This is a genomic window from Microbacterium meiriae (assembly GCF_040702565.1).
Classification (GTDB): Bacteria; Actinomycetota; Actinomycetes; order Actinomycetales; family Microbacteriaceae; genus Microbacterium; species Microbacterium meiriae.
In genome coordinates this window covers 281,363-394,245 of record NZ_JBFBLJ010000002.1, presented here as the reverse complement: position 1 = coordinate 394,245, position 112,883 = coordinate 281,363, and the positions used below count along the sequence as shown (strand labels likewise).

General features: G+C 70.5%; 104 protein-coding genes, 1 tRNA gene and 1 pseudogene (2 of these 106 running past the window's edge). 62 read left to right on the top strand and 44 right to left on the bottom strand.

Features of this window, described 5'->3' with window-relative positions:
* The 8 genes from AB0310_RS09310 to AB0310_RS09275 all read left to right on the top strand — a co-directional run.
* Positions 1–782: the 3' portion of a TIGR03943 family putative permease subunit gene (locus AB0310_RS09310; protein WP_187662685.1), read on the top strand. The gene continues 31 nt to the left of window position 1, outside the view; the window shows 782 of its 813 coding nt (coding positions 32–813); its start codon lies off the left edge, out of view; its stop codon occupies positions 780–782.
* Entirely contained in the window at positions 772–2,619 is a 1,848-nt protein-coding gene (locus AB0310_RS09305) for an Ig-like domain-containing domain (RefSeq protein ID WP_280613442.1), read from the top strand. Before AB0310_RS09310 ends, AB0310_RS09305 begins: the two co-directional genes overlap by 11 nt.
* 1 nt (position 2,620) lies before the next feature.
* A complete protein-coding gene (locus AB0310_RS09300) occupies positions 2,621–3,343 on the top strand; it encodes a DNA-3-methyladenine glycosylase (protein ID WP_259952550.1) in 723 nt (240 codons plus the stop codon).
* A 191-nt stretch (positions 3,344–3,534) separates the two neighbouring features.
* Complete coding sequence (gene rpmB / locus AB0310_RS09295; protein ID WP_017203559.1) at positions 3,535–3,771, top strand: 50S ribosomal protein L28; 237 nt, start codon at positions 3,535–3,537, stop codon at positions 3,769–3,771.
* Positions 3,771–3,941: a 50S ribosomal protein L33 gene (rpmG, locus tag AB0310_RS09290; protein ID WP_017203558.1), complete on the top strand. Its 171-nt coding sequence runs from the start codon at positions 3,771–3,773 to the stop codon at positions 3,939–3,941. The genes rpmB and rpmG overlap by 1 nt, the downstream gene beginning before the upstream one ends.
* A gap of 3 nt (positions 3,942–3,944) precedes the next feature.
* The gene (gene rpsN / locus AB0310_RS09285; RefSeq protein WP_017829734.1) at positions 3,945–4,250 is read left to right on the top strand and encodes a 30S ribosomal protein S14; all 306 of its coding nucleotides are present in this window, start codon (positions 3,945–3,947) and stop codon (positions 4,248–4,250) included.
* Positions 4,251–4,576: 326 nt separating this feature from the next.
* Positions 4,577–4,864, top strand: coding sequence for an HU family DNA-binding protein (locus tag AB0310_RS09280; RefSeq protein WP_017203554.1), 288 nt, complete (start codon positions 4,577–4,579; stop codon positions 4,862–4,864).
* Between the two features lie 82 nt (positions 4,865–4,946).
* A complete protein-coding gene (locus AB0310_RS09275) occupies positions 4,947–6,959 on the top strand; it encodes a bifunctional copper resistance protein CopD/cytochrome c oxidase assembly protein (RefSeq protein WP_232089123.1) in 2,013 nt (670 codons plus the stop codon).
* Between the two features lie 13 nt (positions 6,960–6,972).
* On the opposite strand, the gene AB0310_RS09270 is transcribed toward AB0310_RS09275, so the two are convergent.
* On the bottom strand, positions 6,973–8,043 hold the full coding sequence (locus AB0310_RS09270; protein ID WP_187662683.1) for a hypothetical protein: 1,071 nt from the start codon (positions 8,041–8,043) through the stop codon (positions 6,973–6,975).
* A 117-nt stretch (positions 8,044–8,160) separates the two neighbouring features.
* Here AB0310_RS09270 and AB0310_RS09265 point away from each other — a divergent pair, with 117 nt between their 5' ends.
* Positions 8,161–9,570: an ATP-dependent DNA helicase gene (locus AB0310_RS09265; protein WP_315636655.1), complete on the top strand. Its 1,410-nt coding sequence runs from the start codon at positions 8,161–8,163 to the stop codon at positions 9,568–9,570.
* 13 nt (positions 9,571–9,583) lie between these two features.
* On the opposite strand, the gene AB0310_RS09260 is transcribed toward AB0310_RS09265, so the two are convergent.
* Both AB0310_RS09260 and AB0310_RS09255 read right to left on the bottom strand, forming a co-directional pair.
* Positions 9,584–10,231, bottom strand: a complete 648-nt coding sequence (locus AB0310_RS09260) for a biliverdin-producing heme oxygenase (protein ID WP_060922936.1) — start codon at positions 10,229–10,231, stop codon at positions 9,584–9,586.
* Between the two features lie 57 nt (positions 10,232–10,288).
* Positions 10,289–10,603 carry a DUF2470 domain-containing protein gene (locus AB0310_RS09255; RefSeq protein ID WP_366237083.1) on the bottom strand — a complete coding sequence of 105 codons (315 nt, stop codon included), beginning with the start codon at positions 10,601–10,603 and terminating at the stop codon, positions 10,289–10,291.
* Between the two features lie 85 nt (positions 10,604–10,688).
* Between AB0310_RS09255 and AB0310_RS09250 the strand changes: the two genes are divergently transcribed.
* Together AB0310_RS09250 and corA are read left to right on the top strand one after the other, a co-directional pair.
* On the top strand, positions 10,689–11,969 hold the full coding sequence (locus tag AB0310_RS09250) for a serine hydrolase domain-containing protein (RefSeq protein WP_187662681.1): 1,281 nt from the start codon (positions 10,689–10,691) through the stop codon (positions 11,967–11,969).
* 28 nt (positions 11,970–11,997) lie between these two features.
* The gene (gene corA / locus AB0310_RS09245) at positions 11,998–13,014 is read left to right on the top strand and encodes a magnesium/cobalt transporter CorA (RefSeq protein WP_187662680.1); all 1,017 of its coding nucleotides are present in this window, start codon (positions 11,998–12,000) and stop codon (positions 13,012–13,014) included.
* 17 nt (positions 13,015–13,031) lie between these two features.
* Here the strand turns inward: corA and AB0310_RS09240 are convergent, their stop codons facing one another.
* Together AB0310_RS09240 and AB0310_RS09235 are read right to left on the bottom strand one after the other, a co-directional pair.
* Entirely contained in the window at positions 13,032–13,241 is a 210-nt protein-coding gene (locus AB0310_RS09240) for a multidrug transporter (protein WP_187662679.1), read from the bottom strand.
* Positions 13,228–14,583, bottom strand: coding sequence for an APC family permease (locus AB0310_RS09235; RefSeq protein WP_366237082.1), 1,356 nt, complete (start codon positions 14,581–14,583; stop codon positions 13,228–13,230). Before AB0310_RS09235 ends, AB0310_RS09240 begins: the two co-directional genes overlap by 14 nt.
* 171 nt (positions 14,584–14,754) lie before the next feature.
* Here AB0310_RS09235 and AB0310_RS09230 point away from each other — a divergent pair, with 171 nt between their 5' ends.
* Positions 14,755–15,408, top strand: coding sequence for an MIP/aquaporin family protein (locus AB0310_RS09230; protein WP_315636647.1), 654 nt, complete (start codon positions 14,755–14,757; stop codon positions 15,406–15,408).
* Positions 15,409–15,463: 55 nt separating this feature from the next.
* On the opposite strand, the gene AB0310_RS09225 is transcribed toward AB0310_RS09230, so the two are convergent.
* Positions 15,464–16,492 (bottom strand): FUSC family protein, encoded by a 1,029-nt coding sequence (locus AB0310_RS09225; RefSeq protein ID WP_366237081.1) that lies wholly within the window; start codon positions 16,490–16,492, stop codon positions 15,464–15,466.
* A 50-nt stretch (positions 16,493–16,542) separates the two neighbouring features.
* Here AB0310_RS09225 and AB0310_RS09220 point away from each other — a divergent pair, with 50 nt between their 5' ends.
* From AB0310_RS09220 to AB0310_RS09210, 3 genes are read left to right on the top strand one after another with little or no spacing between them, the layout of a single operon-like run.
* On the top strand, positions 16,543–17,352 hold the full coding sequence (locus tag AB0310_RS09220; RefSeq protein WP_366237080.1) for a Rossmann-fold NAD(P)-binding domain-containing protein: 810 nt from the start codon (positions 16,543–16,545) through the stop codon (positions 17,350–17,352).
* A gap of 39 nt (positions 17,353–17,391) precedes the next feature.
* Positions 17,392–18,006, top strand: a complete 615-nt coding sequence (locus AB0310_RS09215) for a DUF1684 domain-containing protein (RefSeq protein WP_366237079.1) — start codon at positions 17,392–17,394, stop codon at positions 18,004–18,006.
* A complete protein-coding gene (locus AB0310_RS09210) occupies positions 18,003–18,563 on the top strand; it encodes a dihydrofolate reductase family protein (RefSeq protein WP_366237078.1) in 561 nt (186 codons plus the stop codon). Before AB0310_RS09215 ends, AB0310_RS09210 begins: the two co-directional genes overlap by 4 nt.
* Positions 18,564–18,588: 25 nt before the next feature.
* Here the strand turns inward: AB0310_RS09210 and AB0310_RS09205 are convergent, their stop codons facing one another.
* Positions 18,589–20,619, bottom strand: coding sequence for an MMPL family transporter (locus AB0310_RS09205; protein WP_366237077.1), 2,031 nt, complete (start codon positions 20,617–20,619; stop codon positions 18,589–18,591).
* A 174-nt stretch (positions 20,620–20,793) separates the two neighbouring features.
* Positions 20,794–20,867, bottom strand: a tRNA-Gly gene (locus tag AB0310_RS09200).
* A gap of 86 nt (positions 20,868–20,953) precedes the next feature.
* Here AB0310_RS09200 and dcd point away from each other — a divergent pair.
* Both dcd and AB0310_RS09190 read left to right on the top strand, forming a co-directional pair.
* On the top strand, positions 20,954–21,559 hold the full coding sequence (gene dcd, locus AB0310_RS09195) for a dCTP deaminase (RefSeq protein WP_025102697.1): 606 nt from the start codon (positions 20,954–20,956) through the stop codon (positions 21,557–21,559).
* 1 nt (position 21,560) lies between these two features.
* Positions 21,561–22,034: a hypothetical protein gene (locus tag AB0310_RS09190; RefSeq protein WP_366237076.1), complete on the top strand. Its 474-nt coding sequence runs from the start codon at positions 21,561–21,563 to the stop codon at positions 22,032–22,034.
* Here AB0310_RS09190 and AB0310_RS09185 read toward each other — a convergent pair.
* Entirely contained in the window at positions 21,967–22,968 is a 1,002-nt protein-coding gene (locus AB0310_RS09185) for an alpha/beta fold hydrolase (RefSeq protein WP_366237075.1), read from the bottom strand. The genes AB0310_RS09190 and AB0310_RS09185 overlap by 68 nt on opposite strands.
* Positions 22,969–23,040: 72 nt before the next feature.
* Here AB0310_RS09185 and AB0310_RS09180 point away from each other — a divergent pair, with 72 nt between their 5' ends.
* Complete coding sequence (locus AB0310_RS09180; RefSeq protein WP_366237074.1) at positions 23,041–23,688, top strand: TetR family transcriptional regulator C-terminal domain-containing protein; 648 nt, start codon at positions 23,041–23,043, stop codon at positions 23,686–23,688.
* Between the two features lie 657 nt (positions 23,689–24,345).
* Here the strand turns inward: AB0310_RS09180 and AB0310_RS09175 are convergent.
* Positions 24,346–25,119, bottom strand: a complete 774-nt coding sequence (locus AB0310_RS09175; RefSeq protein WP_268776940.1) for a MarR family winged helix-turn-helix transcriptional regulator — start codon at positions 25,117–25,119, stop codon at positions 24,346–24,348.
* A gap of 126 nt (positions 25,120–25,245) precedes the next feature.
* Between AB0310_RS09175 and AB0310_RS09170 the strand changes: the two genes are divergently transcribed.
* Positions 25,246–25,803, top strand: coding sequence for a MarR family winged helix-turn-helix transcriptional regulator (locus AB0310_RS09170; protein ID WP_232089121.1), 558 nt, complete (start codon positions 25,246–25,248; stop codon positions 25,801–25,803).
* Between the two features lie 6 nt (positions 25,804–25,809).
* Here the strand turns inward: AB0310_RS09170 and AB0310_RS09165 are convergent, their stop codons facing one another.
* The 4 genes from AB0310_RS09165 to AB0310_RS09150 all read right to left on the bottom strand — a co-directional run bounded on the left by AB0310_RS09165 (position 25,810) and on the right by AB0310_RS09150 (position 30,040).
* Entirely contained in the window at positions 25,810–26,727 is a 918-nt protein-coding gene (locus tag AB0310_RS09165) for a cation diffusion facilitator family transporter (RefSeq protein WP_187662667.1), read from the bottom strand.
* 132 nt (positions 26,728–26,859) lie between these two features.
* Complete coding sequence (locus AB0310_RS09160; RefSeq protein WP_366237073.1) at positions 26,860–28,266, bottom strand: MFS transporter; 1,407 nt, start codon at positions 28,264–28,266, stop codon at positions 26,860–26,862.
* 73 nt (positions 28,267–28,339) lie between these two features.
* Positions 28,340–28,852, bottom strand: coding sequence for a DUF3253 domain-containing protein (locus AB0310_RS09155; protein WP_280564482.1), 513 nt, complete (start codon positions 28,850–28,852; stop codon positions 28,340–28,342).
* Positions 28,853–29,143: 291 nt separating this feature from the next.
* Positions 29,144–30,040 carry an Lrp/AsnC family transcriptional regulator gene (locus AB0310_RS09150; RefSeq protein WP_187662664.1) on the bottom strand — a complete coding sequence of 299 codons (897 nt, stop codon included), beginning with the start codon at positions 30,038–30,040 and terminating at the stop codon, positions 29,144–29,146.
* Positions 30,041–30,258: 218 nt separating this feature from the next.
* Here AB0310_RS09150 and AB0310_RS09145 point away from each other — a divergent pair, with 218 nt between their 5' ends.
* From AB0310_RS09145 to speB, 4 genes are read left to right on the top strand one after another with little or no spacing between them, the layout of a single operon-like run.
* Positions 30,259–31,602 (top strand): MFS transporter, encoded by a 1,344-nt coding sequence (locus AB0310_RS09145; protein ID WP_187662663.1) that lies wholly within the window; start codon positions 30,259–30,261, stop codon positions 31,600–31,602.
* A 42-nt stretch (positions 31,603–31,644) separates the two neighbouring features.
* Positions 31,645–33,312, top strand: a complete 1,668-nt coding sequence (locus tag AB0310_RS09140; RefSeq protein ID WP_366237072.1) for an amidohydrolase — start codon at positions 31,645–31,647, stop codon at positions 33,310–33,312.
* A gap of 10 nt (positions 33,313–33,322) precedes the next feature.
* Positions 33,323–34,939: a thiamine pyrophosphate-binding protein gene (locus AB0310_RS09135; protein WP_366237071.1), complete on the top strand. Its 1,617-nt coding sequence runs from the start codon at positions 33,323–33,325 to the stop codon at positions 34,937–34,939.
* Between the two features lie 32 nt (positions 34,940–34,971).
* The gene (speB, locus tag AB0310_RS09130; RefSeq protein WP_366237070.1) at positions 34,972–35,919 is read left to right on the top strand and encodes an agmatinase; all 948 of its coding nucleotides are present in this window, start codon (positions 34,972–34,974) and stop codon (positions 35,917–35,919) included.
* An 8-nt stretch (positions 35,920–35,927) separates the two neighbouring features.
* On the opposite strand, the gene AB0310_RS09125 is transcribed toward speB, so the two are convergent.
* Complete coding sequence (locus tag AB0310_RS09125; protein WP_366237069.1) at positions 35,928–36,800, bottom strand: serine protein kinase RIO; 873 nt, start codon at positions 36,798–36,800, stop codon at positions 35,928–35,930.
* 250 nt (positions 36,801–37,050) lie between these two features.
* On the opposite strand from AB0310_RS09125, the gene AB0310_RS09120 reads away from it, so the two are divergent.
* Complete coding sequence (locus AB0310_RS09120) at positions 37,051–38,247, top strand: MFS transporter (RefSeq protein ID WP_366237068.1); 1,197 nt, start codon at positions 37,051–37,053, stop codon at positions 38,245–38,247.
* Between the two features lie 138 nt (positions 38,248–38,385).
* Here AB0310_RS09120 and AB0310_RS09115 read toward each other — a convergent pair whose 3' ends face one another.
* Positions 38,386–39,321 carry a helix-turn-helix transcriptional regulator gene (locus AB0310_RS09115; RefSeq protein ID WP_366237067.1) on the bottom strand — a complete coding sequence of 312 codons (936 nt, stop codon included), beginning with the start codon at positions 39,319–39,321 and terminating at the stop codon, positions 38,386–38,388.
* Between the two features lie 114 nt (positions 39,322–39,435).
* On the opposite strand from AB0310_RS09115, the gene AB0310_RS09110 reads away from it, so the two are divergent.
* Entirely contained in the window at positions 39,436–39,897 is a 462-nt protein-coding gene (locus tag AB0310_RS09110) for a DUF3817 domain-containing protein (RefSeq protein ID WP_187662657.1), read from the top strand.
* 41 nt (positions 39,898–39,938) lie between these two features.
* On the opposite strand, the gene AB0310_RS09105 is transcribed toward AB0310_RS09110, so the two are convergent.
* A complete protein-coding gene (locus AB0310_RS09105) occupies positions 39,939–40,547 on the bottom strand; it encodes an HAD-IA family hydrolase (protein WP_187662656.1) in 609 nt (202 codons plus the stop codon).
* A gap of 32 nt (positions 40,548–40,579) precedes the next feature.
* A complete protein-coding gene (locus tag AB0310_RS09100; protein ID WP_259955096.1) occupies positions 40,580–41,383 on the bottom strand; it encodes a MerR family transcriptional regulator in 804 nt (267 codons plus the stop codon).
* A gap of 169 nt (positions 41,384–41,552) precedes the next feature.
* On the opposite strand from AB0310_RS09100, the gene AB0310_RS09095 reads away from it, so the two are divergent.
* The 7 genes from AB0310_RS09095 to AB0310_RS09065 all read left to right on the top strand — a co-directional run bounded on the left by AB0310_RS09095 (position 41,553) and on the right by AB0310_RS09065 (position 48,252).
* Complete coding sequence (locus AB0310_RS09095; RefSeq protein ID WP_366237066.1) at positions 41,553–42,818, top strand: HNH endonuclease signature motif containing protein; 1,266 nt, start codon at positions 41,553–41,555, stop codon at positions 42,816–42,818.
* Positions 42,819–42,968: 150 nt separating this feature from the next.
* Positions 42,969–44,831 carry a molecular chaperone DnaK gene (gene dnaK, locus AB0310_RS09090; RefSeq protein WP_187662654.1) on the top strand — a complete coding sequence of 621 codons (1,863 nt, stop codon included), beginning with the start codon at positions 42,969–42,971 and terminating at the stop codon, positions 44,829–44,831.
* 2 nt (positions 44,832–44,833) lie between these two features.
* Complete coding sequence (locus AB0310_RS09085) at positions 44,834–45,478, top strand: nucleotide exchange factor GrpE (RefSeq protein ID WP_071329295.1); 645 nt, start codon at positions 44,834–44,836, stop codon at positions 45,476–45,478.
* Between the two features lie 7 nt (positions 45,479–45,485).
* On the top strand, positions 45,486–46,469 hold the full coding sequence (locus tag AB0310_RS09080) for a DnaJ C-terminal domain-containing protein (protein WP_187662653.1): 984 nt from the start codon (positions 45,486–45,488) through the stop codon (positions 46,467–46,469).
* Between the two features lie 94 nt (positions 46,470–46,563).
* Positions 46,564–46,977 carry a heat shock protein transcriptional repressor HspR gene (locus AB0310_RS09075; protein ID WP_363590343.1) on the top strand — a complete coding sequence of 138 codons (414 nt, stop codon included), beginning with the start codon at positions 46,564–46,566 and terminating at the stop codon, positions 46,975–46,977.
* 47 nt (positions 46,978–47,024) lie between these two features.
* The gene (locus AB0310_RS09070) at positions 47,025–47,684 is read left to right on the top strand and encodes a GntR family transcriptional regulator (RefSeq protein ID WP_187662651.1); all 660 of its coding nucleotides are present in this window, start codon (positions 47,025–47,027) and stop codon (positions 47,682–47,684) included.
* 124 nt (positions 47,685–47,808) lie between these two features.
* Entirely contained in the window at positions 47,809–48,252 is a 444-nt protein-coding gene (locus tag AB0310_RS09065) for a DoxX family protein (protein ID WP_187662650.1), read from the top strand.
* Between the two features lie 4 nt (positions 48,253–48,256).
* Here AB0310_RS09065 and AB0310_RS09060 read toward each other — a convergent pair whose 3' ends face one another.
* From AB0310_RS09060 to AB0310_RS09045, 4 genes are read right to left on the bottom strand one after another with little or no spacing between them, the layout of a single operon-like run.
* Positions 48,257–48,688, bottom strand: coding sequence for an ATP-binding protein (locus tag AB0310_RS09060; RefSeq protein ID WP_187662649.1), 432 nt, complete (start codon positions 48,686–48,688; stop codon positions 48,257–48,259).
* Positions 48,678–49,010, bottom strand: a complete 333-nt coding sequence (locus AB0310_RS09055; protein WP_187662648.1) for an STAS domain-containing protein — start codon at positions 49,008–49,010, stop codon at positions 48,678–48,680. The genes AB0310_RS09060 and AB0310_RS09055 overlap by 11 nt, the downstream gene beginning before the upstream one ends.
* Positions 48,994–50,958, bottom strand: coding sequence for a glycosyltransferase family 2 protein (locus tag AB0310_RS09050; protein WP_366237065.1), 1,965 nt, complete (start codon positions 50,956–50,958; stop codon positions 48,994–48,996). The genes AB0310_RS09055 and AB0310_RS09050 overlap by 17 nt, the downstream gene beginning before the upstream one ends.
* A complete protein-coding gene (locus AB0310_RS09045) occupies positions 50,955–51,971 on the bottom strand; it encodes a SpoIIE family protein phosphatase (RefSeq protein WP_366237444.1) in 1,017 nt (338 codons plus the stop codon). Before AB0310_RS09045 ends, AB0310_RS09050 begins: the two co-directional genes overlap by 4 nt.
* A gap of 337 nt (positions 51,972–52,308) precedes the next feature.
* Here AB0310_RS09045 and AB0310_RS09040 point away from each other — a divergent pair, with 337 nt between their 5' ends.
* The 16 genes and pseudogenes from AB0310_RS09040 (at position 52,309) to AB0310_RS08965 (ending at position 68,579) form a co-directional block, all read left to right on the top strand.
* The gene (locus tag AB0310_RS09040) at positions 52,309–53,229 is read left to right on the top strand and encodes a carbohydrate ABC transporter permease (RefSeq protein ID WP_187662645.1); all 921 of its coding nucleotides are present in this window, start codon (positions 52,309–52,311) and stop codon (positions 53,227–53,229) included.
* A pseudogene (locus AB0310_RS09035) lies at positions 53,229–54,179 on the top strand (carbohydrate ABC transporter permease); the annotation flags it as partial. The gene AB0310_RS09040 and the pseudogene AB0310_RS09035, both read left to right, overlap by 1 nt.
* Positions 54,180–54,208: 29 nt before the next feature.
* Complete coding sequence (locus tag AB0310_RS09030) at positions 54,209–55,573, top strand: extracellular solute-binding protein (RefSeq protein WP_144881801.1); 1,365 nt, start codon at positions 54,209–54,211, stop codon at positions 55,571–55,573.
* A gap of 100 nt (positions 55,574–55,673) precedes the next feature.
* Entirely contained in the window at positions 55,674–56,459 is a 786-nt protein-coding gene (locus AB0310_RS09025) for a class I SAM-dependent methyltransferase (RefSeq protein ID WP_187662643.1), read from the top strand.
* 46 nt (positions 56,460–56,505) lie between these two features.
* Positions 56,506–57,513: a tripartite tricarboxylate transporter substrate binding protein gene (locus AB0310_RS09020; protein ID WP_366237064.1), complete on the top strand. Its 1,008-nt coding sequence runs from the start codon at positions 56,506–56,508 to the stop codon at positions 57,511–57,513.
* A gap of 59 nt (positions 57,514–57,572) precedes the next feature.
* Complete coding sequence (locus tag AB0310_RS09015) at positions 57,573–58,112, top strand: tripartite tricarboxylate transporter TctB family protein (RefSeq protein WP_366237063.1); 540 nt, start codon at positions 57,573–57,575, stop codon at positions 58,110–58,112.
* A complete protein-coding gene (locus AB0310_RS09010; RefSeq protein ID WP_280564491.1) occupies positions 58,109–59,779 on the top strand; it encodes a tripartite tricarboxylate transporter permease in 1,671 nt (556 codons plus the stop codon). The genes AB0310_RS09015 and AB0310_RS09010 overlap by 4 nt, the downstream gene beginning before the upstream one ends.
* Positions 59,776–60,645 (top strand): dihydrodipicolinate synthase family protein, encoded by an 870-nt coding sequence (locus tag AB0310_RS09005; RefSeq protein WP_268776952.1) that lies wholly within the window; start codon positions 59,776–59,778, stop codon positions 60,643–60,645. Before AB0310_RS09010 ends, AB0310_RS09005 begins: the two co-directional genes overlap by 4 nt.
* A 182-nt stretch (positions 60,646–60,827) precedes the next feature.
* Positions 60,828–61,544 carry a FadR/GntR family transcriptional regulator gene (locus tag AB0310_RS09000; protein WP_366237062.1) on the top strand — a complete coding sequence of 239 codons (717 nt, stop codon included), beginning with the start codon at positions 60,828–60,830 and terminating at the stop codon, positions 61,542–61,544.
* A gap of 87 nt (positions 61,545–61,631) precedes the next feature.
* Positions 61,632–62,879, top strand: coding sequence for an ABC transporter substrate-binding protein (locus AB0310_RS08995; protein WP_268776953.1), 1,248 nt, complete (start codon positions 61,632–61,634; stop codon positions 62,877–62,879).
* Between the two features lie 8 nt (positions 62,880–62,887).
* Positions 62,888–63,841, top strand: coding sequence for a carbohydrate ABC transporter permease (locus AB0310_RS08990; RefSeq protein WP_280564493.1), 954 nt, complete (start codon positions 62,888–62,890; stop codon positions 63,839–63,841).
* Positions 63,838–64,692: a carbohydrate ABC transporter permease gene (locus tag AB0310_RS08985; RefSeq protein WP_187662635.1), complete on the top strand. Its 855-nt coding sequence runs from the start codon at positions 63,838–63,840 to the stop codon at positions 64,690–64,692. Before AB0310_RS08990 ends, AB0310_RS08985 begins: the two co-directional genes overlap by 4 nt.
* Before the next feature lie 42 nt (positions 64,693–64,734).
* A complete protein-coding gene (locus AB0310_RS08980) occupies positions 64,735–65,820 on the top strand; it encodes a mandelate racemase/muconate lactonizing enzyme family protein (RefSeq protein WP_315636562.1) in 1,086 nt (361 codons plus the stop codon).
* A gap of 14 nt (positions 65,821–65,834) precedes the next feature.
* Positions 65,835–66,662 carry an SDR family oxidoreductase gene (locus AB0310_RS08975; protein WP_366237061.1) on the top strand — a complete coding sequence of 276 codons (828 nt, stop codon included), beginning with the start codon at positions 65,835–65,837 and terminating at the stop codon, positions 66,660–66,662.
* Positions 66,656–67,567, top strand: a complete 912-nt coding sequence (locus AB0310_RS08970; RefSeq protein ID WP_259953796.1) for a dihydrodipicolinate synthase family protein — start codon at positions 66,656–66,658, stop codon at positions 67,565–67,567. Before AB0310_RS08975 ends, AB0310_RS08970 begins: the two co-directional genes overlap by 7 nt.
* 28 nt (positions 67,568–67,595) lie before the next feature.
* Entirely contained in the window at positions 67,596–68,579 is a 984-nt protein-coding gene (locus tag AB0310_RS08965; protein ID WP_187662631.1) for a LacI family DNA-binding transcriptional regulator, read from the top strand.
* Positions 68,580–68,589: 10 nt separating this feature from the next.
* Here the strand turns inward: AB0310_RS08965 and AB0310_RS08960 are convergent, their stop codons facing one another.
* Positions 68,590–69,117: a hypothetical protein gene (locus AB0310_RS08960; protein ID WP_366237060.1), complete on the bottom strand. Its 528-nt coding sequence runs from the start codon at positions 69,115–69,117 to the stop codon at positions 68,590–68,592.
* Between the two features lie 201 nt (positions 69,118–69,318).
* Here AB0310_RS08960 and AB0310_RS08955 point away from each other — a divergent pair, with 201 nt between their 5' ends.
* Positions 69,319–70,836: an FGGY-family carbohydrate kinase gene (locus tag AB0310_RS08955; protein ID WP_366237059.1), complete on the top strand. Its 1,518-nt coding sequence runs from the start codon at positions 69,319–69,321 to the stop codon at positions 70,834–70,836.
* Entirely contained in the window at positions 70,833–72,467 is a 1,635-nt protein-coding gene (locus AB0310_RS08950; protein ID WP_366237058.1) for a fucose isomerase, read from the top strand. Before AB0310_RS08955 ends, AB0310_RS08950 begins: the two co-directional genes overlap by 4 nt.
* Before the next feature lie 13 nt (positions 72,468–72,480).
* On the opposite strand, the gene AB0310_RS08945 is transcribed toward AB0310_RS08950, so the two are convergent.
* Positions 72,481–72,759, bottom strand: a complete 279-nt coding sequence (locus tag AB0310_RS08945; RefSeq protein WP_060922290.1) for a hypothetical protein — start codon at positions 72,757–72,759, stop codon at positions 72,481–72,483.
* 115 nt (positions 72,760–72,874) lie between these two features.
* Positions 72,875–74,737: a heavy metal translocating P-type ATPase gene (locus AB0310_RS08940; RefSeq protein ID WP_366237057.1), complete on the bottom strand. Its 1,863-nt coding sequence runs from the start codon at positions 74,735–74,737 to the stop codon at positions 72,875–72,877.
* Positions 74,738–74,926: 189 nt separating this feature from the next.
* On the opposite strand from AB0310_RS08940, the gene AB0310_RS08935 reads away from it, so the two are divergent.
* Complete coding sequence (locus AB0310_RS08935; RefSeq protein ID WP_366237056.1) at positions 74,927–75,805, top strand: endo-beta-N-acetylglucosaminidase H; 879 nt, start codon at positions 74,927–74,929, stop codon at positions 75,803–75,805.
* Position 75,806: 1 nt separating this feature from the next.
* Here the strand turns inward: AB0310_RS08935 and AB0310_RS08930 are convergent, their stop codons facing one another.
* Genes AB0310_RS08930 through AB0310_RS08915 form a run of 4 tightly spaced genes read right to left on the bottom strand, consistent with a single transcriptional unit; the run spans position 75,807 to position 82,163 of the window.
* A complete protein-coding gene (locus tag AB0310_RS08930; RefSeq protein WP_268776963.1) occupies positions 75,807–79,007 on the bottom strand; it encodes a GH92 family glycosyl hydrolase in 3,201 nt (1,066 codons plus the stop codon).
* On the bottom strand, positions 79,004–79,936 hold the full coding sequence (locus AB0310_RS08925) for a carbohydrate ABC transporter permease (RefSeq protein WP_197971856.1): 933 nt from the start codon (positions 79,934–79,936) through the stop codon (positions 79,004–79,006). Before AB0310_RS08925 ends, AB0310_RS08930 begins: the two co-directional genes overlap by 4 nt.
* Complete coding sequence (locus AB0310_RS08920; protein WP_060922295.1) at positions 79,933–80,820, bottom strand: carbohydrate ABC transporter permease; 888 nt, start codon at positions 80,818–80,820, stop codon at positions 79,933–79,935. Before AB0310_RS08920 ends, AB0310_RS08925 begins: the two co-directional genes overlap by 4 nt.
* Before the next feature lie 41 nt (positions 80,821–80,861).
* A complete protein-coding gene (locus AB0310_RS08915) occupies positions 80,862–82,163 on the bottom strand; it encodes an ABC transporter substrate-binding protein (protein ID WP_366237055.1) in 1,302 nt (433 codons plus the stop codon).
* Between the two features lie 178 nt (positions 82,164–82,341).
* Between AB0310_RS08915 and AB0310_RS08910 the strand changes: the two genes are divergently transcribed.
* Entirely contained in the window at positions 82,342–83,646 is a 1,305-nt protein-coding gene (locus tag AB0310_RS08910) for a glycoside hydrolase 5 family protein (protein WP_268776964.1), read from the top strand.
* 78 nt (positions 83,647–83,724) lie between these two features.
* Here AB0310_RS08910 and AB0310_RS08905 read toward each other — a convergent pair whose 3' ends face one another.
* The gene (locus AB0310_RS08905) at positions 83,725–84,750 is read right to left on the bottom strand and encodes a LacI family DNA-binding transcriptional regulator (RefSeq protein WP_366237054.1); all 1,026 of its coding nucleotides are present in this window, start codon (positions 84,748–84,750) and stop codon (positions 83,725–83,727) included.
* A gap of 134 nt (positions 84,751–84,884) precedes the next feature.
* Here AB0310_RS08905 and AB0310_RS08900 point away from each other — a divergent pair, with 134 nt between their 5' ends.
* Positions 84,885–87,899, top strand: coding sequence for an alpha-mannosidase (locus AB0310_RS08900; RefSeq protein WP_366237053.1), 3,015 nt, complete (start codon positions 84,885–84,887; stop codon positions 87,897–87,899).
* 75 nt (positions 87,900–87,974) lie between these two features.
* Here AB0310_RS08900 and AB0310_RS08895 read toward each other — a convergent pair whose 3' ends face one another.
* Positions 87,975–88,742, bottom strand: a complete 768-nt coding sequence (locus tag AB0310_RS08895) for a hypothetical protein (RefSeq protein WP_366237052.1) — start codon at positions 88,740–88,742, stop codon at positions 87,975–87,977.
* Between the two features lie 12 nt (positions 88,743–88,754).
* Positions 88,755–89,342 carry a hypothetical protein gene (locus tag AB0310_RS08890; RefSeq protein WP_187662619.1) on the bottom strand — a complete coding sequence of 196 codons (588 nt, stop codon included), beginning with the start codon at positions 89,340–89,342 and terminating at the stop codon, positions 88,755–88,757.
* Between the two features lie 121 nt (positions 89,343–89,463).
* Here AB0310_RS08890 and AB0310_RS08885 point away from each other — a divergent pair, with 121 nt between their 5' ends.
* On the top strand, positions 89,464–90,693 hold the full coding sequence (locus AB0310_RS08885) for a glycosyltransferase (protein WP_366237443.1): 1,230 nt from the start codon (positions 89,464–89,466) through the stop codon (positions 90,691–90,693).
* Positions 90,694–90,698: 5 nt separating this feature from the next.
* Positions 90,699–91,925 (top strand): glycosyltransferase, encoded by a 1,227-nt coding sequence (locus tag AB0310_RS08880; RefSeq protein ID WP_187664244.1) that lies wholly within the window; start codon positions 90,699–90,701, stop codon positions 91,923–91,925.
* A gap of 4 nt (positions 91,926–91,929) precedes the next feature.
* Here the strand turns inward: AB0310_RS08880 and AB0310_RS08875 are convergent, their stop codons facing one another.
* Both AB0310_RS08875 and AB0310_RS08870 read right to left on the bottom strand, forming a co-directional pair.
* Positions 91,930–92,526: a hypothetical protein gene (locus AB0310_RS08875; RefSeq protein ID WP_187662617.1), complete on the bottom strand. Its 597-nt coding sequence runs from the start codon at positions 92,524–92,526 to the stop codon at positions 91,930–91,932.
* A gap of 37 nt (positions 92,527–92,563) precedes the next feature.
* On the bottom strand, positions 92,564–92,725 hold the full coding sequence (locus tag AB0310_RS08870; protein ID WP_187662616.1) for a hypothetical protein: 162 nt from the start codon (positions 92,723–92,725) through the stop codon (positions 92,564–92,566).
* An 86-nt stretch (positions 92,726–92,811) separates the two neighbouring features.
* Between AB0310_RS08870 and AB0310_RS08865 the strand changes: the two genes are divergently transcribed.
* Positions 92,812–93,780 carry a GlxA family transcriptional regulator gene (locus tag AB0310_RS08865; protein ID WP_187662615.1) on the top strand — a complete coding sequence of 323 codons (969 nt, stop codon included), beginning with the start codon at positions 92,812–92,814 and terminating at the stop codon, positions 93,778–93,780.
* A gap of 720 nt (positions 93,781–94,500) precedes the next feature.
* Here the strand turns inward: AB0310_RS08865 and AB0310_RS08860 are convergent.
* A complete protein-coding gene (locus tag AB0310_RS08860) occupies positions 94,501–95,199 on the bottom strand; it encodes an NRDE family protein (RefSeq protein WP_366237051.1) in 699 nt (232 codons plus the stop codon).
* Positions 95,200–95,292: 93 nt separating this feature from the next.
* On the opposite strand from AB0310_RS08860, the gene coaBC reads away from it, so the two are divergent.
* Positions 95,293–96,492 (top strand): bifunctional phosphopantothenoylcysteine decarboxylase/phosphopantothenate--cysteine ligase CoaBC, encoded by a 1,200-nt coding sequence (gene coaBC, locus AB0310_RS08855; protein ID WP_187662613.1) that lies wholly within the window; start codon positions 95,293–95,295, stop codon positions 96,490–96,492.
* Between the two features lie 85 nt (positions 96,493–96,577).
* Positions 96,578–98,788, top strand: coding sequence for an ATP-dependent Clp protease ATP-binding subunit (locus AB0310_RS08850; RefSeq protein ID WP_363590374.1), 2,211 nt, complete (start codon positions 96,578–96,580; stop codon positions 98,786–98,788).
* 68 nt (positions 98,789–98,856) lie between these two features.
* Here the strand turns inward: AB0310_RS08850 and AB0310_RS08845 are convergent, their stop codons facing one another.
* Together AB0310_RS08845 and AB0310_RS08840 are read right to left on the bottom strand one after the other, a co-directional pair.
* Positions 98,857–99,444: a nitroreductase family protein gene (locus AB0310_RS08845; RefSeq protein ID WP_187662611.1), complete on the bottom strand. Its 588-nt coding sequence runs from the start codon at positions 99,442–99,444 to the stop codon at positions 98,857–98,859.
* Between the two features lie 99 nt (positions 99,445–99,543).
* On the bottom strand, positions 99,544–100,452 hold the full coding sequence (locus AB0310_RS08840) for a LysR family transcriptional regulator (protein ID WP_331201376.1): 909 nt from the start codon (positions 100,450–100,452) through the stop codon (positions 99,544–99,546).
* A 138-nt stretch (positions 100,453–100,590) separates the two neighbouring features.
* Between AB0310_RS08840 and AB0310_RS08835 the strand changes: the two genes are divergently transcribed.
* The gene (locus AB0310_RS08835; RefSeq protein WP_366237050.1) at positions 100,591–104,109 is read left to right on the top strand and encodes a bifunctional proline dehydrogenase/L-glutamate gamma-semialdehyde dehydrogenase; all 3,519 of its coding nucleotides are present in this window, start codon (positions 100,591–100,593) and stop codon (positions 104,107–104,109) included.
* Between the two features lie 85 nt (positions 104,110–104,194).
* Here the strand turns inward: AB0310_RS08835 and AB0310_RS08830 are convergent, their stop codons facing one another.
* From AB0310_RS08830 to AB0310_RS08810, 5 genes are all read right to left on the bottom strand, one after another.
* Positions 104,195–105,277 carry an ABC transporter permease gene (locus tag AB0310_RS08830; RefSeq protein ID WP_366237049.1) on the bottom strand — a complete coding sequence of 361 codons (1,083 nt, stop codon included), beginning with the start codon at positions 105,275–105,277 and terminating at the stop codon, positions 104,195–104,197.
* Entirely contained in the window at positions 105,274–106,158 is an 885-nt protein-coding gene (locus AB0310_RS08825) for an ABC transporter ATP-binding protein (protein ID WP_187664243.1), read from the bottom strand. The genes AB0310_RS08830 and AB0310_RS08825 overlap by 4 nt, the downstream gene beginning before the upstream one ends.
* 106 nt (positions 106,159–106,264) lie before the next feature.
* Positions 106,265–107,446 carry a benzoate/H(+) symporter BenE family transporter gene (locus tag AB0310_RS08820; protein ID WP_366237048.1) on the bottom strand — a complete coding sequence of 394 codons (1,182 nt, stop codon included), beginning with the start codon at positions 107,444–107,446 and terminating at the stop codon, positions 106,265–106,267.
* Positions 107,447–107,484: 38 nt separating this feature from the next.
* Positions 107,485–108,174 carry a response regulator gene (locus AB0310_RS08815; RefSeq protein ID WP_187662606.1) on the bottom strand — a complete coding sequence of 230 codons (690 nt, stop codon included), beginning with the start codon at positions 108,172–108,174 and terminating at the stop codon, positions 107,485–107,487.
* A complete protein-coding gene (locus AB0310_RS08810) occupies positions 108,171–109,424 on the bottom strand; it encodes a sensor histidine kinase (protein WP_366237047.1) in 1,254 nt (417 codons plus the stop codon). The genes AB0310_RS08815 and AB0310_RS08810 overlap by 4 nt, the downstream gene beginning before the upstream one ends.
* Positions 109,425–109,503: 79 nt before the next feature.
* Here AB0310_RS08810 and AB0310_RS08805 point away from each other — a divergent pair, with 79 nt between their 5' ends.
* Genes AB0310_RS08805 through AB0310_RS08795 form a run of 3 tightly spaced genes read left to right on the top strand, consistent with a single transcriptional unit; the run spans position 109,504 to position 111,588 of the window.
* A complete protein-coding gene (locus tag AB0310_RS08805; protein ID WP_366237046.1) occupies positions 109,504–110,733 on the top strand; it encodes an MFS transporter in 1,230 nt (409 codons plus the stop codon).
* On the top strand, positions 110,730–111,368 hold the full coding sequence (locus AB0310_RS08800; RefSeq protein ID WP_366237045.1) for a hypothetical protein: 639 nt from the start codon (positions 110,730–110,732) through the stop codon (positions 111,366–111,368). The genes AB0310_RS08805 and AB0310_RS08800 overlap by 4 nt, the downstream gene beginning before the upstream one ends.
* Positions 111,369–111,393: 25 nt before the next feature.
* Entirely contained in the window at positions 111,394–111,588 is a 195-nt protein-coding gene (locus tag AB0310_RS08795) for a hypothetical protein (RefSeq protein WP_280619853.1), read from the top strand.
* A 133-nt stretch (positions 111,589–111,721) separates the two neighbouring features.
* On the opposite strand, the gene AB0310_RS08790 is transcribed toward AB0310_RS08795, so the two are convergent.
* Together AB0310_RS08790 and AB0310_RS08785 are read right to left on the bottom strand one after the other, a co-directional pair.
* Positions 111,722–112,579 carry a Cof-type HAD-IIB family hydrolase gene (locus tag AB0310_RS08790; RefSeq protein ID WP_366237044.1) on the bottom strand — a complete coding sequence of 286 codons (858 nt, stop codon included), beginning with the start codon at positions 112,577–112,579 and terminating at the stop codon, positions 111,722–111,724.
* 46 nt (positions 112,580–112,625) lie between these two features.
* Positions 112,626–112,883 carry the end of an exodeoxyribonuclease III gene (locus AB0310_RS08785; protein WP_187662601.1) on the bottom strand. 588 nt of this gene lie beyond the right edge of the window, so only the last 258 of its 846 coding nucleotides appear in the window; its start codon lies off the right edge, out of view; it ends in the stop codon at positions 112,626–112,628.

Below are 112,883 nucleotides of genomic sequence, written 5' to 3'. Positions count from 1 at the left end.
TCGCGACCCGGTGGCTGGGGATCGGTCTGGCCTCCGTCGTCGCCGTCGTCACCCTCGGCCTCGCGGTGACCGACCGCCTCAGCCTCTACATCAGCCCGGAGTCGGTGTGGTTCGCATCGGCTGCCGCCGTGGTCACTCTCGCCGGAGCCGTCTGGTCGTGCACGCTGCCCCTGGGCGCGGAGGAGGATCACGGGCACGACCACGGTCCCTCCTCCGCCCGATCTGCGGAGTCGGAGCACTCCTCCGCTGAGGAGAGCGAGCGCCCCTCCGTCCCGTCGCGCCGGACCCTCGCCGGGGTCGGTGCTCTGGCCGGCGGTGTGGTGGCGACGGGGGTCGTCGTCTCCGCACTCGTCCTGCCTCCCGCCTCGCTCTCGGTCGAGCTCGCGATGTCGCGCGCCGGGGAGGAGACCGCACTGTTCGCCGGCGCCGACACGGTCGCCCTCGGGGTCGCGGACACGTCGACGTTCGGCGTGGGCGACTGGGCGAGCGTCTTCGCCGCCGCGACGAACACCACGGCCTACGACGGGGCCGACGTCACGTTGCAGGGCTTCGTCACGCCGGGCGACGGCGACGGCGTCAACCTCACCCGGCTCGTGATCACCCACTGCGTCATCGACGCCCAGACGGCGGCGCTGCCGGTGAGCGTCGACGCGGACGCGTACAAGACCGGACAATGGGTCGAGATCACCGGGACCGTCCGTGCGGATGAGAACGGCTCCCTGCACATCGAGCCGACCGATGTCGTGGCGATCGACGAGCCGAAGGACCCGTATGAGTACTGACGACGAGCGGCCGGAGCCGCCCGCCGTCCCGCGGACCCGCGCTGAGCTGCGCGCTGCCAGGGAAGCGGAGGAGCGCGCCGCCGAGGAGCAGACGGCCGCAGAGCGCGCGGCCACCGAGCAGGCTGAAGCGGAGCAGGTCGCGGCGGAACGTGCGGCCGTGGAGCGGATGGCCGCCGAGGTCGCCGCCGAGCAGGCCGCCGTCGATCGCGAAGCTGCGGCGGAGCGTGAGGCGGCAGAGCGCGAGGCGGCGGAGCGTGAGGCGGCGGAGCGTGAGGCGGCGGAGCGCGCTGCTCCCGATGCGGCCGCCGGCGTCCCCGCGATCCCGCAGGCGCCCGAGCCGGTGTTCACCCCCGCGGGGCCGGCGTCCACCCCCGCGGCGAGCAGCGAACCGGGAGATGCATCGGATCCGGGCTGGACGCCGACCACCGACCTCCCCGCCGACGACGATGCGCCTCCGCCCGCGCCGTGGTCCCGCCGCCGCTTCCTCGTCACGATCGGTGCCGTGGTCGGAGTGCTCGTGCTCGTCGGCACCGGACTCGGAATCGTCAGCCTGCTCCAGGGCCCCCGGGTGACCGATGTGCAGGTCGACGCCGCCCAGGCCATCGAATCCTCAGGGAGCCGCGTCATCCTCACGGCGAATCAGCCGCTCTCCGCCATCGACCCCGAGCAGGTCACGGTCGAGCCGTCCGTGCCGTTCACGGTCGATGCCGCCGGTCGGGGCGTCGGCGTGCGCTTCACGGTGCCCCTCGACGACGACACGACCTACACGGTGACCGTCTCCGACGTGACGGGTGCGGGAGGAGGACCGGCCGCCGATCTGACGACATCCTTCGAGACCCCGGCGTCGTCGATCTTCCTCCTGCGCCGCGACCCCGACGGCGACGACATCATCTTCCGCACCGACCTGAGCGGCGAGAACGCGCAGCCGGTGTTCTCCCACCCGCGGATCGACGACTTCCGGGCCACGTCCACGCAGCTCGTGGCCGCGGTCGAGGATGACGACCAGTCGCGGCTGCTCGTGATGGACAGGGACGGCTCCGACCAGCGCGAGCTCCCCCTCCCCGGAGAAGGCTACGTGGGCGCGATCCAGGTGTCCGAACGGGGCAACCTCGTCGGCTACAGCTACTCCGATCGCGAGCTCAGCGACACCGAGGGGCGCGCGAGCGTGCTCGTCACCCAGTCGTTGAGCGGCGACGACGAGCCCCGCATCATCGAGGTCGGGGACAAGCAGGTGAGCGTCTTCGTGTGGCAGTTCGTGCCGGACAGCGCCGCCGTCCTGTTCATCGACTTCGACGGAGCGCTGTCCCTCGTGGACCAGTCGGCCGACACCGGCGTGCAGTCCCTCGGTCTCGCCACGACGATCCAGGGCATCTCCCGCGGCACCTACACCGCGATCGTCGAGCGACTGGACGGATCGGTGGTGGAGCTCGACCTGGCGGACGGATCGGAGGAGCCGCTCGCCGCGTCGGAGCCGGACTACGGCACCGCGACCTCCATCACGCCGTTCCCCGGCGGAACGCTGCGTCACGTCGTCGCCAGGGACGAGGGCGGCCTCCCGGTGGGACAGGCCGTCATCCGCGTCGACGACTCCGGCGCGGCCACGCCGCTGGTCGAGGTGAGTTCGGCCGACTCGATCCTCCAGGCCTGTGCGTCGCCGAGCGGGCAGTACGCCGCGGTGGTGATCGCGCCGGACATGGCGGACAACGCCTACGACGGGATGCTGCTGCCGCTGCCGGAGAAGCTCGAGACGCACCTCATCGACATGAAGACCGGGGACGAGATCGTCGCACTGACCGGTTTCGACGCGTCCTGGTGCCAGACGGCGCCGCGGTTCTGACATGACGGGGCCCCTGGCGCTGCGGCGCGCGACCCGCGACGACGTGATGCGCTCCGCCGTGGAGGTCGCGCCGACGCTCCTCGGCGCGGAGCTGCGGACCGTGGTCGTCGAGGACGGTCGCCCGGTGGAGGTGCGCGTGCGGATCACCGAGGTGGAGGCCTATCACGGGCAGGGCACCGGAGCGCTGGCGGACCCGGGGTCCCACGCCCGCATGGGCCGCACCGCCCGGAACGCCACGATGTGGGGCGAGCCGGGCCATCTCTACGTGTACCTGAGTCACGGCATCCACTCCTGCGTCAACGTGGCCTGCGGTCCCGAGGGGCAGGGTGACGGGGTGCTGCTGCGCGCGGGGGAGATCGTGACCGGGGTGGAGGAGGCGGCCCGGCGACGGCGTGCGGTCCTCCCGCTCGGCCGCACCGCTCGGCGGGACCTCGCGCGTGGGCCCGGACGGCTCGGACAGGCCGCGGGACTGCGGCACTCCCTGCACGACGGCATCGACGCCATCACCGGCGAGGAGCGGAACGGCGCCAGGGCGGAGTTGTGGCTCGGCCCTCCCGTGGTCGACGTGGCCCAGGGCCCGCGGGTGGGGGTGGCGGGCATCGCCGGCACGGACGCGTTCCCTTGGCGCTTCTGGATCCCCAGCGACCCCACGGTGTCCGCGTTCCGGTGGGGCCGGGGCGCCGCCGACGCTTCGAGTCGCGCGAATGGCGGCGTTTCGGGCTGAGATGGGGCCATTCAGGCGATTCGAGCAGCTGCTCGGAGCCGTGCTAGACTGACTCTTCGTCTGCGCACGCTCCTGTGCGCAGTTCGTGTGCTCCCCCTTCTTCCGCCGAGAGATCGGCATGCGGGGCGGCGTGCAGACAAGGGATCTTGGGTGAGGCCGTCCGGTCTCACGGTAATGAAGGAGTCATCATCATGGCAGCAGTGTGCCAGGTGACCGGAGCTGTTCCCGGCTTCGGTCACAACGTCTCGCACTCGCACCGCCGGACGAAGCGTCGCTTCGACCCGAACGTGCAGAAGAAGACCTATTTCGTGCCCTCGCTCGGTCGTAAGATCACGCTCAACGTGTCCGCCAAGGGCATCAAGGTGATCGACGTGCGCGGCATCGAGAACGTCGTCAAGGACCTCCAGGCGAAGGGTGTGAAGCTCTAATGGCCAAGAAGGCTCAGGACGTCCGTCCGATCATCAAGCTGCGTTCGACGGCGGGTACGGGTTACACGTACGTGACCAAGAAGAACCGCCGCAACACCCCCGACCGCCTCGTGCTCAAGAAGTACGACCCGGTCATCCGTCAGCACGTCGAATTCCGAGAGGAGCGTTGATCCATGGCTAAGAAGAGCAAGATCGCGCGCAACGAGCAGCGCAAGGTCATCGTCGAGCGCTACGCCGAGCGTCGTGCCGAGCTGAAGAAGACCCTGGTCGACCCGAACGCCACCGACGAGGCCCGCGAGGCCGCCCGCGTCGGCCTGCAGAAGCTGCCGCGCAACGCGTCGCCGGCTCGCGTGCGTTCGCGCGACGTCATCGACGGCCGCCCCCGTGGTGTCCTCACGAAGTTCGGCATCTCGCGTGTCCGCTTCCGTGACATGGCGCACCGTGGCGAGCTGCCCGGCGTGACCAAGTCGAGCTGGTAAGCACCCAGCGAGAAGGGGCGGGGATCTTCGGATCCTCGCCCCTTTTGCATGCCCGGGAACGCAGGCGATCACGCCGGATCAGGCGCATATGTCAGGGAGTGCCTGAAGCCACGCGGGGGCCTGAACCAGCGAGCGTGCGGCCGAAAACCTGTGGCACGAGTGGCCAATGTGACGCGACACGCCGGGAAATAGGTCGAAACCCGCGAAATGACGCGGAAATCCGGGTCGCCGTTGGTACATTCGAGGCGGTCACACGACCAACGGGGAGCACCCGCTCCTCGTACCCACACACACGATGCGACGGTCCTTCGTCGCTGGAGGATGACATGGCTGACAAGTCCATCACCAAGACCGAGCTCGTCGCGAGCATCGCTTCCGCCACCGGCCAGAGCCAGGCCACCGTCTCCGGTGTCCTCGACTCGCTGTTCGCCACGGTCTCCGACGCCGTCGCCAAGGGCAGCAAGGTCTCCATCCCGGGCTGGATCTCGTTCGAGCAGGTCGACACGGCCGCCCGCACGGGCCGCAACCCGCAGACCGGCGCCGAGATCAAGATCCCGGCCGGCAAGCGCGTCAAGGTGACCGCCGGCTCCAAGCTCAAGGCTGCCGTCAAGTAAGACCGCACCCGTTCGAAGGCCGCCCCCGCTTCGGGGGCGGCCTTCGTGCGTTCTCCCTGCTGCGCGCGCCTAGGCTGGAGGGGTGAGTTCCCGCACCGAGACGCCGCGCCCGACGTCGGCGTACCGTCTCGCCGGCATCGTGATCCTCCTCGTCGCAGCCGGAGCCGCTCTGGTCTGGGCGCTTCTGGTCGGGGGAGGGGCGAACCCGCCGCTGCTGCAGGATCCAGGGCCGGTGGTGCTGTGGGGCACGCCCTTGGCGAAGCTCGTGATGAACATCGCCGGCGCCGTCATGCTCGGCTCCCTCGTGCTGGCGCTCTTCGGACTGCAGGCGGGGGAGCGCACCTTCGACACGGCCCTGAACATCGCGTCCATCGGCGCCGCCGTCTTCACCGTCTCCGCCGGGCTCGCCGGGTTCTTCTCCTTCATGGCCGCCTTCAACCCGCAGCTCAGCATCGAGCGCGAGTTCGGTTCGCAGCTCGGCCGCTTCCTGCTCGAGCTCCCGCTGGGGCAGTCGTGGCTGATCACAACGATCCTGGGCGCCGTCATCACGGTGCTCGCGTTCGCCTGGCGCACCTGGACACCCACGCTGCTCACCGCCCTGCTGGCCGCGGTGTCTTTCCTGCCGCTGGCGACCCAGGGGCACGCGGGGGACCTCGACGGACACAACATGGCCGTCAACTCGATCCTCCTGCACACCATCGGCGCGGCGGCGTGGCTCGGCGGGCTGCTCCTTCTCGTACTGTTGCGCGGGCAGCAGGGGCTCGACCTCCCCCGGCTCGTCGGCCGCTACTCGTCCCTGGCGATCGCGGCCTTCGCGGTCGTCGCCTTCTCCGGCTTCACGCGGTCGATCGTGGCCGTCGGGAGCTGGGAGGCCGTGTGGACGACCCCCTACGGACTCATCGTCGTCGTCAAGGCCGTCCTGCTCGTCGGCATGGGACTGCTCGGCGCCTGGTACCGCACGCGGCTGATCCCGAAGCTGAGCGGCGCCCGCGCCTCCCGGTGGTTCTGGGCTCTGGTCCTCGGCGAGGTGGCGCTCATGGGCCTCGCCTCCGGCGCGGCGGCCGCGCTCGCTCGCACGCCCCCGCCGACCGGAGAGGTCGCCGCGTTCGCGCAGACCCCCGCGCAGATCCTCACCGGCTCGCTGCTGCCGCCGGAGCTCACTCTGGAGCGCTGGTTCACGGCCTGGGACATCGACGTGCTGTGGCTCGTCGCGGCGGGCTTCGGACTCTTCTTCTACCTCGCAGGGGTGCGCCGACTCCGGGTGCGCGGCGATCGCTGGCCGATCCACCGCACCGTGTTCTGGGTGCTCGGTCTGCTCCTGCTGGTGTGGGTGACCGGCGGACCCATCAACGCGTACCAGGAGTACCTCTTCAGCGTGCACATGCTGGGGCACATGATGCTCTCGATGGCGATCCCGCTGCTCCTCGTCTCCGGCGCGCCGATCACCCTCGCGCTACGCGCCATCCACAAGCGCGACGACGGCACCCGCGGTGGTCGCGAATGGATCATGTGGGCCGTCCACTCGCCGTTCGCGAGGGTCGTGACGCACCCGATCGTGGCGGCGGCGATCTTCATCCTGTCCCTCTGGGCGTTCTACTTCACCGACCTGGTGCGCTGGTCGATGTTCGAGCACCTCGGGCACGAGTGGATGGTCGCCCACTTCCTGATCTCTGGGTACCTCTTCGTGATGAGTCTGATCGGCGCCGACCCGGTGCCGTATCGCCTGCCGTACCCCGGCCGGCTCATCACCCTCATCGCCGTGATGGCCATGCACGCGTTCTTCGGCATGGCGATCATGATGCAGGAGGGGCTCATGGTCGCCGACTGGTTCGGTGCGATGGGCCGCGACTGGGGCGCCGACCCGATGACCGACCAGTACGTGGGCGGGGGCATCGCGTGGTCGATCGGGGAGATCCCGACGCTCATCCTCGCGATCACCGTCGCCATCCAGTGGAGCCGGAGCGACACCAAGCTCCAGCGTCGCCGCGATCGGCATGCCGATCGCACCGGCGATGCCGAGCTGGAGGAGTACAACGCGCGGCTCGCCGACCTCGCGGCCCGGGATCAGCGCGCGGCGGAGCGCCAGGGCCGCTGACCGGGCACCGGTCTCACTTCACGGGATCGTCCGGGGAGCCGACGCGGATCGATGCCGAGCCGTCCGGGAGGATGGCGATGGAGCCGTTGACCCGGAAGGGCACGTCTTCGGAGACCGGCTCCACGGAGCCGTCGAAGAGCGACTGGATCTCGACCTCGACGTGCGCCACGGCGTCGGTGGCCGGGATCTGCCAGTGACCGTCGTCGGACGGCGCGACCATGATCTCGGGCTGCTGGGCGATGGACCACTTCGGCGGCGCGGCGATCCTGTTCTCGACGCGCAGGCCGAACGGGCACGCGGTGGGCTGCAGCACCTCCTGCGTGGTGCACGCGGTGAGGAACTCCTCGACGCGCTCCTGGACCACGTCGACGAACTCCTCCGTCGGCTCGGTCTGCACATCGAGAGGGGTCACGGCGAGCGGCTCGTCGGCGAGCACGCCGTGCCCGGTGGACTCCGCGATCGCGGTGTCGACCGTCACGGAGTAGAGCCCGGGGGTGAAGACGAGCAGCGGGAGAGGCTCCAGGGGCAACGCCGCGGGCCCGGCGGCGGACACCTGGCGGCGGTCGACCTCGAACCCGTTCACGGAGAACCGGTCGGCTCCGCGCACCGTGAGCTCGACGACGGCGAGGGGGCTGGTCGTGAACCGCCAGTTCGGTGTGACGCCGGCCCAGCCGTCCTGCGCGACGTGGAACGTGGTGGTGCCGGAGTGGCCGCCGGCGCGGTAGCTGACGGTCACCGCGGTGCCGTCGCCGGAGGGCTCCTCGGATTCGACCTCGACGTCGCTGAGCGGACCGAGGGCGGAGCGGCGCAGCATCGCCTCGGACGCGGCGGGGTCGATCCCGGCGTCATCGAGGGTCTCCCGGTCGATAGCGACACCGGGAACGCGGAGGGCATCGGCGGCTCGCCCCTCGGAGAGCAGGTCGAGATAGCGGACCACGAACGCCGACGGGCCGTAGAACTGCCGGTAGAGCGTCGCGCCACCCGCGCCGATCGCGGCCAGCAGGAGGACGCCGATGAGGCCCAGGATCGCCAGATCGGCGCCCAGGCGCGACCGCCGGGGCGCGCGCGTCCCGGCCCGCTCCATGCCGGTCAGTCTAGGAGGGCGTCCTGGGGGGACGCCGAGCGTCGGCGGCCCCGTCCCGGACGGGGCACGTAGCATGGGGGAGCGCCCCGTGTCCGCCCCGTCAGCCCTGTGAGAACCGTGTCCCTTCCCGCCCTGTCCGAGGAGCAGCAGGAGCTGTTCCGGCTCATCGAGGACACCAGCGAGCACGTGTTCATCACGGGACGCGCCGGCACCGGGAAGTCCACGCTGCTGCAGCACTTCGCTTGGAACACGAAGAAGCAGATCGCGATCTGCGCTCCCACGGGCGTCGCAGCGTTGAACGTGGAGGGGCAGACGATCCACTCCCTGTTCCGCCTCCCGATCGGCCTCATCGGGGACGGCGACATCGATCAGAACGATGCGACCCGACGCATCCTCAACGCGATCGAGACCCTCGTCATCGATGAGATCTCCATGGTCAACGCCGACCTCATGGACGCCATCGATCGGTCGCTGCGGCAGGCGAGAGGGCGGCGGGGAGAGCCCTTCGGCGGTGTGCAGGTCGTCATGTTCGGCGACCCCTATCAGCTCGCTCCGGTCCCGCCCCGGGGCGATGAGGCTCGGTACGTGAAGGATCACTACCGGTCGTTCTGGTTCTTCGACGCGAAGGTGTGGGCGGGCCCTTCGACAGGCTCTTCGACAGGCTCAGGGACTCAAGAGACCCAGGGGGCGTTGTTCGAGGTCGACACACGGGCGGAGCTGCACGTGCGGGAGCTCGTGCAGATCCACCGCCAGTCGGACGACGGCTTCAAGTCCATGCTCAACGCCGTCCGCTATGGACGGGTGACGGCGGAGATCGCCGGGATCCTCAACGCTCAGGGCGCGCGCACCCCGCCGGAGCCCGAGCCCGGCGAGGTGCCGATGATCACCCTCGCCACCCGCAACGACATCGTGAACAGCATCAACAGCCGGCATCTCGCCGCGCTGCCCGGCAAGGAGCAGACCGCGCGGGCGGAGGTCAACGGCGACTTCGGCCGCGGCGAGGCCTCTCTCCCCGCCGAATCCGAGCTCAAGCTCAAGGTGGGGGCGCAGGTGATGTTCCTGCGCAACGACACCGCGATGACCGGAGAGCCGCCGCGCTGGGTCAACGGCACCATCGGGACGGTGACCCGGATCCTCGGCGGGACCGTGCGCGTGGAGATCGACGGCGAGGAGGTCGACGTCGAGCCGGCCGTCTGGGAGCGGTTCCGGTACGCCTACGACCCCAACACGAAGAAGCTCTCCCGGGACGTCGTCGCCGAGTTCACGCAGTTCCCGCTGCGGCTCGCGTGGGCCGTGACGATCCACAAGTCCCAGGGCAAGACCTACGATCGCGCCGTGATCGACCTGGGCTCCGGGGCCTTCGCGCCGGGGCAGACCTACGTCGCGCTGAGCCGGCTCACGTCGCTCGACGGGCTGTACCTCTCCCGTCCGTTGCGGCCGAGCGACATCCGCGTGGATGAGGACGTGCGCCGGTTCATGCGCGATGCGTGGCTGGCGGCCTCGACGCCGGAGCTGCCGAGGACCTGAGGTCGCTGCCGGGTCAGGCGGCGGCGCGGGCGCGGTCGAGGTCTTCGAAGAGCTCGGTGTTGAAGCGGTACGCCAGCAGCACCTCGTCGATGACGCGCTCGCGCTCCGCCTCGTCCCACGGAGCGGCGTCGAGCTGCTCGCGATAGACGTCCTTGAAGGCGGAGGGGTCGGCGATGTCGTCGAACAGGTAGAAGCCGATGCCGTTGGTCTCGAAGCCGAAGCGCCGCGCCATCACCCGCCCGATGAAGATGCCGCCGGAGAGATCGCCGAGGTACCGGGTGTAGTGGTGCGCCACGAACCCGCCCGCCCACGTCGCGCCCACCTGACGGATGCGGTCGACGTAGCGCTGCGTGGTGGGCAGGGGTGCGATCCGCTCGCGCCACTCGGGGCCGAGGAGGAAGGCGAGATCGGCTTCGAGCGCGGGGAGGCGCGTGAGCTTGTCGCTGAGGAACACGGAGGCCACCGGGTCCTGACGCATCCGCTCTCCCGCGCCTTCGAGGGCGTCGTAGATGAAGTAGTGCTGCGCGACCAGGGCGATGTAGTCCTCGCGCGACCCTTCGCCCTTGAGTAGATCGGACATGAAGCCGGCGGTCTCGCTGCGGGAGTGCGAGCCGGAGGAGCGCTCGCGGAGGGCGGCGGAGAAGGACAGGATCTCGGGCATGGCTTCAGTGTAAGGGCAGCCTAACCTTGGGCGGAAGCCCGAACTGTGCGGGACGACTCAGTCGTGCGGACGCGGTTCGATGCCCAGGCGCGCGCAGGCCGCGTCGTACAGGGCCACGACCTCGCGGCGCACCTCTCGGCGCTCGGTGATCGGACCGCCGGGCCACGGGGCGCGGAGCTCCGACGTCGAGCCACCGCGGGAGATCTCCCAGACCCCGACCTGCCCGTCGAAGCCGGTCATCACCGCCCCGTCGATCGCCTCCGCGGACGGTTCGGCGAAGGCGCGGGCGATGAGGAGGTTGTCGTCCGTGTGGTCGCCGTTCATGTGGCGGAGGACGGCGGCGATCACGTCGGCATCGAAATCATGGGGCACAGGGACACCCTACGACGCCACGCGGGGCCGACTTTCAGCATCCGCGTTCTAGACTCAGGGGACACGTCTTCGGGGGTTCCCACACATGCAGCTTCTCTCGTCGCGCCGGTGGCGCGCCGCAGCGGCCACGGCGGCCGTTCTCGGTCTCGTCCTCACCGGATGCTCCTCCGAGGGCTCCTTCAGCTATACGCCACCCCCGCAGGTCGACGCCACGCTTCCCGACGACACGGTCGCGGCGCTGCAGGGCGCGGTCGACAACGCGCTCGCGGCCTCCGGGGCCAGCGGGGCGATCGTCGGGGTCTGGGTGCCGTGGAGCGGTACCTGGGTCGCCGCCACGGGCACACAGGACAAGGCGGACGGCGGCGAGCTCTCCACCGACATGTCGTTCCGCATCGCCGACATCACCCGGTTGATGACCTGCGACGTCCTCTACGCGCTCGCCGACGAGGGCACCGTGGAGCTCGACGCGAAGGTGCCGGAGTACGTCTCGGGCGTCGCCGACATGGCCGATGTCACTCTCCTCGATCTGTGCAACGGAACCAGTGGCGCCGGTTCGTCCGAGGCGACGGTCAAGAGCGCGTGGCTGAACACCCCGGAGCGGGTCTGGGCGCCCCTCGAGCTCGCGGGTTACGGTCTCGGCCGCGCGCGCGTCGCTCCGCAGACCACGTTCCGCGACTCCGACGCCGGATACCTTCTCCTCGGCCTCGCGTTGGAGCGCGCCTCGGGGATGAGCGCGCGCGAACTGATCGCCGAGTACGTCACCGAGCCGCTGGAGCTCGCGGACACCTCGCTGCCGTCGCCCGCTGCGGCACCGCCGTCGGAGGGGGCGTCGCTCAGCGGACACTACATGGGAGCCGTCGAGGGCGGTTTCACCTGCGCCGCGCCCGTCGACATCACGACGATGTCCTCCAGCACCGGCTTCACCGATTCGGGTGTGGTGTCGACGATCACCGACCTCGGGCGGTACATGCAGGCCGAGGCCAAGCAGGTGCTGCGCACGAAGGACGAGCCGGACCGCTTCGCGTCGCCGCTCCCCGCGTACGACAAGGCACCATCGTGGTACCAGGCGACCGGTGGCGCCTACATCGTCGGTTCTATGATCGGTCAGCACGGCTGGACTCCCGGCTACGCGACGGCGGCGTACTCCGACCCGACGACCGGCTTCACGGTGGCTGTGGTGCTGAACGACTCCACGGGCGGTGCGCGCTTCGCCCAGCAGCTCTCCTGGGAGCTCGCGGCGATCGCCTCCAAGGCTCCCGCGGCGGCCGGGGAGACGGCTCCGGAGTTCGGTCTCCCCTACACGGCCGAGCAGTATCACACGGCCATCGCGAACGCCGCGCTCGCGTGCGTCCCTCCGGCCGGCTGAGCGGGCCTTCGACGAGCAGGAGGTCCGCATGGCGATCGTCGACAACGCCGTCTACGTCGATGGCGTGCGCACCGAGAACCCGCAGAGCCTGAACGACACGTTCGAGCGGATCCGCGAACGACGGGGCATGGGGTGGATCGGTCTGTATCGGCCGAGCCCCGAGGAGATCCGCGCCGTGGCTGACGAGTTCGGCATCCACGAGCTGGTCGTGGAGGACGCGCTCTCCGGTCACCAGCGCGCCAAGCTGGAGCGGTACGGCGACGTGCTGTTCATGGTCCTCCGCCCCGCCCGCTATCTCGACGAGCGCGAGGAGGTCGAGTTCGGCGAGGTGCACGTGCTGGTAGGACCCGACTTCGTCGTGACGATCCGTCATGCGGAGTCGCCGGACCTCGGCCGCGTGCGTCGCCGGCTCGAGGCCGATCCCGCTCTGCTCGCCCACGGCCCTGAGGCCGTGCTCTACGCGATCCTCGACGAGGTCGTCGACGAGTACTCCCCGGTTCTCGCCGGACTCGAGAACGACATCGACGAGATCGAGGGTCAGCTCTTCGAGGAGGACGCGGACGCGACCCAGCGGATCTACGACCTCGGTCGCGAGGTGATCGACTTCCAGCGGGCGACGCAGCCGCTGACCGGCATGCTCGAGGCGCTGCTCCGCGGATCCGAGAAGTACCGCGTGAGCGAGGAGCTCCAGCGGTACCTGCGGGACGTCCTCGACCACACCCTGCGCGTGAGCGACAAGGCGACGACCTTCCGCTCCGTCCTCGACAACGCCCTCACGGTCGAGTCGACCATCGTCGCGCGACGCCAGAACGACGAGATGCGACGGATGACGGAACTCAGCATCCGCCAGAACGATGAGGTGAAGAAGATCTCCGGCTGGGCGGCGATCCTCTTCGCTCCGACGCTCGTCGGCACCGTCTACGGCATGAACTTCGACCACATGCCGGAGCTGCACTGGGCACTCGGGTACCCCATGGCGGTGCTGCTCATGGTGGCGATGGGCGTCGGGCTCTACGCGGCGTTCAAGCGCAAGGGCTGGCTGTAGCGCCCGACGGCGCCGGATCAGTCCTCGCCGTCGGCCTCCGGCATGCCAGGACCGGGGCCCGGGCGCACCTCCGCGTCATCCCGGATGTCGATGCGCGTGTTGCCATCGTGCTCCGAGACGTCCACGCGCGGCGCGGCGTCGGCCTCCGTGGCATCGGGAGCGGAGGTCAGCTGGTCGTGACGGTTCTCTTCGAACGTCTCGTCAGCGGTGTTGTCAGGCGTGCTCATGGCTCTCCTTCGTGTCGGCGGTCTTCGATCGATTGCGGGTCCATCGGGCGACAGCGTAGAGCACCCCGCCGACGGCGAGAAGGATGGCGCCGAACAGCCACACCTGCGGACGCTGCTGGGTGAGCAGCAGGATGCAGGACGCGATGCCCAGCACCGGGACGAACGCCCACACGCGGAAGTGGTCGTGCTCGACCTTGTCGCGGCGCAGGACCAGCACCGAGATGTTCACGCTCAGGAAGACGACGAGCAGCAGCAGCACGACGGTCTCGGCGAGGGTCGCGAGGTCTCCGACCAGCGTGAGGCCCATCGCCACGAGCGTCGTGGTCAGGATCGCGACCCACGGGGTCTTCCGCTTCGGCAGGACGCGCCCGAGCACCGACGGCAGGAGGTTCTGCTCCGCCATGCCGTAGGTGAGGCGGCTGACCATGATCATCGTGAGCAGCGCACCGTTGGCGACTGCGATGAGGGCGATGAGGCTGAACAGCCAGGACGGGACGCTGACCCCGGTGGCCTCGACGACCGCGAGCAGTGGACCGCTGGACTCCTGCAGCTCGGACGCCGGCAGGGCGACGGCGCTGGCGATACCGACGAGCACGTACACGACGCCCGCGGTGAGGAGTGCTCCGAACAGCGCGCGGGGATAGGTCCGCCGCGGGTCCTTGACCTCTTCGATCGTGTTGGCGGAGGTCTCGAAGCCGACGAAGGAGTAGTACGCGATCACCGCGCCGGAGAGCACCGCCAGCGCGACGTTCGCCCCCTCCGGCACCTGCGTCGCCCGGGACAGGTCGCCGCCCCCGCCGCCGACGAACACCGCCACGACGACGATCACGATGACGAGGCCGCTGAGCTCGATCGCCGTCATCACGAGGTTCGCGCCCATCGACTCGCGGATGCCGCGGGCGTTGAGCAGGCCGACGATCGCGAGGAAGACGATCGCGACCGGGATGGTCGGCAGGTCGATGAAGGTGCTGAGGTAGTCGCCGGCGAAGGCGATGGCGAGACCGGCCGCGCTGGTCACACCCGCCGCGAGCATGCTGAAGCCGACGAGGAAGGAGACCAGCGGGCTGTGGAACGCGCGCTCGGCGAAGACCGCGGCGCCGCCGGCGCGCGGATACTTGGTGACGAGTTCCGCATACGAGCCGGCGGTGAGCATGGCGAGAAGGAGGGCGAGGACGAGCGGTGCCCAGAGCAGACCGCCCACGTCCTCCGACAGCACGCCCATGAGCGCATAGATCCCCGCGCCCAGGACGTCACCGAGGATGAACGCGAACAGGAGGGGGCCGGTGATGGCGCGGCGCAGCCGGGTGGGTGTCTCGGCGCGCGGCTCGGTCTGGGCGGTCATCCTTGCACGGTACGGCCCGGAAGCCGGTGGGGCGACGGGCTTGACAGTCCCGCCGCCAATGAGCCAGCACAGGACGACCGCGCGCTATCCTCAGTGCCGCAAGGCGGGTCGTCGCCCGGACGGTTCCGGGGAGACGGGGGGCCGCCTGCGATCCCACAGAAGGACACTCTCATGATCGGTACACCTCGTAAGGCGCTCGCAGAAGCGATCGCCACGTTCCTCTTCGTCCTCGCCATCATCGCCGCGGTGAACAGCGGAAGCCCGCTCACCCCGCTCGCGATCGGCTTCACGTTGATGGTGCTCGTGTACTCCACGGGCCACATCTCCGGCGCCCACCTCAACCCGGCGGTCTCGCTGGGCGTGTTCCTGCGCGGCGGGCTCAGCGTCGCCGACTTCATGTCCTACCTCGTCGCGCAGTTCGCCGGCGGGGCGCTCGCCGCTCTCGTGGCTCTCGCCGTCTGGCCGGCGGGGGAGAAGGCGATGGTCATCGAGGTCGGCCCGGCGTTCCTCGTCGAGGCGCTGTTCACCCTGATCCTCGTCTGGGTCGTGCTGAACTCCGCCACCTCGAAGGACACCGCGGGCAACTCGTTCTACGGGCTCGCGATCGGTGCGACCGTCTTCGTCGGTGCGGCGACGGTCGGCTCCATCTCGGGTGGCGGGTTCAACCCGGCGGTGGCGCTCGGCCTCTCGGTCAGCGGGCACTTCGCGTGGAGCTCCCTCTGGCTCTACATCGTGGCTCCTGCGGCCGGTGCGATCATCGCGGCGCTGCTGTTCCGGGTTCTCAACGCCGACGACGCGCGGAAGATCGCTGCGGACGCCGAGTAGACACGATCGACCGGAGCGCCGCATCCTTCCGGGGGTGCGGCGCTCCGTCGTGTCGTCACGGGCGGCGCCGACCCCGCCGGCGCAGCGCGGCCGACGCGACGGCGACGATCGTGCCGACGAGGACGCCGATGATCGTCTCCAGGACGCGATCGGTCAAGAGGTCGGCGACCGGTGTGGGTGCGGCCAGGTGCACCATCAGGAGGGCCAGCGGGGTGACGAACACCATCGCGATGCCGTAGTTGCGGCCGATGAACAGTTCCGCCGTCCCCTGCAGGACCACCACGACGGCGATCACGGCGAGAGGCGGCAGGTCGAGAGCGAGGATCCCGGCGGCCACCAGCACGCCGAGCAGCGTGCCGACGAGGCGCTGGATGCCGCGGATCACGCGGGCGTTGAGCTGCGCGCCGCTGACTGCCGCCACCGCGCCGACCGCCGCCCAGTACCAGTGAGTGCCGCCGAGGAGCAGGCCCACGACTCCGGCACCGACGATCGCGACGGCGACCGAGGCGGCCATCTCGGCGGCGACCGGGCCCACGGACGGGCGCCGTCGCGGCGGCGCCTCCGCCGTGCTCCGGGTGACCACGGCGACGAGGACGGTGAGCGCGAGGCCGAAGAGCACGCTCGCCCCGCCGACGAGCAGGACCGCGCCGAAGGAGGCGCCGGTGGCGGGGATGGTCGCGCATGCGCCGGTCGCGAAGACCGTGAACAGCGGACCGGGCGGGTGCCACTGCAGGACGTAGGCGAGGAGCGTCACGGCCGCCGCGACCAGTGCGACGACGAGGATGCTCAGCACGGCGGGGGCGGCGAGGACCGACAGCGCCGTGCCGATCAGCATCGCGAGGAGCAGCACGCCGCCGGCACTCGCCTGCATGCGGATCCGGTCGCGGAAGACGTCGTGCCGGCCGTAGAGCGCGGCGAAGGCGCCGAAGCTCGCGTAGATGCTGAGGTCGAGCCGGCCGACGGCCCACAGCACGAGCAGCGGGACGGCGACACTGACCGCGGCGCGCAGGGCGACCCGGTGATCGCCGCGGTGCGGGCCGACGCGCAGGACCCCCGTCCACACCCGTCCCTGCGATTCCGTCACCGATCAAGCCTACGTCCGTCGCCCGGCACCGATGTGCGAGGGTGGAGGAGATGACCACTCCGCCTCCGCCGCGCCGCACCCTCCTCGTCGGCTTCGGGAAGCTCGGCGCCCGGCTCGCCCCGCTGCTCCTCGGGGACGGAGGCGCCGTCGTGGCACTCCGCCGCAGTGCCGGAGCGGTCCCGGACGGTGTGCAGGCGCTCTCCGCCGACCTCGCCGTCCCGCTCACGGGTCCGCTGCCCGAGGTCGACGCGATGGTGGTGACGCTGCCACCCGGGCCGGACGTGTCGTCGTACCGCACGGCGCTCTCGCACCTCGCGGCGGCGTTGCCGTCCCCGCCCGCGCGGACGCTCTTCGTCTCGTCGACCGGGGTGTTCGACGGCGCCGGTGGCGCCGAGCCGGTGACCGAGCGGGTCGAGCCGGTGCCCACCACGGATCGCGGCCGCGGTCTGCGCGACGGAGAGCGCGCGGCCGTCGAGCTCTTCGACGCCGTGGTCGTGCGCCCCGCCGGCATCTACGGTCCTGGGCGCGAGTTCCTGCTCCGGAAGGTCCGGGAAGGGGCTCCGGTGGCCCACCGTCGCCGCACGAACCGGATCCACGAGACCGACCTGGTGCGCGCTCTCGACCTGCTGCTGCGGACGCCGGAGCCCCCGGCGCTCGTGCACGCCGTCGATGCGGCACCCGCACCGCTCGGAGACGTCGTGGCCTTCCTCGCCGACCGCCTCGGTCTGCCGGTACCGCCCGACGACGGCAGTGCGCCGAGCGGCTTCGTCTACGACGGCACGCTCTTGCGTTCGGTTCTCGGGGACCTCGCGTACCCGACGTACGAGGACGGGTACGCGGAGATGATCGACCGGAGCTGAGGCATTCCGGGCGTCCGTCGTCCGGCGTACCGTGGGCGCATGACGAATGCGCAGACGGCCGTCGAGGTCGTCGACTGGCGGCGGCGGGTGTTCGCCCTGTACGAAGCGGTGCGACGGGCCGACTCCCCGGAGGAGGCGCACGAGCTGTGGCGGATCGAGCGCGACGAGCTGCTGCTGCGGCACCCGGCGACGCCCCTCCTCTCGCAGGACAGGGCGCTGTTCGAGGGGCTGCCGATCGCCTCGTACGACCCTTCCTGGCGGTTCGAGCTCCCGATCCTCGACACGGATCCGGCCACGTTCGAGTTCGCGACGGGGACGGATGGCGTCGTGCCGTTCGAGCGCGTCGGCGTCGTGGAGATCCCTGACGTCGGGTCTCTCGACGTGTGGCGGCTCGCCTCCTACGGCGGCGGTCTGTTCGTGCCGGTGCGGGATGCCTCCGCCGGGCAGAGCGGGGGGACGTACGGCGGCGGGCGCTACCTCATCGACACGATCAAGGGTGCCGACCTCGGGGCCGACCCACGCCGCGGCACGATCGTGCTCGACTTCAATTTCGCGTACAACCCGTCGTGCGCCTACGACCCGGCGTGGGCGTGCCCGCTGGCGCCACCCGGCAACGTGCTGACGGTGCCGATCCCGGTCGGAGAGCTCCGATGAGGCCGCTGCGGTACGCGATCAACGTGACACTCGACGGCTGCTGCCATCACGAGGCGGGGCTCCCGCCGGATGAGGAGTCGATGCGCTTCTGGACCTCGGAGCTGGAGCGCGCCGACGCCCTGCTCTACGGACGGGTGACGTACGACATGATGCGGGCCGCGTGGCGCCGTCCGGAATCCGGGGTCTGGCCGGACTGGATGGAGGAGTGGGAGACACCCTTCGCCGAGGTCATCGATGGCATGCCGAAGCACGTGGTCTCGGCGACGCTCGATGCCGTCGACTGGAACGCGGACCTCGTGCGCGGCGATCTCTCGGAGGCGGTGCGGCAGCTGAAGGATGAGCCGGGGGCGGGCCTGTCGGTCGGTGGAGTGACCCTGCCCGCGAAACTCGCGGACCTCGGGTTGATCGACGAGTACGTGTTCGTGGTGCATCCGGTCGTCGCGGGGCACGGCCCTCGGCTGCTCGACGGCGTGCACGAGCGTCTTCGGCTCGAACTCGTGGAGCGGCGGGAGTTCCGCTCCGGTGCCGTCATGCAGCGGTATCGTCCGGTGGCCTGAGCGGGTGCACCGGTCTCCACCGTGATCACCTCGCGTCAGCGACGCGTCCGGAGGCAGGTCGCCCCGGCCACCAGATGCGGTCGCCGACGAGCGCGAAGAGTGCCGGGACGATCACGGTCCTGACCACCAGGGTGTCGACGATCACGCCCACGCCGACGATCAGCCCGAGCTGTCCGAGGGTCACCAGTGGCAGGACGCCGAGCCCTGCGAACACGGCGGCGAGGACGATGCCGGCGCTCGTGATGACGCCGCCGGTGTGGGCGACCGCTTCCACCATGCCGTCCCGGGTACCCCGCAGCGCTGCCTCGGTCCGCGCACGGTGGACGAGGAAGATCGTGTAGTCGATGCCGAGGGCGACCAGGAACAGGAAGGCCAGCAGCGGCACCGGGAGATCGAGCGCGTGCTGTCCGAACAGCACGCGACTGAGCCAGGCCCCGGCACCGATGGCGGCCACGGCGCTCGCCACATTGACGGCGAGCAGCAGCAGCGGCGCGACCAGCGACCGCAGCAGGAACGCCAGCACCAGGAAGCTCACCGCCAGGACCAGGGGCACCACGACGCCGAGGTCCGCGAGGTTCCCGGCACGGGCGTCGAGATCGGTGGCCACCGCACCGCCGACGACCGCCTCGGCCCCCGGCACAGCGTGCACGGCATCGCGGAGTCCGGTGATCTGGGCGAGGCTCTCCTCGGTGCTGGGCGCATACTCGCTGGTCACCAGGATCTTCGTGAGCTTCTCATCGGCCGTCGTCCCGACAGGAGTGGCACGGACGATGCCCTCCACGTCGCGCGCCGCAGTGAGGACGGCTTCGGCTTCGCCGCTGTCCGTGACGATGAGGATCGGCTGCGCCTCTCCCGCCGGGAAGTGGTTCAAGAGCACCTCGAGACCCGTCGCGGACTCGGACGGGATCCGGAACTTGTCGACCTGGTCAAGCCCGACGGTCGTCCCGACGAGGCCGACCGTCATCACGGTCAGCAGGGCCGCACCCCCGAGGAGGCTCACGACCGGCCGGCTCACGACGCGCGTCGCGATCGTCCGCCACACCCCGCCGCGCCGTGCGGCAGCTCCAGGACGAGGGACGAACGGCCAGAACACGTTCCGTCCGCACACCGCCAGCAGGGGAGGCAGCAGGAAGAGGACGGACGCCAGGGCGACCAGCAGGCCGATCGCGGAGGAGACGCCGAGCCCGTGCGTGCCGGGGATCACCGCGAGGACGAGCGTCAAGAGTGCGAGGACGACGGTGAGGTTCGAGGCGAGGATCGCCGGAGCGGTCCGCCGCCACGCGGTGCTGAGCGCGCGGCGATGGCTCGCGGTGGTGGCGAGCTCTTCCCGGTACCTCGAGATCAGGAGGAGTGCGTAGTTGGTTCCGGCGCCGAAGACGAGCACGCTGATGATCCCGGCGTCGAACTGCAGGTCCCACGCGGAACCGGCAGCCGCGGTCAGGCGGCCGGCGAGTCCGTCGGCCAGGCCGACGGCGGTGAGCGGCAGCAGCCACAGCACCGGTGACCGGTACGTGACGATGAGGAGTACCGCGACGATCAGGATGGTCACGAGCAGCAGGGTGAAGTCGGCCCCTTCGAAGGAGGCGGCGATATCGGCGCCGAACGCCGGGCCCCCGGTCACGAGCAGGGTCATCCCATCCGGGGCGTGCTCGTCGACGTCGGCGCGGAGCGCCGCGATCACGGCGGCGGTGTCGGTGCTCGTCAGACCTACCGCGATCGGCGTCACCAGAACTGCGGCCTTCTCGTCCCCGCTCACGAGAGGCCCCGTCGGATCCGCGTCCGCGTGCGTGCCGAGCACCGGGAGGAGACTGTCGAGGGCGTCGACGTCCTGTGCCGAGAGCGTCGCGCCGTCGTTGCGCGACGCGACCACGATCACGGACTGGCGATCCGCGTTCGGGAACTCGGCCAGCAGGGCGCTCGCTCGCGCCGACTCCGATCCCGCGGGGGCCTGCTCGTTGCCGGCCGGCGCCTTCGTCGACCCGAACAGGCCGAAGAGAGCCGTCATGATCAGGAGGACCACGCCGAGCATGATCCATGCGCCGCCACGGGAGGTCATCCACTCGGGAAAGCGCCGAAGAGCGCGAGAATGTGCCATACCTGTCACTCCACCAGGAGCGTCGTGCGGCGACATCGTCAAGACGATGGAGGGAAGTCTCCCTCTTTCGATGGATGCCGGTCGGTCAGCGAGGGGGACGCCGAACCGGTCGCATCGAGGCGAGGATCAGAGATGTGGAGGGGCTGACGGGAATCGAACCCGCGCTGTCTGCTTGGGAAGCAGAAGTTCTACCATTGAACTACAGCCCCGTACCCGCCCGAGAGCAGGTGGAGCAAGCCTACCTGTCGCAGGCCGGATGGCCAAAGCGCGGGTCGCTCGTGACTAGGCTTGTGCCGTGCTTCTCAGCGATCGCGATATCAGAGCAGAACTCGCCTCCGGCCGCGTCGGCCTGGAACCGCATGCGCCGGAGATGATCCAGCCGTCGAGCATCGATGTGCGGCTGGACCGCTACTTCCGCCTGTTCGACAACCACAAGTACCCGTTCATCGATCCCTCGGTCGATCAGCCCGAGCTCACACGGCTGATCGAGGTCGACCCGGACGAGCCCTTCATCCTGCACCCCGGCGAGTTCGCGCTGGGGGCCACCTTCGAGCAGGTCACCCTGCCGGACGACATCGCCGCCCGGCTGGAGGGCAAGTCCTCTCTCGGCCGCCTCGGGCTCATCACCCACTCGACCGCCGGTTTCATCGACCCGGGTTTCTCCGGGCATGTGACCCTGGAGCTCGCGAACGTGGCGACGCTGCCGATCAAGCTGTGGCCCGGCATGAAGATCGGCCAGCTCTGCTTCTTCCGGCTCACCTCGCCGGCGGAGAACCCGTACGGCTCCGGCCCCTACGGCAACCGCTACCAGGGCCAGCGAGGACCGACGGCGTCCCGCTCCTTCCAGAACTTCCACCGCACGGACGTGGGTGTGACCGACATCGGAGCCGTCGGAGGCTGACATGAGCGACGCGAGCGGGACCACCCCCGACGAGCCTGGGGCGCCGTACGAGGCAGTGCCGCCGGGCGCTGCGGGACCGGAGATCGCTCCCGCCGATGCGGTGATCCCGTCCGCCGATGACGTGATCCCGCCCCCGCCACCGGAGACGCCGATTCCGGAGGGACTACTGGCGACGCCGGACGCCGCGGACGATGTGCTTCCGGTCCCGACCCGTCGCTCGGAACGATCCCGTCCGACGCCCGCGATCCTCCAGGGTGAGCAGCCCGCGGCGGCCGCCGACGACTGGGCACAGCGATCGATCGCGCCGGAGGTCGCCGATACCGGGAGCTACCGGGTGCTCTCCGTCGTGGTCTTCGTCGTGCTGTTCCTGCTGCTCGCGGCGGCCGTGGTGACGCTCGTGGTGCTGATCACCACTGTCGGGCTGCCGTTCGCGGCGGCCGGCCCGGACGCGGGCTTCCTGCCGATCCGGGTGTAGCGCTGCGGAGGGCGGCGGCCCGGTCTGCCGGTGCGGCGTCGGTGGCTGCCCGTCCCGTCGCGGTGCCGAGCGCATCGACGGCGTCGAGCCCTCCGGTCACGAGGGCGACCACCGCGTCGAGGGTCGGGTCGGCCGACAGCACTTTCGTATGGCCGAGACCCACGGTGCGGACGAGGCGGGAGCGGCCGCGGTGGGCGGCGTGCAGCCTGAGGGTGTCCTGGTCGGTCATCCGGCGGTCACCCCGATCGTGCACGAGGAGCAGGGCGGTGCCGGCGGGCAGAGGATCCGCGGCCGCATCGTATCGCTCGGCGGCGGAGGCGGAATCGAGGCCGAGTCGGCGGTGGAAGCGGGTGCGGAGCCGTTCCGCGGTGGCGGGGTCGAGGCGGAGGTCGTGCGCGAACTGGGCGAGGAAAGCCTCGGGAGCCGCGGCACCGGCGACGACGGCGACGGCGGGGACCGGGCCGGACGTCCGGGCGACGGTCAGTGCCGCGAGACCCCCGAAGGAGTGGCCGATGAGGGCGGAGAAGGGGCCGTGGGTGTGTTCCAGCTCCTGCGCGGCCTCGACCCAGTCGCGGATGTCGGTCCTCCGCCCGCCGGAGGAGCCGTGGGCCGGAGCGTCGAAGGCGACGACCCGGAGCCCCTCGGCGACGAGCTCCCGCACGAGTGGCGCGAACTGCGAGGCGCGGCCACGCCAGCCGTGCAGAAGCAGCACGGTGCGCGGACCCCCGCCCCACGTGTAGGTCGTGACGGGGATGTCGCGCACGAGGATGCTCCCGCGGCGGGCGGCCTCATGGGTCGCGGCGTCGGCGGCACGCACGGCCATCCGCGGGCGGGTGGAGAAGAACAGCCGGTATGCGAGGTCGCCGGCGAGGCGGGGAGTGACACGTCCCACAGCGGGGAGGGTGCGGACGAGGAGGGTGGACGCGGACGGCATGGGGGCTCCTTCACCGAACTATACGAACGATCATCCGTATAGTAGGCGAACGATCGTTCGTATACTAGAGGTGTGACGGACACGGTGATGCAGGATGGCCGGCGGGCGCGGGGCGACGCCTCCCGCCGCATCGTGCTGGAGAGTGCGACCGACCTCGCCTCCGTCGAGGGGCTGGACGGCGTGACGATCGGGCGCCTCGCCGCGGCCTCGGGGTCGAGCAAGAGCAGCATCGCGACGCTGTTCCAGAGCAAGGAGGGCCTGCAGCTCGCGACGGTCGCCGCCGCTCGGGACATCTTCGTCGCGCGGATCATCGAGCCCGCCCGCACCCAGCCGAGAGGAGCGCATCGCCTGGCCGCGCTCCTCCACAATGCCTTGGTCTACTCGAAGGACCGCGTCTTCACGGGCGGCTGCTTCTTCGCGGCGACTGCGGCGGACGTCGACTCCAAGCCCGGCCCCGTGAGCGATGCCGTGCGGGCAGCCCTCGTCGACTGGTACGGGTACATCGAGGCCCAGCTGCGGTTCGCCGCGGCGGAGGGCGAGGTCGACGCGGCCGACGTGGAGGTCCTGGCGTTCGAGCTCGTCGCCCTCAATGAGCAGGCCAACGCGCGGTCGCTCCTCCTGCGGAGCGGCAAGCCGTACGGGCTCGCGGCGGCCGCCATGCGCGCACGCCTCCGTGACGCGGGTGCCCCCGACACCGCCCTCGCTCTCCTCGCCCTCTAGCCCCATCCCGCGGCCGGGGCCCCATTCCCCCTGCGGGATCACGAACGCACCGCAATCCCGCTTCGAAGGCCCGCTTCTGAACCCGTCCGACCGTCGGTCTGCCCCCTTCGCGTGCGGGATGAGAATCGGGCCCCGAGATCCGTCGGAAGGGTCGTTTCTGATCCCCGTTCCGACGGTCGGGGTCCTGCCGTCTTGCGTGCGGGATGAGAAATGGGCCGCGAGGCGCGACGGAGGGGCCGTTCCTGATCCACGCACGTGCCTTCCCTGTACTTGTCACCTCGGGCCCTTGCGCATGCACCGGGCGCCTCGTCCCCGCCCCTCCCGCGCCGCCTGCCTGGATCAACGGGCGGGGTCGAGAACGTGCCGCTGAGGCGTTCGGGAGGGGCGATTCTGATCTCGTTCGGAGAGTGGGTGCTCGCGTGGCCGAGGTGTGGGATCAAGAATGTGCCCCGGAACGGCTTGGGAGGCGCGACTCTGATCCCGTCTCGGCTCAGGGCGCTTCGCCCGCGTCTCCGCCTCAGGGCGCACTGGGGTGCGGGTGGGGGATTGGGAATGTGCCGCGGGGGCGCCCGAAGGTGCGGAAGTGATCCCGGTTCCGGTTTCGCGAAGCGCAAAGCGCCTCACCCGGGAGTCGGGTGAGGCGCTTGAGGGGGACGGTCAGGCGGCGTGGCCGTGGCGGAATCCGGCGTCGAAGCCGCGCTCGAATGCGCGCTCCGCCATCCGCTGCGCCCGATGGCCGTGGCCGTGGCCGCAACGCGCGTGACCGTGATCGCGGTGTGCGTGACCGTCGTGGTGACCGCGTCCGCGGTACCCGCCGTCCTCCTCGCCATCGTGACGGTCGAAGCCGTGCCGGGGCTCGAAGTCCCCGTGTCCGAAGCCGTGTCCGGCACCGAAGCCGTGCCGGGGCTCGAAGTCCCCGGGTCCGAAGCCGTGTCCGGGTCCGAAGCCGTGCCCGTGCCCGTGCCGGCGGCCGAAGCCGTGCCGGGGGCCGAAGCCGAACCCGGGACGCCGCTTCCGGGGGAGAGGGGTCTCCTCGTCCCAGTCGAAGGCGCGAGCGATCTTCTCGAGTGCAGCGAGGGTCGTCGCCATCTCCTCGTCGGAGACGGCGCCGGCGACCTTCGCGCGAATGCTGTCGACGGCGGCGCCGAGACGTTCCTTCGCCGCGCGGCCTTCCCCAGTGAGTGTCCACCCGTCGCCGTCCGCTTCGACCCAGCCGCGGTCGACGAGGTCGTGCAGCTTGTGCGGGTTCAGCGGGCGGGGCGAGGGCGCCGAGCCGTCGACGACGTTCAGCAACCGCCAGTCGCGACGGGTCGCGCCCTCCGCGGCGAAGGCGGTGGCGAATTCCTGGGCCATCAGGCGATCCACGGCCTTGAGCCAGTAGCCGAACGGACGGGAGCTGTTGTCAGAGGTGTTGTCTGTCGTGGTGTTCATGGTGATCCTTCATGGTCTGTGGTGCACCGATGACGGATGTCATCCGACATATCAATGTCAGTGTGCATGTGTATGCAGTGTGACATGGATGGGAGACGCATGTCAAGCTGCATGTAAAATCGGGGCATGGCCACCGATCCGATCGACCCCGCGTCCCCCGACGCCGCCGAAGCGATCGCGCAGGCGCTCTCCCGACTGCGCGGACGCCGCCCCGGACCCGGCGGTCGCGAGCACGGCGGGCCGCACGGTGCACACGGTCACGGCCCTCACGGCGACCCGCACGAGCACTTCGCTCACCATCGTGGTCACCCGGGGATGCCGCCCTGGATGGCCGACGGCGGCCGCCTCGGCGGACCGGCCCGTCTCCGCATGCTCGAGGCGCTCGCCGCCGCGCCGGAGCCCCTGAGCGTGAGCGCGCTCGGGCAGGCGATCGGCGTGGATCAGCCGCGGGCGTCCCGGCTCGTGCAGCAGGGCGTGCAGGCCGGGTTCGTGCGGCGCGAGGCCGATCCGGACGACGCCCGCCGCACCCGCATCGCGTTGACCGAGGAGGGCCGGCGGCTCGCCCGCGGGATGCGGGGGGAACGCCGCGAGATGCTCGGCCGCGCGCTGGAGTCCTTCACCGAGGAGGAGCGCACCGAGCTCGCGCGGCTGCTCACCAAGCTCGCCGACAACTGGCGCGCCTGACCGGCCTCACACCCGAGCGAAATCCAGCGAGGTCTCGTCGTCCACCGAGAGCGACAGCACGACGGTCTCGACAGCATCGTGGGCCTCGATCCGCCGCTCCACCTCCCGCAGCCGCCGGGCCACGTCGTGCTCGCGCGCATCGCCCGCGAGGTCGACCTCGGCGACGAGGAACAGGCGATTCGGCCCCACGTACTCGATGTGCAGGTAGGTGACCCGCTCGATCTCGTCCATGCCGAGGAGGGCCGTGCCCACCCGCGAGCGCAGTGCGGGGGACACCGACGTGCCCACGAGGAACGCGATGTTCCGCCCGATCAGGATCACGGCGACGACGCCGAGCAGGATCCCGACGAGGATCGACCCGATCGCATCCCACGCGGCGACGCCGGTGAGCTGGTGCAGGAGGATCGATCCGCCCGCCAGCACGAGGCCGATGAGGGCGGCGGAGTCCTCGAAGAACACCGCCCGGAGCGTGGTGTCGCTCGTCTCGAGCACGAAGTCCCACGTGGAGGACCCGCGTTCCTTGGCCAGCCGACGGGAGCGGACCATCGCCTGCGTGAACGACGCCCCCTCCAGCACGAAGGCGATGCCCAGCACGACATAGGCGACGACCGGGCTCTCCACGGGGCCGGTGTCGGACAGCTCCTGGATCCCGTGCATGATCGACACGATCGAGCCGGCGGTGAAGATGCCGAACGCGGCGATGAGAGACCAGACGAACGCGTTGCGGCCGTAGCCGAGCGGATGCCGGGCGTCCTTGGTCTTCGCGCCGCGCCGGTCGGCGATGAGCAGGAAGATCTCGTTCCCCGCGTCGGCCCAGGAGTGCGCGGCCTCCGCGACCATCGACGCGGACGAGGTGATGACGGCGGCGACCGTCTTCGCGATCGCGACGAGGATGTTGGCGAGGAAGGCGAGGACGACGGTCACCGGGTCAGGCTACTCCCGCCGGCCCCGCTCTTTCGCCGGGCACAGCTTCGGAGCCCCGCCGCGACTCGCCGCCGTCAGGGCCCGACGGCCGGCGTGTCGGCTCCGAGGTCCGAAGTCGTGCACGGAGCGGACTCAGCGCGGTGCCTTCACGGGCAGCAGGAGGAGGAACCCGATGATGAGCACGATGACGATGCCGAGGATGCCGTAGGCGGTCTGGCTCGTGGCGACGATCAGCACGGTCCAGGCGGCCGAGGCCATCCAGCTCGCCGCCCTGCCCGTCGTGGCGTAGAGGCCGAAGATCTCGCCTTCCCGTCCGGCCGGTGTGACGCGGGCGAGGAAGGACCGTGCCGCTGCCTGCGCCGGTCCCACGAAGGCGCAGAGGACGAGGCCGCCGATCCAGAACACGAGGGACCCGGCGTCGCGCAGCAGGAACACCGCGAGTCCGGCGACGATCATCGACCCGATCGAGCCGAGGATGATCCGCTTGGGGCCGAGGCGGTCGTCGAGGCGTCCCGCGATGATGGTCGAGACACCGGCGACGAGGTTCGCGGCGATGCCGAAGACGATGATGTCCTGGGTGCCGAACCGGAACACCGCGGTGCCGATGATGGCGCCGAACGCGAAGACGCCGCCGAGACCGTCGCGGAACACGGCGCTGGCGAGCAGGTACCAGAACGTCGACCGGGTTTGCGGGTCGCGGTAGAGGCCGATCACGTCCTGCACGAGCACGGCGTACGAACGGAAGAACCCGACCTTGCGCTCCGGCCGCCCGAGGGACGACTCCGGCACGTTGAGGAAGATCGGGATGCTGAAGACGATCGCCCAGACCGCGCACCCCACCGCGATGAGCCGGTACGCGAGGCCGTTGTCGGTGGACATCCCGAACCAGTCGAAGGTGTCCAGCAGGACGACGATGACGAGGGCGATGATCCCGCCGAGGTAGCCGAAGCCCCAGCCGAGTCCGGAGATGCGGCCGACGTTCTTCGGGTTCGCGATGCCGATGAGCATGGCGTTGGAGTTCACCGCGGCGATCTCGCCGAACACGGAGCCGGCGGAGATCAGCGCGACGCCGAGCCAGAACAGGGCCGGCTGCGGCTCCACGAACCACAGCCCCAGCATGCAGAGGATGAGGGCGCCGGTGCCGATGCCCAGCCAGAGCTTCTGTCGTCCGGCCGCATCCGCGCGCTGACCGAGGACGGGGGCGAGCAGGAGGATGCCGAGGGCGGCGATCGTCGAACCCAGTCCGAGACCGGAGGCGAGGTCGGCCTCCGCGGCGACGCGGACCGGGTCGCTCGGGTCGAGGGCGGCGACCTCCGGCGGCAGGAATGAGGCGCTGACGAGGTACAGCGCGGTGAAGACGAACGTGAGGATGACGGTGTTGAACGGCTGCGTCGCCCAATCCCACAGCGCCCAGGAGTACACCTGTTTGCGGGGTGCGGGGGTGTCTCCGCGCAGCTCGAGTCCGACGACGGCAACGGCGCCGCTGTTCGCTGTCGCCACGGGCTCGGGGGCGCCCGCGGCGGGATCGGGTGAGGTCATGCTCGAAGTCTGGCCGCGGACGGTGAACGGCCGGTGACGGCGCGCCGTCACCGGCCCCGAGCGCGAGGCGGGGTCAGAGGGCGGGACCGCGACGGATCCGCACGGGTCCGCGGGCGTCGGCGATCCGGACCGGTTCACCCTTCTGCGTGACGACCACCACGTCGCGGGAGGCGAGGTCCGCCGCGACACGGCGGACGTCGGGCATCCGGTCGCGCCATGCCTCGCCGCCGACCGCGCGGGCGACGTCGCTCGGGCAGATCGACGAGTCGGTGCGCTTCCTGGTGAGGGCGCGCATCGTCGCGGCGATCCGCTCCTCCGCCTGGGCTGCGGAGGGCTCCTCCCACCACGGCGCCCCCCGCTCGCCGAGGGCGGTCTTCGCATCCTGCACGCGACCGCGGGCGTCGGGCTCCGCGTTCTTGACCGCGCGCCGCGCGGCCATCAGCTCGTCCACGAGCTCCTGTCGCAGGTTCTCGGGGATCGACGGATCGGTGGCGCGCCACCGCCGGCCGTTCACGACGATGTGATGCCCGTCCGCCGTGCGCTCCGGTCCGGCCCCGTCGACGCTTCCGGTCTCCTCATCCGCCATGCCGCCATCCTCCGCCGTGCTCTCCACTTTTCCCATCCCCTTGACGCCCCACCCCCACCCCGCCCCCGCCGCCCCCGCGCCTCGTTCCGGCTCACTAACGCTCCGAAAACTCGCCCCCCCAGGTCCGGAATCCATCCCCCGCCGAGGACCTCTCCCGACGGGAGTGCGAAAACGTGCCGCGAGCGCGACGGGGAGGAACGCTTTCGATCCCGGGACGGGCGGGACCGGACGGAGCGAGACGTATGAGGATGGGGACCGGGACGGGTCGGGACGGGTTGGGACGGGAGGAGCTCAGTCCGTCCGGAGGGGGCGGAGGGTGCGGGCGTAGTCCTCCTTGAGCACCGCGAGGTGCAGCCACGCCTCGATCCGGGTCACGCCGGGGAGGGCGCGCAGCCGCTCGAGACTTGCGTACAGGGCTCCGGCTGAGGGCTCCACGAGGGTCGCGACGGCATCGAACCGCCCGAGGGTCCGCGCCGCGAAGTCGACGCCGCGCCCCCGCCGCAGTTCGTCGATCACGGCCTCGTCGTCGTCTCCGAGCGTCATGCCCACGCCCATCGAGAGCTGTCGATGCGCGAGCCCGCGGGCCTCCACGGCGCTGATCTTGATGACCCCGGCGTCGATGAGGCGCTGCACCCGGGTGGCGACAGCGCTGGGGGAGAGCCGCACCTGCTCGCCGAGCGCGCGGAAGCTCATCCGTCCGTCGGTCTGCAGGAGTTCGATGAGAGCCTCGTCGATCCCGTCGAGCGTCACCCCGCCGTGGTACTCCGAGACGAAGAACCCCTTGATCACGGTCGAGTAGATGATGGTGTTGATGTCGAGCACGCCGGCGCTCCCGCGGATGCGCGCGAGCAGGTCGTGGAGCTCCGACATCGACCCCACCCGCACCTCCGTGACGATGTCGTGCGCGCCGCCGACCGCCGACACCAGCACGGTCTCGGACATGTCGCGCAGGTGCTCGGCGACCACCTCGACGGCGCCGTCGGTCCGGATCGACACGTGTGCGAGGACGTGCTGGCCGAGGAACACCGGGTCGACGGCCGCGACCACTCGCACCGTGCGGTCGCCGAGCAGGGTGCGCAGGCGTGCCGCCACGATGGCGCGGGACTGGCCGACGCGCTCGGCGAGGGAGAGGATGCTGGCGCGGCCGTCTTCCTGCAGTGCCCGGATGAGTTCCGCGTCGAAGTCCATGTCCGATCCGATTCCGTCGATTTCCCCGCAGTGCACGGTCGTCCGTGCAGAACCTCAGCGTAGAGCGCGTTGAGGCAGAGAGGAAGGCCCGCTGTGCGCGGTACTGTCGACAGACCTCCAGTGAATGACGCGTACGGCTGGAGTTCTGCCCTTGCTCACGGTGCTCCACGTCCGTAGCATCCTTCGCTATCCGACACCATCCGCGAAGGAGCGGGTCCATGACCACTACCCCCACCCCCCGAAGCGGCGTACACAGCCGCGCACGCCGCGCCGGCATCGCCGCCTTCGTCGGCACCACCATCGAGTGGTACGACTTCTACGTCTACGCCACGGCCGCCGCCCTCGTCTTCGGCCCGCTGTTCTTCCCGAGCGACGACCCCCTGGCCGAGACCGCCGCGGCCTTCGCGACGTTCGCGGTCGCCTTCCTCGTCCGCCCCCTCGGCGGCATCGTCTTCGGGCACATCGGCGACAAGCTCGGCCGGCGTGTCTCGCTCGTCATCACGCTGCTGCTGATGGGCGCGGCGACCGTCCTCGTCGGCTGCCTCCCGACGTACGAGAACATCGGCATCCTCGCGCCCATCCTCCTCATCCTGCTCCGCGCCATCCAGGGCCTCGCGGTCGGCGGCGAATGGGGCGGCGCGGTGCTCATGAGCGTCGAGCACGCTCCCGAGAAGTCGAAGACCTTCTACGGCGGCTTCACCCAGCTCGGCAACCCGGCCGGTGCCCTCCTCGCCTCCGGCATCTTCGCGATCATGGCCCGCGGCGGCGACACGTTCATCATCGACGGCGGCTGGCGCATCCCGTTCCTGCTGTCCATCGTGCTGATCGCCGTCGGCCTCTGGGTCCGGTATCGCGTCGAGGAGTCGCCGGTCTTCGAGGAGAAGATCGAGGGTCGCAAGCAGTCCATGCCGCTGGCCTTCGCCCTCCGTGTCAACTGGAAGCCGATCCTCCTCGGCATCGGCATCCTGCCCATCTCCACCGGCGGCTACTACCTGGCCACCACCTTCGCCACCGCCTACGCGACCGGCGAGCCCATCGCGATCAGCGAGCAGGTCATCCTCGACGCGATGACCCTGGCCTCGTTCGTGGAGTTCGTGGTGACGCTGCCGGTCGCCTGGCTCGGCGACAAGTGGGGCCGCAAGAACGTCATGTACATCGGTCTCATCACCTCCGTGCTGACCTTCGCCCCCTTCCTGCTGCTGATGCCCGGACGCGTGGAGCCGTTGATCTTCCTCTTCGCCTCGCTGGTGCGCATCGCGATGAGCGCGACCTACGCGCCGATCGCGGCGATCCTCGCGCAGATGTTCCGTCCGCAGGCCCGCTACACGTCGATCGCGCTGGCCTACGGTGTCGGAGCTGCGATCTGGGCCGGGTTCTCGCCCTGGTTCGCCACCCAGCTCATCGCCTGGACCGGGAGCGTCTGGTCGGTCATCGCGATGTTCGTGGGCATGGCGGTCATCGCCGGGATCTGCACGCGCCTCGCGCCGCAGCACTCCGACGAGGCTCCGGTCACGGCCTCGTTCACCGCCCGAACCGACACCACGGCGAACCGCCTGCCCTGACCGGCCCCTTCCCCGTACGACACCACCGCGAACAGGCTCCCCATGAGAAAGCTCACTCCCTTCGACCGCTCGGCCCAGGCCGCTCCCGCCCTCATCACCGCGCGGGCGATCCACACGGCGGACGCCTCCGACACGACGGCGACCGCGATGCTGACCGACCGGGGGCGCATCGTCGCCCTCGGCACGGCGGCGGAGTGCGAGGACGTGGCGGCGCGGGCGGGCCTCACCCCGGAGCGCGTCGACCTGGGGGAGGCGGTCGTCGTCCCCGGCTTCGTGGACGCACACGCGCATCCGCTGATGTTCGGGCAGATGATGACGTGGGTGGACTGCGGCCCCGAGAAGGCGGGGAGCATCCCGGAGATCGTGGCCCTGCTGAAGGCCGCGGCCGCCGGCCTCCCCGCCGGACGCCCGGTACGCGGCTACGGCTACGAGCAGCGCAACCTCGCCGAGAAGCGGCACCCCACCCGCTTCGAGCTCGACGAGGTGGCCGCCGACCGCGAGGTGTACCTCATGAACGCCTCCGGTCACGGCGGCGTGGTGAACTCGTACACGCTCGACCTCAACGGCGTCGACCGGGACACCCCGAACCCGGACGGCGGCGAGTTCTTCCGCGACGCCGATGGTGAGCTGACCGGTGAACTCTCGGATGCGGCGTGCAACATCCTCACCGGCGTGCACGGGGTGAAGATCGGCCATCACGGCCCGAACTTCCACCTCGCGGACGAGCCGGAGGAGCATCTGCGGCAGCTCGACGCGGCGACGCAGCGATTCCTCGCGGGCGGCGTCACCTCGATCGGCGACTGCCAGGTCACGCGGCGCGAGTTCGACATGTATCTGCGGCTGGCCGAGGCCGGGCGGCTCGAGCTTCGGGTGTCGATGTATCTGCTGTCGCACCTGCTCGACGAGGCGCTGGAGATGGGTCTCGTCGGACAGTTCGGCAACGCCCACCTGAGTTTCGCCGGCATCAAGTTCTACGCCGATGGCACCCTGGGCGGCTGGACCGCGTACTTCCCGGACGGCTACGTGGGCGACCCCTGCCGCACCGGCCAGCTCTACCACGAGCCCGCCGACTACGCGGAGCTCATCCGCAAGGCGCATGCGGCCGGGCTGCAGACCGCGACGCACGCCCAGTCGCCCACCGCGATCGAGATGGTCGTGTCGGCGGTCGAGGCGGCCCTTGCGGAGCGTCCGGACGCCGACGCCCGGCACCGCATCGAGCACTGCGGCCTGCCCACGCCCGCGCAGATCGAGCGGATGGCGGTCGCCGGCATCCGTCCCGTCAACCAGACGCAGCACTACTTCAACTGGGGCGAAGGCGTGGAGGAGGCCATCGGCACCCCCGGCGAGCGCTTCAACCCCCTCGGGGAGTTCGAGCGCGCCGGCGTGCCCATGACGATCTCGTCGGATGCCCCGGTCGCCGAGCCCATCCCCCTGGAGGCGATCCAGACCGCGGTCACCCGGGTCACCCGCCGCGGACACCGGCTCGGCCCGGACGACCTGCGCATCTCCGCGATCGCGGCGCTCCGGGCGCACACGATCGAGGGCGCGGTGTCGATCGGACGGGAGGACGACCTCGGCTCGCTGGAGCCGGGCAAGTACGCCGACTTCGCGGTGCTCTCGGGCGACCCGCTCGCGGTGCCTGCCGAGGAGATCGCGGCGATCGAGGTCCGTGAGACCTGGGTCGACGGCGTCCGTCGTCACGCGATGTGAGGATGACACGATGAGCACCGACATCAGCGGAGACGACCGGTACGCCGACACCGCGGGCCGCGCGGTCCTGGAGACCATCCGCGGCTACGGGGTCACTGCGGTCTTCGGCATCCCCGGCACGCACAACCTGGAGTTCTACCGCCCCCTCGCCGACCTCGGCATCCGCGCCGTGACGAACCGCCATGAGCAGGGATCGGGGTACGGCGCCGACGGCTGGTCCCAGCAGACCGGCCTTCCCGGTGTGGTGATCACGACCTCCGGTCCCGGCCTGCAGAACGCGATGAGCGCCATCGGCACCGCGTTCTGCGAGTCGCGACCACTCATCGTCCTGTCCCCGGGCGTGCCGCTCGGGGCGGAGTTCGCCGACGTCGGCACGTTGCACGAGACGAAGGACGCCACGGCCATGGTCGGTGCGATCGCCGAGTGGTCGCGGCGGGTGTCGTCCGCGGCGGAGGCGGTGCAGGCCGTGCACGACGCGTTCCACCTCTTCCGCACCGGCCGCCCCCGACCCGTGCACATCGAGATCCCGCTCGACGTGCTGGAGGGGACCGCCGAGGTGCCCGCGGAGGACCGGAGGCCGCGGTCGATGCCCGACCGCATCTCCGGAGACCCGATCGCGCTCGCCGAGGCCGCCCGACTGCTGTCCGCCGCCCGCACCCCGGTGATCGTCGCCGGAGGGGGCGCGGTGGACGCCGCGCACCAGATCGTCGCGGTGGCCGAGCGGCTCGGCGCCCCCGTGCTCACGACCCTGAACGGCAAGGCCGTGCTCGACGAGCGGCATCCGCTGTCGCTCGGATCGAACCTGCGTCTGGCCGCCGCCCGCGCCGTGGCCGAGGACGCCGACGTGCTCCTCGTGATCGGCTCGAAGCTGGGCGAGGCGGAGCTCTGGGCACCGCGGCTCGAGGCGCGCGGTGCGGTGATCCGCATCGACATCTCCCCGGAGCAGCGCGACAAGAACCTCGCGGCGACCGTCGGCCTCACGGGAGACGCGGCCGCGGTGACCGACGCCCTTCTCCCGTTGCTGCCAGACGCCACGCACCCCGCTCGGGACCTCACGGTCGAGCGGGCCGCGATCGCGGCCGAGTCGCGGGAGACCGCGCCGGACACCGTCGCGCTCGCCGAGGTCATCGCCGACGCCCTCCCCGTCGACGCGATCGTCGCGGGCGACTCCTCCCAGATCGTCTATCTGGCGCTCGGCAGCGTGCTGCGGCAGGAGCATCCGCATTCCCTCCTCTACACGCCGACCTACGCCACGCTCGGCTACGGCCTCCCCGCCGCGATCGGTGCGGCGGTCGCGCAGACGGAGCGCCCCGTCGTCACCGTCATCGGCGACGGCGCCCTGATGTTCTGCGTGAACGAGCTCGCCACCGCCGTCGAGCAGCGCCTCGACGTCACGGTGGTCTGTGTGGAGAACGGCGGGTACGCCGAGATCCGGCAGAACGAACTCGACCGCGGGATGGCGCCCGTCGGCGTCGACCTCGTCCAGCCGGACTGGGCCGCGCTCGCCACCGCCTTCGGGGCGACCGGGCGGCGGGTGGCGTCGCGTGCCGACATCGCCCCGAGCATCCGCGCGGCCATCGCCGACGGCGGTGTGCAGCTCGTGCACATCCCGCAGCACGCCCTCTGAGCCTCACACCTCCCGACGAACAGGAACGAGAAATGACCGACAACATCGGCCCCATCGACGCCTCCGTGAACCCGCGGTACTCCGGCATCGCCACCTTCGCCCGCCTGCCCCGCATCGAGGACGTGCCGCGCGCCGACATCGCCGTGGTCGGCATCCCGTTCGACTCCGGCGTGAGCTACCGCCCCGGCACCCGTTTCGGCCCGTCGCACGTGCGGGAGTCGTCACGGCTGCTCCGGCCCTACAACCCCGCGCAGGATGTGTCGCCGTTCCAGCTGGCGCAGGTGGTGGACGCGGGGGACATCCCCGTGAACCCCTTCGACCTCACGGAGGCCGTCACCGAGGTCGAGCGTGCAGCGCTGGCGCTGGGCGAGCGGGTGCAGCGCATCGTCACGATCGGCGGCGACCACACGGTGGCCCTGCCCCTGCTGCGGGCGGTGGCCGCGAAGCACGGACCCGTCGCCGTCCTGCACTTCGACGCGCATCTCGACACGTGGGACACCTACTTCGGGGCGCCCATCACGCACGGCACCCCCTTCCGGCGCGCGAGCGAGGAGGGGCTGATCGACCTCACCGCGAGCTGCCACGTCGGGACCCGCGGCCCCCTGTACTCCCAGCAGGATCTCGAGGACGACGAGCGCCTCGGCTTCTCCATCGTCTCCAGCGAGTACATCGAGGAGCACGGGGTGGAGGCGGCGATCGACCGCATCCTCACCCGCATCGGCGACAAGCCGCTGTACGTCTCGATCGACATCGACGTGCTCGATCCCGCGCACGCGCCCGGCACGGGGACCCCCGAGGCCGGTGGGCTCACGAGCCGCGAGCTGCTGCGCATCCTCCGTGCCCTGCGCGAGCGGGACATCGTCGGCGCGGACGTCGTGGAGGTGTCGCCCGCGTACGATCACGCCCAGATGACCGGGATCGCCGCGAGCCATGTCGTCTACGAGCTGGTGACCCTTCTCGCCGCCCGACTCGCCTCCTGACCCGGGAGTCAGAACAGGGTCCCGAGGAGGTCGGCGAACAGGGCCTCGGCGTCGCACTGCACCCGCCGCCGCGTGAACCAGTCGCACACGTTGACGCAGTCGCGGTGCAGCAGGTCGAGGCCCTGCGGATTCGCGATCACGTCGACGATCTGCGGCAGGTCGATCACCCGCACGCACCCCTCGTGCACGAGGAGGTTGTAGGCGGAGAGGTCGCCGTGCGCGAAGCCCGCGGCGGCGAAGACCCGCATGAGCTCGACCACCTGCGCGAAGTACTCCTGCAGTTCGGCGTTCGACCCGCGCACTTGCGCGAGCCGGGGTGCCGCGATGCCCCGGTCGTCGCCGAGGAACTCCATGAGCACCTCGGTGCCGCTGACCTGCACGGGATAGGGGACCGGGGCGCCGCGCTCCCACATCCGGCACAGGGCCTCGAACTCCGCGAGCGACCACTGGGCTGCGGCGACCTCCCGTCCGTGGGCGGTCTTCTTGGCGAGGGCGCGGGTGTCGCGGGTGTTCCGCGTGCTGCGCCCCTCGGTGTAGACCGCGGAGCGCTGGAAGCTCCGGTTCTCGATGCCGCGGTAGCGCTTGGCGGCGAGGAGCGTGCGCTGCGCGGGGTCGTCGGGCACGGCGCGCTCCAGCAGGAACACGTCGGCCTCCTTGCCGGTCTTCAGGATGCCGAGCTCGGTGTCCAGGGCGCCGGCGGAGGTCACGACCCACGCGGGGCGCGGTTCCGGCCCGCGCTCGGTGGGGGTGGATGACGGCCAGGTCGTCCAGCGCTGGTTGGCGCCGGGCTCGACCTCGGCGAAGGAGAGGGCGGTCTCGAGGGAATCGAAGGAGGTGGCGTCGAAGGACGCGGCTTCCGAGGAAGCGGGGGATTCGGTCACGGTGTGGCTCCGGGAAGGGAGGCCACGCGGCGATCAGGAGCGGGTGGCCTCGAAGGGAAGGTGGTCGGCGAAAGGCGCGACGACGACAGCGTTCATCTCATCGCCTCCTTCGCTCGGGCTTCCCGGGCGCTTCCCGGTGCGTCGTCGAGCCTAGGGGGTCCGATCGGAGGTTGTCCAGGGCCGGACGATCGGTCGGATGCGGCGGACGACCGGTCGGGCGCGGCCCCGTTCCCGTTGCGAGTCTGGAAGCATGACCACGACCGCCCCCGTCCCGACCCTGCCGACGACCCGCGCCGATCGCATCCGCTACGGAGGGCTCATCGCCCTCATGGTGATGGGGTTCCTGCTGGTGACCGCCGAGTTCCTCCCCAACGGAGTGCTCACCGAGATGGCGGACGGCCTCGGGGTGACCCCGGGCCAGGCCGGGCAGACCGTCACGGTCACGGCCCTCGTCGGGCTCTTCGTCGCCCCGACCGTCGGCCTCGTGTTCCCCCGGCTGGACCGTCGGTCGCTGCTGGTGTGGATGGCGCTCGCCGCGGCCGTGTCGAACCTCATCGTCGCGATCGCGCCGAACCTCGTCGTCGTGCTGCTGGCGCGGTTCCTGCTGGGGGCGGCGATCAGCGCCTATTGGACGATGTCGATCACGGTCGCCGCGCGGCTCGCGGGGCCCGAGCATCTCGGTCGCGGGGTGATGTTCACCTCCGCCGCGGTCTCCCTCGCCACGGTCGCCGGAGTGCCGCTCGGGGTCATGCTGAGCGAGGTCGTCGACTGGCGTGCCGTGTTCGCGATCGCGGGAGTGCTGATGGTGGTGCTCGCCGTCGCGTTGCGGTGGGCGCTGCCGACCGTTCCGGCCGAGCGCGCGTCGAGCCTCCGTCTGCTCGTCGACACGGTACGGCGGCCCGGCATCGGCCTCGGCATGGTCGGACACGTCCTCGTCGTGCTCGGCCACTTCCTCGCCTACACCTACGTCCGCCTCGCGCTGGAGCGCATCCCGGACGTGGACGCCTCGACGATCGTCGTGCTGCTGGCGCTGTTCGGTGTCGGAGGCCTTCTCGGTAACCTCTCCATCGGCCTCGTGATCGACCGCTCCTTCGCCTTCTTCGCGGTGTTCGCGCCGCTGGTGATCTCGGCCGCCGTGCTGTCGATGGTGCTCTTCTCCGGATCGATCATCGGGATCGGCGCGGTCGTGCTCCTCTGGGGGTTCTTCTTCTCGTCGTGGCTGATCGTCGTGAACACCTGGGTGGGCCACCGCATGCCGGACCGCCTGGAGGCCGGGGGGAGCCTCGTGGTCGTCGGGTTCCAGGGCGCGATCACGCTCGCGGCCGGCGTCGGTGGGCTCCTCGTCGACACCCTGAGCGTCGAGCTCGTCTACACGATCGGCGCGGTCTCGCTCCTCGCCGGCGCCGTGCTGTTCGGCCTCTCCAACCGCCGCAGCTCCCGCTCCTGACCCCTGGTTGCCCGGGCACAATTTCGGAGCCGGCCGCCGACACGCCGTCGCCTCGGGCTTCGGAGTCGGCGTGTCGCCCCGGGTCTCCGAAGTCGTGCCCGCCCCGAGGCTGGGACGAGGGTGTGGGGATCAGGCAGATCAGGCAGGCACGAGGGAGTGCGAGCCGCGCCAGGAGGACGGGGTCATGCCCGTGCGGCGACGGAACGCGCGGCTGAAACCCTCGTCCGAGGCGTAGCCGAGCTCGCGCGAGACGCTCGACACGGATTGCCCGGCCTGGAGCATCCGCTTCGCGGCGTTGATGCGCACCTCGGTGACGTAGTCGGCGGGGGAGCGGCCGACGGCGAGACGGAACCGCTCCGCGAAGGCCGACCGTGACATGGCGCCGACAGCGGCCAGGCGTTCGACGGTCCAGTCCCGGCCCGGCTGCTCGTGGATGGCGTCCACGACGCGGTCGAGGAAGGGGTCCTTCGACAGCGAGGGCCATCCGGCGGGCGCACAGCCGTTGGCCGCCCAGGCTCGGATCACCGAGAGCAGCACGGTGGTCGCCATCATCCGGCAGATCAGCGGGTCGCCCTGGCGCACGGGGCACGCGGCCGCGTCGACGATCCCCATGTTCTCGGCGAGGGCGGCGGCGGCCGGCTCCAGCGCGTCGAACCCTGTCACCGTGAGGAAGGGCGGCAGGAGTGCCGGGAGCGGAGACGCGGTGTCCGCGAGCTCGATGTCGACGACGAGGAGTGCAGTCTCGACGGCGGCCTCCAGTGCGAAGGTGTCGCCGCGGAGCAGCAGGAAGGCATCGCCGGTGACGAGGCGGTCTCGGCGGCCGGGCTCCTCGAGTGTGAGCTGCTGCGACGAGCGGTCCACGTCGAGACGGCAGCCGGTGCCGAGAGGCGGATGCCCATGCACGGCGCCGTCGGCGATGTAGACGAGGGTGATCCGGCCGGGAGCCAGCGGCAGCAGTCCCCCGCGGCCCAGCTGCACCCGACGGGCGATCCCCACGCGCAGGTCCACCGTGCCGAGCACCGAGGACAGCGCATCCGCATCCACCGTCACCATGCCTTCGGCAACGCCGACCACCGTCCCCCTATTCCCCTTCGAGTTGCTCACCTTGCTCCATCCAGGCGGCGGATGGGGCACAGTGGGCGATTCGAAGCGGGATACGCTGGAGGGGTACCCCACCCGAGGAGTTCCGTGTTCCGCACCCCTGGCCGCCTGTACCGTGTCCTCGCGATCGCGGAGGCGATCACCTGGACCATCCTCATCGCCGCGATCATCGCCCGGGCCGTCGGAGCCCCCGGAGTCGTGGTGACGGTCGGCGGCGGCATCCACGGGTTCGTGTTCCTCGCCTATGCCGCGACCGCCGTCCTCGTCGCGCTCAACCAGCGGTGGCACCCGGGCGTCGGGGTGCTCGCGGTCGTCAGCGCCGTCGTCCCGTACGCGACCATCCCGATGGAGATCTGGCTGCACCGCACCGGTCGTCTCCGGGGTGACTGGCGTCTCGACGCGTCCGACGACCCGCGTGACCACCGCTGGTACGACCGCCTGATGCGCTGGTTCCTGCGTCGCCCCTGGGTGCTCGCGGTGCTGCTCGTCGTGGGAATCGTCGCGCTGTACGTGATCCTCCTGCTGGTCGGCCCGCCCGGGGGCAAGTGACCCCGATCCCGAACGGCGCGACGCCCGGAGGATGTGGCGCCCTAAGGGATCGGCGTCGATGCCGTCGCGCCGGGAACGCCGGCGGCGTCGAGAGCGGTGCGCAACGCGGAGACTCCCGTGTAGTGGTGCGTGGTCATGCCGAGCGTCCGTGCGCCGCTGAGCTTCCCCGGCGAATCGTCGAGGAAGAAGACCTCCTCCGGCGCGATGGCGAGGTCGGCGACCACGTGTCGGAACGCCTGGACATCCGGCTTGGCGTATCCGATGTCCGCGGAGTTGAACACGCGATCGAAGTGCGCGGCGATGCCGCTGTCGTGAAGCTCCTCGGCGATGGTGTCCGTGCCGTTCGTGAGGATGGCGCACATCATCCCGTGAGAGCGCAGCTCGTCGACGAGCGCGAGCACGTCCGGGTCGGCGGCGAACGGTGTGCGTCCCCATTCCCGCGCGGCGGCTGCGGATCCCGCGGCCTCGCCGACTCGGACGATCCACTCCTCGCGAGTGAGGTTCCCCGTGGTGACCGCGTCGATCAACGGTGACGCGAACGCGATGCGGGCGATCATCCCGGCCGGAAGTCCGTGCCGCGCCTCCAGGTCGGGGTCGTGGAGGAAGTGACGGACGACCCCGTCAAGGTCGAAGAGCACGGCACGGATCATGCCCCCATCCTGCCCGCAGGTCGTGCGCCTCGTCAGCGGCGCGCGACGGGCTGCTGGAGTTCCGTGACCCAGTCCGACTGGTCGTCTCCCACGGCGCGGACGTACAGCTCCCGACAGGGCCCGGCATGGATGAGGCCGCGCGCGACGACCTCGGTGTGGATCGCGTGCCAGCTCTCGGCGATCCGCTCCATCGAGCCGAGGTGCACCCCGCAGACCGCGTCCTCCTCAGCGGGGAGCTCGACGATCTCGATCCCGTCGGCGGCCGGACCGGTATACGAGTACCCGGCGATGACCTCCATCCCGTCCGGCTGCGTCCGGTACAGGGCGATCGGGGTGGTGAGAGAGCCGCATTCGTCTCCGATGACCTCTGCCACGGCGTCGAAGGCCGGTCCCACGACCTCCGCGACCGCGGGCTGCTCGGCGACGACGGAGCGGACGGCGGCCAGACGCACGGCGGGGAGGGGCTTCTGGACGATCTCGATCTGCGACATATGCTTCTCCTTCTCGATGAGGTGGAGGCGCCGTTCCACATCGACGAGTCGCGCGGCCGCGAGCCGGTGCTCCTGCTCCACCTCGGCGCGCCGGACGCGCAGAAGCGCCGCGATCCGGTCGGCGTCGACGCCCTGGGCGAGGATCGCCGAGATGTCGTCGAGACCGAAGCCGAGCTGACGCAGGGCGACGATCCGGTGCAGGCGCTCGAGCTGCGCCGGATCGTACGACCGGTAGCCGGTGAACTCGTCCACGTGGGCGGGGACGAGCAGCCCGGCCGTGTCCCAGTGCCGGAGCATCCGGTGGGTCACCTGGCCGATCTGCGCGAACGCTCCGATGGACAACATGTCTCAGTTCTCCCGTCTGACACCGTGTGAGAGTCAAGCATGTCGGCTCGCGGCCACCGAGGCGGACCGGGCTCGGCGTGATCGCCGTGGCGCGCACTGCATCCCGGCATATCGTTTACTCCACCTGAACTGGGGTTTCAATGTCGGTGGTCCCTGCTTCACTCGGGGTATGACAGGACTGGCGGACGCGACGATCGAGCAGGTGGAGGCGCTCCGAGCGCTCACCGAGATGCTCGTCGGTGTCGAGCGGTCGATCAATGGACTGCAGGCCGCGCGGGACGGGATCCTGGCGCTGGGGTCGCGCCTGGCCGTGGAGGTCGCGGCGCAGGCCGCCCATCCGGACGGCGCGGATCTGAGCGTGCGCACGGTCGCGGCCGAGTTCGCTGCCGCGCTGCGGGCGAGCGACAGGACGGTGCAGCGGCGGATGGCCGATGCGGTCTGGATCGTCGAGCGCTTTCCGCGGCTGTGGGGTGCATGGGGCGCGGGGCAGGTCACCGCCCAGCAGGCCCGCGTCATCGCGGAGGCGGGTGCGCACCTCGAAGACGAGGCGGATCGCGACGCCTTCTCCGCGCGGATGATCGCCTTCGCCGAGAGCGAGGCGCCGAACCGGGTCGCGCGCATGGCGCGCCGGGCCGCGGAGGAGTTTCAGCCGCATACCCTCGCGCACCGTCACGAGGATGCCCGTGAGCGGCGGCGCGTGTGGGTACGGGATGCCCCTGACGGGATGGCTGAGCTCGGACTTCTGGGGCCGGCGGCGCTGGTGCACGGCGTGTTCGACCGGCTGACCACCATGGCCACGACCACGCAGGCCGGCGACGACCCGACGGACCTGCGAACCATCGCCCAGTCCCGGGCCGACCTCGCGCTCGACCTCCTCCTCACCGGTGCGCCGGCCGGCCATGATGATCATGACGGCACCCTGGCCGCCATCGTCCCCACGGTCGCGATCACGGTCCCCGTCATGACCCTCCTCGGTCGGGGAACGGCGCCGGCGGAACTCGACGGGCGCACCCCGATCGACCCCGCCACGGCACGGAGGCTGGCAGGGGCCGCCTCCGGATGGGATCGCATCCTCACGCACCCCGTGACGGGCACCGTCCTCGCCGTCGACCGGTATCGCCCGAACGCGGAACTGCGACGCCACCTGCGGGCCCGAGATCAGCGATGCCGCTTCCCCGGTTGCGGATATCCGCCCGCGGAGTGCGACATCGATCACCACCGTGACGCCGCGATGGGCGGGGAGACGTCCGCCTCGAATCTCGGCCATCTGTGCCGTCGACATCATGTCTTGAAACATCAGTCCGCCTGGCATGTCGAGGCGCGTGGCGACGGCCTCTATGCCTGGACGAGTCCGACGGGGAGGGTCTACATCGACCGCCCGCCGCCGTCGAACACCGTCACCTTCGCCGAAGGATCGACGGACGCGCCGTTCTGACCGCCCGGCGGGAAAACTTGAGCCTGTTCATATCAAGTTCATTTGACAGCCTTCCGGCCCCGGCGTACACTTGAGCCATCGCGACTCAGGTTTCCCTGATCGCCGCAGGTTTTCGGACCACTACAGACTTCCCAACAAAGGAGAGAACACATGGCACGTGCTGTCGGTATCGACCTCGGAACCACCAACTCCGTCGTCAGCGTCCTCGAGGGTGGCGAGCCCAAGGTCATCGCCAACGCCGAGGGCTTCCGCACGACCCCTTCGGTCGTCGCCTTCACCAAGGACGGGGAGGTGCTCGTCGGCGAGACCGCGAAGCGCCAGGCCGTCACCAACGTCGACCGGACGATCGCCTCGGTCAAGCGCCACATGGGCACCGACTGGAGCTTCGACGTCGACGGCAAGAAGTGGACGCCGCAGGAGATCTCCGCGCGCATCCTCCAGAAGCTGAAGCGCGATGCCGAGTCCTACCTCGGCGACACCGTGACCGACGCGGTCATCACGGTCCCCGCGTACTTCAACGACGCCGAGCGTCAGGCCACCAAGGAGGCCGGTGAGATCGCGGGCCTCAACGTGCTCCGCATCATCAACGAGCCGACCGCCGCGGCCCTCGCCTACGGCCTCGACAAGGGCAAGGAGGACGAGCTCATCCTCGTCTTCGACCTCGGTGGTGGAACGTTCGACGTCTCCCTCCTCGAGGTGGGCAAGGACGACGACTTCTCCACGATCCAGGTGCGCGCCACCGCCGGTGACAACCGCCTCGGTGGTGACGACTGGGACCAGCGCCTCGTCGACTACCTGATCAAGCAGTTCAAGGAGACCACGGGCGTCGACGTCTCGGGTGACAAGATCGCGCTGCAGCGCCTCAAGGAGGCTGCGGAGCAGGCGAAGAAGGAGCTCTCCAGCTCCACGTCCACGAGCATCAACCTCCCGTACCTGTCGCTGACCGACTCGGGCCCCGTCTCGCTCTCCGAGACCGTGACCCGCGCGAAGTTCGAGGACCTCACGAAGGACCTGCTCGACCGCACCAAGAAGCCGTTCGAGGACGTCATCCGCGAAGCCGGCATCAAGGTGTCCGACATCGACCACATCGTCCTCGTGGGTGGTTCGACCCGTATGCCGGCCGTCGCCGAGCTCGTCAAGCGCGAGACCGGCAAGGAGGCCAACAAGGGCGTGAACCCGGACGAGGTCGTCGCCGTCGGCGCCGCGCTGCAGGCCGGCGTCCTGAAGGGCGAGCGCAAGGACGTCCTCCTCATCGACGTCACCCCGCTCTCCCTCGGCATCGAGACCAAGGGCGGCATGATGACCAAGCTCATCGAGCGCAACACGGCCATCCCGACCAAGCGGAGCGAGACCTTCACCACGGCCGACGACAACCAGCCGTCCGTCGCGATCCAGGTCTTCCAGGGCGAGCGCGACTTCACCCGCGACAACAAGCCGCTCGGCACGTTCGAGCTGACGGGCATCGCCCCGGCTCCCCGCGGCATCCCGCAGATCGAGGTCACCTTCGACATCGACGCCAACGGCATCGTGCACGTGTCCGCGAAGGACAAGGGCACCGGTACCGAGAAGTCGATCGTCATCTCCGGCGGCTCGTCGCTGTCGAAGGAGGACATCGAGCGCATGGTGCGCGAGGCCGAGGAGCACGCCGCCGAGGACAAGGCGCGTCGTGAGGCCGCGGAGACCCGCAACCAGGCGGAGACCCTCGCCTACTCGATCGAGAAGCTCATCTCCGAGAACGAGGACAAGCTCCCCGAGGACGTGAAGACCGAGGTCAAGGCCGACGTCGACGCGCTCAAGACGGCTCTGGCCGGCGACGACGACGAGGCCGTGAAGACCGCGTTCGAGAAGCTCAACCAGTCCCAGTCGAAGCTCGGCGAGGCGATCTACGCCTCCTCGCAGGCGGACGCCGCCGGCGCTTCGGCCGAGGGCGAGGCCCCGACCGGTGACGCCCCCTCCTCCGAGGAGGACGTCATCGACGCCGAGGTCGTCGACGACGAGGACGAGAAGAAGTAATCATGACGGACAAGAACTTCGACGAGAACGAGGTTCCGGAGGGGTCGGATGCTCAGGCATCCGGCCCCGTGCCGCAGAACCAGGACTCCCGCGAGGCGAAGGCCGCCGAGGGCTCCGACGAGACTCCGGTCGACGCGGCTGCCGAGACCGAGGAGGGGCTGACGGTCGAGGACATCCTCGGCGCCGCCCAGACCGCGGATGCCGCCGCGGGCGACGCCGCGATCGCCGACGCCGAGAACGCCCTGCTGACCGACCTCAAGCGCCTGCAGGCCGAGTACGCGAACTACCGCCGCCGCACCGAGGAGCAGCGCCAGATCGAGATCGAGCGCGCGAAGGGCGAGGCCGCCAAGGGCCTCATCCCCGTCCTCGACGACCTGGCCCGCGCCGAGCAGCACGGCGATCTGGTCGAGGGCAGCCCCTTCGCCGTGATCGCCGAGAAGGTGCGCGCGGTCGTGGAGCGCCTCGGCGTGGTCGCTTACGGCGAGAAGGGCGAGGAGTTCGACCCCCAGCGTCACGAGGCGATCTTCCAGCAGCCGACCCCCGGCACCTCGAAGACCACGGTGCTCGAGGTCGTCGAGGTGGGGTACCGCCTCGGCGAGGTCGAGCTGCGTCCTGCGAAGGTCGTCGTCGCCGTCCCTGCGGAGTAGGTGATCGATGGCCAGCCAGGATTGGTTCGACAAGGACTTCTACAAGACCCTCGGGGTCTCGAAGGACGTCAGCGACGCTGACCTGAAGAAGACGTACCGCAAGCTCGCGCGCAAGTATCACCCCGATTCCAATCAGGGCGATGCGAAGGCCGAGGCCAAGTTCAAGGAGATCAGCGAGGCATACTCGGTGCTCTCCGACGCCGAGCAGCGCAAGGAGTACGACGAGATCCGCGCCATGGGTTCGGGCGCTCGCTTCACGGCGAGCGGCTCGGGCGCCGGCGGGTTCGAAGACGTCTTCAGCCGGTTCGGACAGCAGGGGCGCGGCCAGACCGCCGACTTCGAGGACATCTTCGCGATGTTCAACCAGGGCCAGGGCAGCTCGTTCGGCGGTGGCCGATTCGGGCAGCCGAGCGGCGGCTTCCGTGGCTTCGGCGGTCCGCAGCGCGGCGCCGACGTCACGGCCCGCACCACGCTGGACTTCAGCACCGCTGTGCAGGGCGAGACGATCACCCTGCAGGGCGAGGACGGCAAGCCGTTCAAGGTGAAGATCCCCGCGGGTGTCGCCGATGGGCAGAAGATCCGGCTGCGCGGCCGTGGTCGCCCCTCGCCCGATGGCGGGGAGAACGGGGACATCGTGGTGCAGATCACGGTGCGTCCGCACCCGGTCTTCACGCGGGACGGCCTCAACCTCCGCGTGGTGGTCCCCGTGACCTTCACCGAGGCGACGCTGGGCGCGACCATCGAGGTCCCGACGCTCGGCGGCGACGTGGTGAAGCTGCGTGTGGCCCCCGGGACCCCGTCGGGCCGCGTGCTCCGCGTCAAGGGTCGGGGTGTCGCGACCGCGAAGGGGACCGGTGACCTGCTCGCCGAGCTCCAGGTCGCGGTTCCGACGCACCTCGACGACGCCGCGCGCGAGGCCCTCGAGAGGTTCCAGGAGCTGGAGCCTCAGGAGAACCCGCGGGCCGAGCTCATGGCGAAAGCCCGCCGTTGACGAGAACAGGCTTTCGCGCCGGGTCAGGCGGTTCCGGGAAGGAGCTGCCTGACCAGGCGCGACGGCCTGACGTGAAACCAGGAAGGAAGGCGTGATGGACGCGGACACTCCGGTCTTCGCGATCGCCGCAGCCGCCAAGCTCTCCGGCCTGCACCCCCAGACCCTCCGTCAGTACGACCGGATCGGCCTCGTGGTGCCGGGTCGGACGCCCGGCGGATCCCGTCGTTACTCGCACCGCAACATCGAGCAGCTGCGCGAGGTGGCCCAGCTCTCCTCCGAAGGGGTCAGTCTCCCGGCGATCGCCCGTCTCCTCGACCTGGAGGACGAGAACCGGATGCTGCGCGATCGCGTGCTCGCGCTGGAGGGCGCCCTCCGTGCCGAGCGGGAGAACCGCCCCGGCGTGCGGGTGTTCGCCGCCGGCTCCGCGGGCGTCGTGCCCATGCCGAGCGGCCGCCGCATCCGGCGCTCGACGGAGCTCGTGCTCTGGAGTCCGCGCTCCGGAGCCTGACCGCGCATCCCGGTGTGTATCCTGTCAACTGTTAACAGGAGGTCACCATGACGCAGACCGTCACGCGCGGGGAGTCGCTCGGAGCGCAGGTCGCACGCGTGCTGCGCCAGCGCATCGTGCGGGGGGAGCTCGCCCCGGGGGCCCGCCTCACCGAGGAGGCCCTCGCCGAGGAGTTCGCCGTCAGCCGCGGCCCCGTGCGCGATGCCCTGACCCAGCTCAGCTTCGAGAAGCTCGTCGAGGTGCAGCGTCCCCGCGGCGTCTACATCGTGGGCCTCACGAGCGACGACGTCGACCAGCTCTACAGCCTCCGGGGCGCGCTGGAGCAGCTCGCCCTCTCGCGCGCGATGCGGGTCGACGACGACGAGCGGTGGCAGCCGATGGCCGACGCCGTCCAGCGCATGGCCGAGGCCGCGGACGCCGGCGACCATGCGGCCTTCGTCACGGCCGACCTCGACTTCCACTCCCAGATCTACGCCCTCGCCGATCACCCCCGGCTGGAGGGTGCCTGGAACCAGTACCTCCCGACCTTCACGGCCCTCCTCGAGGTCACGATCAACCACGACGAGGACCTGCACGAGTCGTCGGACGATCACGTGACGCTGCTCGACGTCATGCGCACGGGAGCCCCGGAGGACGCCGCCGCGGTCCTCTCGGCTCACCTCGACGGCGCCCGGGAGCGGATGCTCCACGAGGTCGGCTCCCGCTGAGCCTGCGTCCGCCGGCGCCGAGGCGTTCAGCGGACGGAAAAGAACGGTTCCTACCGTGGGGGCCAGGGCAAGAGCCCTGGTCCGCGCCCGCGCGGGTGTCCTGCCACGAAGGAAGAACCTCCTCATGACGAACACCACAGCCTCCGCCACCTCCGCCTCGTCGCTCGGACTCCTCGTCCTGCGCATCGTCGTCGGCGCGATCTTCGCCGCCCACGGCGCTCAGAAGATCTTCGAGTTCACGATCCCCGGCACCATCGGCAGCTTCGCCGGCATGGGGGTGCCGCTCGCCGAGATCGCCGCACCCGTCGTCGCCTTCCTCGAGCTCATCGGCGGGATCCTGCTGATCCTCGGCCTGCTGACGCGCCCGGTCGGCATCCTCCTCGCCGTCGACATGCTGGTGGCACTCGTGCTCGTGCACCTGCCCGCCGGCCTGTGGGTGACGGCCGGCGGCTACGAGTTCGTCGCCGTGCTCGGCGCCGCGGCTCTCGCGCTCGCGCTCACCGGCGCCGGGCGCTACTCCATCGACGCCGCGGCCCTCCGCGGGCGCGCGCCGGCCTGGCTCGCCTGACCGGTCAGTCGCCCGCCTCGCGCGCGGGATCCACGCGCCGGACGAGGACCCAGGTGTTGCCGAGATCGGTGACCGTGTGGGTGAACTCGTCGAGCGCGGCCTGCGACAGCGCGAGCCCGCGTCCGCTCTCCGCCTCCTCGCCCGGCATCGACACGGCGTCCCAGTCGATCGGTGCCGGCGGGGCCGTGTCGCGGATGTAGGCGCGCAGCTCCTCCGCCGTCACGCGGACGTCGATGCTCAGCACGACGTCCGCGTGCTCATTGTGCTGGGCGACGTTCGTCGTGACCTCGCTCAGCGCCAGGGTGAACAGCACCTGATCCTGGGCAGGCACCTCCGGAGCCAGCGGCCACAGCCGGTCGAGCTCGTCGAGGGCGCGGTCGACGAGGGCGAGCCCGGCGGGCCCGTCGATGTGGAAGGCCCGGATGTCAGCGTCCATCGAACGCCGATTCCGGCGTCGGGTAGTCGCGGAGCACGCGATCCAGGTTGGTGAGGTGGAGGACGGTGCGCACGGCCTCGGGGACGGCGGCGATGCGCAGATCGCCGCCGGCCACGCGGGCGCTCTTGAGGCCGCCGACGAGGGCGCCGAGACCGGAGGAGTCGACGAACTCGGTGCCGCTCAGATCGATCGCGATGCGCGGCTGCCCCGCGGCGACGAGGTCGCTCACCGCGTTGCGCAGCAACGGCGCTCCTGAGGCGGTCAGGCGGCCCGTGATCGTGACGACGGCATAGCCGTCCCTGGTGTCAGTGCTGACGTTCATTCGACTCCTTCTCGAGGACCTTCGCGGCCGGACCGCGGTAGCGTGCCGCCTGGATGATGACGCTGAGGACGACCAGGTCGTACAGGACCCAGGCGGTGTTGACGAGGGTGCCGGTGCCGTCGCCGGTGCCGACGATGACCCGGGCGACCCCGATGACGAGGGCGATCACGAGGACGACCATGGCGGTGAGCTGCGGCCAGATCTCGCGCCACGGGATGCCCCGAGGATCGCGGCCGTCCTTCCTGGTCACGGCGAAGGACAGCGGTCGGCCGAGCACCACGTTGGCGAAGGCCGTCCAGCACGCGCGGATCCACACGGGGAACAGCGCAAGCGAGTACTGCTGACCTCGCCAGGTCTTCACCCCCTTCGCGACCACGAGGAACAGCGCCTGATTGACGAGGAAGTACGGCAGGAAGCGCGCGAAGAAGTCGACCGACCAGGCGGTGACGGGGAGCACGCCGAACACGAGATAGATCACCGGGGCGGCGAGGTAGACGATCGCGGCGAAGCCCGAGAGGTAGCTCCACATCGTCGCGAAGTACATGAGGCGCTGCCCCACCGAGAGTCCTCGCTTGGCCAGGGGGTTGTCGCGCAGCATGACCTGCAGCGTCCCCTGGGCCCACCGCAGCCGCTGCGTGAGCATCGTCCGGAGGTCTTCCGGGGCGAGCCCGTGCGCCAGGATCTCGTGGTGGTAGACGCTCTTCCAGCCGAGGGCGTGGAGCTGCATCGCCGTCGCCATGTCCTCGGTCACCGAGATCGTGGCGAGGGGGAGGATCGGCTGCGCCTCATCCGCACGGTCGAGGCGGAGCGCATCGAGCAGTCCGCGGACGGCCTCGACGGCGGTGAGGGGGGAGAGGTCGGACGCGGCGAGCGCGTCGAGTCCGGCCTCGTCCACGATCACCTGCCCGAGCTCCGCGTCCTGCTGCACCGGCAGGGACTCGATCACTGCGAGGTCGGCACGGATGCCCTCGAGGTCGTGGGCGACGAGGATGCGGGAGGCGCTGTCGACGGCTTCCCCCACGCGGGCGGCCACCTCGGCGACCGACTCGCCCGCGGCGAGCTCCTTGCGTCCGCGTGCGATCGCGATGCGGAGCGCGCCGAGCTCGGTGGCGAGCGCCGGGTCGGTCGCCGCCTCGGCCTCGCGGGCGATGAGGGCCTCGGACGTCTTGAGGGCCCGCGCGGCGGAGTCGGTCACGTTCCGCACGTAGCCGACGATGCCGAGCTGCATCAGTGCTTCGCGGCGGAGCACGGCGTTCGAGCCGCAGAAGAAGGCCGCGTTCCAGCCGTCCTTCCCCTGCTGGATCGGCCCGTAGAAGAGGGGCGCCTGGCTGCCGAGCGGGTCGGCCTCGTCGACGTTCACGAACCATTGCGGCGTCTGCACGAGGGCGACCTCGGGATCATCGGCGAAGTAGCCGAGCGTGCGGTGCAGGATCAGCGGGTCCGGCACCTGGTCGGCGTCGAGGATGAGGAGGAACTCGCCGTCGGTCTGGAAGAGGGCGCTGTTGAGATTGCCCGCCTTGGCGTGCCGGGGCTTGCCCGTCCAGTCCTCGGAACGCGTGAGATAGCCGACGCCGGCGGCCCGGGCTTCGGCTTCGAGCTCGGGGCGCGAGCCGTCGTCGAGGATCCAGGTCGAGTGCGGGTAGGCGATCCGCTTCGCCGCCTTCGCGGTGGTCATGACGAGCTCGATCGGCTCGTCGTAGGTGGTGATGAACACGTCGACGGTGCCCTGCGGAGGCGACACCGGCGCCGGACGCTCCTTCGCGCGCCACATCGTCAGGCAGAAGAGGAACGTGTCGATGAGGCTGTACGTCTCGGCGATCACGAGCGGCACCGCGATCCACCAGGCCGACCAGTTCACCGACTCCAGCCAGCGCCAGGCGACGTAGTTCACGCCGAGCAGGACCGACAGCAGCGCGAGGACGCGGATGGTCGCGAACCGGGCGGTCACGCGTCCCTCCGCACGACCACGACGGTGATGTCGTCGGTGGCGCGCTCATCGTTCGCGAGTCGCAGGGCCTCGCGCACGGCGCCGTCCGGTCCCATCGCGGTGAGCACCCGCTCCACGTGGCCGAACGGGTCGTCGGCGTCGAGGACGTCGAGGAGACCGTCGCTGCAGCAGATGAAGGCGTCCCCCACCTCGAGCCGCGTCGTCACCGGGACCCGGGGGTCGGCGAGGCCCATCCCCATGCCCAAGGGCAGGTTCGTGGAGCGCAGGGGCGTCCACGACCCGTCTGCGCGGACGACGAACGCGAGGCTGTGGCCCGCGTCGATGACCTCGAGCTCTCCCGTCTCCGGCCGCAGCTCGGCGACGACCGCCGTGACGAACATCGACGTGTCCGCGAGATCGTCCTCGAGCAGGCGGTCCACCTCGATCACGGCGTCGGACAGCGAGCGCTCCGGCGCCGTGCGCAGGGACGCCCGAACCGTGGCCGCGACCAACGCCGGCCCCGTGCCCTTGCCCATGGCATCGGCCAGGGTCACCCGCAGGGCCTCGCCGTGGCGCGAGAAGTCGTAGTAGTCCCCGGCGAGCGTTCCCCGCGGGGCGGCACCGGCGGCGATCGTGTACCCGGCGATCTCCGGGTGCGCCCGGGGGCGCAGCGCTCGCTGTACCACGGCGGCGTGGTCGACGTCGGCGTCCTGTGCCAGCTCCGTCTGCACCCAGAACGCGAGGTCGCGCAGGAGGTCCTGCTGGGCGTCGGTGAACGTGTGCGGCTCGGTGTCGAGCACGCACAGCGTCCCGACCGGCTCCCCTCCCGGCGCGTGCAGCGGATGGGCCGCGTAGAAGCGCAGGTGCGGGTCGCCGGTCACGAACGGATTCTCGGCGAAGAGGTCGGTCGTGCTCGCATCCTCCACCACCACCGTCCGGTCCTGCGACACGGTGTAGTCGCAGAACGAATCCTGTCGCGGTGCCTCGTTCCCCCCCGAGGCCGATCTGCGATTTGCGCCACTGCCGGTCGCGATCGATCAGCGAGACGCTGACCATCGGCACGCCGAACATCTCCTTCGCCAGTCGTGCCACCCGATCCACCCGCTCATCGGGTGGCGTGTCAAGGATCCCCAGTTCCTCGAGCGCTGCCTGTCGCCGTCGCTCGTCGAACATTCCCCCGGCCCTCCTCCGTGTTTATTCCCCTCATCCTAGGGAGGAACCGCTCCCGGGGCGCCAGGCCGTCCGGCGGCATTCAGGTGAACCACAGGAAACGGTTCTGCGCAAGCCCCGCGGAGAACCGCTTCTCCGGATCTACCATCGCGCCAGGACCAGAGCGCCGTGTCTGCGCGTCCTCGGAAAGGAGGCAGGTGGATGCCGCTCAAGACCCGCCAGCGGGACCGGTACAACCGCCGAGAAGCCCTCGCCGGCTATCTCTTCATCTCGCCATGGCTCATCGGATTCCTCATCTTCACGGCCGGCGCGATGGTCTACAGCCTGTACATCTCGTTCAGCAGCTACAACCTCGCCACGAACAGCGCGCGCCCGGTCGGCATCGACAACTACGCCAACCTCTTCGAGGACCCGCGGGTGGGCGTCTCGCTCGCCAACACGCTGTTCTACGTGGTGATGGCGGTGCCGCTGGAGATCGTGTTCGCGCTCGTCCTCGCGCTGCTGCTCAACCGGGTCGGGCGAGGTGCGGGATTCTTCCGCGTGCTCTACTACCTGCCGAAGATGACCCCGGCCGTCGCCACGGCGGCCGTGTTCTTCCTCCTCCTGAACGGCAACTCCGGGGCGATCAACCAGTTCCTCCGACTGTTCGGCATCCAGGGGCCCCAGTGGCTCGTCGACCCCGCGTGGGTCAAGCCGAGCATCGTGATCATGACGCTGTGGACCGTCGCGGGAACCATGGTGATCTTCCTGGCCGCCCTCAAGAACGTGCCGGTCGAGCTGTACGAGGTGGCCTCGCTCGACGGGGCGGGACCGATCAGGAAGTTCTTCTCGATCACCCTGCCGATGATCTCGGGGGCCATGTTCTTCAACGTCATCGTGCTCTCGATCGCCGCCTTCCAGATCTTCGATCAGGCGTATCTGCTGTTCTGGCGGGATCAGAGCAACTCGTCTCCTGAGGCGTCGCTCTTCTACGCGATCTACCTGTTCCAACAGGCCTTCCGGCAGTTCAACTTCGGTTTCGCGGCGGCGATGGCGTGGCTGCTCTTCGTCATCATCATGATCATCACGCTCATCCAGGTGAAGGTCGGCAACCGCTTCGTCTACTACGAGGGAGACCGCTGATGTCCCAGACCCTGCGTCAGGTCCCCGTCGAGGCCACCGGGGACGACCTCCCGGAGGCCGTCGCGGCTCCCGCCCCGGCCCGGTCGCGCTGGCGACGGCGCCTGCGACAGCCGAAGAGCCTCGTCGCCCGGATCGTGCTGAACATCATCCTCGTGCTGTTCGCGCTGCTGTTCCTGTACCCCTTCGCGTGGCTCATCGCTGCCAGCTTCAAGCCGCGGGGGGAGGTGTTCGACAACGCCCTCATCCCGAAGACGTTCGTGCCGGAGAACTACGTCGAGGTGTGGAATCAGCTCCCGCTGCTGAACTGGATGGGCAACAGCATCGCCATCGCGCTGCTCGCCGCCGGTGCCGTGGCGATCTCCAGCTCGATCGTGGCGTTCGGCTTCGCCTACTTCCGCTTCCCGGGGTGCGGGCTGCTGTTCGGCCTCGTGCTCGCGACGATGATGCTCCCCGGCGCGGTGACGATGATCCCGATCTACCTCATCTGGAAGGAGACCGGACTCCTCGGCACCTGGGTGCCGCTGTGGGGCATGAACCTGTTCGGCTCGGCCTTCTACATCTTCCTGCAGCGGCAGTTCTTCCTCGGCCTTCCTCGGGAGCTGTTCGAGGCGGCGCGGCTCGACGGGGCCAGCGCCTGGGGCCTCTTCTGGCGGATCGCGATGCCGCTGTCGATACCGTCGTTCGTCATCGTGTTCCTGTTCGAGTTCCAGGCGAGCTGGAACAACCTGCAGGCCGCCCTCATCTACCTCAACGCCGGGTCGGTGGACGAGTTCACCGCGCCGCTCGGCATCGCCTACGCGATGACCAAGTACAGCCCCACGGCGGGCGGTCACGGTGATTACCAGTACGTCATGGTCGCCTCCCTCCTGGTGACCCTCCCCATGCTCATCCTCTTCGCCTTCGGGCAGCGTGCCTTCATCGAGGGCGTCGCCACCCAGGGGCGCAAGGGATCACGAACCACAGATCGAAAGGAGCAGTCATGCGCACACGCATGCTGGGAATCACCGCGGTCGCCGCGGCATCCGTCCTCGTCCTCGCCGGGTGCGGCGGCGGAGGGGGAGACGACCAGGCGGCCGACGCCGACTTCGGCGCGGAGCCGAGCGGCACGCTCAAAGCGTGGGGCTTCGAGAACGCCGACGACGTCGGCACCTCGCGCATGGACTACGCCGCCGAGCAGCTGAAGGACGTCGAGGTCGACCTCGACGCGACGGCCTTCGACGCGCAGAAGTTCACCACGCGGATCGCGAGCGGCGACGTGCCCGACGTCGTGCAGATGGACCGCCGGTACGTGACCACGTATGCCGCGCAGGACCTCATCATGCCGCTCGACGAGTGCTTCGCCGCCCAGGACGTCTCGCCGCGGGACCACTGGTACCCCTTCGTCGTCGACGACGTCACCTACGACGATGCCGTGTGGGCGGTGCCGCAGTTCTACCAGCCGCCGGCGATCCTGCTGAACAAGGCCGTGCTCGACGAGGCGGGGGTGACGGCGGACGAGATCGACACCTCCAAGCCCGACGTGCTGCTCGGCGCGATCGAGAAGATGTACCAGGAGTCCGGCGGCGTGCCCACGCGGCTCGGGTTCGACCCCGTCGCGACGGGCCAGGCCGGGCTGTGGATTCTCGGCATGGGCGGCCAGCTCAACGATGAGAAGGGCGCGCCCACCCTGGACGACCCCAGCAACGTGGCCGGCATCGAGATGCTCAAGCAGATCACCGACGCGCAGGGCGGCTTCGCGGCCGTCAAGAGCTTCACCGACTCGTTCGACGCCTTCGGCGACCAGAACCAGTTCGTCGCCCAGCAGGTCGGCGCGCAGGTGAACGCGCAGTGGTATCCGAACGTGCTGAGCCCCTACGCCGACCAGATCGACCTCGAGGCTGTGCCGTTCCGGAATGCCGACGGGGAGCCGTTCTCGGTCGCGTCCGGCACCGCGTTCGTGATCCCGGCCGGGGCGGAGAACCCCGCGGCGGCGTGCGCCTGGATGGTGAACCTCACCTCGGACGACGCCTGGAACGCGGCGGGCGAGGCCCGTGCCGAGACGCTGAAGACCGATGGCGGTATCAACACCGGGCTCTTCACCGGATCGCCGTCCGCCGATCAGTCGATCCGTGAGACCTTCGTGACGGACAGCGGCAACGCCGGCTTCGACCAGGTCATCTCGACCTACTACGACGTGGTGGACTACGGACAGTCCTTCGGTTCCTCGCCCGCGGGCCAGGAGATCCAGAACGAACTCAACAACGCGATCACCGCAGCGCTGCTCGGGGACAAGTCTCCCGAGGACGCGCTGAAGGAGGCGCAGGAGGCGGCGATGCGGGCGTACGAGAACGCCACGGCCGGCTAGACCCCGGAGGGGCAGAGCGCCAGGCGGCCATGTCCGCCTGGCGCTCGTCGACGGATCGGGTCGGCGTGGATGATGGAGGCCTACCGATCGGAGGTCGACCATGGACCAGCGTGAGCTCGATGAGCGGATCCGCGACTACTACGAGGACCAGTTCGACGAATCGGCGCGGTTGACGACCCGCTCGGCGCAAGGACCTCTGGAGCACCAGCGCATCCAGGAGCTGATCGCCGCGCACCTCCCCGAGGGTCGCGTCATCGATGTCGGAGGCGGGGCGGGCGTCCATGCGCGGTCGCTCCTGGCCCGTGGCCATCAGGTCATCCTCGTCGACCCGGTGCGCGGGCACGTCCACAGCGCGGCGCAGCGGGGCGTGGATGCTCGTGTAGGGGACGCGCGCTCGTTGCCGTTCACCGCGGACAGCTTCGATGCCGCTCTTCTCCTCGGTCCGCTGTACCACCTGGCGGATCGCGCGGACCGCCTCCAGGCGCTCGGCGAGGCCGCACGGGTGGTGCGATCCGGCGGCTGGGTGTTCGCGGCAGGCCTCTCGCGATTCGTCGGATTCGGTCAGCTCGCGCTGGGCGTGACCGACCTCCACCTCGACGATGAACACGGCGCACTGCTGGAGCACGGGGCGCCCTCCTCGCGAGGTCGCTTCCCTGCCGGGCACTTCCACACGGCGGATTCGCTCGCCGAGGAGGCCGCCGCCGCCGGACTCGACGTTGTGGAGGTCCATGGCGTCGAAGGGCCCGGCGGGCTGCTGCTGGAGGAGATGCCTGCGGAGGAGACGGCGCTCACACAGGCGGCTCTCCTGCTGGCGCGAGCCGGGAGCACCGTTCCCGGAATCCGGGAGCTCAGCCCGCACCTCCTGGTCGTGAGCCGGGTGCGGTGACGCTCCGCAGTGTTGACTGTTAACAGTCAACACTGGTAGCCTCGCGGTGTCGACAACACGGTCGACCCACGTAGAGGAGCAAAGATGCCCCGCATGCGCATCACTCGGGGCGGCCGCTGCCTTCGCCGCCCTCGCCGCCACCGCTCTGGTGCTGTCGGCCTGCACGAAGGTCGACGAGAGCGAGGGGGCCGCCTCGACCTATCCCGAGGACGACATCCGGCTGATCATCCAGGCCAATCCCGGCGGCGGCTCCGACCTGTCGTCCCGCGCGCTCGCCACCGAGGTCGAGAAGATCCTCGGTGTCAGCGTGATCCCGGAGAACATGCCAGGTGCCGCGGGAGCGCTCGCGATGGAGTACGTCGGCTCGCAGGATCCCGACGGCTACGTCATCGGCTTCGCGCCCGTCGAGATCGCGATGCTCAACACGACCCAGAGCGCCGACGTGCTGCCCGACGACTTCGACCTGCTCGGCCAGATCATGCTCGCTCCCGGGGTCATCACGGTGGGTGCCAACAGCGGCATCGAGACCCTCGACGACCTCGTGACGCAGGCGAAGTCCGGCGCGGTCACGGTCGCGAACTCCGGTGCCGGCTCGATCTGGGAGGCCGCCACCCTCGGCCTCGGCCAGGCGACCGACGCCGACTTCACTCCCGTCCCCTACGACGGCGGCGCCACGGCGGTCGCGGCCGCCGCGTCCGGTGAGACCGTCGCCGCCGTCTCCGGACTCGGCGAGGCGCTCGCGCAGGGCGAGGCCGTCCGCATCCTCGCGGTCATGAACGACGAGCGTCACCCCGACGCGGAGGATGTCGAGACGGTCGAGGAGGCCATCGGCGAAGAGGTCGTCTTCGGCGGCTGGGGCGGCATCTACGCACCGGCCGGACTGCCGGACGACGTGCACGACGCCCTCGAAGCCGCCGTCAAGGAGGCCGTGGAGTCCGAGAGCTACCAGAAGTTCCAGGCCGACGCCGGCAACCTCGTGGTCTACCGCGACTCCGAGGAGTGGACCGGGTTCGTCGACGACCAGTTCGCCCTGTTCCAGGACCTCCTGGGCTGAACACCTCCGGTGGGGTCGGCACGCGCCGACCCCACCGGGCCCTCCGACGAAGGAGCACCATGACCAGCCCCGACACCGCGGCCGAGCCGGTCGCGCCGGGCGGCTACGAGGGAGCGACCGCCTCCCGTCCCCTCGAGATCGCGTTCGCCGCCGTCGCCCTCGCGATCACCGCCGGCTACCTCTTCCTCGCCACGCAGATCCCGCTGCGCCGCGAGGCCGCCCCCGGACAGATCGACGCCCGCTTCTGGCCGCTCGTCATCGGCGTGACCGGCGTCGTGATCGCGATCGCCCTGCTCGCCGTGGCGATCACGCGACCGGCACCCACGCGTGAGGATCTCGAGCGCATCCAGCCGGGCGGCGTCCTCCGGGTGATCGCGACGATCGCGATCGCCGGCGCCTTCATCGCGCTGTGGGCCCTCGGCTCGGTCATCCTCTTCGGCTACCGGATCGAGGTCTTCCCGATCGCCTGTGCTCTGCTCATGGCCGCACTGATGCTCCTCTACGGCCACCGCCGCTGGCTGAGCCTCGTCATCTACTCCGCCGCCGTCACGGCATTCGTCTACGTCGTCTTCGGCATGCTCCTGAGGATCCCCCTGTGAACGCGCTCCTGGAGGGGCTGAACTCGCTCCTCGACATCTCGATCCTGCTGTACATGGCAGTCGGCCTCGTGCTCGGCTTCATGGTCGGCGCCTTCCCCGGCATCACCGCGACCATGGCCGTCGCACTCGCCGCCGGCTTCACCATGACCCTGGAGCCCGTGCAGGGCCTCGCGGTGCTCCTGACGATCTACGTCGCGGCGAACTTCGGCGACCGGGTGCCGTCCATCCTCATCAACACCCCGGGGACACCCGCCTCCATCGCCACCACCCTCGACGGCTATCCCATGGCGAAGCAGGGCAGGGCCGGTCTGGCGCTGACGATCTCCGCGATCGTGTCGGCCGTCGGCATCCTCGCCTCGCTCGTGCTCTTCTCGGTCGCCGCCGTGCCGATCGCCAGCTTCGCCCGGGACTACTTCAAGTCGCCCGAGCTGTTCGCGCTCGTCGTCTTCGGCATCGCGATCATGATCGGCATCTCGTCGAAGTCGATGCTCAAGGGCATCCTGGCCGGTCTCTTCGGGCTGATGCTCGGCAGCGTCGGCACCTACGCGGCCACCGCCGACCAGCGCTTCACGTTCGGCGTGCTGGAACTCGTCGAGGGCGTGAACTTCATCGCCGTCATCATCGGTCTCTTCGGCATCGCCGAGCTGTTCGATCAGCTCCTCACGCACCGGAAGTCGCACGTCCGACCGATCTCGAGCCTCGGCCGGTGGTGGCCGAACCGCGCCGAGCTGAAGCAGAGCGGACGGGCCACCGCGGTCGGCGGGGCGGTCGGCCTCGGCGTCGGCCTCATCCCCGCGGCCGGCGGCGACATCGCCGGGCTCATCGGCTGGGAGCGGGCGCGGAAGGCGTCGAAGCACCCGGAGATGTTCGGAAAGGGGTCGATCGAGGGCGTCGCCGCGTCCGACACCGCCTCCAGCGCCACGCTCGGCGGCTCGCTCACCACCACGATGGCGCTCGGCATCCCCGGCGACTCCGTGATGGCGGTCATGATCGGCTCGATGATCATCTGGGGCATCACCCCCGGGCCCACGCTGTTCACCAACCGCCCCGACCTCGTCGTCTCGATCGTCGGCATCATGCTCGTCGCGACCCTCCTGTCGCTCGCGCTGAGCCTCGTGCGGATGAAGGGCATGGTCAAGCTGCTCGACGTGCCGCAGCCGTACCTGTGGAGCGGCATCCTCATCTTCTGCATCATCGGCACCTACGCCACCTCGAACAGCCTGTCGACGGTCGTCACGATGCTCGTCTTCGGGGTGATCGGCGTGCTGCTCAAGCGCATGCAGGTCCCGGCAGGACCCGTGGTGCTCGGCCTGCTGCTCGGTCCGCTCGCCGAGGAGAACCTCGCCCGCACGCTGGCGATCCTGCCGACGCGGCCGTTCTTCGAGGTCGTCAGCCCGATCGCCCTCGTGCTGCTCGCGCTCGCGGTGCTGTCGATCGTCATGCCGGCGATCCGTGCCGCCCGCACGCCCCGCGCCGAGCGGGCCTCGTTGGAGGACTCGATCCTCCACACCGACAGCATCGTGCAGATCGAGAAGGCGCACGACGAGCTCGCGGCGCAGCCCGACCTGCTCACCTCCACCGTCCGCAACGTCCACGCCGGTGCGCGCCGGGGACGCGCCGACCGCAAGAACCGCCAGAGCACGACCCCCGAGGAGACCGAGAAGTGACCCGCTACGACATCCTGACCGCCGTCCCGACCGCGTTCCACCGCGACGGGACCCTCGACCTCGAGGGGTCGCGCGCGATCTTCCGATTCGTGGCCGACTCGGGGAACGAGGGCGCCTTCATCCTCGGCACCACGGGCGAGTTCCCCGCGGTGGACGCGGACGAGTTCCGGGCGCTCGTGGCCGCCGCGCTGGAGGAGCTGGCCGGCCGGATGCGCGTCATCGTGCACGTCGGGCAGCCGAGCACGTTCGAGGCCGTGCGTCTGGTCGGCATCGCGAAGGAGCTCGGGGCCACGGAGTTCGCGGCCCTCACCCCCTATTACCTGCGTGCCACGGACGATGCGATCCTCGACTACTACCGTGCCGTCTCGGCGGCGGTGGGCGACGGGCGCCTGTACGTCTACATCTACCCCGCGCGTAGCGGGAACCCGGTCTCGCCGGAGCTGCTCGTGCGCATCGCCGCGCTTCCGAACGTGGTGGGAGCGAAGGTGAGCGAGCTGTCGCTCGACGACATCGCGGCCTATCGTGCGGCCGTGCCGACGGGCTTCGAGCTCTACACCGGCGCCGACCGCGACCTCATCGCGGCCGTCGGGGCGGGGGCGCAGGGTGTCGTCTCGGGCGTCTCCTCCGTGACGCCGAAGCCCTTCCGCGCCCTCGCCGATGCCGGACGCTCCGGAGATGCCGAGGCCATCGCGGCGGCACAGGCAGCAGTCGACGACGTCGTCGCGCTCATCGGCGGCGACATGGGGCGCATGAAGGAGGCGTACCGCGTGCTCGACGTCGTGGACACGCATTGCCGCATGGCCATCTCCGAACCCTCCGCCGACGAGCGGGCCGCCGTCGCACAGGTGGTGGCCACGCACCGCTGACACGACTCCGGGACATACACGGACGGGATGCCGCGGCCTTCGGGTCGCGGCATTTCTGCATGGGCTCGCTTTTACTTGTCCGACAAGTGAGCGCAGTCAGGAGCCTACTTGACGACACGCAGGGAAAGTGTCTAGGCTCAGGAGCGGAAATTCCGCCGATGTCGCGAAGGAGCGAACGGGACATGTCAGACAAGATCGAGATCACCGGGTCCGACTTGTCAGACGCGCTCGCTCGACGTCTGGCTCAGCACCTGCAGCGCTCCGGGCTGGAGATCGGCGACCCGCTGCCCACCGAGGCCGAACTCGGCGCCGTGCTGGAGGTGGGACGGCAGCGCATCCGCGAGGCCCTCAGCGTGCTCGAAGCGTTCGGCATCGTGGCCTCTCGGCAGGGCGCGCGCCGCGTGTGGCGCGGGTTCCGTGCCGCCGATCTCGCCACCCGCTGGATCGGCTTCGTCGACGACCCGGAGGCCGCCACCCGCGAGCTCCTGGAAGTGCGTCACGCGCTGGAGACTTCGCTGCTTCCCCTGGTCATCCCGCGCCTGCAGCCGAGCGACCTGACCCGCCTGCGTCTGCTCTCGGAGGAGATGGTGGAGCGAGCCCTGCGCAACGAGAGCTTCGCGGAGCTCGACCAGCAGTTCCACCGCGGGCTGCTCGCGCCGATGCGCAATGCGTTCATGGACCAGTTCCTGCAATCCTTCTGGGTCGTCTTCGCGGCCGCGCGACGGGAGGAGCCCGTGGAGGAGGACCCGGCCATCGCCGCGATGCACGGTCGCATCATCGACGCGATCGAGGCCGGCGACACCCGCCGAGCCGTCCACGAGCTCGACGCCCACTTCTACGGCGTCCGCAACCGCTACCCGGACATCGACTTCGGCACCACGGCCGCGCTGCCGGTCTGACCCCTCCCCGCACCGGCGCGTTCTGCCGCACCCGTTTTGAAATCGATTTCGCACCACCCTCATCTGATCGACGAAGGAGTACGCATCATGAGATCCACCCGATTCCTCCCCGGATTGGCCGTCCTCGGCGTGGTCGCCCTCACCGCCGGCTGCGCCGGAGGCGCCCCGACGGGCGAGGGCGACGGTCCCGTCGAGATCACCTACTGGCTCTGGCAGGACGACGCGACCGACCCCACCTGGACGGAGCTCGCGGACGAGTTCAACGACGCGCAGGACGAGGTGGAGGTCGTGCTGGAGACGATCCCCCTCGACCAGTACCAGAACCAGCTCGTGTCCTCTGCGATGAACGGCACCGGACCGGATGCCGCCCGCAGCAAGGACTGGTGGCTCGGGCAGTTCGCGCCGCAGGGCGCCATCGCCGACCTCACCCCGTACGTCGATGGCTGGGACGCCTCGGACGACGTCGTCGACTCGCTCTGGGCGACGGGGCAGCTGCCCGGCGAGGACGCCGTCTACATGCTGCCGCACCAGTACACGACGCTCTACCTCTACTACCGCGTGGACTACTTCGAGGAGCTCGGGCTCGAGGCGCCGCGCACCCAGCAGGACCTCCTCGACGCGGCGGCGGCCCTCACCGGCGACGGCCGGTACGGCATCGACGTTCGCGGCGGTGCGGGCGGACAGGACCAGTGGCTCGCATGGATGTACGCCGGCGGCGCGTCGGTCGTCGACGACTCCGGCGAGGTCGTCCTGGACGACGCGAAGGGCGTCGCGGTGAACGAGGACTACCTCAGCATCGTCACCGACCTGCAGGCCGCGCCCCCCGGATCGATCACGGCCGCCTTCGCCGACGTCAAGACGAACTTCGTCGAGGGTCTCACCGGCATGATGATCCACCACCCGGGTTCCCTGAAGGAGCTGCAGGGCGTCTTCGGCGACAAGCTCGGCGTCGTCCCGATCCCCACGGAGGACGGGAAGCCGGGCGCGACACTCGGCAGCATGAGCGGCAACGTCATCCTCGAGGGCTCCGACAAGAAGGACGCCGCGTGGACCTGGATCTCCTGGCTGAGCGAGGAGGCGCAGATGGAGAAGATCTCCACCTCGCCGCAGGGCCAGCTGCCCGTGCTCGAGTCGGTGATCGACACCGAGGCGTACTCGTCCGACCCGCAGCTCGCGGTCGCGGTCGACGCGATCCCCACCGCCAAGACCTGGCCGGCGCTGGAGGGGGTGGCGGAGCTCGCCGCCAAGGAGTGGAACCCGCTCATCCAGCAGGCGTTCCAGGGTGAGATCAGCAGCCAGGACGTGCTGACGAAGATGTCCGACGTGCTGCGCTGAGGACCGACATGGCAAGCTCCACTCTCACGGAAGCGGTCGTCACCGGCCGGCCGGCCCCGCGCCGGCCGGTGACCCGGCCCCGGCGACGCGCTCGCCGCGGGTCGGTCGCCCCGCTCGTCCTGCTCGCGCCGGCGATCGCGCTGGTCGCGGTCTTCGCCGGGTATCCGCTCGTCCGCTCGATCTGGTTCTCGTTCAACGACGTGAGCGTCTTCACCGGCGTGCTCGAGTTCGTCGGGTTCCAGAACTTCGCCAGTGTCATCGGCACGGCGGAGTTCCTGCCCACGCTCGGCCGCACGGCCATCTGGACGTTCGGCGCCGTCTCCCTCCAGCTGATCGGCGGGCTGTCGCTCGCGCTCATGCTGAACAACCGCTTCCCGCTGCGGGGCGTGTACCGCGGGCTGATCATGATCCCGTGGGCGACGCCCAGCGTCCTGGTCGCGCTGATGTGGAAGTGGATCCTCGATCCGAACAACGGCGTCCTCAATCAGTGGCTGCTGAACGCCGGGGTCATTGACGCCCCGATCGAGTTCCTGTCGCAGAACAGCACCGCGCTGCCGACCCTCGTGATGATCGACGTCTGGCAGGGCATCCCGCTCTTCGCGATCATGATCCTCGCGGCGCTGCAGAGCGTGTCCGGCGAGCTCAAGGAGTCCGCGCAGATCGACGGATGCGGGCCGGTCGGCGTGTTCCGTCACGTCGTGCTGCCCGCCATCCTCCCGACGATCCTCATCACGACGCTCCTGCGCCTGATCTGGACCTCGAACTACGTCGACCTCATCTTCATCCTCACCGGCGGCGGGCCGGGCACGTCCTCGACGACCCTGGCGCTCGAGTCGTATCTGACGACCTACAAGGCCAGCGACTTCGGTGCCGGCGCGGCGTACGCCGTCATCCAGGCCCTGTTCCTCGCCGTCTTCATCGCGCTCTACGTGCGCCTCACCCGGAAGGACACCACGCGATGAGTACGACGACCGTCCCCGTCCGCTTCGGCCGCTTCGCGGGAAGGACCGGCTTCGCGATCGCCCTCCTCGGCGTCCTCGCGATGGTGCTCGGGCCGTACATCGTCATGCTGCTGACGTCGCTCACGCCCCGGGATCAACTCGCCGGCGCCGGAGCGAACCTCATCCCCTCGGAGTTCACGACCGCCTCCTACGCCGAGCTGCTGTCGACCACGCCGTTCCTGACCTATCTGCGGAACAGCCTCACCGTCGCCGCGATCGCGGTCCCGGTGACCCTCGTCGTCTCCACCGGCGCCGCGATCGCGATGTCGCGGTTCGACTTCCGCGGCCGCGGGGCCGTCATGATCGGGCTGCTGCTCGCACAGATGTTCCCCGCCGTGCTGCTCGTGATCTCGCTGCAGGGGCAGCTCCGCGGGATGGGGCTGATGGACACGACGCTGGGCCTCGCACTGGTCCACGCCGCGTTCGCCACGCCGTTCGCCACCTGGCTGCTCAAGGGCTTCGCGGACTCGATCCCGCGCGAGATCGAGGAGGCCGGCCAGATCGACGGGGCCTCGTCCTGGCAGATCATCCGCATCCTGCTGCTGCCCCTGCTGCGGCCGGGGATGGTGGCGGCGGGAACCTACGCGTTCATCCTCACCTGGAACGAGTTCCTCTACGCCCTCACGTTCACCTCGCAGACGGCGACCCGCACCCTGCCGGTCGGCCTGCACCTGTTCATCGGCGAGTACCAGATCCGGTGGGATCTGCTCACCGCGGGCGGCGTGCTCTCGGTGCTCCCCGTCGTCGTCGGCTTCCTCCTCGTGCAGAAGCGCCTCGTCGCCGGACTCGCCGCCGGCGCCGTCAAGGGCTGACGCCCCCTCCGACCCCTCCTCGTCGTCCCGGAAGGACCACGCATGAAAATCGAATCGATCGACCTCCAGCTCTCCCGCATCCCCCTCCCCAAGGGGCCGTGGGGGGACCAGATCCATCGGGTGACCCACATCGAGATCATCCTCGCCGACATCACCACCGACACCGGCCTGGTCGGCACCGGGTTCAGCCACACCTCCGGCGTCGGCGGCCAGATGATGATGGCGGCGCTGCGCGAGCTCATCCCCACGCTCATCGGCCGTGAGGTCAATCCGCGAGCCGTCTGGCAGCACTCCTGGCAGCATCTCCGCGACAACGGCCCCGGCGGGACCACCACGCTCGCGCTCGCCGCGATCGACGTGGCGCTGTGGGATCTGCTGGGGCTGCACTACCAGCAGCCTCTCGCGAAGCTCCTCGGGCAGGTGCGCGACCGGGTCGCGCTGTACGGCAGCGGCATCAACCTCAACCTGTCCGCCGAGGAGGTCGTCGAGCAGGTCAAGGAGTGGAAGGCCGACGGGTACGCCGCCGGGAAGGTCAAGGTCGGCAAGCCGGACCTCGAGGAGGACGTCTACCGGCTCACCAAGATCCGCGAGGCCGTCGGCGAGTACCCGCTCATGGTCGACGCCAACCAGGGATGGACCTACGGAGAGGCGGTCCGGGCGGTCACCCGGTTCCGCGACCTCAACCTGTACTGGGTCGAGGAGCCGCTGCGCGTGGACGACGTCGCCTCGCACGCCCGCCTCCGGGCGCGCTCTCCGATCCCGATCGGCCTGGGCGAGAACGTCTACACGCTCCAGCAGTTCAACCAGTACCTCCTCGCCGACGCGTGCGACTTCATCCAGGCCGACGTCGGTCGTGTCGGCGGCATCACGCCCTACATGGACATCGCCGCCCTGGGCCGGGCGTACAACGCCCCCATGACGCCGCACTTCGTGATGGAGCTCACGGCCAACGTGCTCTGCGCGGTGCCCAATGCCCTGTTCGGCGAGATGACGGACGGCGGCACGCTCACCGACCTGGGCGTCATCGTGCCGCAGCGGCCGCAGAACGGGTTCTTCGTCCCGACCGGAGCGCCGGGGAACGGCCTGGAGTACGACCGCGAGAACCTCGCGCGGCACGCGGTGAGCTGAGGGAGACGAACGACATGACGGACATCTTCGACCTCACCGACCGCATCATCCTCGTCACCGGCGGCCTCGGCCAGATCGGCTCGGCCTTCGTCCGCGAGCTGCACGGGCGCAGTGCCCGGGTGGCCGTGGTATCGCGCACCGTCGACGCCGCGCGCCTGCAGGAGACGTTCCCCGAGATCGCCGACAGCCCGCGCCTCCTCGGCGTCTCCGTGGACATCGTCTCGAAGGGCAGCGTCGAGGCCGGCCTCGATGCGATCGTCGATGCGTGGGGTGCGGCGCCGGACGGCGTGATCAACAACGCGGGACTGGACACCCAGCCGAGCGCGCCGCCCGAGGTCTCCGGCCCGTTCGAGGACTTCCCCCTCGACGTGTTCCGGGAGGTGGTCGACGTGAACCTCGTCGGCACCTTCCTCGTGACGCAGGCGGCCGGTGCCCGGATGCGCGCCGTCGGAAAGCCGGGCTCGATCATCAACGTCGGCTCGATCTACGGGATGGTGTCCCCGGTGCAGGACATCTACGCCTACAAGGAGGAACAGACCGGGGTGCCGTTCGTGAAGCCGGTGGCGTACTCGGCGGCGAAGTCGGGGCTCTACAACCTCACGCGCTACTGCGCGACGTACTGGGGGCGGCAGGGGATCCGGGTCAACACCCTCACTCCGTCCGGCGTCGGCCGAGACACGCAGGACGCGACCTTCCAGCAGAACTACACAACGCGCATCCCGATCGGGCGGATGGCGGAGGCGACCGACTTCAACGGTGCCGCGGTCTTCCTGCTCTCCGATGCCTCGCGCTACATGACCGGAGCGAACCTCGTCGTGGACGGGGGGTGGACGGCATGGTGACCACCGCGGCGGACCTCGGGGTGTTGATGGCGGCGATCGCCACGCCCTACGACGCGGAGGGGGCGGTCGACACCGGGCTGCTCTCGACGCTCATCGGGGACTACGTGGCGCGCGGGGTCGAGGGGATCTACTGCTGCGGGTCGTCGGGGGAGGGCCTCCTCCTGTCGGCGGACGAGCGGACCGCGGTGGTGGAGACCGCGGTGAGCGCCGCGGAAGGGCGGATACCCGTCGTCGCCCACGTCGGCGCGCTGTCCACGAGGGAGGCCATCGAGCTCGCGCGACGGGCGCAGCAGGCTGGCGCATCCGCGCTCTCGATGATCCCGCCGATCTACTACTCGTTCGGCATCGAGGCCGTCCTCGACCATTACCGCGCGGTGCTGGACGCCGTGGATCTGCCCCTCATCGTCTACAACATCCCGCAGTTCACCGGGACGGAGTTCACGGTCGAGACAGCCGGCGAGCTCCTGGACGACGATCGGGTGATCGGACTCAAGCAGACCGCGCACAACATGTACGCCCTGGAGCGCATGAAGACGGCTTTCCCCGACAAGGCCTACATCAACGGCTTCGACGAGGTGTTCGTGCCGGCGCTCGCCGCCGGCGCCCGCGGGACCATCGGCACGACCGTCGGGCTGCAGGTCGAGCTCTTCCAGGCGGCGCGTCGCCTCCTCGACGTCGGCGACCTGGCCGGAGCGCAGCGGGTGCAGAGCCGGATCAACCATGTCATCGCCGAGCTGGTCGCGATCGACGTCTTCCCTGCGGCGAAGTACCTCTCCGGTCGCAGCGCGGGTGGCGCCGGAGCACTGGGCGACTGCCGTCGTCCGTTCCGACCGCTCTCGGACGCGGCTCGGGCCCGGCTCGATGCTCTCGGGGTGACTCTCGATCGATTCCTCGCGGAGGTCTGAGGGCTGAAACCGGTTACAGTGGGTGCCCATGGCCACGATCTACGACGTCGCGCGGCGGGCCGGCGTCTCGCCGGCCACGGTCTCACGCGTCTTCAACGGCACGAGCGTGTCGGAGGAGAAGGCGGCGGCCGTGCGGGCGGCGGCGGAGGAGCTCCGATTCACGCCGAACCGGACGGCGCGCACGCTGCGGACCCAGAGCTCCGAGGTCATCGCCCTGGTGATCCCGGACATCGAGAACCCGTACTTCACCGAGATGGCGCGTGGGGTGGAGGACGCGGCGTCCGAGGCGGGGTACTCCGTCGTGCTCTGCAACTCCGACGCCCAGGTCGAGAAGGAGGCGACGTACCTCCGGATCGCGATCGCCGAGAACATGTCGGGGGTGATCATCGCGACGGCGGATGAGCACTCGGATCTCGCGCCGGTGCGGGCGACGGGGCGGCCCGTGGTCGCCGTGGACCGTCGCACGGCCGCCGACATCGACGGCGTGGTGATGGCCAACCGGGAGGCGGGAGCCGCAGCGACGCAGAGCCTGCTCGACGCCGGGTATCGCCGCATCGCGTACATCGGGGGGCCCGCGCACATCGACACCGCGGCCGAGCGGGCGGAAGGTTGGCGGGGAGCCCTCTCGGCGATGGATCCCCATCACGAGCTGTCCTCGCTGCAGCGTTTCGCGACGTTCCGCGTCGACGGCGGGCGTGCGGCCATGGAGGAACTCCTCGCGCTGCCGGAGCCGCCGGACGCGGTCGTCGCCGGGAACAACCTCATCGGCGTCGGCGCGATCCAGGTCCTCACGGAGCGCGGCCTCACCCCTCCGGAACTCGGTGTCGCGGTGATCGGATCGCTGCCCTTCACGACGCTGTCTCCCTCCGCTGTGACCGTCGTGCGGTTGCCGGCGCGGCACATGGGCGTGACGGCGGCGCGGATGCTGCTCGAACGGATCAGGGGAGACGTGCAGCCGGCTCGGACGGTCGTCCTCTCCGGCGAGGTGCAGCGCGCGACCGCACGCGCCTGACCGCAGGTCGCTACTGGGAGCGCCAGAACCGCGCTGCGAGGTTCGTCATCTCCTTGTCGAGATCGTCGACCTTCACCTCCAATCGGTCGAGGCGGTGATCGAGGCCGTCGAGTCGTGCGGTCGTCTCGCCGCGGAGCCCGATCATCTCGCCACGCAGCCCGATCATCGCTCCCTGCAGCGCACCCATCGCCGCGCGCAGCGCTCCGATCTCGCTCATCATCACTCCGTGCAGCGCTGCCAGCGCCGCGTGCAGCCCACCGGTTTCGTTCGTCATCTCGATGCGGAGGGTGGCGATCTCGCCGGTCATTTCGGTGCGGAGGCCGGCGATCTCGGTGGTCATGTCGGTGCGGAGGCCGGCGATCTCGGTGGTCATGTCGGTGCGGAGCCTGCCGATCTCGCCGGTCATCTCTCCCCGCAGTCCGCCGATCTCCGCACGGAGCACGCGACCGAACTGCGTCGTCATGAGGGTCATGCCGCCGAGCATCGTCGTCACGAAGATGCCGATCAGCGTCCATACCTGCGGGTCGTCCAAGGGCATGCCTCCAGTCTCGATCGGAGGGGTCAGGATGTCACGGTATTCCGGTGCTGAACCGGCGTTTTCCCGGTCAGGAGCGGGGATGGTGGAATCTTCGGAGATCGGCCATCGCGGTGTAGGAGCGGTCAACTCTTGCGCCCTGAAATCGATTTCGCGTAGCCTGGGTCCAGGTCGGCACGGCCCGTCGGTATCGAAGGAGAGACCATGCGCTGCACCCTCGGGGTGGACATCGGCACGTCCAGCAGCAAGGGCGTCCTCGTGGACCCCGCCGGCACGATCCTCGCGACTGCGACCCGCGCGCACGACGTCTCCCGTCCGCAGTCCGGATGGGTCGAGATGGACGGCCGGATCTGGTGGGACGAGTTCGTCGAGCTGGCCACGGACCTTCTCTCCGCGGTCCCCGACGCGGACGTCGTGGGGGTCGGAGTGAGCGGCATGGGCCCGTGCATCCTGCTCGCCGACGAGGACGACGAGCCCGTGCGCCCCGCGATCCTCTACGGCGTGGACACCCGTTCCACCGCGCAGATCGAGCGCATGACGGCGGAGCTCGGCGTCGAGGAGATCACCCGCGTGGGCGGTTCGACCCTCACGTCGCAGGCCGGCGGGCCCAAGATCGCCTGGGTCGCCGAGGAGGAACCGGAGACCTGGCAGCGCGCGCGGCGGCTCTACATGCCCGCCTCCTGGTTGGCTCGCAAGCTCACCGGTGCCTACGTCCTCGACCACCAGTCCGCCAGCCAGGTCTCGCCGTTGTACGACATCGAGGGCGGGCAGTGGCACGAGCCCTGGTGGCAGCGGTACGCCGGGACGGTCGAGCAGCCGCCGCTGCGCTGGGCGGGGGAGATCGCGGGCACCGTGACCGTCGCTGCGGCGGCCCTGGCCGGCCTGCCCGAGGGAACGCCGGTCATCACCGGCACGATCGACGCCTGGACCGAGGCGGTGAGTGTCGGCGCCCATGAGGTCGGCGACCTCATGCTGATGTACGGTACGACGATGTTCCTCGTCGCGACCGGGGAGCAGACCCTCCGCACGCCCTCGATGTGGACGACGGCCGGCGCCTTCGCGGGCACGCGCAACCTCGCCGGCGGGCTGTCCACATCCGGAGCGCTCACCGCGTGGCTGAAGGACCTCTCCGGTACCGACTACCCGGCGCTGCTGGCCGAGGCGGAGGAGTCGGGGCCCGGCGCGAACGGCCTGCTGATGCTGCCGTACTTCGCCGGCGAGCGCACCCCGATCCAGGATCCGGATGCCCGCGGGGTCATCGCCGGGCTCACCCTCCGGCACACCCGAGGAGACCTCTACCGCGCCGCCCTCGAGGCCACCGCGCTGGGCGTGCGCCACAACGTCGAGACCATGCGCGCCGCCGGCGCCGATATCCGCCGCATCGTGGCGGTCGGCGGTGGCACGCAGGGGCGGCTGTGGCTGCAGATCGTCTCGGACATCACCGGGCTCGTGCAGGAGGTGCCGCAGACCACGATCGGCGCGAGCTACGGCGCGGCCTTCCTCGCGGCGACGGCTACGGCCGCCGAGGGTGCCGCGCCCGCCATCACCGACTGGAACCCCATCGCCGACACCGTCCGCCCGGACGAGGCTCTGCGGCCCTTCGCCGACGCCCTCTTCGACCGCTACGTGCGGCTGTACGACGGCTCGAAGGACGTCGTCCACGAACTCGCCGCCGCCCAGCGCGACGGATCCCCGACCACCTCGACCCCGGAGAACTCATGACCGCTTACACGCTGCCCACCCCGGCGCCCCGTCCTGCCACGGCGCCGAAGACCGCCTACCTGATCGCGTCCGGCGATCTCCGTGAGTCGGCCAACACGGCCGGCTGGCCCACCCAGGTCGAGCTCGAAGCCGGGGTCACCGGCGTGCTGAACGACCTCGGCTGGACGGTCATCCGCGCCAACGAGGTCGACCCGGAGACCGGCCACGGATTCATCTCCAGCCAGCGCATGGGTCTCGAGGTCTTCAAGAACATCCCCGTCGACGCACCGCTCATCGTCGCCGAGGCCGTCTGGCAGTACTCGCACCACGTGCTCGCGGGCCTCCGCACGCACGAGGGTCCGATCCTCACGGTGGCGAACTTCGCGGGCGACTGGCCCGGCCTCGTCGGCCTCCTCGGCCTCAACGCGGGCCTGACGAAGATGGACAAGCCGTACGCGACGATCTGGTCGGTCGACTTCACCGACGACTGGTTCCGCGACGGCATCCGGGAGTGGACCGAGACCGGCGCCATCACCCACGATGCCTCCCACGTGCGTCCGCTCCCCGCGCTGCCCGACAGCCCGGAGAAGCAGCTCGGCGAGGCCCTGGCCGCGGAACTGCGCGCCGAGAAGGCCATCATCGGCGTCTTCGACGAGGGCTGCATGGGAATGTACAACGCCATCTTCGACGACGAGCTCCTCAACCAGACCGGCATCTACAAGGAGCGCCTGTCGCAGTCGGCGCTCTACGCGGAGATGCTGAACGTGACCGACGAGGAGGCCGACGCCGCGTACGACTGGCTGATCGAGCGGGGGATGACGTTCCGCTACGGCGAGGACGCCGCGACCGAGCTCACCCGTGAGCAGGTGCAGTGGCAGCTGAAGATGTACATCGCCGCGCTCCGCATCGCGGACGACTTCGGGCTCGACGCGGTCGGCATCCAGTACCAGCAGGGGTTGAAGGACCTCGTTCCGGCCTCGGACCTGGCGGAGGGCATCCTCAACTCCACCGAGCGCCCGCCGGTGACCTCGCGCGACGGCTCCCGCGTGCTGCACGAGGGGCGCGCGTTCCCGCACTTCAACGAGGCCGACGAGGGCGTCGCCGTCGATGCCCTCGTGACCGACCGCGTCTGGAGCGCGATGGGTCTCGTGCCCGACAACACCCTCCACGACGTCCGCTGGGGCGAGGACCACGACGGGCAGTTCGTGTGGGTGTACGAGATCTCCGGCTCGGTGCCGGCCTCCCACCTCGGCGGCTGGCAGAACGCGGAGGGCTGGCGCCAGGGGCACGTGTTCTTCCCTGCGGGCGGCGCCACGATCAACGGCGTCTCGAAGCCCGGCGAGGTCGTGCTCTCGCGGGTGTTCATCGCCGAGGGGGTCCTGCAGGCGGACATCTTCCGGGCGTCGGTCGTCGAGCTGCCGGCGGAGGAGACGCAGCGCCGGAAGGACGCCACGAACCCGGAGTGGCCGATCGCCCACGTGGTGCTGCACGGCATCTCGCGCGACCAGTTCATGGCACGGCACAAGGCGAACCACGCGCAGCTCGTCTACGCCCCCGACGCCGAGACCGCGGACAAGGCGCTGATCGCGAAGGCCGCGATGTTCGACGGCATGGGCATCAAGGTCAACCTCGTCGGCGACGTGGCGATCTGAGGCCGCGGGACGGTCACTGCGAGCGCCAGAACCGCGTCGCGAGGTTCGTGAGCTCCCTGTCGAGATCGTCGACCTTCGTCTCGATGCGTCCGAGCCGGGCGTCGAGGCCGTCGATCCGTGCGGAGAGGGTGCCGTCGATGCGATCGATCCGTGCGGAGAGCGTGCCGTCGATGCGGTCCACCTCCGCACGGATCACGCGGCTGAGCTGCGACGTCATGAGTGTCATGCCGCCGAGCATCACGGCGGCGAAGACGCCGATCAGTGTCCATACCTGCGGGTCGTCCACGGTCATGCCTCCAGTCTGAGTCCGGGGTCTCAGGCTGTCACGGTATTCCGCAGGGGCAGGGCCGCGAACACGGGACCTGTGGACGGGAGAAGCGGTACCGGGGTCGGTGCAGGAGCAGCCCTCAGGGGGAGGGGCGGAGGTCGCTCGGCGGGCCGCTCAGCGCGCGCAGGGCGTAGAGGATCGTCGCGAGGTCGACGAGCTCCTGCACCAGTGCGCCGATTACCGCGGGGATGACGCCGGTCATTGCCACGACCATCAGCCCCACGCTCAGACCGATCCCGATCCAGATCGCGGTGAGGGCCACGCGGAGGGTGTGCCGTCCGATCGCGACGGCGTCGACGACCTTGGCGAGCGAATCCACGAGGATGACGACGTCGGCGGCGTCCCCGGCGGCCGTCGCCCCCTTCGCGCCCATCGCGATGCCGATGTCGGCCGCCGCCAGCACCGGCGCGTCGTTGACACCGTCGCCGACCATCAGCACGGGCCGTGGCTGCATCTCGGCCGCCAGACGCACCTTCTCGGGAGGCAGCAGCTCGGCGTGGATCTCGTCGATCCCGACCTGCCGTCCGATCGACTCCGCCGTGGTGGCCACATCCCCGGTCAACATCGCGAGCCGGTCGACCTCGTGCGTCCGCATCCAGGAGACCACGGCGGGCGCCTCCGGGCGGGCGGCGTCGGCGAGCACGAGGGCCCCTGCGAACCGACCGTCCACGGCGACGTACGCGGCGGCCTGTCCCGGTGCGAGCTCCACCCGCACGGTGTCGGGGGCGAGGGAGGCCACGTAGGCCGGCTTGCCGACGACGACCGAACGGCCGCCGATCGTCGCGGACACCCCGTTCGTCGCGGTCTCGCTCGCCTCCGTCGCCGCGTGCAGGGCCAGGCCCCGTGCGGCGGCGGCGCGACGGATGCCGTCGGCGAGCACGTGCGACGAGTACTGCTCGGCGGAGGCGGCGAGTCGCAGGATCTCATCCGCATCGAAGCCCTGTGCCGGCCGCACGTCGATGAGCTCCGGCCTCCCCTGGGTGAGCGTCCCGGTCTTGTCGAACGCCGCAGAGCGCACGCGCGCGATCTGCTCGATGACCGCGCCGCTCTTCATGATGACGCCCGACTTCGCCGCCCGGGAGAGCCCGCCGAGGAAGGCCACCGGGGCGGCGATCAGCAGCGGGCAGGGCGTCGCCAGCACGAGCACCTCGGCGAACCGAGTCGCGTCGCCGGAGAGTGCCCACGCCGTCCCCGCGAGCACGAGCGCGACGGCGGTGAACGGAATCGCGAACCGGTCGGCGAGACGAACGATGGGAGCGTGGGAGGACTCGGCCTGGGCGACCAGGGCGACGATCTGCTGATACTGACTGTCGGCGCCGGTGCGGAGGGCGCGGAGGCGGATGGCCCGGCTGCCGTTGATCGCGCCCGACAGCACCTCGTCGCCCGCACCGCGCGTCACGGGCAGACTTTCGCCCGTGAGCGACGATTCGTCGAACGACGCGCTGTCCGTGAGCAGTTCACCGTCCACGGGGATGATCTCCGCCGGGCGCACGAGAAGCACGTCGCCCACGGCCACATCGTCGACCGGCGCCTCCCTCGCCGCGTCCGAGTCCGCGTCCTCGGGATGCGTCAGCACATGGGCGCTGCGGGGCGAGCGATCCAGCAGTGCGGAGAGGTCGCGCTTCGCCCGGCGGCCCGCGAAGTCCTCCAGCGCCTCACCGCCGGAGAGCATCAGGACGATGATGAGCGCCGCGATGTATTCGCCCACCGCGAGCGTCGCGACCATGGCGACGACGGCGAGGATGTCGAGTCCGACGTGGCCGCGGAGCACGTCGCGCACCATGCCGATGAGGGTCCAGACCACCACCGCAGCCACGAAGACCGTGGCGACCCACCGGCCGATGGTCTCCTCCCCGGCGGCGTGCAGCCCTCCGACCACGGCGAAGACGATGACCGTCAGGGTGATGACCGGGTAACGCCAGAGGAGTGGGAGGGCGCGCATGCGTCCAGCATCGTCGGAATCGGTGCGCACCGCCAGCATCCCCTTCCGACACCTGTGCTTAAGCGATATAGTCGGCCGCGAGTCGCGACGTCGCGGCCCGATCTCGACAACGACGCCGAAGGAGAAGACACCGTCATGAGTTCCTCACCCGCACGATCGTCCCGCCTGAGAAGAGGTGTCGCGGCAGCAGTGGCGATCGCTGCCGCCGGAGCCGCCGCCCTCGCCGCCTCGACGGCGGCCGTCGCCGATACCGATGCCGTCGACCCGCAGCTCGCCGTCTACGTCGAGGTCAACTCGAACGATTTAGCGAACGTCGCGGACTACACGCTCGCCGAGTCGGGCCGCCCCGCCGTCGATCTGGCCATGATCTTCGCCGCGAACATCAACTACGACGGGGAGCGGGCGGTCCTCCACCTCAACCAGCGGGTCACCGAGACGCTGCAGGACGCGCAGAACCAGATCCGCCCGCTGCAGGCCCAGGGCACCAAGGTCCTCCTGTCGGTGCTCGGAAACCACCAGGGCGCCGGCTTCGCGAACTTCACCTCGTACGCGGAAGCCGACGCCTTCGCCGCGCAGCTCGCCGACACCGTCACCACCTACGGCCTGGACGGCGTCGATTTCGACGACGAGTGGAGCAACTACGGGGCGAACGGCACGCCGCAGCCGAACCCGCAGTCCTTCGGCTGGCTCGCCTCCGCGCTGCGCGATCGCCTGGGACCGGACAAGCTCATCACGTTGTATGCGATCGGCCCGTCCTACACGACCACGGACTTCGGCCTCTTCGACGCCGGCAGCGTGCTCGATCACGCCTGGAACCCGTACTACCCGACCTACGACGCTCCCACCGTGCCGGGCCTGGACGACCGCGGCCGGCTCGGCGCCGCGGCGATCGACCTCGCGAACACCAGCGCCACGACGGCCGCCGACTTCGCCCAGCGCACGGTGGCGGACGGGTACGGCGTCTACGTCGCGTACAACCTCACCGCGACGGATCAGTCAGCCTACCTCTCCGGCATCACCCAGGCGCTGAAGGGGGAGGCGACTCTGTACCGCGCAGCGTCGCGGTGAGTCAGCCCAGGTCGAAGAGCTCGACCTGACGGAGCGTGACCTCGGCCTCCGCGCGCACGCGGACGGCCGAGGTCACGACCGGCGTCTCCAGAGTGAACGGCACCGTCCGGTCGGGAGCCAGGTCTTCGCGGTGTCTGGTGGCGAGGGGATGCCAGGCTCCATCGGCACCCTCCATCTCCCAGCGCAGCGCATCGGCCGCTGCGGGCCCGAGGCTCGTGACGGTGATGTCGGTGAGGCCGCGGGGTGAGGGGAATCGCCAGCCCACCCACGAGCCTTCCGGCAGCCGGACGCCCGCGTCGCCCTGCGGGTCGCCGTCGTCGAACAGCCGTGGCGCATCGAGGACATCCGCGGAGGCGACGATCTCTCCCGCGTCGGCGGTGAGGTCGCACCGCCACGGCTCGGCGTCGAGTGCGTCCTCACCGCTCTCGAGCGCCCGCGCCGGGTCCGTGCCGAACACCAGGTCGAGCACCGCGTCCCCCCGAAGCGCGTCGATCGGCAGATCGGCGGTGGGGAGAGGGCGTCCGTCCAGCCGGGCGTCCTCCAGCACGTGCGCGGCGGGGGAGCTCCGTCGCGAGCGGATGCGCAGCGACGAGCCGTCCCCGCGTGCGACCCGGATGTCGTCGGACAGCGGGGACCCGATCCGCAGAGTCCCCGCCGCGAGTTCCAGGGGATAGAGGCCGAGCGCGGCCCAGAGCCACCAGGCGCTCATCTCTCCGTTGTCCTCGTCGCCGGGGAACCCCTGGCCGATGTGGGCACCGGCGAAGAGGCGGCGCGCGAGGCCGTGCACGAGGCCCGCGCTGTGCCACGGCCGGTCCGTGAAGGCGTACATGAAGGGGATGTGGTGCGCCGGCTGATTCGACAGCGCGCACATGCCCGACCGCTGGGCGCGGGCTTCGCGCTGCTCGTGGATGACGGTGCCGTACGCACCGCCGAAGCGCTCGTCGGCGGTCTCGGGCTCGGCGAAGAGGGCGTCGAGGTGCCGACCGAGTCCCGCAGGGCCGCCGTGGAGCGCCGCGAGGCCCGGCCCGTCGTGCACCGTGCCCACGGACATCCCCCAGGCGTTCGTCTCGACGTTGTCGCCGCCCCAGACGCGAGGATCGAAATCCGGTGCGAAGGACCCGTCCGCCGTGCGACCGCGGAAGAATCCGGAGGCAGGATCGAACAGGGCGCGCGCCGCGCGGGAGCGGTTCGCGAAGTACCGTGCGAAGGCCCGGTAGCGCGCGGCGCCGTCCGCCGCCGTCGACGCCGCGAGCTGGGCGGCGAACCGGCCGAGGGCGGCATCGCTCACGGCGTTCTCGATGCTCCAGCTCATCCCCTCCGGCACGTCGGACGGGATGAAGCCGAGGAAGCGACCGCGGCCGATGCCCTTGCGACCCCGTCGCGGATCCGGGCCCGGCTCGCACGCGTCGCGCCACCCGCTCTCGAACGCCGCCTCGCGGTCGAAGGGCACTCCCCATCGCGCGGCGTCGGCGAAGATCTGGTCGCTGGAGGTCCCGACCATGCTGTCCACATACCCGGGGGCGCTCCACCGCGCCATCCAGCCGCCGCGGCGATACTGCATGAGCTGTCCGTCCAGCAGGCGTCCGGCCAGCGCGGGGTCGAGGAGCGCGAGCGCGGGCCACTCGGTGCGGTACGTGTCCCAATAGCCGTTGTTGACGACGAGCTCGCCTTCCGCGACCGGCGCCCCCGTTGCCGACTCGCCGAAGGCGGTCCGCGGGGCGAACACGTCGGCGAAACGCCACGCCGGTACCTCCGCGGTGCCCGTGTTCTCCGCCGCCGTGTTCGGATACAGATGCATACGGTGGAGCGCGGCGGCGATCCGGGCGCGCTGCTCCTCGTCGGCCAGGCCGCGGAACGGGCGCTCGGCCTCGGGGAGCGGGGGGATCGTCACGCGCCCGAGCAGGCGGTTCCACGCGGCGGCCGCGCGGGCGCGGAGCTCGTCGAACGGGACGGCGGGAGGTGCCTCGAGGGCGAGGCTGTGCCGGGCCTGCGCGACGGAGAGGAACGAGACCCCGACCCGCACCTCGACAGCGCCCACGGCGCGGACGAAGCCCGCGACCCGGGGACGCGCGTCGTCCTCCAGCGCGCCGTGCGCGACGTCCGATGCGCTGTGCACGGTCCCGGCGAAGTAGCAGCGCGGCGCGTTCCCCCAGTCTTCTGGGCCCTCGGGGATCCACCCCTCGAAGCCGGTGTCGGTGAAGGTGAGCAGCCCCTCGTTCGTGAGCTGATCGATCACGAAACCCACGGCGGCGCGCGGATCGTCGCACCGCACGCGGAAGGCCGCGGCATGCGATGTCGCGGTCATCTCGACATGCACGCCGTCGCCGAGGTCGGCGGTGTACTCGTGCGGGCGGGCGCGTTCGCTTCCCTCGACGATCCACCGGCGTCGAGCCTCCCTGGCCGACCGCGGTGTGCCGAGGAACGGCATGAGCTGAAGAACCGCGCGATCGCCGATCCACGGGCTGGGCTGGTGCGAGAACTGCAGGGCTTCGAGACGCCGCCCCTGCGGATCGTCGTGCACGAACGGACGGTAGGGCCAGCGTGCGTCCGCGGCGTCGGTCGCCGGCGTGACGAAGGTGAACCCGTGCGGCACGGCGACAGCCGGGACCGTGTTCCCGCGGGAGAAGCGGGGGCCGGAATGGGAGCCGCGCCGGGTGTCGACCCGCTCGACGGGTGGGAGATCGTCGGGGGCAGGGCGCTCCTCGACGCGGACCTGGACGAAGCCGCTAACCTCGGCGGGCACATCCGGCGTGCTCGCCAGCTCGGCCGTGCCGAAGACGAGCTCGACCGTGCCCGTCCCGGTGCCGAGGGGTGCGAGCGCGACGCTGTCGGCGTTCCACTGCTCGGGCATGCTCCACCGCGCGGCGAACTGCCCCTCGGCCGTGAGGGGGAAGTCGTAGCGGTCGCGGACGGCGGCGATGTCGCTCAGCCGGCTGCCGTCGGCGGTCCGCACGTCGACGGTGACCGCGAGCGCGACCCAGGGGGCGAGGGTCGCGGCGGGGCCGTCGGCGTAGAAGGCCCAGTGCAGCACGGTGTCCGGGGTGAGGGCGATGCCGTCGAGGCCGGGGACGTCGATCCGCTGCGCCCCGCGGGAGGGGTCGAACGTGTAGGCGTAGACGGGGCCGGGGAGCACCCCGGCGTGCGGGCGCGACGACGGAGGATCCGCGGGACCGGAGGCCGGGCGGAGCAGCGGCGCGCTCACCCCTTCAGCGCACCCTCCTGCACGCCCTTGAAGAAGAAGCGCTGCGTGAACGAGAACATGATGACGATCGGCACGAGCGCGATCATGGTGCCGGCGGCGATGAGTCGTGGATCGACCGAGAAGCTGCTGTTGAGGTAGGCCATGCCGACGGTCAGGGTGTACTTGGCCGGGTCGGAGAGCACGATGAGCGGCCAGAGGTAGTCGTCCCACGCGCCGATGAAGGCGAAGATCGCCACGACCGAGACCATGCCGCGGATGTTCGGCCACACGATGTGCCGGATGCGCTGCCACGTGGTCGCACCGTCGACGGTGGCCGCGTCGAGCACGTCCTTCGGGATCATCCGGCACGCGGTGGCGACGAGCAGCACGTTCATGGCGCTGATCGCTCCGGGCAGGAACACGCCCCACAGGGTGTCGGCGAGCCCGAGAGCGCGGATGGTGAGGAAGTTGCTCGTCACGGTGACCTCGCCGGGGAACAGCAGCGTGGACAGCAGGATGCCCATGACGACCCACTTGCCGCGGAAGCGCATGCAGCCCAGGGCGTAGCCGGCGAACGTGGCCAGGATCACGTTGCTGAGCACGGTGCCGAGCGAGACGAGCAGCGAGTGCCAGGCGTAGAGGTAGACGGGGACGATGTCGGCGACCCTCGTGTAGTTCTGCAGCGTCGGATCGCGGGGGATGAGCTCGGGCGGGAAGGAGTAGATGTTCTCCTGCGGTCCCTTGAACGATGTGGAGAGCTGCCAGACGAACGGTCCGATGACGAGGAAGAGGACGAACAGCAGCAGCGCGTACCGTCCGATGAGTCCGCCGAGCGTGGGCTTGCTGAAGTCGCCGGAGCCGCGGCGGCGGAAGATGCGCTCGCGACCGGGCCGCGGAGCCTCCTCCGCAGGCGGGGTGCTCTCCACCGGGGGCGTCGTCAGAGTCGTCATGCGGAGACCTTCGCCTTCTTCTCGCGGTTCATGAACGCGATCGCCGCGAGCGGCACGAGCGTGAGGAGGAACAGCGCCACGCTGATCGCGGACGCGTAGCCGATGTTGCCGTTCAGGCCCGACCCCACCTGGCGGATGAGCATCACGAGCGACATGTCGTAGCCGCCGGGGCCGCCCGTGCTCTTGGAGAGCACGTCGAGCTCGGCGAACACCCGCATGGCGGACACCGCGATGAGCACGGCGATGAGGAGCATCGCCCCGCGCACCGACGGGATCGTGACGGAGAGGAAGCGGCGGAACGAGCTCGCACCGTCGAGCATCGCGGCCTCGTGCAGCTCCTTGCCCACGTTCCCCAGGGCGGCGAGGTACACCACCATGTAGTAGCCCAGGCCCTTCCACACGGTCAGCAGGATCGCGCAGCCGAGCAGCAGCCAGCGGTCGACGAGGAAGGCCATCGGCTGGTCGATGAGGCCGAGGAACTCCAGGGTCTGGTTGATGATGCCCCGGCTGTCGAACAGCCACGTCCAGATGAGCGCGACCACGACGACCGACGCGATCACGGGGAAGTAGAACGTGGTGCGGAAGAACGAGATGCCGGGGAGCTTCTTCTGCACGAGGAGGGCGAGGAGCAGCGGGAGGACCGTGAGCAGCGGCACGCACACGACCACATAGATGAGGCAGGTGGTGAGCGCGTTCCAGAACATCTCGTCGCCGAACATGCGCTCGTAGTTGGCGCCGCCGACGAACTCGGGGGTCCGCAGGGGGCGAGCATCCGTGAAGCTGAGGACGACGGTGTTGAGGAACGGCCAGAGCGCGAACACCAGCACCCAGATCACGGCGGGGGCGAGGAGCAGCCACGGGGTGAACCACTTGTGGGATCTCATCCTCGACCTCCGCTGCCGGGTGCCGGTGTCCGCGCGCATGGTCACTGGTCCACGCGGTTCGCGTTGGCGTACTCGACGATCTTGTCGAGCTGCGTCTTGGCGTCGGCCTCGCCGTTCACGGCCAGGGCGATCTGCTGGGTCATGTAGGTGGCCATGTCCGAGGTCCACTGGAACGGCAGGGCCTTGGCGTCCTTCATCGCGCCGAACACGGTGTCGATCGCCGCGAGCTGCTTCTCGTCGGTGACCGATGAGGCGATGTTCTCGACGACCTGGTCGCCGCCGTCGGCCGTGCCGGGGGCGGTGCCGACCGCGAGGGAGGAGAATGCGACCTGGTTCTCCTCGTTCGTGGCGAACTCGGCGAACGCGAGAGCCGCTTCCTTGTTGTCGGAGTCGGCGGAGACGTTGAGGCCCTGGACGTAGAGCGGGGCGACGCCGAGGCGCGGGGTGGCGACGGTGTTCTCCAGGAGCGCCGGGGCGTCCTTCTGCAGATCGGTCGTGAACCCGGTGCCGCCGGTGGTGAAGGCGACCTTCTCCTGGATGTAGGCCTCCGCGTTCCCGCCGTAGTCGCCGGTGAGTGCTTCGGCGGGCATCGCGCCCGCGGCGTAGGCGTCGGCGTACTGCTCGATGATCGCGGCCGCCTCGTCGGTGTTGAAGTCGAACTCGCCCTCGTCGTTGATGACCTCCATGCCGGCGGCGGTGAAGGTGTCCAGCGCCGGGATCGAGGAGAGGAGCTGGACCTTGCCGCCGGACTCCGTGGCGACGTCCTTCGCGAGCGTGAGCAGCTCGTCGACCGTCGTCGGCAGGTTCTCCTCGGTGACGCCGTACGGGGCGAGCTGGGCGAGGTTCCACCAGGACGCGTCGCTGGAGAGGTACCAGGGAAGGCCGTATGTGCCCTCGACGCCGGGGTACTGGCTGTAGGCGTCCCAGGCGCCGGCGTTGTAGGTCGACTTCAGGTCGGGATCCGCGGTGTCCAGGTCGACGAGCTTCCCGGCGGCGACGAGCGGGTAGGCGATGTCCGGCGGCAGGTTCAGCACGTCGGGGAGGGTGTCGGCGTTCGCCTGGCTCAGGATCTTCTCCTGGTAGCCGTCGCCGGGCTGGTCGAGCCACTCCACGGTCACGTCCGGGTGCTCCTCCTCGAAGGCCGCGATGAGGTCTTCGAAGTAGGGGGTGAACTTCTCGTTCTTCAGTGACCAGGTCTGGAACTGGATGGTTCCGCTGAGCTCGCCGGAGGTGTCGATGGGGCCGGCGCCGTCCGAGGCGGCACCGCCTCCGGTGCAGCTCACGAGCGCCATGGCGCCGATCGTGAAGGTTGCCAGAGCGACAATGCGTGCGGGAACTTTCATCGTGCTTCTTCCTCGAGGCGGGCGATTCGGCGTGGTCCGACGAAGGGACTACAGCGCTTTAGCAGATGAAACCATCGGATCCGGTCGGTGTCAAGGTGGGCGCTATCGACGCTGTTGCTCAAGCGTTATAGTGGTGCGACATGTCCTCGTGGGAGGGCACGGTCCGAAAGGTGCACACATGACGCAGCGCGGCGCTCTCGACGCTCCTCTCCGTTTCGGGGCGAACTACACGCCGTCGAAGGACTGGATGCACTCCTGGCTCGACTTCACGCCGGACGACGTGCGTCGCGACTTCGCGGCCCTCGCCGCGCTCGGCCTCGACCATGTGCGGGTGTTCCCGCTCTGGACCGTCCTGCAGCCCAACCGCACCCTCATCCGCTCGAAGGCGATCGACGACGTGCGCACCATGGTCGACATCGCCGCCGAGTTCGGGATGGACGTGAGCGTCGACGTCATCCAGGGGCACCTGTCGAGCTTCGACTTCGTCCCTTCGTGGCTGTACACCTGGCACGACCGGAACATGTTCACCGATCCGACGGCCCTCGACGGTCAGGTGCAGCTCGTGGAGCGGCTCGCCGGTGCCCTGCGGGACGCCCCGAACTTCCTCGGGCTCACGCTCGGCAACGAGACGAATCAGTTCTCCGCGCACACCCACCCCTCGCCGTGGCCGGTCACGACCGACGAGGCGGGCGGCTGGATCGAGGCGCTGCTCGCCGCGGCGGAACGGGGCGCCCCGGGGCTGCCGCACGTGCACAGCGAGTACGACGCGGTCTGGTACATGGACGACCACGGGTTCACGCCGGCGCATGCCTCCCGGCTCGGCGCGATGACGACCATCCACTCCTGGATCTTCAACGGCACGGCGCAGCGCTACGGAGGTCGCTCGATCGCCGCCGACCGCCACGCGGAGTACCTCATCGAGCTCTCCCGCGCGTTCGCGACCGATCCCGACCGTCCGATCTGGCTACAGGAGGTCGGCGCCCCCTCGAACTGCCTCGACGAGAGCGAGATGCCCGGCTTCCTCGAGGCCACCGTGCGTTCGGCCCTCCGCACCGAGAACCTCTGGGGAGTGACGTGGTGGTGCTCGCACGACGTGAGTCGGGAGCTCGCCGACTTCCCGGAGCTGGAGTACTCCCTGGGGCTCATCGATCAGGAGGGGGCGGCGAAGCCCCTCGGCCGCCGGTTCGCGGACCTCATCCCCGAGCTGCGCACCCGCACCGCGGCTCCGGCCCGCCCGACGGCGATCGTGGTGGACGTCGACGAGCAGGAGGTGCCGGTGAGCCGGGCGGCCCTGAGCCCCGGCGGTGCGGTCTTCCAGGCCTGGGTCGACGCCTGCGCCGCGGGCGAAGACCCCGCCCTGGTGACCTCCCGCACCGCGCAGGACCCCGCGGCGCTGGAGTCGCGCGGCATCCGCCGTCTCATCCACCCCGCCCCGCCCGCGTCCGACGTCACCCGCTACGCCTCCGTCAACACCGTCGTCTGACGCCGAGACCCCGGGTTGTCGTCGAGACCCCGGGGTACGCGCGGCGATAGCCCGGGGTGTGGGCGGGGAGGCGGGGTCTCAGCGGGGCGGTGGCGCGGTGCTCTCGCGGGCGGTGAGCACGGGGGTCGGGCCCTGGACGCTCGGCAGCGTGGTGCCGGCCTCGATCTGCTGCAGCAGGAGCGTGGCCGCCTGCTCGCCGAGCTCGAACGTGTCGCGGGTCATGGCGGTGATCGACGGGTTGATGAGGCCCGCGATGACGGAGTCGTCGAACGACGCGAGTGAGACGTCGCGCGGAACCGCCCGGCCCATCTCCTGCGCCACCCGGAGGCCGGCGACGGCCATCACATCGTTGTCGTAGACGATCGCGGTCGGGCGCTGCCGGCCGGAGAGCTGCGCGCGGGTGACCGCGGAGGCGCGGGCGGGGGAGAAGTCGGTCGTGATGACCTCGCCGGAGACGCCGTCCGCCGCCATCCGCTCGAGCACCTCGGCGCGCAGGCGGGTGTGCTCCAGCTCCGCCGGGCCCGCGACGTAGGCGATACGGGTGTGGCCCAGGGCGGCGAGGTAGGAGAAGAGCGTCTCCGCGACGGCGTCGTCGCCGATCCAGACGCTGGGCACCGCGCCGTCCGGGGACGGCTTCGAGCCGATCATCACAGCGCGGGCGTCCAGGGCCATGATGCGCTCGCCGCGGGGGTCGTCGTCGCGCGGGTCGATGAGGATGATCCCGTCGACCTGATTCGACGACCACCACTGCCGATGCACCTCCATCTCCTCGTCGATGTCGGCGACGAGGCGGAGCTGCAGCCCGACCTTGCTCTCGGAGAGCCGGGACTCGATGCCGGCGATGAGGTCGGTGAAGAAGGCCTCGGAGCCGAGGGAGCGTGCCGGGCGGGCGAGGGCGAACCCGACCGCGTTGGCTCGGGCGCCGACGAGGGCGCGGGCAGCGGAGCTCGGCTGCCAGTGGTGCTCTTCGATGATGGAGAGGATGCGCTGCCGCGTCTCCTCGCTCACACCGGGACGACCGTTGAGGGCGAACGAGACGGCGCCGGGGGAGACACCGGCCATGCGCGCGATGTCCGCGATCGTCACGCGTTTCCCCGGGGCCATAGGCATCACCCTACTTGATCGGTTTAGCCTCTCGTAAGCACGGGAACGGTACCGTAGACTCCCGTGCTAGATCGTTTTAGTAAACGGCGAGCATCGAACCCCTTCCCTCACCGTCGAGCCCGGAGAACCCCCACATGCATGACGACACCTCGCTCACCGTCGGCCGCGTCAAGCGGGTCCTCGAAGAGCGCATCCGCCCGGCGATCCACTCGGCCGCGGTTCCCCTCGTGGTCGAGGCGCACCAGCTCCCCGGCGAGCCGATAGCCCCCGCGGAGGGCCTGGCGCTCCCGTTCGCCCCGGCCGCGGTCGGCGAGCTGTGGGGTCCGGCCTGGGGCACCACCTGGTTCAAGCTCACCGGTCGGGTGCCCGCGGAATGGGCCGGCCGCCGGGTCGAGGCGCTCATCGACCTGGGCTTCGACGTGAACATGACGGGGTTCCAGTGCGAGGCCCTCGCCTACCGCCCCGACGGCACGCCGATCAAGAGCATCAACCCGCGCAACCAGTGGGTCCCGATCGCCGAGAGCGCCGCGGGTGACGAGGCCGTCGAGCTCTACCTGGAGGGCGCGTCCAACCCCGTCCTCCTCGACTACCACCCCTTCCTGCCGACGCAGGAGGGCGACATCCTCACCTCCTCGAAGGAGCCGCTGTACCGGCTGCGGCGCCTCGACCTCGCAGTGTTCGAGCCCGAGGTGTTCGATCTGTCCCTCGACCTCGAGGTGCTGTTCGAGCTGCAGGCCGAGCTCCCCGCCACGTCGCCGCGCCGCATGCGCATACTGCAGGCGCTGGACGACGCGCTCGACGTGCTCGACCTGCAGCACATCGTGGAGACCGCCGGTGACGCGCGGGCCCGGCTCGCCGACGTCCTCGCCGCTCCGGCCGAAGCGAGTGCGCACCGGATCTCGGCCGTCGGCCACGCGCATATCGACTCCGCCTGGCTGTGGCCGGTGCGCGAGACGATCCGCAAGGTCGCCCGCACGACCTCGTCCATGACCACGCTCATCGAGGAGCAGCCCGACTTCCAGTACGGCATGTCCAGTGCGCAGCAGTACGCCTGGATCAAGGAGCACCGCCCAGAGGTGTGGGAGCGGGTCAAGGCCGCCGTCGCCGCCGGACGTTTCCTGCCCCTCGGCGGCATGTGGGTCGAGTCCGACACCGTCATGCCGACGGGCGAGTCGCTCGTGCGGCAGTTCTCGCACGGGCAGCGGTTCTTCGAGCGCGAGTTCGGCATCCGGTCGAAGGGCGTGTGGCTGCCGGACAGCTTCGGCTATTCGCCGGCCCTCCCGCAGCTCATGCGCCGTGCCGGGTTCGAGTGGTTCTTCACGCAGAAGATCTCCTGGAATCAGCAGAACGTGTTCCCGCACCACTCCTTCCTCTGGGAGGGCATCGACGGCTCGCAGGTGTTCACGCACTTCCCGTCGATGGACACCTACAACTCGCAGCTCAGCGGCATGGAGGTCGCGAAGGCCTCTCGTCAGTTCAAGGAGAACCGCCTCAGCTCGCGGTCGATCGCCCCTGTCGGCTGGGGTGATGGCGGCGGCGGCACGACGCGCGAGATGACGGGCAAGGCCGAGCGGCTGCGCGACCTCGAGGGCAGCGCGCAGGTCGTGTGGGAGCACCCCGACGTGTTCTTCGACGCCGCCAAGGTCGAGCTGCCGAACCCCGCCGTGTGGGTCGGCGAGCTCTACCTCGAACTGCACCGCGGCACGCTCACGAGCCAGCACGCCACGAAGGCTCTGCACCGCTGGGCCGAGCACGCGCTGGTGGAGGCCGAGCTGTGGGCCGCGACCGACGCCGTGCGCACCGGCGCCGCGTACCCGCAGGCCGAGCTCGACCGGCTCTGGCAGGCCGTGCTGCTGCACGAGTTCCACGACATCCTGCCCGGCACGTCGATCGCGTGGGTGCACCGCGAGGCCGTCGCCGTGCTGTCGGACGTGCTGTCGGATGCGCGCGACATCGCCGACGCCGCGCGCCGGTCGCTCGCCGGCGAGGGCGACCGCGAGCTGCGGTTCGAGCCGACCTCGGTCGGTCGGGGGCGCGCGCTCGGCGCCTCGTGGGTCCCTGAGCCCGTCGAAGGGGCGGTCTCGCTCGTCGAGGACGCTTCGGCAGGCTCAGCGGTCCACCCGGGATGGCGCCTGGAGAACGAGCTCGTGTCCGTGCTCGTCTCGGGCGAGGGCGTGATCGTCTCGGCCGTCGACAAGGCCACAGGGCGGGAGACGGTCGCGCCAGGCACGGCCGCGAACCTGTTCCAGCTGCACCAGGACTTCCCGAACATGTGGGACGCGTGGGACATCGACCGGTACTACCGCAACAGCGTCGACGACCTCACCGCGGTCTCGTCGATCGAGGCATCGCTCGTGAACGGTGTCGCGCAGATCGTCGTCGTGCGTCCGTTCTCGGAGTCGACGATCACGCAGACGATCACACTCGCCCCGGGCTCGAGGACCGTGCACCTCCGCAATGAGGTCGACTGGCACGAGACCGAGAAGCTGCTCAAGCTCGCCTTCCCGCTCGACATCCAGGCGTCGCACACCGAAGCCGAGACGCAGTTCGGCTACCAGGCGCGCGTCACCCACACGAACACGAGCTGGGAGGCGGCGAAGTTCGAGACGTCGATGCACCGCTTCGTGCTGGTGCGCGAGCAGGACTTCGGCGCGGCCCTCGTGAACGACTCGATCTACGGGTACGACACGACGCGCGAGGTGGGCGAGGACGGGGTCACCACGACCGTGCGACTCTCCCTGCTGCGGGCGCCGCGGTTCCCCGACCCGGACACGGATCACGGGCTCCACGAGATCGAGGTCGGCTTCGTGATCGGCGCCGACGCCGCGATCGCCACGGTCGAGGGCATCCGCCTCAACAGCGTGCCCACGGTGATCCGCGGCACGCGCGAGGTCGAGCCGCTGGTGGAGGTGTCGGGTGAGGGGATCGTCGTCTCGGCCGTGAAGCTCGCCGACGACGGCTCCGGCGACGTCATCGTGCGGGTGTACGAGGCGCTCGGGCGTCGTGCGGTCGGCGAGCTCTCGGTCGGCTTCGACCACCGCGAGGTGCGCGAGGTGAGCCTGATCGAGGACGAGATCGAGACGCCCCGTCTCGGGGGCGGGCTCCACCTCCGCCCCTTCGAGGTCCGCACCCTCCGCATCGCCCGCTGAGCCCCGGCCTCCTCGCGCCCGGCGCTCCGTGCCGGATCAGAAACGCGCCTCCCCGCCCTTCGGGAGGCGCGTTTCTCATCCCGCCGGGCGGGATCGGTGCGCGTCCTCGACGGTGCGCATCGCCGCGACGCCGTCGACCAGCGCAGGCCGCTGATCGGGGGCGTCGCGGAAGAAGGAGACGACGGAGGCCACGGCTGCCGGGTCAGACCCTAGGTGATGCGCATCGAGGATCACGGGGGCGCGTCCGGCGATCGAGATCGCCAGCTTCGGCCCGTGTGGGCCGACAGGCGTGGTGGTGCCGATCTCCTCCCAGGAGGCATCGACCCGGGCAGATCTGCGGACTCCGTGCAGGCCCCTCTCGTCGAGTACGAGACCCAGCGGCTGGCCCTGCGCGAGGACTTCCCGGCCGAGGCCGACGAGCGAGACGACGGCGAGCACGTACGGGCCCCATTCGAGAAGCCGACCGCCCATCGTCGGAAGGTCCAGGGCCTGAACGAGGAAGGCCGCCGCTGCGGGAAGCAAACCCGTCAGGGGAACGAGCCATGAGGAGATGCGGACGCCCGTGGACGGCGTGAATTGCAGCGGGCCGCTTGCCTCGATTCGGATCAGGCGTTCGCGCAAGGACCGCACCCAGAACCAGAGTGCCACCGCGAGCATCCCGGCGTAGAGAGCGAGTGCGATCAGGATGAGGCGGAAGCCTGGACGGGTATCCATGATCGCCAGCAGCAGGGGCAGCAGAGGAAGGATGCCGACGAGCCCGAGCGCCGCAGACGGGAAGCGGCCGTTCGGGTGGACCGATCGTGAGCCGTCGACGATGCGCGGGGACCGCGCGACAGTGTTCATCGGTATCCGCTGTCAGGCGGGCGGGAGGCGGAGGACCTCGGGCGACTCGCCGCCGGTGAGGTCGTCGGCGATGCGGAGGCTGCGGGCCAGCTCGTCGAGCGCGCCGATGAGGGTCCCGAAGCGTTCGCGGTCGCTGCAGACGGCCGTCAGGGTCACCAGGTGCGTGCCGGTGTCCCAGGTGTAGGTCGCGAAGGGCGGGGCCGAGGGGGAGGGCGGCGTCGGGACCACGAGCTTCTCGCCCACGCCGAGCCGGGTCGGGAAGGAGGTCGTGTCGTCGTACTCCATCGGCATCGACGCGCGGGCGATCCGGATGTCGGGCGTGAGCGCCTGCACCGTCGCCATCGCCACGACGAGGTCCGGCTCCGCCTTCCAGGTCCACGCGAGGACCCGGCCGTCGGCCTTCTTCATGAGCATCGGCGCGGCCTGGCTCATCGCCCAGGCTCCGAACCGCGAGCCGGGGCGCTCCGTCGCGCCGACCGCGGCGTTCACCTGGCCGAGCAGCATCCGGATCGCGGCCTTGCGATGCCGGCGCCCCTTCCACCCGAGCGAGTCCGTCACGGGGATCCACAGCTGGGGGTCGGCGTCGGCGTGCAGTCGCATGGCTTCACGGTATCGGCCGAGGCTGAAGGATGCCGGTATGGCTCGGCGTCGCGGACAGGGCCCTCGGGTAGAGTTGCCACCGCCCGACCAGGGCTTCTCCTTGGCCGCCACCCCGTTAGGCATCTCTGTGACTTCCTCCGACGATCCGATCGATGCGTCGCGCGACGCCACCGCCGTACAGCCCCGCCCGCTGAAGATCCTCCTCGGGTGCGACACGTTCGCCCCCGACATCAACGGTGCCGCCCGCTTCGCCGAGCGTCTCGCCGCCGGGCTCGTGCAGCGCGGGCACGAGGTGCACGTCGTCGCCCCCAACCAGGCCTACCGCCGCACCGCGCCCCGCACCGAGGTGATCGAGGGGGAGCCGATGACGCTCCACCGCCTGCCCTCCGTGCGCTGGGCGCCGCACGACTGGCTGCGCTTCGTGTGGCCGTGGCGCTCCAAGCACTACGCACGGAAGGTGCTCGATGCCGTGCAGCCCGACGTCGTGCATATCCAGTCGCACATCGTGATCGGGCGTGGACTCGCCCGCATCGCGAAGCAGCGCGGCATCCCGGTCATCGCGACGAACCACGTCATGGCCGAGAACATCCTCGACCACACGACCATGCCGAAGTTCGTCGACGACATGGTGCTCAAGTTCGCCTGGGCCGACGCGAAGCGCACCTTCGACCTGACGCGGGCGATCACCACGCCCACGCGTCGGGCCGCCGACTTCCTGGAGAAGACGGTCGAGGTGCGCGGCGTCATCCCGGTGAGCTGCGGCATCGACCGCTCCCAGTACACCCCGGTCATCGCCCCGCGCGAGGAGAACCGGCTCGTGTTCGTGGGCCGGCTGACGGCGGAGAAGCAGGTCGAGGTCATCCTCAAGGCGATGACGAAGCTCGACCCGGCGCTGAACACGACGTTCGACATCATCGGCGGCGGAGACCAGCGCAAGCAGCTCGAGAGCCTGACGGCACAGCTCGGCCTGTCCGATCGAGTGACCTTCCACGGCCGGACCACCGACGAGGAGCTGCGGGCGCTGCTGTCCCGCGCGAGCCTCTTCGTCATCGCGTCGATCGCCGAGCTGCAGTCCATCGCGACGATGGAGGCCATGGCATCGGCGCTGCCGATCGTCGCCGCCGACGCCGTCGCCCTGCCCCACCTCGTGCACGACGGCGAGAACGGCCACCTCTTCACGCCGGGAGACGTCGACGAGCTCGCCGCGAAGCTCACCGCTGTCCTGACCGCCTCCCCCGGCGAGTACGAGCGGATGCAGAAGGCGTCCCTCGACGGCGTGGCCATCCACGACATCAACCGCACGCTCGACACCTTCGAGGCGCTGTACCGCGACGAGCCGCTGCCCGAGTGACGCGGATGCACGTCGTCTTCTTCGCCGATCAGCACCTCGACTCCCTCGGCGGGGCGCAGGTGTCGATGCGGCTGCAGCGGACGTTCCTGGAGCGCGCCGGCCATACCGTGACGGTCGTCGCGCCCCGTATGCACGCACGGCGTGACGACGCTGCACCGTCCCCCGGGAACGTCGACCTCCCGTCGCTGCCGATCACCCTGGACCGGGAGTACGCGATGACCTGGCCGGGTCGGGCGACCGATCGGGCCCTTGACCGGGCGATGGCGCATCGGCCTCCGGTCGACCTCGTGCACGTGCAGGCCGACTTCTGGGGCGCCTTCATCGGTCACCGGTTCGCCGCCCGCCATGGAATCCCGGTCGTGCACACGATGCACAACCGGGTCGACGTGGGGCTCGCCGCGGTCACGCCGCTGCACCGGCCCGTGCTCGCTGTGCTCAACCTCTGGCGCCGCACCGCCCTCCGAGGCATCGGTGTGCCGGTCGGCGGCAGCGACGGGTGGTCGTACCTCCGCGGGCTCGCGGCGGACGCCGCCGCCGTGACGGCGCCTTCCGGGCATTTCGCGCGGCGACTGGAGCGGAACGGCGTCGCCCGCACCGTCGACGTGGTGTGGAACGGCATCGACGACGACGTCCGCGCGCAGACGCTCGCGGCGGCTCCCGTCGAGCGGATGCCGGGGCGTCCTCGGTTCGTCTGGCTCGGGCGGATGAGTCCGGAGAAGCGCCTGCTCCCGTTCCTCCGCGCCTGGGTGGACGCGGACATCGACGCCGACCTCGAGGTGATCGGCGGCGGCGGAGAGCGGGGGGCGGCCGAACGGATCGTCGCGGGGCGTGCGGGCGTGCGGTTCGCCGGTCGCCTCTCCTATGCGCAGACCCTGGAGCGGATCGCCGCCGCCGATGCGCTCGTGCAGACGTCCATCGGATTCGAGACCCAGGGGATGACGCCGTTCGAGGCGGCCACCCTCGGCACGCCCTCCGTCGTGTGCGACCCCGACATCGCCGCTGAGCTGCAGGGCGGGCTCTGGGCTGTGCCGACGGCGGAGCCGCACGCCCGCGGACGCGCCCTCGAGGCGCAACGGATCGAGGCCCTCGCCGCGACGCTGCGGCAGGCAGCCGCGGACATCGCGCACGGGACCGCGCCGCAGCCGGTACCGGCCGTCGCGGAGGCCTTCCGCCAGTCCTCGCGGACGGCCGCCATGATCGAGGTCTACGAGCGCGTGCTCACCCGAGCCTGAGCGCTCACAGGAAGCCGTAGAAGTTCGACGAGAGCCAGCTCAGCACGACCGTCAGCAGGCCGGCGCCGGAGACACCGATGGCGATCCCCGCGAGCAGCCGCGGTCCCGGCCGCCGTGCCGCGATGAGGCCGAGCACGAGCGCCGCCCCGTAGCCGATGAAGGTGAGGATGCCCGATCCCCCCTCGATCAGTCCGATCATGCTGTAGGTCCGGTCCGACATGTAGACGAACGGCCGCGCGAGGATGAGGAACACGTCGATCGCCAGCGTCACCAGCGCGACGATGAAGGCGGCGCGCCCGAGGGAGTCGCCGGGAGTGCGCGGCACCGGCGGACCGTAGGGCGGGACGCCCTGCGCCGATCCGGGGGCGGATCCCGGCGCGGTCGGGTACGGCTGAGGGGTGGCGGTGGGGAAGGCCTGAGGGGCAGCGGCGGTGGGGAACACGTGCCCGCCACCCGGCGTCGGCGCGTAGGGGGCCCCGGGGGCGGGGGCCTGGGCACCGGGGTACTGCGGCTCGGCCGGAAGCGGAGGAGGGGTCGGGACTGCGGCCGGGTCGCCGGCACCGTCGCGCGAGGGGTGTGCGGGCTGCTGGGGGTCGCTCATGCCCCGAGCGTAGCCCTCCTCGCGGACGGCCGGGAGGTCAGCGGTAGACGTGGCCGGGGTCGGCCTGCGACAGGGCGTCCTGTCCGGTGACGCGGCTCCAGTCCGTGGGGGTGCGACGGTAGCCGTCGCGCCGCAGTTCGACGAACGTGGCGATGACCGCCCAGATGCTGAGGGCGAGGAGGAGGATGAGGAGTAGCATGGCAAAAAAGCTACGCTCGGTGTTATGCTGCCACGAGTGGCGGATCGGGCACTGTTCGTAAAAAAACTGCCATTCCGGGAGATGTGATGAAGACCGTCGCGTGCGTGGTGCAGGACGGCTTCGCGCCGTTCGAGTTCGGGGTCGCCTGCGAGGCGTTCGGTCTGGACCGGTCGTCCGACGGGGTGCCGAACTTCGACTTCCGCATCGTCGCTCCACGGCCCGGGGTCGTGCGCTCCAAGATCGGCTTCTCCATCAACGTGGAGCATGATCTGTCCTTCGCCGCGGAGGCCGACCTCGTCGTGTTCTGCCCGGTGCCCCGGGAGACTTGGGGCGACATCGATCCGCTCCTCGTCGAGGTCGCCCGCGAAGCGGTGGCGCGCGGAGCCTGGGTGATGAGCGTGTGCAGCGGCTCGTTCATCCTCGCGGCGGCCGGAGTGCTGGACGGGCGGCGCGCCACGACGCACTGGATGTACGCGCACACGATGGCGGACATGTACCCCGACATCGACATCGATCCTGACGTGCTCTTCGTCCAGGACGGCCGCATCATCACCAGCGCGGGCACTGCCGCGGGCATCGACGCCTGCCTGCACCTGCTGCGACAGGAGCTCGGGGCGGAGATCACCAACCGGATCGCGCGTCGGATGGTCGTGCCGCCGCAGCGCGACGGGGGTCAGGCGCAGTTCATCGATCGGCCCATCCCGGTCGCACCCACGGACTCGCTGGCCGCGGTGGCCGACTGGGCGGTGGAGAACCTCCGTGACGAGTTGACGGTCGACCAGCTCGCGGCGCGGGCGCTCATGTCGCCGCGGACCTTCGCGCGCCGCTTCAAAGCCGAGTACGGGGCGACCCCCGCCGCGTGGCTCGGGCGGCAGCGGATCATCCAGGCCCAGCGTCTCCTCGAGCGCACCGACCTTCCGCTCGAGCACATCGCGACCGACTGCGGCTTCGGTTCCGCGGCCGTCCTGCGGCAGAACTTCGCCCGCGTGCTGGGCGTGACCCCCACCGCCTACCGCGCCCGCTTCTCCTGCGCCACCGCCGTCCCTGCCGCCTGACCGCCTCCCCCTCCCGCTGCGCCCGCCGGACCCGTCCCGCGGGCCCGCAGCGGCCCCGCCAACGTGCGGGATCGATAGCGCCCGCTAGCGGACCGTGTCCGGGGCGTTTTCCGTCCCCACGTCCGTCCCCGCGTCCGTCCCCGGTGCCGTTCGGGATCAAGAACGCGCGGGCGTGGACCGTCCCCGGGGCCGTTTCCGTCCCGCCACCAGCCGCGTCCGTCCCGCGTCCGTTCTCCGCTGCCGTTCGGGATCAAGAACGCGCGGGCGTGGACCGTCCCCGGGGCCGTTTCCGTCCCGCCACCAGCCGCGTCCGTTCTCCGCTGCCGTTCGGGATCAAGAACGCGCTGGAGTGAGCCGCGTCCGGAGCGGTTTCCGTTCCGCTTCCGCGTCTGTCGAGCGGGATCAAGACTGCGCGCGCGGGGGTCGCATCCGGAGCTCTTTCCGTCCCGCTCCGTTGCGCCCCACTCCGGCCCGAGCCGCCGGGGGTGGGCATTGTGCGCTCCGCAGTGGATCTCCTCGGACCGGCCGGCAGGCTAGCTGCATCGACGCGGGATCAGAATGGCTCCGCGGAATGGCAGACCGGGTGCGTTTTTGATCCCGCGCGAGAAGTGACGGGCGGGCGGGATCAGAATGGCTCCGCAGAAGGGGCTGGGAGGTGCGTTTTTGATCCCGCGCGGGATCGCGGGGCGAGGTGGGACGGGATCGGGAAGCGAGGAGGGGTCAGTGCCAGTGGGCGGGGGAGGGGAGGGTGACGTCGCGGACGTCGACCCCGGTGGGCGTGACCGTGGCGACCGCGTAGAGGAGGGACTGCGTCGGGTAGCCGTGCGGGCGGTTGTCACGGATGATGGCGCGGTCGTCTTCCGGGGGCAGGGCGGCGGAGGCTCCGAGGAGCGCGGTCCACTCGGTCGCCCAGTCGGCGCTCGCCGCGGCGGGTCCCAGCGCGCGGAACTCCGGGAGCCAGGCGGCGATGCGCGGGGTCTCCTCGTCGTCGAGGTCGTCGTGGGCGATCATGTGCGTCCCGGGCTTGATGGGTGTGTCCCGCAGCTCGGCACCGTCCCAGGAGAGCACCCGGGCGCCGTCCGGCCCGACCTCGAGCAGATTGAAGCCGTGCATCCGCGGCGCGCCCTGCGGGGAGCGGCCGGTGACCGCGGCGAGCGGAAGGGTGCCGCGGGAGACGGCCGCGCCCGCCGAGAGGTCCTGCACGTCGGCGCGGTTGAGGAGCACGGCGAGGCGTCGTTCCACGGGGTTCACGGCGAGCCAGGCCCCACCGGCCCGCCGGTCACGGATGCCGATCACCCCCGGATACTCCTCGGGCCACCACTCGCCCAGGGCGTCCCACTCCCGAGCCGGGTCCTCGTCGCGGACGGCCAGCAGCCGCGCGGATCCCGCGGCCTCGACATCGATCACCACCGTGCACACGCTTCCGAGTCTAGGTCGGTCGAGGCGGGCGGGACCCGCGACGAATCCGTGCGCGATGACCCTAGCGTCCGGACCCTGGGGCAGAATCGAGGCGTGAACATCGTCGTCGGAGTCACGGGCGGCATCGCCGCGTACAAGACGGTGCACCTCGTGCGCCTGCTCACGAAGGCCGGTCATGATGTGACCGTGGTGCCCACCGAGGACGCGCTGCGCTTCGTGGGCCTGCCGACCTGGGAGGCCCTGAGTCGGCACCCGGTGACGACGAGCGTGCATGAGGACGTCGCCCGTGTGCGGCACGTCGCCCTGGGCCAGGGAGCGGACCTCATCGTGATCGCCCCGGCGACGGCGAACTCGCTCGCGAAGATGGCCGCGGGGCTGGCCGACGACCTCCTCGGCACGACGCTGCTCGCGACCGAGGCGCCCGTGCTCGTCGCGCCCGCGATGCACGCGGAGATGTGGCGGAACGCGGCCACGCAGGCGAACATGGCGACGCTCCGGGAACGCGGCGTGCACGTGGTCGGACCGGCCGACGGCGAGCTGGCCGGCGGTGACAGCGGACCCGGTCGCATGGTCGAGCCGGAGGAGATCCTGGCGGCGGCCCAGGCGCTGCTGACACCGGGCGACCTGGCAGGCGTGCGGGTCGTCGTCTCGGCAGGCGGGACGCGGGAGCCCATCGATCCGGTGCGCTTCCTCGGCAACCGGAGCAGCGGGCGCCAGGGGGTCGCGCTCGCGGCGGAGGCGGCGGCGCGCGGCGCGGAGGTGGCGCTCGTCGCGGCGAACGTCTCCGGGGACGTGCTCGCGGAGGCCCGCCACCCGCACGTCCGGATCGTCCGGGTCGGCACGGCCGCGGAGCTGTCCGCGGCGATGAAGGAGGAGTCCGCGGCGGCCGACGTCGTGCTGATGGCGGCGGCCGTGGCCGACTATCGACCGGTCGAGGTCTCCGCGCGCAAGCTCACCAAGGACCGCGGCGGGGTCGGCACCATCGAGCTCGTCGAGAACGAGGACATCGTCGCCGCGCTCGTCGAGAAGCGAGGCGCGGGACAGCTCATCGTCGCGTTCGCGGCGGAGACGCCCGAGGATGAGGCGGAGATGCTCGCCCGCGCCCGCGGCAAGCAGGAGCGCAAGGGGGTCGACCTGCTGGTGGTGAACGAGGTCGGCTGGGAGCAGGGGTTCGAGCGCGGCGAGAACGCCGTGCACATACTCGGGCCCGGCGGGGTCGTGGCGCGGACCGCGGCGGGGAGCAAGCGCGAGGTGGCGGCGGCCGTCTGGGACGAGGTCGCCCGCGAGAGGTGAGGGGCGGTGGAGTCACGCACCGCCGAATGCTAAACTTGAGTCAACCAAACTCAACTTTCAGAAGGAGCATCTCCAGGAGGAGCGCATGACCACCCCGCAGACCGGATCCCCGAACCAGGAACAGCAGTCCGCCCTCGAGCAGTTCGGCATCAACCTGACCGACCGCGCCCGCGAGGGCAAGCTCGACCCCGTCATCGGACGGGACAGTGAGATCCGGCGCGTCAGCCAGGTGCTCACTCGTCGCACCAAGAACAACCCGGTGCTGATCGGCGAGCCCGGCGTCGGCAAGACGGCGGTGGTCGAAGGGCTCGCGCAGCGCATCGTCGCGGGCGACGTCGCGGAGTCCCTCAAGGACAAGGAGCTCGTCTCGCTCGACATCTCCGCTCTCGTCGCGGGCGCCATGTACCGCGGCCAGTTCGAGGAGCGCCTGAAGCAGGTCCTCAAGGAGATCACCGAGTCGGACGGCCAGGTCATCACGTTCATCGACGAGCTGCACGTGCTCATGGGTGCGGGCGGCGGCGAGGGCTCGGTCGCGGCGTCGAACATGCTCAAGCCGATGCTGGCCCGCGGCGAGCTGCGGCTCATCGGCGCCACCACGCTCAACGAGTACCGCGAGTTCATCGAGAAGGATGCCGCCCTCGAGCGCCGCTTCCAGCAGGTGTACGTCGGCGAGCCAACCGTCGAGGACACGATCGCGATCCTCCGCGGGCTCAAAGGCCGCTACGAGGCGCACCACGGGGTGACCATCTCCGACAGCGCCCTCGTGGCCGCGGCCTCCCTCTCCAACCGCTACCTGCCCGCGCGGCAGCTCCCGGACAAGGCCATCGACCTGATCGACGAGTCGATGTCGCGACTGAAGATGGAGATCGACTCCTCTCCGGTCGAGATCGACCAGCTCAAGCGCCAGGTCGACCGGCTGAAGCTGGAGGAGCTCGCGCTCAAGCGGGAGAAGGACGCCGCGTCCAAGGAGCGTCTCGGCACCCTCCGGGAGAACCTCGTCGAGCTCGAGAAGGAGCTCGCCGGACTCGAAGCCCGGTGGGCGCGGGAACGGCAGGGTCTCAACCGCGTCGGTGAGCTGAAGAAGCAGCTCGACGACGCGATCACCCAGCGCGACCTCGCCATGCGCAACGCCGACTACACGAAGGCGTCGAAGCTGGAGTACGAGACGATCAAGCGCCTGGAGCGTGACATCGCGGAGGCGGAGCAGGCCGAGGCCACCGCCTCGAGCGAGCCGCGTATGGTGAACGAGCAGGTCACCGAGGAGGACATCGCGGCCGTGATCGCGGCCTGGACGGGCATCCCGGTCGGGCGGCTGCTGCAGGGGGAGAGCGAGAAGCTGCTGCACCTGGAGAACGAGCTCGGCAAGCGCCTCATCGGCCAGAAGGATGCCGTCAAGGCGGTGTCCGACGCCGTGCGCCGCTCGCGCGCGGGCATCAGCGATCCCGGTCGTCCCACGGGCTCGTTCCTCTTCCTCGGACCGACCGGTGTCGGCAAGACCGAGCTGGCCAAGGCGCTCGCGCAGTTCCTCTTCGACGACGAGCACGCCATGGTGCGCATCGACATGTCGGAGTACGGCGAGAAGCACTCGGTCTCCCGGCTCGTCGGCGCCCCTCCCGGGTATGTCGGCTACGAGCAGGGCGGTCAGCTGACCGAGGCCGTGCGGCGTCGTCCCTACAGCGTGATCCTGCTCGACGAGGTCGAGAAGGCGCACCCCGAGGTGTTCGACGTGCTGCTGCAGGTGCTCGACGACGGTCGGCTGACCGACGGGCAGGGGCGCACGGTCGACTTCTCGAACGTGATCCTCATCCTGACCTCCAACCTGGGCTCGCCGATCCTCATCGACCCCGTGCTCTCCGTGGAGGAGAAGCGGGAGCAGGTGATGGCGCTCGTGCGCCAGGCGTTCCGGCCCGAGTTCCTGAACCGTCTCGATGACATCGTGATGTTCCAGGCGCTCACCGAGGACGACCTCGCGCAGATCGTGGAGCTGTCGGTCGACCAGCTGCACGACCGGCTGCGCGATCGTCGCCTCACGCTGGCGGTCACTCCTGGGGCGCGGTCGTGGCTGGCCGAGCGCGGTTACGACCCGGTGTTCGGCGCCCGCCCGCTGCGTCGCCTCATCCAGACCGAGGTGCAGAACAAGCTCGCGACCGCCCTCCTCTCGGGTGGCGTGCACGACGGCGACACCGTCCGCGTGGACGTGGCGGCCGACGGCACGGGCCTCGTGCTCACGGCGACGACCCCCGAGCCGGAGGTGGAGGAGGACGACGTGATCGAGGCGGAGCTGCTCGACGACTGATCCCGACCGGCACACAGCGAGAAGGCCCGGTATGCGCGACGCATACCGGGCCTTTCGGGTGTCGATGCTCAGGCGCTGAGGACGACCGTCTCCGCGATCGGACGACGCACGCGCGGGGCGACCTCGCGCTCCTGCAGCACCTCCGGCAGGGCCTCGATGTCGCCGAACTCGCCGACGGCGATGACGGTGGCGGGGGTGAAGCGCGCCTCCAGGTCGGCGAACTCGCGGACGACCTCGGGGTCGAAGCCGCTCATCTGGTGCACGACGAGGCCGTCGTGGTGGGCCTGCACGGAGAAGTGCGCCACGGCCTGGCCGAGGTCGTAGAACGCGTGGCTGATCGGCGTGCCGTCGGCGGTCGCGGTCTCGGCGATCGCGACGACGAGCACGGCCGCGTTGCCGGCCCAGGCCTGGTTGAAGCCCATGAGCGCGTCGACGATCTGGGCGTGCAGGGCGGTGCCGCGGCGGGCGACGATGAAGCGCCACGGCTGGATGTTGTTGGCGGAGGGGCTCCAGCGGGCGGCCTCGAGCGCGGTGGCGAGCTTGGCCTCGTCGATCGGATGCTGCGCGTCGTACGCGCGGGGGCTCCAGCGGCCGGCGAGGACGTCGAGGACGGGGTGCTCGGTCGGGGCGGTGCGGTCGATGACGGGAGTGCTCACGGAAGTGCCTTTCGGACGGAGGGGATCGGACACCGTCGTCCGCGTACACGGAGGATGAACCGATGCATGTGCATGCATATTCCCGGAGGTCGGTTCGCGTCAGTCCAGGAGGTTGCGGGAGGCGGCGTCGGCGAGCGCGGCGCGGACGGCGCGGATCGAGGGGGCGTCCGCGGACACCCGCCGCGCGGAGGAGAAGATCTCCCGGCGCGGTTCCTGCGGGAGCGGGGCGAGGTCGACCGTCGGGGTGTCGCCCGCCCACACGAGCTCGGGGAGGAGCCCCACCGCGAGCCCGGCGTGGATGAGCCGGACGTGCGCGGTGAGGTCGGCGAGCTCGAAGCGCACGTCGGGCTCGAACCCGGCGGTGCGGCAGAGCTGCTCGGCCCAGGCGCGGGATGCGGTCCCGGCGGGTTCGAGCACCCACGGCTCGGCGCGGGTCGCCCACAGGGCGGCCACGGGATCGGCGACCCCCGGGGCTCCGGGGCGCCGGGCGAGGGCGATGGCATCGTGCGCGAGCACGACGCGGTCGAGGTCGGCGTGGATGGGGCGCGTGTGGCCCGGATACTGCTCCGCGAGGATGAGGTCGTAGTCGCGGCTGGAGACGCCCACCAGTCCCGACTCGGGGTCGCGCTCGGTCACCTCGACGCGCAGGGCGGGGTGGCGCTCGCCGAGGGCTGCGAGGGCGCGGGGCAGCAGGGAGTGCGCGGTGGACTGGAACACCGCGAGGCGCACGGTGCCGGTCACCTCGGTGAGCGATTCTGCGACGGCGACCTGGGCGTGTTCGAGCTGATCGAGGATGCCGATGGCCTCGGCCACGAGCACGTTCCCCTGCGGTGTGAACTGCACGCCGCGCCCGACCCGACGCAGCAGCGGCACCCCGACATCGCGCTCCAGCGCGGCGAGCTGCTGCGACACGGAGGCCTTGCTGTAGGACAGCGCATCGGCCACGGCGGAGAGCGTGCCGCGGCGCGACAGCTCCACCAGCAGACGCAGGCGATGGACATCGAGCACGGCCGTTCCGATCGTTCGGGATGAGTGAACAGAATCCACTCGAATCGGTTGATAGACGGAGCCTACCGAGCGGCTGGACAATGATCCAGCCGCACACGACACCCGGGTGTGCGAGGCCGAGGAAGGTACCCCCGCTTCATGACCGTCATCGACGACACCACCCCCCGCACCGAAGAGGTCGCCGCGCTCGTGCAGCGCTGGCTCGCCGAGAGCGAGACCCACCCGGTCGAACCGGCCGCCCAGCGCCTCTCCGAGGTGCTCAAGGACCCGAACGGTCTGGCCTTCACCGTCGGCTTCGTCGACGGCGTCATGCGTCCGGAGGATCTGCGGGTCGCCGGCCGCAAGCTCGCCGAGCTCTCCGACATCACGCCCACGCTGCTTCCCGGCTACCTCCGGGCCGCCATCAAGGCCGGCGGGTTCTGGGCGCCGAAGCTCCCGAACGTCGTCGTGCCGATCTCGCGGCGCGTGCTGCGCGCCATGGTCGGCCACCTCGTGCTCGACGCCACGCCGTCCAAGCTCGGACCCGCGATCGCGAAGCTCCGCAAGACCGGCAACCGTCTCAACCTCAACCTCCTCGGCGAGGCCGTGCTCGGCGAGCGCGAGGCGGGACGTCGGCTGCAGGGCACGTACGACTTCCTCGCCCGTCCGGACGTCGACTACGTCTCGATCAAGGTCTCGAGCGTCGTCAGCCAGCTCTCCATGTGGTCGTTCGACGAGGCCGTCGCCGACGTCGTCGAGAAGCTCACCCCGCTGTACCGGCTCGCGGCGAAGGCCGAGGCGAAGGGGGCCCGCACCGGGACGCAGAAGTTCATCAACCTCGACATGGAGGAGTACCGCGACCTCGACCTGACGATCGCGGCCTTCACGAGCATCCTCGACCAGCCGGGCCTGGAGGACCTCGAGGCGGGCATCGTGCTGCAGGCGTATCTCCCGGACGCGCTCGGCGCCATGCAGCGGCTCCAGGAGTGGGCGGCTGCGCGCCGCGCCAAGGGCGGAGCGCCGATCAAGGTGCGCGTCGTCAAGGGCGCGAACCTCGCGATGGAGGAGGTCGACGCGAAGGTGCACGGCTGGCCGCTCGCGACCTACGGCACCAAGCAGGACTCCGACACGAACTACAAGCGCGTGCTCGACTGGGCGATGACGCCCGAGCGGCTCGACGCCGTGCGTATCGGCGTCGCCGGTCACAACCTCTTCGACATCGCGTACACGTGGTTGCTGGCGAAGGCCCGTGGTGTGACCGGCCCTTCGACAGGCTCAGGGACCCAGGGGAGCGCGGCCTCAGGGACCCAGGGGCAGAAGGGCGCCCTCGTGGAGTACGAGATGCTGCTCGGCATGGCGACCGGGCAGGCCGAGGCCGTCCGCAAGGACGTCGGCCGTCTCCTGCTCTACACGCCGGTCGTGAACCCGGCGGAGTTCGACGTCGCCATCGCCTACCTCGTGCGGCGCCTCGAGGAGAACGCGAGCCCCGAGAACTTCATGTCGGCCGTGTTCGAGCTGGCCTCGAACCCGACCCTGCTCACCCGCGAGCGGGAGCGCTTCGAGCGCTCGCTCGCCGCGCTCGTCGCCGACCCGTCGGTGCCGGGCTCGAACCGCACGCAGGACCGCACGGCTCCGCGCCCCGCCGCCACGACGGACGGCTTCGCGAACGAGCCCGACACCGATCCCGCGCTCGCCGCGAACCGCGCGTGGGGCCGGGAGATCCTGCAGCGCTCGGTCTCCTCGACGCTCGGCCGGGACGCGATCGCCGCGGCCCGCATCGAGACCGACGCCGAGCTGGACGCCGTGTTCGCGGCCGCCACGTCCGCCGCCGAGAAATGGGCAGCGCTTCCCGCCGCCGAGCGCGCCGCCGTCCTGCACCGCGCGGGCGACGAGCTCGCCGCCCGCCGCGGCGAGCTGCTGGAGATCATGGCGCACGAAGCAGGCAAGACCATCGCCGAGGCCGACCCCGAGGTCAGCGAGGCGATCGACTTCGCGCACTACTACGCCGAGCGCGCGAAGGATCTCGAGGCCATCCCCGGCGCCGAGTTCGTGCCGTCGAAGGTGACCGTGGTCACGCCGCCGTGGAACTTCCCCGTGGCTATCCCCGCCGGCGGGGTGCTGGCCGGCCTCGCCTCCGGATCCGGCGTGATCATCAAGCCCGCCAAGCTCACCCAGCGGTGCGGCGCCGTGATGGTCGAGGCGCTGTGGGCCGCGGGCGTCCCGCGCGATCTGCTCGCCCTCGTCGACCTCGCCTCCCGCGACCTGGGCACCCGCCTGGTGGCGAGCCCCCAGGTCGATCGGGTCATCCTCATCGGGGCTTACGAGACCGCACAGCTCTTCCGCTCCTTCCGGGCCGACCTGCCGCTGCTCGCCGAGACCAGCGGCAAGAACGCGATCATCGTGACGCCGTCGGCCGACCTCGACCTCGCCGCCGCCGACGTCGCCCGCAGCGCGTTCGGCCACGCGGGGCAGAAGTGCTCGGCCGCGTCGCTGGCGATCCTCGTCGGGTCGGTGGCGGACTCGAAGCGCTTCGAGCGGCAGCTCGTGGACGCGGTCACCTCGATGCGCGTCGGGCTTCCCGACGACCCCGCCACGCAGATGGGGCCGATCATCGAGCCCGCGAACGGCAAGCTCCTCACCGCGCTCACCACTCTCGACAAGGGCGAGCGCTGGCTGGTGGAGCCCCGGAAGCTCGATGACGAGGGGAAGCAGTGGACGCCGGGGGTGAAGACCGGCGTGCGCGAGGGCTCGTACTTCCACCTGACCGAGTTCTTCGGTCCGGTGCTCGGCATCATGCACGCGAAGGACCTCGATGAGGCCATCCGGCTGCAGAACGCGGTCGACTACGGCCTCACCGCGGGGCTGCACTCGCTGGACTCCGCCGAGGTCGCGACCTGGCTGGACCGCGTCGAAGCGGGCAACCTGTACGTGAACCGAGGGATCACCGGCGCCATCGTGCAGCGTCAGCCGTTCGGCGGCTGGAAGCGCTCGGCGGTGGGTGCCGGGGCCAAGGCCGGCGGCCCGAACTACCTCTTCGGTCTGGGCGAGTGGCGTGCGGGCGAGCTGCCCGCCGCGGCTCCGGGCGCGGCGGTGACCCCCGCGGTGACCGGGCTGCTGGAGGCCGCTGCTCCCGAGCTCGACCCCGTGGGCATCGAGTGGCTGCACCGTGCCGCGGCCGCCGACGAGCGCGCGTGGATCGACGAGTTCGGAGCCGTGAGCGACAAGTCCGGACTCGGCGTCGAGCGCAACGTGTTCCGGTACCGTCCGGTGGCCGTCGACGTGCGCATCGCCGAGGACGCGCCGCTCGCCGAGGGGGTCCGCGTGCTCGCCGCTGCCCTGCGCAGCGGCAGCCCGTTCACCGTGTCGGCCGCGTCGCTGCCGACCAGGGTGGAGAAGGCGCTCAAGGCGCAGGGCGTGACCGTGAAGACCGAGTCGGACGCCGCGTGGACCAAGCGCTACGCGAAGGGGGCCCGGTCGTGGCAGCGGGTGCGGCTCGTGGGCGGCGACGCCGGCGCGCTGCACACGGCCCTCGACGGCAGCCCCGACGTCGCGGTCTGGTCGCACGCCGTGACCGGAGCGGGCCGGGTGGAGATGCTCCCGTTCCTGCACGAACAGGCCGTGTCGATCACCAACCACCGCTTCGGCAACCCGACCACGCTCTCCGAGGGCATCCTCTGACGCCGAGACCCCGGCTACACGCCGAGACCCCCTGCTGCACGCGTGTGCAGCAGGGGGTCTCGACGCGAAAGCGGGGTCTCGGGAGTCAGCCGCGCAGAGCCTCGGAGAGCTTCACCCGCGAGCCCATCCGGAGCAGGGAGTTCTCGTAGATCTTCGCGCCGACGACGATCGCCGCGACGCAGCTCGCCAGGAGGATCGCGAGGCTCAGCAGCGGCTCCCACCACTGCGCCTCACCGACGAAGAGACGCATCGGCATGCCGACCGGAGCCGAGAACGGCACGTACGACATGATCGTCAGCACCAACGGGTTGTCGTTGAACACGATCACCAGCACGTACGGCGCCATGATGAGCATCGTGATGGGGGTCGTCGTCGAGCCGATGTCCTCCTGGCGGGAGACCATGGAGGCGGCCGCCGCGAACATCGCCGCGAGCAGGATGAACCCGAAGAGGAAGAACACCGCGAACCAGATGATGGGGGCGCCGAGGGTGGTCAGAACCTCGCGTTGACCCGTCACGATGAGGCCGATGGTGGCGACGGCCGCGAGGGCGAGGATCTGCCCCATCGCGAGCACCGTGTTGCCGATGACCTTGCCGGCGAGCAGGGTGCGCGCGGGGATCGCCGACAGCAGCACCTCGACCACCCTGGTCTGCTTCTCCTCGACCACGCTCTGGGCGATGGTGCCGCCGAACGTGGCCGCGGCCATCATGAACACGAGCCCGAACGCGATCGCGATGAAGTAGCGCAGCAGCGGGTTGGTGGTCACCGGCTCGAGGATCACGATCTCGGGCGAGAGGGACAGCCCGGACACGAGCGAACCGGGGGCATCCTCCAGGGCGACGATCGTGTGGCCCGCGGCGTTGTCGCCCGCGAGCACCGCCGCATCGACGTCGCCCTCGCGGACCAGCTCCTCGGCCTCGGCGCGGGAGGCGACCTCGGTCACCTCGACGTCGGGCAGGGCGGACACGGCGCCCGCGGTCTCCGAGGTCACGGCCACCGGCATGGCGTCGTTGTTCTGGCTCGCGAAGCCGCCGAACAGCACGCCGGCGAGGGCGATGAGCAGCAGGATGCCGGTCGAGATCAGGAACGCCTTGCTGCGGAGCTTGGAGCCGATCTCCCGCTCGGCGACCAGCCAGATGCCGTTCCGTGCGGGGGTCGAGGCGTTCACTGGATGACCTCCTTGAAGATCTGGGCGAGGGAGGGGTGCTTGGGTGCGAAGCTCGCGACGTCGCCGCGCGCGACCGCCGACTGCAGCACACGCTGCGCGGTGTCGGGGCCGTCCGCGTCGAAGAGCGCGTAGCCGCCCTCGAAGTCGACGACCGTGACCCCGGGCTCGGTGCGCAGCCACCCGGCGTCCCCCGCGGAGACCAGCTCGTACCGGTCGCGGGCGTGCTCGGCGCGGAGTCCGTCCCGGGATCCGGCGGCCCGGATGGTGCCCCCGGCGAGGATGACGAGATCGTCGCAGAGACGCTCGACCACGTCGAGCTGGTGCGAGGAGAAGAGGATCGAGGCGCCGCGGGCCGCGCTGGCCTGCAGGACCCCGGCGACGACGTCCACCGCGAGGGGGTCCAGGCCGGAGAAGGGCTCGTCGAGGATCAGCACCTCGGGGTCGTGCACGAGCGACGCGGCGATCTGCGCGCGCTGCTGGTTGCCCAGTGACAGCGACTCGATCGTGTCGTCGAGGCGCTCGCCGAGCCCGAGCTCCGTGAGCAGCGCGGTCGCCCGCTCCGTCGCCTCCGGCTTGCTGAATCCGTGCAGGCGCGCGAGGTAGACGATCTGCTCCAGGACCTTCATCTTCGGATACAGGCCGCGCTCCTCGGGCATGTAGCCGAAGCGGCGGCGGTCGCTGGTGGTGAGGGGCGCCCCATCGAGGTCGACCCGTCCGCCGTCCGACGACAGCAGGCCGAGGATGATGCGCATGGTCGTGGTCTTGCCGGCGCCGTTGCCGCCGACGAAGCCGGTGAGGCGGCCCGGCGCGACCGTGAACGACACGTCGTCCAGCACCCGGCGGCTGCCGTAGCTCTTGGTGATGCCGGAGAGTTCCAGCAGTCCGGTTGTCATGTCGTGGTGCTCCGTCCGAAGGTGATCCGCATGATCTTCACGCTATTGAGCACGGGCGGGGCGGGGCATCCCCCACAGGGGGGACTGCGACGGATCAGCCGCGGGGCGGACGGCCGGCGTGCAGCACCGTGCGCACGAGCAGGCCGGCGACCAACGCCCAGAACGCCGCGCTCACCCCGAGCACCGCGATGCCGGAGGCGGCGACGAGAAACGTGACGACCGCGGGGAGCCGCTCACCGGGGTCGTCGATCGCCTGCTGGACGGCCGCGCCGAAGGCGCCGAACAGCGCCAGCCCCGCGACCGCCGGGATCACCGCCGTCGGGGCGAGCACGACGAGCGTGGCGAAGGCGGCGGAGAACGCGCCCAGCACAAGGTAGGACGCTCCGGTCGAGACACCGGCGAGCCAGCGCCGGGTGGGGTCGGGGTCGGCGTCGGGGGACGCGGCGAGGGCCGCGCTGATGGCGGCGAGGTTGATCGCATGACCGCCCGCCGGAGCGCCGAGCGCCGTGCCGAGACCGGTCACGAGCATCGCCGGACGCCACGGGACCTCGTAGCCGAAGCTGCGCATGATCGCGATACCCGGCACGTTCTGCGACGCCATGGTCACGATGAACAGCGGCAGCGCGATGCCGACCAGGGCCCCGACCGTGAAGGCCGGCATCGTCAGCTCGAACCGCGGCAGGAGGACGGCCGGGTCGACGGGGGTCCCGGCGGAGACCAGCGACAGAGCGACGACCGCGGCCGCGGCGGCGAAGGCCAGCGGCACTGCCCACCGGGGAGCCAGACGGGCGAAGAGCAGCCAGGTCAGCACGACCGGGAGCACACCCCACGGGTTCGCGACGACCCCGGTGATCGGCGCGAGGCAGAGCGGCAGCAGCACCCCTGCCAGCATGGCCTGGGCGATCGACGGCGGGATCCGCGCGATCAGAGCGCCAAGCGCGGGCCAGAGCGCCGTGAGGAGGATGAGGGACGCCGTCACGAGGAAGGCTCCGACGGCGGCGGGCCAGCCGCCCTCGACGCTGCCGGTCGCCACGAGCAGTGCGGCACCGGGGGTGGACCACGCGGCCGTGATCGGCATCCGGTAGCGCCAGGCCAGCACGATGCAGGCGAGCCCCATCGCGAGGCTCACGGCGAGGAGTCCGCTGGCCGCCTGCGCCGCCGACGCGCCCACGGCGTCGAGCCCCGTGAGCACCACCGCGAAGGAGCTCGTGAACCCGACCAGTGCCGTGACGATCCCGGCGACGATCGGACGGGTTACGGGGACGGCGGCGGGCATGGCTCCGAGAGTATCGCGGGGGAGCGGTCCGCCTCCGGTCAGGCCAGCCCCATCCGATGCGCGAGCACGACGGCCTGCACGCGGTCCCTGGCACCGAGCTTCTGGAGGATGCGCGAGACATGGGTCTTCACGGTGGCCTCGCCGATGAACAGAGCCCGGGCGATCTCGGCGTTGCTGCGGGCGTCGGCGAGCAGGGTCAGCACCTCGGCCTCCCGCTCGGTCAGCGGCTCCGCGAGTACGGCCGTCGCGGGCGCTTTCGCCACCGCGCGGGCGGGAGCGGCGCCGGCTTCCGGGGTCGCTCCGGCGAAGCGGGTGAGGACGCGGCGGGTCACCTCGGGTGCCAGCATGCCGTCCCCGGCCGCGAGAGCGCGCACCGCGGAGATGAGATCCTCGGCGCCCGCGTTCTTGAGGAGGAATCCGCTCGCGCCGGCTTCGAGCGCCTGATAGAGATAGTCGTCGCGGTCGAACGTCGTCACGATCGCGATCGCGGCGCCCACCGACGGGTCGGCGACGAGGCGGCGCGTCGCCTCGATCCCGTCCATGTCGGGCATCTGCACGTCCATCGTGATGACGTCGGGGCGCAGCACGGCGGCCTGCGCGACGGCCTCGGCTCCCGTCGAGGCCTCGCCCACGACGGCGATGTCGGGCTGGGTGTCGAGGATCGTGCGGAATCCCGCGCGGAGGAGGGCGTGGTCGTCGACGAGGAGCACTCGGATCGGCGCGGTCATCGTGCGCCCTCCGGCACGGCCGTGCCGAGCGGCACCCGCGCCCGGACCCGCAGACCCCCGGCGACGCGCGGAGTGACCTCGACGGTGCCGCCGGAGGCCGCCGCGCGCTCGCGCATCCCGAGCTGTCCGAGACCGGGTCGCAGGTGGGCGATGGCGCGGCCGGTGTTCACGACCTCGACCTCCACGCCGTCGTCGTCGTAGCGCACGCGCACGTCCGCGGTCGCCCCCGGTCCGGCGTGCCGACGGGCGTTGGTCAGCGATTCCTGTGCGATCCGGTACAGGTTCACGGCGACGAGCGAGGGGACGGGCACCGGATCGCCGATCACGGTGTACGCGGTGGGGAGACCCGCCTCGGTCGATGCCTGCGCGAGCGCCGCGATGTCGTCGAGGGAGACGGTCGACGCCGACTCGGTCGTGTCGCCGCCGGGAGTGCGCAGCGTCTCCAGCAGCTGGCGCAGCTCCTGGATCGCGTCCCGCGCGGAGGACTCGATCCCGGAGAGGATGCGCGCCGACTGGGCAGGATCGCTCTCGAGCACGAGGCGCGCGGCGCCCGCCTGCACGCCCATCACCGACACGTGGTGGGCGACGACGTCGTGCAGCTCCCTGGCTATCCGCACCCGGTCGAGGGCCACCGCCTGCGCCGCGGTGACCTCGCGCTCGCGCTCCAGTTCGCGGGTGCGCTCCTCCAGCACGGTGCGCTGCTCGGCTGCCGCCCAGGAACGCTCGCCGAAGTAATAGGCACCGCCGAAGTACAGGGCGTTGAGGAGGATCTGGATGAGCATGAACGCCACGTAGGGCGACATGGCCCCGGCGACGACGTCCGCCTTGTCGGCCTCGCTGATGGCGTCGCGGTACATGGTGATGAGGAGCCACACGAACATGCCGACGATGATGGCGACGCGGACGACGAGGGCCTTCCGGCGATCGTTCATCCAGGCGCCGACCGTGTAGAGCGCGATGAACATCGCGATGTTGCCGACGTAGATCTCCGGCACCCGGATCGTCACAGCCGTGAAGTAGGCCAGCGACACCACGACGGCCACGGTGCCGGGCCAGCGTCGGCGGAACCCGAGCGGCGCCGCCACGGCGACGGCGTAGACGAGCGCGGTCCACAGCGGAGCCTGCTCGTCGCCGTAGACCTGGGCGATGGAGGAGAGCGCCGCGCTGAGGATCGCGCCGACGAAGAGGACGAGCGCGAGGAGGAGGTCGCCGCGCTGGTCGCGCAGGGTCGGCGTCCGGGTGAAGGCCATCTCTCCACCGTAGGGCGGGGGCTGTCGCGCGGCATCCCCCGTGCGACGGACGCGGGAGGTACGTCTGCCAGGATCAGGTGTGACCTCCTCGCCGCGCCCGCGCCTGGCACCGCTCTACCTCGCCGGGTTCACCACCGCGTTCGGCGCGCACGGCATCGCCGCGGCCCTCGGCGCCGAGACCGAGGACATCGGCTGGACGCTGCTGGCCTTCGGCTTCACGCTCGCGCTGTACGACCTCGCCGAGGTGTTGCTGAAACCGCTCTTCGGCGCCCTCAGCGACCGGGTCGGCGTGCGTCCCGTGATCATCGGCGGGCTGTTGGCCTTCGCCGCGTTCTCGGTGGTCGGAGCTCTGGCCCCCGGCATGGTCGGTCTCGTGATCGCGCGCTTCGGCCAGGGAGCCGCGGCCTCCGCGTTCTCGCCGGCCTCGTCCGCTGCGGTGGCGCGGTTGACGGACGAGGCGTCGCGTGGCCGGTACTTCGGGCGCTACGGCTCCTGGAAGAGTCTCGGCTACGCCCTCGGCCCGCTGCTCGGCGCGGTGCTCGTGGTCGTGGGAGGGATCCCTGCACTGTTCTGGGCCCTCGCCGTGCTCGGACTCGCGGCAGCCGGATGGGTGCTCCTCGCCGTCCCCGCCGTGCCGGTGCTGCCCCGGAAGCGGGTGACCCTCGTCGACCTCGGCCGGGAGCTCATCGCCCCGGGGTTCCTCGTCCCCACGCTCGTGCTGGCGGCCACGACCGGTGCGCTCGCCGTGGCCGTGGGATTCCTCCCGCTGCTCGGGCGACAGGCCGGGCTCGGCACGGTGGGCAGCATGGCGATCGTCACGGTGCTGGCGATCGTGTCGAGCATCGTGCAGCCGTTCGTCGGCGCGGCGCACGACCGCGGTCGGCTCTCCGTCCGTCTCGGGGCCGTCGGCGGGCTGCTCCTGATCGGCCTCGGCATCGGGCTCACCGCGCTGTGGGTGACGCCGATCGTGCTGTGCGTCACGGGCGTGCTGGTCGGCGCCGGGGTGGGCCTGGCGACGCCGGTGGCGTTCTCGCACTTGGCGGCATCGACGCCCGCGGAACGCATGGGACGCACGATGGGCAGTGCGGAACTGGGTCGGGAGCTGGGCGACGCGGGTGGCCCGTTGGTCGCCGGGGCCGTGGCGACGGCGACGGTGCCGGCGGTCGGAATCGGCGTCATCGCGGCGCTCACGGCGGGGGCAGGCGCCCTGGCTCTCCGCGGTCTGCGACCGCCGCGCGTCGACGCGCGGCCGGACCAGAACCGGGCGAACGGACACGACGGCGAAGGTCGGAAGTATGAAGCGACATGAAGAGCGCCGAGTGCAATACGATCCAGTACTCAGTACTACAACTTCATTCTGAAGCACTGTGGAGAGATCGCGTGCAAGTGAATAAAACCGTGCTGTGGGGAGTAGTGAGGGCGGGGGTGGCCATCTTCCTCGTGGTGATATGCGCGGTCTTGGTCATTCCTGCTCTCACGAAGACACCGGGGCCCGGCGATCAGTTCGAGTTCCCGATCAGCTGGCAGCGATCGAAGGACCCAGACGTCCCGGATGCCGCCAACACAACCATCGAGCTCTACGCGGACGGAACTGCCCAACTGTCGGGAATCTCATTAGGGCACATCGAAACGTCTGCTGACGCCCGGCTTTGTGTCGCTGACGCCAGCGAGGGAGATGCTGGCGATGCGCGTTGGGAGGTGGACGACGACGGTGTACTTCACGTTCGTAGCGTCGACGGAGAAGCGGTCTTCCTGCCTGGGGCAGGACGGTTCTCGGGCTCCGACTGGTCCGAGCTTCGCGAACCGTTCTGTGACGAGACCTTCGTTGACTTCAGTCCATCGCGGGATGAAGCGGAGGATGCTGCCGCACGGCGTGTGCGGGGTAGCAGTTCTCCGATGGCACCACCTATGAGCTTCGCTCCCGGGACTGCACGTGTCTGCTGAGTCAGTGATCGGACCGATACTGATCGTGATCGGGCTTGCCCTGATGCTCTTCCGCAGGTCTGTTTCCCAGATCTTCCATCACGGCGTGGAGAGGATGTACGGGGAGCCGTTAGCTGATGATGCGATGCCGCCCGGGAGGACGCCGATGAGGATGCTCATCGTCGGGATACTCTTCATCGGCTTCGGCATCTTCACTCTCGTCGGCGCACTTCTGCGGTAGCGGTGGCACAACGCTGACGTGGTGGTTCTCGAACCTGGAGGGGACGGTGAACGTGCAGACGGTGGCGAACGCGACGGGTACGACCACCCGCATGCTCCGCCCGCAATATCGATGTGTCGGGTGAATCGATTTGTCAGGTATTCGCCCGAGAGGCGATAGCCCGATAGCCGAGCAGGCGCTCTATCACGCGGGCCACGCCGTCCTCGTCGTTGGTCGCGGTGGTCTCGTCCGCGGCCTCCTGCACGACGGGTTCCGCGTGCGCCATCGCCACGCCGTGACCGGCCCAGCGGAGCATCTCGACATCGTTGAGGGCGTCTCCGAACGCCACGACGTCGGAGCGATCGATGCCGAGGTGGGTGCAGAGGCGCGCGAGTCCCGTGGCCTTCGTGACGCCCTGCGCCATGACCTCGACGAACGGGGCGCCGGACAGCGTGGCCTCGAAGCCGGTGAGCCCGAGGGACCGCAGGGTCTCGAAGAGTGCGGCGGGCGCGAGCTCGGGGTGCCGGATCACGAGTTTGAGCGTCGGCGCGGCCAGCACCTCGTCCAGCGGGACGCCGCCCATCGTCGCGGGGTCGCGCTTGTGGTCGGACAGCTGCGCGATCGTCGCGTAGCCGTGCTGCGCGACGAACGTCTCGCCGCCCTCCCGTACGCTCGCGAAGAGCAGGCCGGGAACGCTGGCGCGCAGCGCGTCGGCGACGGTGCGAAGGGTCGCGGGCGGCAGCTCCTCGGCGAACAGCATGCGGCCCTCGGCGAGATGCGTCGCGTACGCGCCGTTGCCGCACAGCGCCCACCCGTCGAATCCGGCGTCGGCGGCGATCACGCGAAGGCCGATGGGCTGGCGGGCGGTGACCGGCACCACCGCGACACCGGCGTCCCGCGCGGCATCGAGCGCCGCACGGGTGCGCGGCGACACCGCGGATGAGCTGTCGAGCAGCGTGCCGTCGAGGTCGGTCGCGATCAGCCGCACGGAATGGGTCCCTGAGTCTGCCATGCGATGGGTCCCTGAGCCTGTCGAAGGGCCTGAGCCTGTCGAAGGGTCAGGAGAAGATCATCGGCAGATCGTCGTCGGCGTCGTCGCCGCCGAAGTCCACATCGACCACCACGGGCACGTGGTCGCTGGGCTGCTCGCCCTTGCGCTCGTTGCGGTGGATCGACGCGCCGGTGACGGCATCGGCGAACGTCTTCGAGCCGAGGATGAAGTCGATGCGGATGCCCTCGTTGCGCGGGAACTTCAGCCGCTGGTAGTCCCAGTAGGTGTAGCCCTCGGGGAGCAGCGGACGCACCACATCGGTCAC

Coding starts and splice junctions, on each gene's coding strand:
- AB0310_RS08980 (WP_315636562.1), top strand. CDS start 64,735: ATGAAAATCGAATCGATCGACCTCCAGCTCTCCCGCATCCCCCTCCCC.
- AB0310_RS08870 (WP_187662616.1), bottom strand. CDS start 92,725: ATGCTACTCCTCATCCTCCTCCTCGCCCTCAGCATCTGGGCGGTCATC.
- AB0310_RS08800 (WP_366237045.1), top strand. CDS start 110,730: ATGAAGAGCGCCGAGTGCAATACGATCCAGTACTCAGTACTACAACTT.
- AB0310_RS08985 (WP_187662635.1), top strand. CDS start 63,838: ATGAGTACGACGACCGTCCCCGTCCGCTTCGGCCGCTTCGCGGGAAGG.
- AB0310_RS08965 (WP_187662631.1), top strand. CDS start 67,596: ATGGCCACGATCTACGACGTCGCGCGGCGGGCCGGCGTCTCGCCGGCC.
- AB0310_RS09270 (WP_187662683.1), bottom strand. CDS start 8,043: ATGGAGCGGGCCGGGACGCGCGCGCCCCGGCGGTCGCGCCTGGGCGCC.
- AB0310_RS09100 (WP_259955096.1), bottom strand. CDS start 41,383: ATGTTGTCCATCGGAGCGTTCGCGCAGATCGGCCAGGTGACCCACCGG.
- AB0310_RS09170 (WP_232089121.1), top strand. CDS start 25,246: ATGGCCACCGATCCGATCGACCCCGCGTCCCCCGACGCCGCCGAAGCG.
- AB0310_RS08850 (WP_363590374.1), top strand. CDS start 96,578: ATGACCACCCCGCAGACCGGATCCCCGAACCAGGAACAGCAGTCCGCC.
- AB0310_RS08905 (WP_366237054.1), bottom strand. CDS start 84,750: ATGGCCCCGGGGAAACGCGTGACGATCGCGGACATCGCGCGCATGGCC.
- AB0310_RS09040 (WP_187662645.1), top strand. CDS start 52,309: ATGCCGCTCAAGACCCGCCAGCGGGACCGGTACAACCGCCGAGAAGCC.
- AB0310_RS09240 (WP_187662679.1), bottom strand. CDS start 13,241: ATGAGCACGCCTGACAACACCGCTGACGAGACGTTCGAAGAGAACCGT.
- AB0310_RS09095 (WP_366237066.1), top strand. CDS start 41,553: ATGACAGGACTGGCGGACGCGACGATCGAGCAGGTGGAGGCGCTCCGA.
- AB0310_RS08970 (WP_259953796.1), top strand. CDS start 66,656: ATGGTGACCACCGCGGCGGACCTCGGGGTGTTGATGGCGGCGATCGCC.
- AB0310_RS08955 (WP_366237059.1), top strand. CDS start 69,319: ATGCGCTGCACCCTCGGGGTGGACATCGGCACGTCCAGCAGCAAGGGC.
- dnaK (WP_187662654.1), top strand. CDS start 42,969: ATGGCACGTGCTGTCGGTATCGACCTCGGAACCACCAACTCCGTCGTC.
- AB0310_RS09210 (WP_366237078.1), top strand. CDS start 18,003: ATGAGGCCGCTGCGGTACGCGATCAACGTGACACTCGACGGCTGCTGC.
- speB (WP_366237070.1), top strand. CDS start 34,972: ATGACCGACAACATCGGCCCCATCGACGCCTCCGTGAACCCGCGGTAC.
- AB0310_RS08915 (WP_366237055.1), bottom strand. CDS start 82,163: ATGAAAGTTCCCGCACGCATTGTCGCTCTGGCAACCTTCACGATCGGC.
- AB0310_RS09160 (WP_366237073.1), bottom strand. CDS start 28,266: ATGACCTCACCCGATCCCGCCGCGGGCGCCCCCGAGCCCGTGGCGACA.
- AB0310_RS08910 (WP_268776964.1), top strand. CDS start 82,342: ATGACGCAGCGCGGCGCTCTCGACGCTCCTCTCCGTTTCGGGGCGAAC.
- AB0310_RS09300 (WP_259952550.1), top strand. CDS start 2,621: ATGACGGGGCCCCTGGCGCTGCGGCGCGCGACCCGCGACGACGTGATG.
- AB0310_RS09070 (WP_187662651.1), top strand. CDS start 47,025: ATGACGCAGACCGTCACGCGCGGGGAGTCGCTCGGAGCGCAGGTCGCA.
- AB0310_RS08820 (WP_366237048.1), bottom strand. CDS start 107,446: ATGCCCGCCGCCGTCCCCGTAACCCGTCCGATCGTCGCCGGGATCGTC.
- AB0310_RS09185 (WP_366237075.1), bottom strand. CDS start 22,968: ATGCCGTCCGCGTCCACCCTCCTCGTCCGCACCCTCCCCGCTGTGGGA.
- AB0310_RS08995 (WP_268776953.1), top strand. CDS start 61,632: ATGAGATCCACCCGATTCCTCCCCGGATTGGCCGTCCTCGGCGTGGTC.
- AB0310_RS08960 (WP_366237060.1), bottom strand. CDS start 69,117: ATGCCCTTGGACGACCCGCAGGTATGGACGCTGATCGGCATCTTCGTG.
- AB0310_RS08810 (WP_366237047.1), bottom strand. CDS start 109,424: ATGGCCTTCACCCGGACGCCGACCCTGCGCGACCAGCGCGGCGACCTC.
- AB0310_RS09235 (WP_366237082.1), bottom strand. CDS start 14,583: ATGACCGCCCAGACCGAGCCGCGCGCCGAGACACCCACCCGGCTGCGC.
- rpmG (WP_017203558.1), top strand. CDS start 3,771: ATGGCCAAGAAGGCTCAGGACGTCCGTCCGATCATCAAGCTGCGTTCG.
- AB0310_RS09215 (WP_366237079.1), top strand. CDS start 17,392: ATGACGAATGCGCAGACGGCCGTCGAGGTCGTCGACTGGCGGCGGCGG.
- AB0310_RS08895 (WP_366237052.1), bottom strand. CDS start 88,742: ATGAACACTGTCGCGCGGTCCCCGCGCATCGTCGACGGCTCACGATCG.
- AB0310_RS09205 (WP_366237077.1), bottom strand. CDS start 20,619: ATGACCTCCCGTGGCGGCGCATGGATCATGCTCGGCGTGGTCCTCCTG.
- AB0310_RS09075 (WP_363590343.1), top strand. CDS start 46,564: ATGGACGCGGACACTCCGGTCTTCGCGATCGCCGCAGCCGCCAAGCTC.
- AB0310_RS09135 (WP_366237071.1), top strand. CDS start 33,323: ATGAGCACCGACATCAGCGGAGACGACCGGTACGCCGACACCGCGGGC.
- AB0310_RS09155 (WP_280564482.1), bottom strand. CDS start 28,852: ATGGCGGATGAGGAGACCGGAAGCGTCGACGGGGCCGGACCGGAGCGC.
- AB0310_RS09060 (WP_187662649.1), bottom strand. CDS start 48,688: ATGGACGCTGACATCCGGGCCTTCCACATCGACGGGCCCGCCGGGCTC.
- AB0310_RS08945 (WP_060922290.1), bottom strand. CDS start 72,759: ATGACCGTGGACGACCCGCAGGTATGGACACTGATCGGCGTCTTCGCC.
- AB0310_RS09000 (WP_366237062.1), top strand. CDS start 60,828: ATGTCAGACAAGATCGAGATCACCGGGTCCGACTTGTCAGACGCGCTC.
- AB0310_RS08975 (WP_366237061.1), top strand. CDS start 65,835: ATGACGGACATCTTCGACCTCACCGACCGCATCATCCTCGTCACCGGC.
- AB0310_RS09175 (WP_268776940.1), bottom strand. CDS start 25,119: ATGAACACCACGACAGACAACACCTCTGACAACAGCTCCCGTCCGTTC.
- rpmB (WP_017203559.1), top strand. CDS start 3,535: ATGGCAGCAGTGTGCCAGGTGACCGGAGCTGTTCCCGGCTTCGGTCAC.
- AB0310_RS08950 (WP_366237058.1), top strand. CDS start 70,833: ATGACCGCTTACACGCTGCCCACCCCGGCGCCCCGTCCTGCCACGGCG.
- AB0310_RS08880 (WP_187664244.1), top strand. CDS start 90,699: ATGCACGTCGTCTTCTTCGCCGATCAGCACCTCGACTCCCTCGGCGGG.
- AB0310_RS09230 (WP_315636647.1), top strand. CDS start 14,755: ATGATCGGTACACCTCGTAAGGCGCTCGCAGAAGCGATCGCCACGTTC.
- AB0310_RS08865 (WP_187662615.1), top strand. CDS start 92,812: ATGAAGACCGTCGCGTGCGTGGTGCAGGACGGCTTCGCGCCGTTCGAG.
- AB0310_RS09015 (WP_366237063.1), top strand. CDS start 57,573: ATGACCAGCCCCGACACCGCGGCCGAGCCGGTCGCGCCGGGCGGCTAC.
- AB0310_RS09030 (WP_144881801.1), top strand. CDS start 54,209: ATGCGCACACGCATGCTGGGAATCACCGCGGTCGCCGCGGCATCCGTC.
- AB0310_RS09085 (WP_071329295.1), top strand. CDS start 44,834: ATGACGGACAAGAACTTCGACGAGAACGAGGTTCCGGAGGGGTCGGAT.
- AB0310_RS09140 (WP_366237072.1), top strand. CDS start 31,645: ATGAGAAAGCTCACTCCCTTCGACCGCTCGGCCCAGGCCGCTCCCGCC.
- AB0310_RS08940 (WP_366237057.1), bottom strand. CDS start 74,737: ATGCGCGCCCTCCCACTCCTCTGGCGTTACCCGGTCATCACCCTGACG.
- AB0310_RS08890 (WP_187662619.1), bottom strand. CDS start 89,342: ATGCGACTGCACGCCGACGCCGACCCCCAGCTGTGGATCCCCGTGACG.
- AB0310_RS09120 (WP_366237068.1), top strand. CDS start 37,051: ATGACCACGACCGCCCCCGTCCCGACCCTGCCGACGACCCGCGCCGAT.
- AB0310_RS09305 (WP_280613442.1), top strand. CDS start 772: ATGAGTACTGACGACGAGCGGCCGGAGCCGCCCGCCGTCCCGCGGACC.
- corA (WP_187662680.1), top strand. CDS start 11,998: ATGGCGATCGTCGACAACGCCGTCTACGTCGATGGCGTGCGCACCGAG.
- AB0310_RS09065 (WP_187662650.1), top strand. CDS start 47,809: ATGACGAACACCACAGCCTCCGCCACCTCCGCCTCGTCGCTCGGACTC.
- AB0310_RS08815 (WP_187662606.1), bottom strand. CDS start 108,174: ATGACCGCGCCGATCCGAGTGCTCCTCGTCGACGACCACGCCCTCCTC.
- AB0310_RS08925 (WP_197971856.1), bottom strand. CDS start 79,936: ATGACGACTCTGACGACGCCCCCGGTGGAGAGCACCCCGCCTGCGGAG.
- AB0310_RS08920 (WP_060922295.1), bottom strand. CDS start 80,820: ATGAGATCCCACAAGTGGTTCACCCCGTGGCTGCTCCTCGCCCCCGCC.
- AB0310_RS09220 (WP_366237080.1), top strand. CDS start 16,543: ATGACCACTCCGCCTCCGCCGCGCCGCACCCTCCTCGTCGGCTTCGGG.
- AB0310_RS09250 (WP_187662681.1), top strand. CDS start 10,689: ATGCAGCTTCTCTCGTCGCGCCGGTGGCGCGCCGCAGCGGCCACGGCG.
- rpsN (WP_017829734.1), top strand. CDS start 3,945: ATGGCTAAGAAGAGCAAGATCGCGCGCAACGAGCAGCGCAAGGTCATC.
- AB0310_RS08875 (WP_187662617.1), bottom strand. CDS start 92,526: ATGAGCGACCCCCAGCAGCCCGCACACCCCTCGCGCGACGGTGCCGGC.
- AB0310_RS09025 (WP_187662643.1), top strand. CDS start 55,674: ATGGACCAGCGTGAGCTCGATGAGCGGATCCGCGACTACTACGAGGAC.
- AB0310_RS09190 (WP_366237076.1), top strand. CDS start 21,561: ATGAGCGACGCGAGCGGGACCACCCCCGACGAGCCTGGGGCGCCGTAC.
- AB0310_RS09080 (WP_187662653.1), top strand. CDS start 45,486: ATGGCCAGCCAGGATTGGTTCGACAAGGACTTCTACAAGACCCTCGGG.
- AB0310_RS08790 (WP_366237044.1), bottom strand. CDS start 112,579: ATGGCAGACTCAGGGACCCATTCCGTGCGGCTGATCGCGACCGACCTC.
- AB0310_RS08900 (WP_366237053.1), top strand. CDS start 84,885: ATGCATGACGACACCTCGCTCACCGTCGGCCGCGTCAAGCGGGTCCTC.
- AB0310_RS08835 (WP_366237050.1), top strand. CDS start 100,591: ATGACCGTCATCGACGACACCACCCCCCGCACCGAAGAGGTCGCCGCG.
- AB0310_RS09150 (WP_187662664.1), bottom strand. CDS start 30,040: ATGGACTTCGACGCGGAACTCATCCGGGCACTGCAGGAAGACGGCCGC.
- AB0310_RS09055 (WP_187662648.1), bottom strand. CDS start 49,010: ATGAACGTCAGCACTGACACCAGGGACGGCTATGCCGTCGTCACGATC.
- AB0310_RS09105 (WP_187662656.1), bottom strand. CDS start 40,547: ATGATCCGTGCCGTGCTCTTCGACCTTGACGGGGTCGTCCGTCACTTC.
- AB0310_RS08990 (WP_280564493.1), top strand. CDS start 62,888: ATGGCAAGCTCCACTCTCACGGAAGCGGTCGTCACCGGCCGGCCGGCC.
- AB0310_RS09145 (WP_187662663.1), top strand. CDS start 30,259: ATGACCACTACCCCCACCCCCCGAAGCGGCGTACACAGCCGCGCACGC.
- AB0310_RS09260 (WP_060922936.1), bottom strand. CDS start 10,231: ATGCCCGAGATCCTGTCCTTCTCCGCCGCCCTCCGCGAGCGCTCCTCC.
- AB0310_RS09280 (WP_017203554.1), top strand. CDS start 4,577: ATGGCTGACAAGTCCATCACCAAGACCGAGCTCGTCGCGAGCATCGCT.